Annotated in this window: 102 protein-coding genes and 5 pseudogenes (2 of these 107 cut by a window edge); 59 read left to right on the top strand and 48 right to left on the bottom strand. The window is 70.6% G+C overall.

From position 1 onward, the window contains the following. Positions 1-461, bottom strand: the 5' portion of a protein-coding gene (locus OG210_RS08995; RefSeq protein ID WP_328330714.1) for an IclR family transcriptional regulator. 334 nt of this gene lie to the left of the window's left edge; the window shows 461 of its 795 coding nt (coding positions 1-461); the start codon lies at positions 459-461; the stop codon falls past the left edge of the window. Beyond that, complete coding sequence (locus OG210_RS09000; protein WP_328330712.1) at positions 458-1,522, bottom strand: sugar kinase; 1,065 nt, start codon at positions 1,520-1,522, stop codon at positions 458-460. Before OG210_RS09000 ends, OG210_RS08995 begins: the two co-directional genes overlap by 4 nt. A 134-nt stretch (positions 1,523-1,656) precedes the next feature. On the opposite strand from OG210_RS09000, the gene OG210_RS09005 reads away from it, so the two are divergent. The 4 genes from OG210_RS09005 (at position 1,657) to OG210_RS09020 (ending at position 6,558) form a co-directional block, all read left to right on the top strand. After that, positions 1,657-2,961, top strand: coding sequence for an amino acid deaminase (locus OG210_RS09005; protein ID WP_328330710.1), 1,305 nt, complete (start codon positions 1,657-1,659; stop codon positions 2,959-2,961). Positions 2,962-3,008: 47 nt separating this feature from the next. Then, positions 3,009-4,613: a D-aminoacylase gene (locus tag OG210_RS09010; RefSeq protein WP_328330708.1), complete on the top strand. Its 1,605-nt coding sequence runs from the start codon at positions 3,009-3,011 to the stop codon at positions 4,611-4,613. Between the two features lie 174 nt (positions 4,614-4,787). Further along, positions 4,788-5,999, top strand: a complete 1,212-nt coding sequence (locus OG210_RS09015) for a pyridoxal phosphate-dependent aminotransferase (RefSeq protein WP_328330706.1) — start codon at positions 4,788-4,790, stop codon at positions 5,997-5,999. A 172-nt stretch (positions 6,000-6,171) separates the two neighbouring features. Next, complete coding sequence (locus OG210_RS09020; RefSeq protein ID WP_328330704.1) at positions 6,172-6,558, top strand: hypothetical protein; 387 nt, start codon at positions 6,172-6,174, stop codon at positions 6,556-6,558. 242 nt (positions 6,559-6,800) lie between these two features. Here the strand turns inward: OG210_RS09020 and OG210_RS09025 are convergent, their stop codons facing one another. Continuing rightward, positions 6,801-8,633: a phosphoenolpyruvate carboxykinase (GTP) gene (locus OG210_RS09025; protein ID WP_328330702.1), complete on the bottom strand. Its 1,833-nt coding sequence runs from the start codon at positions 8,631-8,633 to the stop codon at positions 6,801-6,803. A gap of 279 nt (positions 8,634-8,912) precedes the next feature. Between OG210_RS09025 and OG210_RS09030 the strand changes: the two genes are divergently transcribed. After that, positions 8,913-9,587 carry a hemolysin III family protein gene (locus tag OG210_RS09030; protein ID WP_328330700.1) on the top strand — a complete coding sequence of 225 codons (675 nt, stop codon included), beginning with the start codon at positions 8,913-8,915 and terminating at the stop codon, positions 9,585-9,587. Positions 9,588-9,665: 78 nt separating this feature from the next. Here the strand turns inward: OG210_RS09030 and OG210_RS09035 are convergent, their stop codons facing one another. Further along, positions 9,666-11,690, bottom strand: coding sequence for a thioredoxin domain-containing protein (locus tag OG210_RS09035; RefSeq protein ID WP_371535698.1), 2,025 nt, complete (start codon positions 11,688-11,690; stop codon positions 9,666-9,668). A 183-nt stretch (positions 11,691-11,873) separates the two neighbouring features. Here OG210_RS09035 and OG210_RS09040 point away from each other — a divergent pair, with 183 nt between their 5' ends. The 5 genes and pseudogenes from OG210_RS09040 to OG210_RS09060 all read left to right on the top strand — a co-directional run. Continuing rightward, positions 11,874-12,617: an NUDIX domain-containing protein gene (locus OG210_RS09040; RefSeq protein WP_371535701.1), complete on the top strand. Its 744-nt coding sequence runs from the start codon at positions 11,874-11,876 to the stop codon at positions 12,615-12,617. Continuing rightward, positions 12,618-13,781: a 5'-methylthioadenosine/S-adenosylhomocysteine nucleosidase gene (locus OG210_RS09045; protein WP_328330694.1), complete on the top strand. Its 1,164-nt coding sequence runs from the start codon at positions 12,618-12,620 to the stop codon at positions 13,779-13,781. It abuts the gene before it with no gap. Continuing rightward, entirely contained in the window at positions 13,778-15,766 is a 1,989-nt protein-coding gene (locus OG210_RS09050; RefSeq protein WP_371535705.1) for a hypothetical protein, read from the top strand. Before OG210_RS09045 ends, OG210_RS09050 begins: the two co-directional genes overlap by 4 nt. A 20-nt stretch (positions 15,767-15,786) precedes the next feature. After that, positions 15,787-16,326 carry a hypothetical protein gene (locus tag OG210_RS09055; protein ID WP_328330690.1) on the top strand — a complete coding sequence of 180 codons (540 nt, stop codon included), beginning with the start codon at positions 15,787-15,789 and terminating at the stop codon, positions 16,324-16,326. Positions 16,327-16,542: 216 nt separating this feature from the next. Then, a pseudogene (locus OG210_RS09060) lies at positions 16,543-16,797 on the top strand (DNA-binding protein); the annotation flags it as partial. Positions 16,798-16,839: 42 nt separating this feature from the next. On the opposite strand, the gene OG210_RS09065 reads toward OG210_RS09060, so the two are convergent. The 3 genes from OG210_RS09065 to OG210_RS09075 all read right to left on the bottom strand — a co-directional run bounded on the left by OG210_RS09065 (position 16,840) and on the right by OG210_RS09075 (position 18,701). Continuing rightward, positions 16,840-17,199 (bottom strand): VOC family protein, encoded by a 360-nt coding sequence (locus OG210_RS09065; protein ID WP_371540582.1) that lies wholly within the window; start codon positions 17,197-17,199, stop codon positions 16,840-16,842. A 263-nt stretch (positions 17,200-17,462) separates the two neighbouring features. Then, complete coding sequence (locus tag OG210_RS09070; protein ID WP_328330688.1) at positions 17,463-18,164, bottom strand: TMEM175 family protein; 702 nt, start codon at positions 18,162-18,164, stop codon at positions 17,463-17,465. Between the two features lie 132 nt (positions 18,165-18,296). Beyond that, the gene (locus OG210_RS09075; RefSeq protein WP_328330686.1) at positions 18,297-18,701 is read right to left on the bottom strand and encodes a hypothetical protein; all 405 of its coding nucleotides are present in this window, start codon (positions 18,699-18,701) and stop codon (positions 18,297-18,299) included. Between the two features lie 100 nt (positions 18,702-18,801). Between OG210_RS09075 and OG210_RS09080 the strand changes: the two genes are divergently transcribed. After that, positions 18,802-19,836, top strand: coding sequence for a LuxR C-terminal-related transcriptional regulator (locus OG210_RS09080; protein WP_328330684.1), 1,035 nt, complete (start codon positions 18,802-18,804; stop codon positions 19,834-19,836). Positions 19,837-19,840: 4 nt separating this feature from the next. Here the strand turns inward: OG210_RS09080 and OG210_RS09085 are convergent. Next, positions 19,841-19,990: pseudogene (locus tag OG210_RS09085) on the bottom strand (Uma2 family endonuclease); the annotation flags it as partial. A 2-nt stretch (positions 19,991-19,992) separates the two neighbouring features. On the opposite strand from OG210_RS09085, the pseudogene OG210_RS09090 reads away from it, so the two are divergent. Then, positions 19,993-20,217, top strand: a pseudogene (locus OG210_RS09090) (Uma2 family endonuclease); the annotation flags it as partial. Between the two features lie 185 nt (positions 20,218-20,402). After that, on the top strand, positions 20,403-22,241 hold the full coding sequence (locus OG210_RS09095) for a protein kinase (protein WP_371535709.1): 1,839 nt from the start codon (positions 20,403-20,405) through the stop codon (positions 22,239-22,241). Between the two features lie 62 nt (positions 22,242-22,303). On the opposite strand, the gene OG210_RS09100 is transcribed toward OG210_RS09095, so the two are convergent. Beyond that, a complete protein-coding gene (locus tag OG210_RS09100; protein WP_328330680.1) occupies positions 22,304-24,112 on the bottom strand; it encodes an ATP-binding SpoIIE family protein phosphatase in 1,809 nt (602 codons plus the stop codon). A 134-nt stretch (positions 24,113-24,246) separates the two neighbouring features. On the opposite strand from OG210_RS09100, the gene OG210_RS09105 reads away from it, so the two are divergent. Beyond that, entirely contained in the window at positions 24,247-28,563 is a 4,317-nt protein-coding gene (locus tag OG210_RS09105; RefSeq protein ID WP_328330678.1) for a HAMP domain-containing protein, read from the top strand. After that, entirely contained in the window at positions 28,560-29,222 is a 663-nt protein-coding gene (locus OG210_RS09110; RefSeq protein WP_328330676.1) for a response regulator, read from the top strand. Before OG210_RS09105 ends, OG210_RS09110 begins: the two co-directional genes overlap by 4 nt. 16 nt (positions 29,223-29,238) lie before the next feature. Here the strand turns inward: OG210_RS09110 and OG210_RS09115 are convergent, their stop codons facing one another. After that, complete coding sequence (locus OG210_RS09115) at positions 29,239-29,697, bottom strand: nuclear transport factor 2 family protein (protein ID WP_371535713.1); 459 nt, start codon at positions 29,695-29,697, stop codon at positions 29,239-29,241. Positions 29,698-29,803: 106 nt separating this feature from the next. Here OG210_RS09115 and OG210_RS09120 point away from each other — a divergent pair, with 106 nt between their 5' ends. Together OG210_RS09120 and OG210_RS09125 are read left to right on the top strand one after the other, a co-directional pair. After that, positions 29,804-30,601, top strand: coding sequence for a TetR/AcrR family transcriptional regulator (locus tag OG210_RS09120; RefSeq protein ID WP_328330672.1), 798 nt, complete (start codon positions 29,804-29,806; stop codon positions 30,599-30,601). Between the two features lie 330 nt (positions 30,602-30,931). Beyond that, entirely contained in the window at positions 30,932-34,147 is a 3,216-nt protein-coding gene (locus tag OG210_RS09125; protein ID WP_371535716.1) for a tetratricopeptide repeat protein, read from the top strand. A gap of 134 nt (positions 34,148-34,281) precedes the next feature. Here the strand turns inward: OG210_RS09125 and OG210_RS09130 are convergent, their stop codons facing one another. Then, positions 34,282-34,515, bottom strand: coding sequence for a hypothetical protein (locus OG210_RS09130; protein ID WP_328330668.1), 234 nt, complete (start codon positions 34,513-34,515; stop codon positions 34,282-34,284). Positions 34,516-34,517: 2 nt separating this feature from the next. Next, positions 34,518-35,399, bottom strand: coding sequence for a mycothiol conjugate amidase Mca (mca, locus tag OG210_RS09135; RefSeq protein ID WP_328330666.1), 882 nt, complete (start codon positions 35,397-35,399; stop codon positions 34,518-34,520). A 97-nt stretch (positions 35,400-35,496) separates the two neighbouring features. On the opposite strand from mca, the gene OG210_RS09140 reads away from it, so the two are divergent. Both OG210_RS09140 and greA read left to right on the top strand, forming a co-directional pair. Then, on the top strand, positions 35,497-35,901 hold the full coding sequence (locus OG210_RS09140) for a DUF4307 domain-containing protein (protein WP_328330664.1): 405 nt from the start codon (positions 35,497-35,499) through the stop codon (positions 35,899-35,901). Between the two features lie 161 nt (positions 35,902-36,062). Then, entirely contained in the window at positions 36,063-36,560 is a 498-nt protein-coding gene (gene greA / locus OG210_RS09145) for a transcription elongation factor GreA (protein WP_328330662.1), read from the top strand. Positions 36,561-36,787: 227 nt separating this feature from the next. Here the strand turns inward: greA and OG210_RS09150 are convergent, their stop codons facing one another. The 4 genes from OG210_RS09150 to ilvA all read right to left on the bottom strand — a co-directional run bounded on the left by OG210_RS09150 (position 36,788) and on the right by ilvA (position 41,225). Continuing rightward, positions 36,788-37,642: an ABC transporter permease gene (locus OG210_RS09150; protein ID WP_328330660.1), complete on the bottom strand. Its 855-nt coding sequence runs from the start codon at positions 37,640-37,642 to the stop codon at positions 36,788-36,790. Then, positions 37,639-38,682 carry an ATP-binding cassette domain-containing protein gene (locus OG210_RS09155; RefSeq protein WP_328330658.1) on the bottom strand — a complete coding sequence of 348 codons (1,044 nt, stop codon included), beginning with the start codon at positions 38,680-38,682 and terminating at the stop codon, positions 37,639-37,641. Before OG210_RS09155 ends, OG210_RS09150 begins: the two co-directional genes overlap by 4 nt. A 245-nt stretch (positions 38,683-38,927) precedes the next feature. Next, positions 38,928-39,797, bottom strand: a complete 870-nt coding sequence (locus tag OG210_RS09160) for an alkaline phosphatase family protein (protein ID WP_328330656.1) — start codon at positions 39,795-39,797, stop codon at positions 38,928-38,930. A gap of 198 nt (positions 39,798-39,995) precedes the next feature. Next, entirely contained in the window at positions 39,996-41,225 is a 1,230-nt protein-coding gene (gene ilvA / locus OG210_RS09165) for a threonine ammonia-lyase (RefSeq protein ID WP_328330654.1), read from the bottom strand. Positions 41,226-41,394: 169 nt separating this feature from the next. Between ilvA and OG210_RS09170 the strand changes: the two genes are divergently transcribed. From OG210_RS09170 to OG210_RS09180, 3 genes are read left to right on the top strand one after another with little or no spacing between them, the layout of a single operon-like run. Further along, positions 41,395-41,898 carry a MarR family transcriptional regulator gene (locus OG210_RS09170; protein WP_328330652.1) on the top strand — a complete coding sequence of 168 codons (504 nt, stop codon included), beginning with the start codon at positions 41,395-41,397 and terminating at the stop codon, positions 41,896-41,898. A 43-nt stretch (positions 41,899-41,941) separates the two neighbouring features. Beyond that, positions 41,942-42,475 (top strand): sigma factor-like helix-turn-helix DNA-binding protein, encoded by a 534-nt coding sequence (locus OG210_RS09175; protein WP_328330650.1) that lies wholly within the window; start codon positions 41,942-41,944, stop codon positions 42,473-42,475. Further along, positions 42,472-42,723 (top strand): hypothetical protein, encoded by a 252-nt coding sequence (locus OG210_RS09180; RefSeq protein WP_328330648.1) that lies wholly within the window; start codon positions 42,472-42,474, stop codon positions 42,721-42,723. Before OG210_RS09175 ends, OG210_RS09180 begins: the two co-directional genes overlap by 4 nt. A gap of 83 nt (positions 42,724-42,806) precedes the next feature. On the opposite strand, the gene OG210_RS09185 is transcribed toward OG210_RS09180, so the two are convergent. Beyond that, entirely contained in the window at positions 42,807-43,964 is a 1,158-nt protein-coding gene (locus OG210_RS09185) for a cystathionine gamma-synthase (protein WP_328330646.1), read from the bottom strand. Positions 43,965-44,015: 51 nt separating this feature from the next. On the opposite strand from OG210_RS09185, the gene OG210_RS09190 reads away from it, so the two are divergent. The 3 genes from OG210_RS09190 (at position 44,016) to msrA (ending at position 46,073) form a co-directional block, all read left to right on the top strand. After that, a complete protein-coding gene (locus OG210_RS09190) occupies positions 44,016-45,128 on the top strand; it encodes a hypothetical protein (RefSeq protein ID WP_328330644.1) in 1,113 nt (370 codons plus the stop codon). A gap of 104 nt (positions 45,129-45,232) precedes the next feature. Further along, positions 45,233-45,355, top strand: a complete 123-nt coding sequence (locus OG210_RS09195) for a hypothetical protein (RefSeq protein ID WP_327295633.1) — start codon at positions 45,233-45,235, stop codon at positions 45,353-45,355. 55 nt (positions 45,356-45,410) lie between these two features. Beyond that, on the top strand, positions 45,411-46,073 hold the full coding sequence (gene msrA / locus OG210_RS09200; protein ID WP_328330642.1) for a peptide-methionine (S)-S-oxide reductase MsrA: 663 nt from the start codon (positions 45,411-45,413) through the stop codon (positions 46,071-46,073). A 372-nt stretch (positions 46,074-46,445) separates the two neighbouring features. On the opposite strand, the gene dnaN is transcribed toward msrA, so the two are convergent. After that, complete coding sequence (dnaN, locus tag OG210_RS09205; RefSeq protein WP_328330640.1) at positions 46,446-47,561, bottom strand: DNA polymerase III subunit beta; 1,116 nt, start codon at positions 47,559-47,561, stop codon at positions 46,446-46,448. A 337-nt stretch (positions 47,562-47,898) separates the two neighbouring features. Here dnaN and OG210_RS09210 point away from each other — a divergent pair, with 337 nt between their 5' ends. Beyond that, the gene (locus OG210_RS09210; protein ID WP_328330638.1) at positions 47,899-49,128 is read left to right on the top strand and encodes an Ig-like domain-containing protein; all 1,230 of its coding nucleotides are present in this window, start codon (positions 47,899-47,901) and stop codon (positions 49,126-49,128) included. A gap of 205 nt (positions 49,129-49,333) precedes the next feature. Then, positions 49,334-50,845: a hypothetical protein gene (locus OG210_RS09215; RefSeq protein ID WP_328330636.1), complete on the top strand. Its 1,512-nt coding sequence runs from the start codon at positions 49,334-49,336 to the stop codon at positions 50,843-50,845. 76 nt (positions 50,846-50,921) lie between these two features. Here OG210_RS09215 and OG210_RS09220 read toward each other — a convergent pair whose 3' ends face one another. Continuing rightward, on the bottom strand, positions 50,922-51,968 hold the full coding sequence (locus tag OG210_RS09220) for an NAD(P)-dependent alcohol dehydrogenase (protein ID WP_328330634.1): 1,047 nt from the start codon (positions 51,966-51,968) through the stop codon (positions 50,922-50,924). Positions 51,969-52,127: 159 nt separating this feature from the next. Between OG210_RS09220 and OG210_RS09225 the strand changes: the two genes are divergently transcribed. Further along, entirely contained in the window at positions 52,128-52,988 is an 861-nt protein-coding gene (locus OG210_RS09225) for a helix-turn-helix transcriptional regulator (RefSeq protein WP_328330632.1), read from the top strand. An 87-nt stretch (positions 52,989-53,075) separates the two neighbouring features. Here the strand turns inward: OG210_RS09225 and OG210_RS09230 are convergent, their stop codons facing one another. The 4 genes from OG210_RS09230 to OG210_RS09245 form a co-directional block, all read right to left on the bottom strand. Then, positions 53,076-53,837 carry an antibiotic biosynthesis monooxygenase gene (locus OG210_RS09230; protein WP_328330630.1) on the bottom strand — a complete coding sequence of 254 codons (762 nt, stop codon included), beginning with the start codon at positions 53,835-53,837 and terminating at the stop codon, positions 53,076-53,078. 201 nt (positions 53,838-54,038) lie between these two features. Continuing rightward, on the bottom strand, positions 54,039-54,374 hold the full coding sequence (locus OG210_RS09235) for a hypothetical protein (RefSeq protein ID WP_328330628.1): 336 nt from the start codon (positions 54,372-54,374) through the stop codon (positions 54,039-54,041). Between the two features lie 294 nt (positions 54,375-54,668). Beyond that, positions 54,669-55,937, bottom strand: coding sequence for an Ig-like domain-containing protein (locus OG210_RS09240; RefSeq protein ID WP_328330626.1), 1,269 nt, complete (start codon positions 55,935-55,937; stop codon positions 54,669-54,671). A gap of 305 nt (positions 55,938-56,242) precedes the next feature. Further along, positions 56,243-56,599 (bottom strand): hypothetical protein, encoded by a 357-nt coding sequence (locus tag OG210_RS09245; protein WP_328330625.1) that lies wholly within the window; start codon positions 56,597-56,599, stop codon positions 56,243-56,245. Between the two features lie 112 nt (positions 56,600-56,711). Here OG210_RS09245 and OG210_RS09250 point away from each other — a divergent pair, with 112 nt between their 5' ends. After that, positions 56,712-56,969, top strand: a complete 258-nt coding sequence (locus OG210_RS09250) for a hypothetical protein (protein WP_328330623.1) — start codon at positions 56,712-56,714, stop codon at positions 56,967-56,969. Between the two features lie 142 nt (positions 56,970-57,111). On the opposite strand, the gene OG210_RS09255 is transcribed toward OG210_RS09250, so the two are convergent. From OG210_RS09255 to OG210_RS09270, 4 genes are all read right to left on the bottom strand, one after another. Then, entirely contained in the window at positions 57,112-58,263 is a 1,152-nt protein-coding gene (locus OG210_RS09255; RefSeq protein WP_328330621.1) for a GGDEF domain-containing protein, read from the bottom strand. Between the two features lie 90 nt (positions 58,264-58,353). Then, entirely contained in the window at positions 58,354-59,178 is an 825-nt protein-coding gene (locus OG210_RS09260; protein ID WP_328330619.1) for an enoyl-CoA hydratase-related protein, read from the bottom strand. A 61-nt stretch (positions 59,179-59,239) separates the two neighbouring features. Then, the gene (locus tag OG210_RS09265; RefSeq protein ID WP_371540221.1) at positions 59,240-60,403 is read right to left on the bottom strand and encodes an adenylate/guanylate cyclase domain-containing protein; all 1,164 of its coding nucleotides are present in this window, start codon (positions 60,401-60,403) and stop codon (positions 59,240-59,242) included. Between the two features lie 163 nt (positions 60,404-60,566). Then, the gene (locus tag OG210_RS09270) at positions 60,567-61,457 is read right to left on the bottom strand and encodes a biotin--[acetyl-CoA-carboxylase] ligase (protein ID WP_328330615.1); all 891 of its coding nucleotides are present in this window, start codon (positions 61,455-61,457) and stop codon (positions 60,567-60,569) included. 121 nt (positions 61,458-61,578) lie between these two features. Between OG210_RS09270 and OG210_RS09275 the strand changes: the two genes are divergently transcribed. Next, positions 61,579-63,171, top strand: coding sequence for an acyl-CoA carboxylase subunit beta (locus tag OG210_RS09275; RefSeq protein ID WP_328330613.1), 1,593 nt, complete (start codon positions 61,579-61,581; stop codon positions 63,169-63,171). Positions 63,172-63,206: 35 nt separating this feature from the next. Continuing rightward, positions 63,207-63,413 carry an acyl-CoA carboxylase subunit epsilon gene (locus OG210_RS09280; RefSeq protein WP_328330611.1) on the top strand — a complete coding sequence of 69 codons (207 nt, stop codon included), beginning with the start codon at positions 63,207-63,209 and terminating at the stop codon, positions 63,411-63,413. 67 nt (positions 63,414-63,480) lie between these two features. Here the strand turns inward: OG210_RS09280 and OG210_RS09285 are convergent, their stop codons facing one another. Further along, positions 63,481-64,878, bottom strand: a complete 1,398-nt coding sequence (locus tag OG210_RS09285; RefSeq protein WP_328330609.1) for an amidohydrolase family protein — start codon at positions 64,876-64,878, stop codon at positions 63,481-63,483. Between the two features lie 169 nt (positions 64,879-65,047). On the opposite strand from OG210_RS09285, the gene mmpB reads away from it, so the two are divergent. Further along, a complete protein-coding gene (mmpB, locus tag OG210_RS09290) occupies positions 65,048-65,176 on the top strand; it encodes a morphogenic membrane protein MmpB (protein WP_328330606.1) in 129 nt (42 codons plus the stop codon). Positions 65,177-65,251: 75 nt separating this feature from the next. Next, positions 65,252-65,854 (top strand): nucleoside triphosphate pyrophosphatase, encoded by a 603-nt coding sequence (locus tag OG210_RS09295; protein WP_328330604.1) that lies wholly within the window; start codon positions 65,252-65,254, stop codon positions 65,852-65,854. Positions 65,855-65,879: 25 nt separating this feature from the next. On the opposite strand, the gene OG210_RS09300 is transcribed toward OG210_RS09295, so the two are convergent. Beyond that, positions 65,880-67,166: a carboxylesterase family protein gene (locus tag OG210_RS09300; RefSeq protein WP_328330602.1), complete on the bottom strand. Its 1,287-nt coding sequence runs from the start codon at positions 67,164-67,166 to the stop codon at positions 65,880-65,882. Between the two features lie 29 nt (positions 67,167-67,195). Beyond that, complete coding sequence (locus OG210_RS09305) at positions 67,196-68,563, bottom strand: MFS transporter (protein WP_371540223.1); 1,368 nt, start codon at positions 68,561-68,563, stop codon at positions 67,196-67,198. A 327-nt stretch (positions 68,564-68,890) separates the two neighbouring features. Here OG210_RS09305 and OG210_RS09310 point away from each other — a divergent pair, with 327 nt between their 5' ends. From OG210_RS09310 to OG210_RS09345, 8 genes are all read left to right on the top strand, one after another. Beyond that, a complete protein-coding gene (locus OG210_RS09310; RefSeq protein WP_371535734.1) occupies positions 68,891-70,378 on the top strand; it encodes a 2-hydroxymuconic semialdehyde dehydrogenase in 1,488 nt (495 codons plus the stop codon). Between the two features lie 35 nt (positions 70,379-70,413). Then, the gene (locus OG210_RS09315; protein WP_371540225.1) at positions 70,414-71,256 is read left to right on the top strand and encodes a 2-keto-4-pentenoate hydratase; all 843 of its coding nucleotides are present in this window, start codon (positions 70,414-70,416) and stop codon (positions 71,254-71,256) included. A 101-nt stretch (positions 71,257-71,357) separates the two neighbouring features. Further along, positions 71,358-72,245, top strand: coding sequence for an acetaldehyde dehydrogenase (acetylating) (locus OG210_RS09320; protein WP_371540228.1), 888 nt, complete (start codon positions 71,358-71,360; stop codon positions 72,243-72,245). Continuing rightward, positions 72,242-73,273, top strand: coding sequence for a 4-hydroxy-2-oxovalerate aldolase (gene dmpG, locus OG210_RS09325; RefSeq protein ID WP_328330596.1), 1,032 nt, complete (start codon positions 72,242-72,244; stop codon positions 73,271-73,273). Before OG210_RS09320 ends, dmpG begins: the two co-directional genes overlap by 4 nt. A 74-nt stretch (positions 73,274-73,347) precedes the next feature. Continuing rightward, a complete protein-coding gene (locus tag OG210_RS09330) occupies positions 73,348-74,145 on the top strand; it encodes a 2-keto-4-pentenoate hydratase (RefSeq protein WP_371540229.1) in 798 nt (265 codons plus the stop codon). After that, positions 74,142-74,603 carry a RidA family protein gene (locus tag OG210_RS09335; RefSeq protein WP_328330594.1) on the top strand — a complete coding sequence of 154 codons (462 nt, stop codon included), beginning with the start codon at positions 74,142-74,144 and terminating at the stop codon, positions 74,601-74,603. Before OG210_RS09330 ends, OG210_RS09335 begins: the two co-directional genes overlap by 4 nt. Continuing rightward, positions 74,600-75,121, top strand: coding sequence for a 3-hydroxyanthranilate 3,4-dioxygenase (locus OG210_RS09340; RefSeq protein ID WP_371535737.1), 522 nt, complete (start codon positions 74,600-74,602; stop codon positions 75,119-75,121). The genes OG210_RS09335 and OG210_RS09340 overlap by 4 nt, the downstream gene beginning before the upstream one ends. A 2-nt stretch (positions 75,122-75,123) precedes the next feature. Continuing rightward, positions 75,124-76,122, top strand: coding sequence for an amidohydrolase family protein (locus OG210_RS09345; RefSeq protein ID WP_328330590.1), 999 nt, complete (start codon positions 75,124-75,126; stop codon positions 76,120-76,122). A gap of 14 nt (positions 76,123-76,136) precedes the next feature. Here OG210_RS09345 and OG210_RS09350 read toward each other — a convergent pair whose 3' ends face one another. Both OG210_RS09350 and OG210_RS09355 read right to left on the bottom strand, forming a co-directional pair. After that, positions 76,137-77,087, bottom strand: a complete 951-nt coding sequence (locus OG210_RS09350; RefSeq protein WP_328330588.1) for a LysR substrate-binding domain-containing protein — start codon at positions 77,085-77,087, stop codon at positions 76,137-76,139. 28 nt (positions 77,088-77,115) lie between these two features. Further along, positions 77,116-77,571: a hypothetical protein gene (locus OG210_RS09355; RefSeq protein ID WP_328330587.1), complete on the bottom strand. Its 456-nt coding sequence runs from the start codon at positions 77,569-77,571 to the stop codon at positions 77,116-77,118. A gap of 533 nt (positions 77,572-78,104) precedes the next feature. On the opposite strand from OG210_RS09355, the gene OG210_RS09360 reads away from it, so the two are divergent. Next, positions 78,105-79,856, top strand: a complete 1,752-nt coding sequence (locus OG210_RS09360) for a biotin carboxylase N-terminal domain-containing protein (RefSeq protein WP_328330586.1) — start codon at positions 78,105-78,107, stop codon at positions 79,854-79,856. A 235-nt stretch (positions 79,857-80,091) separates the two neighbouring features. Here OG210_RS09360 and OG210_RS09365 read toward each other — a convergent pair whose 3' ends face one another. Both OG210_RS09365 and OG210_RS09370 read right to left on the bottom strand, forming a co-directional pair. Next, entirely contained in the window at positions 80,092-81,069 is a 978-nt protein-coding gene (locus OG210_RS09365) for a DeoR/GlpR family DNA-binding transcription regulator (protein WP_328330585.1), read from the bottom strand. Between the two features lie 171 nt (positions 81,070-81,240). Then, positions 81,241-82,680, bottom strand: coding sequence for an NAD(P)H-quinone dehydrogenase (locus OG210_RS09370; protein WP_328330583.1), 1,440 nt, complete (start codon positions 82,678-82,680; stop codon positions 81,241-81,243). Between the two features lie 237 nt (positions 82,681-82,917). Here OG210_RS09370 and OG210_RS09375 point away from each other — a divergent pair, with 237 nt between their 5' ends. The 3 genes from OG210_RS09375 to OG210_RS09385 all read left to right on the top strand — a co-directional run bounded on the left by OG210_RS09375 (position 82,918) and on the right by OG210_RS09385 (position 86,137). After that, positions 82,918-83,355 carry a gamma-glutamylcyclotransferase gene (locus tag OG210_RS09375; protein ID WP_328330581.1) on the top strand — a complete coding sequence of 146 codons (438 nt, stop codon included), beginning with the start codon at positions 82,918-82,920 and terminating at the stop codon, positions 83,353-83,355. A 123-nt stretch (positions 83,356-83,478) separates the two neighbouring features. After that, positions 83,479-84,309: a purine-nucleoside phosphorylase gene (locus OG210_RS09380; RefSeq protein WP_328330579.1), complete on the top strand. Its 831-nt coding sequence runs from the start codon at positions 83,479-83,481 to the stop codon at positions 84,307-84,309. Between the two features lie 166 nt (positions 84,310-84,475). Then, positions 84,476-86,137 carry a phospho-sugar mutase gene (locus OG210_RS09385; RefSeq protein ID WP_328330577.1) on the top strand — a complete coding sequence of 554 codons (1,662 nt, stop codon included), beginning with the start codon at positions 84,476-84,478 and terminating at the stop codon, positions 86,135-86,137. A gap of 127 nt (positions 86,138-86,264) precedes the next feature. Here the strand turns inward: OG210_RS09385 and OG210_RS09390 are convergent, their stop codons facing one another. Beyond that, positions 86,265-86,975: an SDR family oxidoreductase gene (locus OG210_RS09390; RefSeq protein ID WP_328330575.1), complete on the bottom strand. Its 711-nt coding sequence runs from the start codon at positions 86,973-86,975 to the stop codon at positions 86,265-86,267. A 101-nt stretch (positions 86,976-87,076) separates the two neighbouring features. Between OG210_RS09390 and OG210_RS09395 the strand changes: the two genes are divergently transcribed. Further along, positions 87,077-87,910: a helix-turn-helix transcriptional regulator gene (locus OG210_RS09395; RefSeq protein WP_328330573.1), complete on the top strand. Its 834-nt coding sequence runs from the start codon at positions 87,077-87,079 to the stop codon at positions 87,908-87,910. 33 nt (positions 87,911-87,943) lie between these two features. On the opposite strand, the gene OG210_RS09400 is transcribed toward OG210_RS09395, so the two are convergent. From OG210_RS09400 to OG210_RS09410, 3 genes are all read right to left on the bottom strand, one after another. Beyond that, complete coding sequence (locus OG210_RS09400; RefSeq protein WP_328330571.1) at positions 87,944-88,894, bottom strand: SDR family NAD(P)-dependent oxidoreductase; 951 nt, start codon at positions 88,892-88,894, stop codon at positions 87,944-87,946. Positions 88,895-89,172: 278 nt separating this feature from the next. After that, positions 89,173-91,260 carry an alkaline phosphatase family protein gene (locus tag OG210_RS09405; protein ID WP_328330570.1) on the bottom strand — a complete coding sequence of 696 codons (2,088 nt, stop codon included), beginning with the start codon at positions 91,258-91,260 and terminating at the stop codon, positions 89,173-89,175. 525 nt (positions 91,261-91,785) lie between these two features. Further along, positions 91,786-92,001 (bottom strand): hypothetical protein, encoded by a 216-nt coding sequence (locus OG210_RS09410; protein WP_371535745.1) that lies wholly within the window; start codon positions 91,999-92,001, stop codon positions 91,786-91,788. A 278-nt stretch (positions 92,002-92,279) separates the two neighbouring features. Here OG210_RS09410 and OG210_RS09415 point away from each other — a divergent pair. Both OG210_RS09415 and OG210_RS09420 read left to right on the top strand, forming a co-directional pair. Next, positions 92,280-92,687 (top strand): annotated as a pseudogene (locus OG210_RS09415) (TetR/AcrR family transcriptional regulator); the annotation flags it as partial. A 390-nt stretch (positions 92,688-93,077) separates the two neighbouring features. Beyond that, positions 93,078-94,256: a PP2C family protein-serine/threonine phosphatase gene (locus OG210_RS09420; RefSeq protein WP_371540231.1), complete on the top strand. Its 1,179-nt coding sequence runs from the start codon at positions 93,078-93,080 to the stop codon at positions 94,254-94,256. 15 nt (positions 94,257-94,271) lie between these two features. Here OG210_RS09420 and OG210_RS09425 read toward each other — a convergent pair. Beyond that, positions 94,272-95,111: pseudogene (locus tag OG210_RS09425) on the bottom strand (alpha/beta fold hydrolase). Positions 95,112-95,278: 167 nt separating this feature from the next. Here OG210_RS09425 and OG210_RS09430 point away from each other — a divergent pair. Continuing rightward, positions 95,279-96,235 carry a helix-turn-helix domain-containing protein gene (locus tag OG210_RS09430; RefSeq protein ID WP_371535748.1) on the top strand — a complete coding sequence of 319 codons (957 nt, stop codon included), beginning with the start codon at positions 95,279-95,281 and terminating at the stop codon, positions 96,233-96,235. A 194-nt stretch (positions 96,236-96,429) separates the two neighbouring features. Beyond that, on the top strand, positions 96,430-98,019 hold the full coding sequence (locus OG210_RS09435; RefSeq protein WP_371535751.1) for a hypothetical protein: 1,590 nt from the start codon (positions 96,430-96,432) through the stop codon (positions 98,017-98,019). Between the two features lie 73 nt (positions 98,020-98,092). Here the strand turns inward: OG210_RS09435 and OG210_RS09440 are convergent, their stop codons facing one another. Next, positions 98,093-98,845, bottom strand: a complete 753-nt coding sequence (locus OG210_RS09440) for an SDR family NAD(P)-dependent oxidoreductase (RefSeq protein ID WP_371535754.1) — start codon at positions 98,843-98,845, stop codon at positions 98,093-98,095. A gap of 52 nt (positions 98,846-98,897) precedes the next feature. Further along, positions 98,898-99,509, bottom strand: coding sequence for an NAD(P)H-binding protein (locus OG210_RS09445; protein WP_328330556.1), 612 nt, complete (start codon positions 99,507-99,509; stop codon positions 98,898-98,900). Positions 99,510-99,720: 211 nt separating this feature from the next. On the opposite strand from OG210_RS09445, the gene OG210_RS09450 reads away from it, so the two are divergent. Continuing rightward, positions 99,721-100,326 carry a TetR/AcrR family transcriptional regulator gene (locus tag OG210_RS09450; RefSeq protein WP_371535757.1) on the top strand — a complete coding sequence of 202 codons (606 nt, stop codon included), beginning with the start codon at positions 99,721-99,723 and terminating at the stop codon, positions 100,324-100,326. Between the two features lie 198 nt (positions 100,327-100,524). Here the strand turns inward: OG210_RS09450 and OG210_RS09455 are convergent, their stop codons facing one another. Together OG210_RS09455 and OG210_RS09460 are read right to left on the bottom strand one after the other, a co-directional pair. Then, positions 100,525-101,280, bottom strand: a complete 756-nt coding sequence (locus OG210_RS09455) for a VC0807 family protein (protein WP_371535760.1) — start codon at positions 101,278-101,280, stop codon at positions 100,525-100,527. A 21-nt stretch (positions 101,281-101,301) separates the two neighbouring features. Next, on the bottom strand, positions 101,302-102,255 hold the full coding sequence (locus tag OG210_RS09460) for a transcriptional regulator (protein WP_371535763.1): 954 nt from the start codon (positions 102,253-102,255) through the stop codon (positions 101,302-101,304). Positions 102,256-102,321: 66 nt separating this feature from the next. Here OG210_RS09460 and OG210_RS09465 point away from each other — a divergent pair, with 66 nt between their 5' ends. Then, positions 102,322-103,926, top strand: a complete 1,605-nt coding sequence (locus OG210_RS09465; protein WP_371535766.1) for a gamma-glutamyltransferase — start codon at positions 102,322-102,324, stop codon at positions 103,924-103,926. A 113-nt stretch (positions 103,927-104,039) separates the two neighbouring features. Here OG210_RS09465 and OG210_RS09470 read toward each other — a convergent pair whose 3' ends face one another. Beyond that, on the bottom strand, positions 104,040-104,249 hold the full coding sequence (locus OG210_RS09470; RefSeq protein ID WP_328330546.1) for a DUF397 domain-containing protein: 210 nt from the start codon (positions 104,247-104,249) through the stop codon (positions 104,040-104,042). Continuing rightward, positions 104,246-105,085: a Scr1 family TA system antitoxin-like transcriptional regulator gene (locus tag OG210_RS09475; RefSeq protein WP_371535770.1), complete on the bottom strand. Its 840-nt coding sequence runs from the start codon at positions 105,083-105,085 to the stop codon at positions 104,246-104,248. The genes OG210_RS09470 and OG210_RS09475 overlap by 4 nt, the downstream gene beginning before the upstream one ends. 92 nt (positions 105,086-105,177) lie before the next feature. Here OG210_RS09475 and OG210_RS09480 point away from each other — a divergent pair, with 92 nt between their 5' ends. Genes OG210_RS09480 through OG210_RS09490 form a run of 3 tightly spaced genes read left to right on the top strand, consistent with a single transcriptional unit; the run spans position 105,178 to position 105,919 of the window. After that, on the top strand, positions 105,178-105,447 hold the full coding sequence (locus OG210_RS09480) for a hypothetical protein (RefSeq protein ID WP_371540233.1): 270 nt from the start codon (positions 105,178-105,180) through the stop codon (positions 105,445-105,447). Then, positions 105,444-105,602: a hypothetical protein gene (locus OG210_RS09485; RefSeq protein ID WP_371535773.1), complete on the top strand. Its 159-nt coding sequence runs from the start codon at positions 105,444-105,446 to the stop codon at positions 105,600-105,602. The genes OG210_RS09480 and OG210_RS09485 overlap by 4 nt, the downstream gene beginning before the upstream one ends. Next, entirely contained in the window at positions 105,599-105,919 is a 321-nt protein-coding gene (locus OG210_RS09490; protein WP_371535776.1) for a hypothetical protein, read from the top strand. Before OG210_RS09485 ends, OG210_RS09490 begins: the two co-directional genes overlap by 4 nt. Before the next feature lie 53 nt (positions 105,920-105,972). Here OG210_RS09490 and OG210_RS09495 read toward each other — a convergent pair whose 3' ends face one another. After that, the gene (locus tag OG210_RS09495) at positions 105,973-106,344 is read right to left on the bottom strand and encodes a helix-turn-helix domain-containing protein (RefSeq protein WP_328330539.1); all 372 of its coding nucleotides are present in this window, start codon (positions 106,342-106,344) and stop codon (positions 105,973-105,975) included. A 92-nt stretch (positions 106,345-106,436) separates the two neighbouring features. Between OG210_RS09495 and OG210_RS09500 the strand changes: the two genes are divergently transcribed. The 4 genes from OG210_RS09500 to OG210_RS09515 all read left to right on the top strand — a co-directional run bounded on the left by OG210_RS09500 (position 106,437) and on the right by OG210_RS09515 (position 110,887). Next, positions 106,437-107,276, top strand: a complete 840-nt coding sequence (locus tag OG210_RS09500) for an NAD(P)H-binding protein (protein WP_328330538.1) — start codon at positions 106,437-106,439, stop codon at positions 107,274-107,276. Between the two features lie 176 nt (positions 107,277-107,452). After that, positions 107,453-108,790 (top strand): erythromycin esterase family protein, encoded by a 1,338-nt coding sequence (locus OG210_RS09505; protein WP_328330537.1) that lies wholly within the window; start codon positions 107,453-107,455, stop codon positions 108,788-108,790. 199 nt (positions 108,791-108,989) lie between these two features. After that, positions 108,990-109,898 (top strand): zinc-binding dehydrogenase, encoded by a 909-nt coding sequence (locus OG210_RS09510; RefSeq protein ID WP_328330536.1) that lies wholly within the window; start codon positions 108,990-108,992, stop codon positions 109,896-109,898. Positions 109,899-109,969: 71 nt separating this feature from the next. Further along, positions 109,970-110,887 (top strand): AraC family transcriptional regulator, encoded by a 918-nt coding sequence (locus OG210_RS09515; RefSeq protein WP_328330534.1) that lies wholly within the window; start codon positions 109,970-109,972, stop codon positions 110,885-110,887. Positions 110,888-110,912: 25 nt separating this feature from the next. Here the strand turns inward: OG210_RS09515 and OG210_RS09520 are convergent, their stop codons facing one another. Then, entirely contained in the window at positions 110,913-112,835 is a 1,923-nt protein-coding gene (locus OG210_RS09520) for a serine/threonine protein kinase (RefSeq protein WP_328330532.1), read from the bottom strand. Between the two features lie 158 nt (positions 112,836-112,993). Continuing rightward, positions 112,994-113,707: the 3' portion of an amidohydrolase gene (locus OG210_RS09525; RefSeq protein WP_328330530.1), read on the bottom strand. 576 nt of this gene lie beyond the right edge of the window; 714 of the gene's 1,290 nt are visible here — the last part of the coding sequence; the start codon falls outside the window, past its right edge — the gene reads right to left on this strand; the stop codon is at positions 112,994-112,996.

The raw sequence follows: 113,707 nt of genomic DNA on the forward strand, positions 1-113,707 counted from the left end.
AGCCGTTCGGCGACGCTGCGCCGCTCCGGCTCGGGGAGGTCGGCGAGCAGCAGCTTGGCGACGGCCGCCACGGTGATCGCCACGGGCCTGCCGATCCGCGAGTACATCCGGACCGGGTAGCGGCTCTCGACCTTGTCGATGTAGAGGACCTCGTTCTCCTCGTACACCGCGAGGTGCACGGTGTGCCCGCACTCCTCGTTGAGCCTGGCCAGATGGGGGTGGGCGATCTCCCGTACGTCGAGGTTCTCGACGGCTTCCTGGGCGAGCGCGAAGAGGCGGGTGCCCAGGCGGTAGCGCTGGTCCTGCTGGCGGTAGACGAGTCCGTGCTCGTGGAGGGTACGCAGCAGCCGCAGCGCGGTCGACTTATGGACGCCGAGGCTCTCCGAGACCTGGCCGAGGTCGGCGGGTCCCCGGGCGAGCAGCGGCAGGATGGAGAGCGCCCGGTCGACGGTCTGGCTCATGGCGTACGTACCTCCTCTTCGGCTCCGGTCACGTCGGACACGGTCTCGGTCCAGCCGGGGCCGATCCGAAGTGTGCCCCAGGCGGTGTCGTCGAGAGCCGTGAGGCGGTCGGCCAGTTCACGGGACGGCGGGTCGGCCAGGTCGCCGTGGACGGTGAGGGCGGCGGCGGCCATCAGGTGGCCGTGCCGGACCCGGTCCCGGACCGGGAGGCCGCGGAGGGTGCCGGAGAGGAACCCGGCGGCGAAGGCGTCGCCCGCGCCCACGGGGGCCACGACGTCGACGCGCAGCGCGGGGACGGTGGTGACGGTGTCCCCCTGCGGACCCCCGGCGAAGACCGTGGCCCCCGCGGCGCCCCGCTTCACGACCAGCACCGCGGGCTCCGGCAGCGCGGCCCGGACCGCGGCCGCGCCCCGTACGTCCCAGGCGGCCTCCGCCTCGTCCTCGCCGACGAACACCACGTCCGCCCCGCGCGCCAGTTCCAGCAGCACCCGGGGACCGGTCCCGGCCGCGTCGCGCCAGAGCCCCGGCCGGAAGTTCACGTCGAAGGAGACCAGCGGGCGGCCCGGCGCGGGCGCGGTCAGGCCGCGCATCAGGGCCAGGCAGCCGGGCGAGAGCGCGGCCGTGATCCCGGAGAGGTGGAGCACCTGCCCGGACCACAGCTCGGCGCGGGCCGGCACACCGGGCGCCATCGCGCTGGCGGCGGACCCGGCCCGGTAGTAGACGACCTCGTGGTGGTCGGCGTCACGGTCGTCGGCGGTACGGAAGTAAACACCGGTGGGCCGGTCCGGGTCGCGCTGGACGGCCGAGGTGTCGACCCCGTACGCACCGACGGTCTCGGTCAGGTGGTCGCCGAAGCCGTCGGCGCCGACCCGGCTGATCCACCGCGTGGAGTGCCCGGCGGCGGCCAGCGCGCACGCCACGTTGGACTCGGCGCCGCCGATGCCCCGGTCGAAGGAGGGGACGTCGGCGAGTCGGCCGGGCCGGGAGGGCAGGAAGGTGACCATGGACTCGCCGAGACAGACGACGTCCACTGGGGGCACTGGGGTGTGCTGGGCGGTCACGATCGCTCTCGCTCCTCGGTGGTGGGTGGCCGGGGGCTCCGTTGACCCGGCGATGGCTCGGATGTTAGACAGCGGTGAGCGATATGCGCAATGAGCGTTGCACATGATGCAACGCACACTCTCTGGGAGGTTCCATGGCGGGCGCGGCAGGTACGGCGGGCAGGGCGAGCGCGGCGGACGCACGCGAGACCATCGGCGCGGAAGTGGTCGACCACCGCTTCAAGGGGCTGCCGCCCGGCGCCGACGGGATGACGGTCGCAGCCCTGGCAGCCGAGCGCCGCAACCTCTTCACCGGCGGCTTCACCACCCCCGTGCTCGCGCTCTCGGCCGAGTCGGTCGAGCACAACCTCGCCCTCATGGAGACGTACTCCACACGGCACGGCCTCGCCTTCGCCCCGCACGGCAAGACGTCGATGGCCCCGCAGCTCTTCGACCGGCAGGCCGAGCACGGCGCGTGGGGCATCACCCTCGCCGTCCCGCACCAGGTACGGGTCGCCCGCGCCTTCGGGGTGTCGCGGATCTTCGTGGCCAACGAGATCGTGGACGCCCCCGCGCTGCGGTGGATCGCCGCCGAACTGGCCGCCGACCCCTCCTTCCGCTTCGTCTGCTACGTCGACTCCGTACGCGGTGTCGAGCTGATGGACGAGGCGCTGCGCGGCTCCGTCCGCCCGCTCGACGTGGTCGTGGAGCTGGGCGCCGGCGACGGCGCCAGGACCGGCGTACGGACCCCGGCCGAGTGCGCGGCCGTCGCCGACGCGGTGGCCGCGACGGACACACTGCGCCTGGTGGGCGTCGCCGGATACGAGGGCGAGGTGCCCGAGGCCGACAGTGAGCGAGTGCACGCCTGGCTGCGCGAACTGGTGGCGCTGGCCGCCGGCTTCGACCGGGCGGGCCGCTTCGCGGGCCTGGACGAGATCGTGCTGAGCGCGGGCGGCAGCGCCTGGTTCGACGCGGTGGCCGACGTCTTCGCCGAGGTCCCCGCGCTCTCCGCCCCCGTACTGAAGCTGCTGCGCTCCGGCGCCTACGTCTCGCACGACGACGGCCACTACAAGCATCTGACGCCCTTCAACCGGGTGCCGTCCGAGGGCGCGCTCCAGCCGGCCTTCCGGCTCTGGGCGCAGGTCGTCTCGCGGCCCACCGGTGAGCAGGCGTTCGTCAACGCGGGCAAGCGGGACGCGGCGTACGACCTCGACCTGCCGCAGGCACAGGCCGTCCGCGACGCGCGCACCGGCGAGGTACGCCCCGCCACCGGCATCACCCTCACCGGCCTCTCCGACCAGCACGGCTGGCTGCGCACCACTGATGAGGCGCGGCTGGAGGTCGGCGACTGGGTGGGGCTCGGGCTCTCGCACCCCTGCACCTCCTTCGACAAGTGGCAGCTGATCCCGCTCGTCGCGGCGGACGGCACGGTCACGGACTACATCCGTACGTATTTCTGAGCGGACCGCAGGGGGATCAGGCAGCACAGGGCAAGGGAGCAAGAGTCATGGATCTCGTCATCCGCGACGTCCGGGTCGTGGACGGAACCGGCGGCGCCTCGTACCGCGCCGACGTAGCCGTCGACGGCGGCCGCATCACATCCATCGTCCGCGAGGGATCCGGCCAACGGCCCAGCGCGCCAAGGGTGGTCGAGGCGCACGGGCTCGCCCTGTCGCCCGGCTTCATCGACATGCACGCCCACTCCGACCTGGCGCTGCTGCGCGACCCCGGCCACGAGGCGAAGGCCGCGCAGGGCGTGACGCTGGAAGTGCTCGGCCAGGACGGCCTGTCGTACGCGCCGGTCGACGACCGCACCCGCGCCGAGGTCCGCCGGGCCATCACCGGGTGGAACGGCGACGGTTCGGACATCGACTTCGACTGGCACACCGTCGGCGGCTATCTGGACCGGCTCGACCGGGGCATCGCGGTGAACGCGGCGTATCTGATCCCGCAGGGCACCCTGCGGATGTACGCGATGGGCTGGGACGACCGGCCCGCCACCCCGGCCGAGACCGAGCGGATGAAGCAGCTGGTGGCCGAGGGCATGGCGCAGGGCGCCGTCGGCATGTCGTCGGGGCTCACCTACACGCCGGGCATGTACGCGGACGACGCCGAACTCACCGAGCTGTGCCGGGTGGTGGCCTCCTACGGCGGCTACTACTGCCCGCACCACCGCAGTTACGGCGCCGGCGCGCTCCAGGCGTACCAGGAGATGGTCGGCCTCACCCGGGCCGCGGGCTGCGCGCTCCACCTCGCCCACGCCACCATGAACTTCGGCGTGAACAAGGGGAAGGCGCCCGAGTTGCTCGCCCTGCTCGACGAGGCGCTGGACGGCGGCGCGGACATCTCCCTCGACACCTACCCGTACACCCCGGGCTGCACGACGCTCGTCGCCATGCTCCCCAGCTGGGCGAGCGAGGGCGGTCCCGACGCGATCATGGGGCGGCTCAGGGACGAGGAGACGGCCCGGAAGATCCGCCAGGTCATGGAGGTCGAGGGCGCCGACGGCTGCCACGGGGTGCCCATCGAGTGGGACGCCATCGAGATCTCCGGGGTGTCCGACCCCGCGCTGAGCGCCTATGTCGGCCGGTCCGTCGCGGCCAGTGCGCGCGAGCGCGGCGAGGAGCCGTGGGTGACGGCCCGGCGGCTGCTGATCGAGGACCGGCTCGGTTCGACGATCCTGCAGCACGTCGGCCACGAGGAGAACGTCCGGCTGATCATGCGCCACCGGGTGCACACCGGCGGCAGCGACGGGATCCTCCAGGGCGACAAGCCGCACCCGCGCGCGTACGGCACCTTCCCGCAGTACCTGGGCCGGTACGTGCGGGAGCTGGGCGTGCTCTCCCTGGAGGAGTGCGTGGCGCACCTCACCTCCCGCCCGGCGGCCCGGCTGCGGCTGCCCGACCGCGGCCTGGTCCGCGAGGGCTACCGCGCCGACCTGGTGCTCTTCGACCCGGAGACGGTCGCGGCGGGCTCCACGTTCGAGGTCCCGCGCGCCCTGCCGACCGGTATCCCGCATGTCCTGATCGACGGCCGGTTCGTGATCGAGGACGGCCGGCGCACGGATGTGCTCGCGGGGCGCTCGGTCCGCCGTACACCCGGCCGGGCCTGAGAAGCCATCACCGCCCGCGCCTCGGAGGCCACCACCACCCGGGCCCGAGGGGCCCCACCGGACAAGCGGCCCGCCCTGCCTCCCCCCGGCAGGGCGGGCCGCTTCCGTCCGCCGGTCCCCCCTGTGGGGGAAAACACCAGGCCGTCGCCGTTATGTCACCGTAAGGTTGCGGACATGCAGGTGATCCAGTCAACGAAGCTCGCCAACGTCTGTTACGAGATCCGGGGTCCGGTGCTCGACGAGGCAATGCGGCTGGAGGCAGCAGGTCACCGCATCCTCAAACTCAACACCGGCAACCCGGCCGCCTTCGGTTTCGAGTGCCCGCCGGAAATCCTGGAGGACATGCTCCGCAACCTCGGCGACGCGCACGGCTACGGCGACGCCAAGGGGCTGCTGTCCGCCCGCCGCGCGGTGATGCAGCACTACCAGACCAAGGGCATCGAGCTGGGCGTCGAGGACATCTACCTCGGCAACGGCGTCTCCGAGCTGATCCAGATGTCGATGCAGGCGCTGCTCGACGACGGCGACGAGGTGCTCGTACCCGCCCCGGACTATCCGCTGTGGACCGCGTCGGTCTCGCTGGCGGGCGGCACGGCCGTGCACTACCGCTGCGACGAGCAGGCGGACTGGATGCCGGACCTCGCCGACATCGAGCGGAAGGTCACCGACCGCACCAAGGCGATCGTGATCATCAACCCGAACAACCCGACGGGCGCGGTGTACGACGACGAGCTGCTGCGCGGCATAGCGGACATCGCCCGCCGCCACTCCCTGACCATCTGCTCGGACGAGATCTACGACCGGATCCTCTACGACGGCGCCACACACACCCCGACGGCGGCCATCGCCCCCGATGTGATGGTCCTGACCTTCAACGGCCTCTCCAAGAACTACCGGGTGGCCGGGTTCCGCTCCGGCTGGATGGCGGTGTGCGGGCCGAAGGCGCACGCCTCCTCGTACATCGAGGGCCTGACGATCCTGGCGAACATGCGACTCTGCGCCAACATGCCGTCGCAGCACGCGGTGGCCACGGCGCTCGGCGGCCGGCAGTCGATCGAGGACCTGGTGCTGCCGGGCGGGCGCATCCTGGAGCAGCGCGACACGGCGTACGAGCTGCTGACGCAGATCCCCGGGGTGACCTGCGTCAAGCCCAAGGGGGCGCTGTACCTCTTCCCGCGCCTGGACCCGAAGGTCTACAAGGTGAAGGACGACCGTCAGATGGTCCTCGACCTGCTGCGCGCCGAGAAGATCATGGTGGTGCACGGCACGGGGTTCAACTGGCCGGAGCCGGACCACTTCCGCATCGTGACGCTGCCCACGGCCAAGGAGCTGGAGGACGCGGTGACGCGGATCGGGACCTTCCTGGACGGCTACTCCCAGCGGTAGCCGGCGCCCTTCGGAAGGCGGACCGAGGCCGGTTCCGTGTCGGACCGAGGCCGGATCGGCAGGGGTTCGGGTGAGTTCACGCCATGAGCACGTCGCGACCCGGCTCAACTTTAGACAGAATCTAATGTAGGACGCTAGGATGGAGCTCTGCCCGCGAGGAGGAGGCCATCCCATGTACGAACCGATCCGCACCAAGTCGGTCCACACGGTGGCCGAGGAGTCCGCAGCCACCGGCTACCCCCGCCGCAGCCGCGACGAGGAACTGGACATCCAGCTCGCGGGCCATCTGGCCGCGCTCCTCGCGGTGACGGACGAGCTGGGCCTGGCGGCCGAAGGCGACCGCATCGCGGAGCAGGTGGCCAGGTTGCGCGGCGCCCCGCCCACCCGGCACGCGGGCCTCAGCAACGCCTCCCCCGCCGACCTGCACGCTCGGGCCCACCACCTCGCGGGCCGCGCCCTTCTGGTGGCGGCCTCCCGCGCGGACACCGCGGTGGCGATCCTCTCGGCGGAGCGGATGGACGCCCACCTGGCAGCACGGCACCTCGCCGGCGCCCACTGACCGGCCCCGGTTCGCGGGCCGCGGAGGCGCGCGGACCGGGCGCCATCAACCCACCCCGCATCAACCCACCCCGCGCACCCCGCTCCCGGCGCGCAGCCAAAATGGCCCGGCCCCCGAAGCCAGATCTGGCTTCGGGGGCCGGGCCGTACGCGGCAGGCCTGGGATGACCCCACAGGTCAGGGCGGATGTCGGGTGGACCCGCCGCGCGGCTTGAGCCGGGCTCCGGACGGAGCCCGCCGGGATCAGCCCAGGCGCTTCACCAGCGACCGGTACTCGTCCCACAGTTCCTTCGGCGCGTGGTCGCCGAACGTGTTGAGGTGCTCGGGGATCAGCGCCGCCTCCTCACGCCAGACGTCCTTGTCCACCGTGAGCAGGAAGTCCATGTCGGCTTCCGAGAGGTCCAGGCCCTCGGTGTCGAGCGCGCCCTTGGCCGGCAGGACGCCGATGGGGGTCTCGACGCCCTCGCCCTTGCCCTCCAGGCGCTCGACGATCCACTTCAGGACCCGGCTGTTCTCGCCGAATCCGGGCCAGACGAACTTGCCCGCTTCGTTCTTGCGGAACCAGTTGACGTAGTAGATCTTCGGGAGCTTCGCCTGGTCCTTGTCAGCACCGACCTTGACCCAGTGACCCATGTAGTCGCCCATGTTGTAGCCGCAGAACGGCAGCATGGCGAACGGGTCGCGGCGCAGCTCGCCGACCTTGCCCTCGGCTGCGGCCGTCTTCTCGGACGCGACGTTCGCACCGAGGAAGACGCCGTGGTTCCAGTCGAAGGACTCGGTGACCAGCGGAACCGCCGACGCGCGGCGGCCACCGAAGAGGATCGCCGAGATCGGCACGCCCTTCGGGTCCTCCCACTCGGGCGCGATGATCGGGCACTGCCCGGCCGGGGTGGTGAAGCGGGCGTTGGGGTGGGCGGCGGGGGTGCCGGACTCGGGCGTCCAGTCGTTGCCCTTCCAGTCCGTGAGGTGCGCGGGCGTGTCCTCGGTCATGCCCTCCCACCAGACGTCGCCGTCGTCGGTCAGCGCGACGTTGGTGAAGACGGAGTTGCCCCACAGCGTCTTCATGGCGTTGGCGTTGGTCCGCTCACCCGTGCCGGGCGCGACTCCGAAGAAACCGGCCTCCGGGTTGATCGCGTACAGCTGGCCGTCCTCGCCGAAGCGCATCCAGGCGATGTCGTCGCCGATGGTCTCCACGGTCCAGCCGGAGATCGTCGGCTCCAGCATGGCCAGGTTCGTCTTGCCGCAGGCCGAAGGGAACGCAGCGGCAACGTACTTCGACTCACCGCGCGGCGGAGTCAGCTTCAGTACGAGCATGTGCTCGGCCAGCCAGCCCTCGTCCCGCGCCATCACGGACGCGATGCGCAGCGCGTAGCACTTCTTGCCGAGCAGGGCGTTGCCGCCGTACCCGGAGCCGTACGACCAGATCTCCCGGTCCTCGGGGAAGTGCGAGATGTACTTGGTGGAGTTGCACGGCCACGGGACGTCGGCCTCGCCCTCGGCGAGCGGGGCGCCCAGGGTGTGGACGGCCTTCACGAAGAAGCCGTCGGAGCCGAGCTCGTCCAGGACTTCCTGGCCCATGCGCGTCATCGTGCGCATCGAGACGGCGACGTACGCGGAGTCGGTGATCTCCACACCGATCGCGGAGAGCGGCGAGCCGACCGGGCCCATGCAGAACGGCACGACGTACATCGTGCGGCCGCGCATCGAGCCGCGGAACACACCGCCCTGGCCGCCGGAGCCGGAGAAGATCTCACGCATCTCCGCGGGAGCCTTCCAGCGGTTCGTCGGGCCGGCGTCCTCCTCCTTGGCGGAGCAGATGAACGTACGGTCCTCGACGCGCGCGACGTCCGACGGGTCGGATGCGGCGTAGTAGGAGTTCGGGCGCTTGATCGGGTCGAGTTTCTTGAACGTCCCCTTGGCCACGAGTTCGCCGGCCAGGCGCTCGTACTCGGCTTCGGATCCGTCACACCAGACCACACTGTCCGGTTGCGTCAGCTCGGCGATCTCGTTCACCCACGAGATCAGTTCCTGGTGCTGGGTCGGAAGGACAGAGGGAGCCGCGATGTCGCGCGCCACGATTGCTCCAATGCACGTATTTGATGGGCTGAGGGTTGTTTGCCCCTTGGGGGCTACGGCCCGGATGCTTCGTAGCCGCTCATCCGGTGCCGCTCGCACTCATCTGATGATCCGCGCATTCCGCCCATCTGTCCAGGGGGTCTCTCACGTGAGCGTCGCCACTCTCTCCACCGCGCTCGCCGCTCCTGCCGTCCCCTCGCCACCCCCGCCACCCTCGCCATCACGAGCCCGGCCCACCGCGCGCCCGGGAACCTACGGGTACGTAGGTAGCATCGACACATGACTCCCGCCGCCCCAGAAGCGACCGCACCCCCGGAGAACATCCAGCCGGTGAAACCGCTGCTGCGCGGCTGGCTGCATGCCGGGATGTTCCCTGCGGTGATCGTCGCGGGGCTCGTGCTCGTGGCCCTCGCCGACTCCACCCGCGCCCGCGTCGCCTGCGCGATCTACATCCTCACCGCCTGCATGCTCTTCGGGGTGAGCGCGGTCTACCACCGCGGCACCTGGGGCCGCACCGGCGAGGCCGTCCTGCGCAGGCTCGACCACGCGAACATCTTCCTGATCATCGCGGGCACCTACACACCGCTGACGCTGCTCCTGCTGCCCGGGTCGACGGCGACGCCGCTGCTCTGGGCGGTCTGGGGCGCGGCGCTCGCCGGAATAGCCTTCCGGGTCTTCTGGGTCGGCGCCCCGCGCTGGCTGTACACGCCCTGCTACATCGCGATGGGCTGGGCCGCGGTCTTCTTCCTGCCCGACTTCATGCGGGCGGGCGGGGTGGCCGTCCTCGTCTGCGTCATCGTCGGCGGGCTGCTCTACAGCGCGGGCGGCGTGATCTACGCACTCAAGCGCCCGGACCCGTCACCGCGCTGGTTCGGTTTCCACGAGGTGTTCCACTCGCTGACGCTGGCCGCGTTCATCACGCAGTACGTGGCGATCTCACTGGTCGCCTACTGACGGCCCGCACCGCACACACCAGTGGCCGGGACCTGCCCCCTTCGCTCCGAAGGGGACGGGTCCCGGCCACAGTTGTCGTTACGCGTCCCGCCGCACCCCGCCCAACTGCCCGGCCAGCACAGCCGGATCGGGCGTCGGCGCGCTGCAGGTGAAGTTCCGGCAGACGTACGCGGCGGCGCGCCCGTCGATCAGCGGCCGGTCCACGAGGAGCGGGAACTCGTCGCTGCCGCTCTCCCCCGCGGCGACCACCGCGCCCGGGGCGGTGGACAGCAGGGCGGTGCGGTGCAGGGCCGACGTACCGGCGTCACCGGCGGGTCCCACGACCGCCACCTCGCGCGGCCCGTCGAGGGCGGCTTCGGCCACCGCCAGCCCCCAGCCGATGAAGCGCGGCGCCCGCGGACCAAGCGCCTTCACCACACCGAGCGCCCGTTCGGCGGCGGTGCGATGGGCCTCGGAGCCGGTGTGCGCGGCGTACGAGAGCAGCGCTCCGGCGGCGGCGGTCCAGCCCGAAGGGGTCGCGCTGTCCGTCGGGTCCTGGGGGCGGCGGATCAGCGGCTCGGCGTCGTGCGCGGTGTCGTAGAGCGTGCCGTCCGGACCGGTGAACTGGTCGAGTACGAGATCGAGCAGGAACCCCGCGAACTCCAGCCAGACGCCTTCCCCGGTGACCCCGGCGAGCGCGAGGAACCCCTCGGCGACATCGGCGTAGTCCTCCAGGACACCGGAGTTGGCGCCGGCGCGGCCGTCCCTGGACGTACGGGTGAGCCGGGCGCCGTCGTCCATGTGCAGCCGCACCAGCAGGTCGGCTGCCTCGGTGGCGCGCTCGACCAGGTCGGGGCGGTCGAAGTAGGCACCGGTCTCGGCGAGGGCCGCGACGGCCAGGCCGTTCCACGCCGCGACGACCTTGTCGTCCCGGCCCGGCCGGGGGCGCAGTCTCCGCGCGGCCAGCAGCCGCTCGCGCAGCTCGGCGGGAACGTCGTCGCCCGGCAGCTGGAGGACGGAAGCGCCCTCCTCGAACGTGCCCTCCTCGGTGACCCCGTACAGCCGCGCGGCCCGCTCACCGTCCTGCTCGCCCAGCGCCTCACGCAGCTGGGCCGGGGTCCAGACGTAGTAGGCACCCTCGACGTGCCGGCCGTCCGCGTCCGCGCTGTCGGCGTCCAGCGCGGAGGCGAACCCACCCTCGGGGGTGCGCAGTTCGGTGGCGATGAAGTCCGCGGTCTCCAGGGCCACCCGGCGCGCCAGATCCGATCCGGTGGCCCGCCAGAGGTGCGCGTACACCCGGCACAGCAGGGCGTTGTCATAGAGCATCTTCTCGAAGTGGGGCACTCTCCACTCCCGGTCCACGGAGTACCGCGCGAACCCGCCGCCCAGCTGGTCGTACATCCCGCCGCGTGCCATCGCCCCGCAGGTGTCGGCGGCCATCTGGAGCGCGCCGTCCGAGCCGGTACGGGCGTGATGGCGCAGCAGGAACTCGACGGCCATGGACGGCGGGAACTTGGGCGCCCCGCCGAACCCGGCGTTCTTGGCGTCGTATTCGCGGGTCAGCGCGAGCAGCGCCCGCGCGAGGTCGTCCGCACCGGGCGGACCTGCCGCTGCGTGGGTGAGGGAGCGGCCGGCCAGATCCTCCACCACCTTGGCGGCGACCTCGTCCACCTCGCCGCGCCGGTCGGTCCAGGCACCTGTGACGCCTTCGAGCACCTGCCGGAAGGAGGGCATACCGTGCCGGGGCTCGGGCGGGAAGTACGTACCGAAGTAGAAGGGCTTGGCCTCGGCGTCGAGGAACACGGTCATCGGCCAGCCGCCCTGTCCGGTGGCGGCCTGGACGGCCTCCATATAGACGGCGTCGATGTCCGGGCGCTCCTCCCGGTCGACCTTGACCGGGACGAAGTGCTCGTTGAGGTACGCGGCGGTCCCGTCGTCCTCGAAGGACTCGTGCGCCATGACGTGGCACCAGTGGCATGCGGCATAGCCGACGCTGAGCAGCACCGGAACGTTCCGCCTTCTGGCTTCCTCGAACGCCTCGGGCGACCAGGGCCACCAGTCGACGGGGTTGTCGGCGTGCTGCAACAGGTACGGGGACATGGCATCGGCCAGGCGGTTCACCATGCGGGCAGTATCGCAGCACCGCCGGTGGGAACCCCGAAACCGGAACGGACCGGCGGAGTCGGTTCCAACCGGTCGGTCCGCGCGGTCCCACCACCCGCGCCGGGACTGCGGAGTCGAGCGTGACAGCAAGCCTTGCCGCCCCCTTCTTGTGCAAGTGACAATAACTGAAGTACCTTGCAGCGCATGCAAGATGATGTGTGGTCACCAACTCCTGTACTGCTGACGGTCGATCTCGTGATCCTGACGCTGCGGGAGGGCCACCTGCACGCACTCCTGGTGGAGCGGGGCGAAGACCCCTTCCGAGGTATGCCCGCCTTGCCCGGAGGATTCCTGAACCACGATGGCGAGGAGATTCTGGATGCCGCCCACCGCGAACTGAGCGAGGAAACGGCCCTGGCATCCAGCTGGGTACACCTTGAACAGCTGGCCGTGTACGGAGACTCAGGCCGCGACCCCCGGGGCCGAGTCGTCTCCGTGGCACACCTGGCGATCGCACCGGGGCTGCCCGACCCGGTCGCGGGAACGGATGCCACTGATGCCGCGTGGGTTCCCGCGGAAGCCGTGCTGTCCGGCGAGATGGAACTCGCCTTCGACCACCGTCGAATCGCAACGGACGGGATCGAACACGCGCGTACCAAGCTTGAGTTCTCGTCGCTGGCCACGGCGTTCTGCGGGGAGGAATTCACCATCGCGGAGCTGCAACAAGTATACGAGGCCGTCTGGGGCACCGAACTCGACACTCGCAATTTCTACCGGAAGGTCCAAGCCGCGAAGGGATTCATCGTCCCCGTCGGCACGGACCGCAGGAGCACGGGCGGACGGCCAGCTCGGCTGTACCGGGCCGGTCCGAAAACCGTGCTGTTCCCACCGCTGATCCGACCCGCGCCGTCCGCTACGGAAGAGAACACGAAAGGGGAAGAGGAATAGATGTCGAAAGGCCCGGTGGTGATTCTCACCGCCCTCAATCTCGAGTACCAGGCCGTGCGCGAGAAGCTGGCGAGTCCGCAGGTGCACCGCCATGAGCGAGGTACACGGTTCGAAGTGGGAACCGTGCAGGGTACGTCGTGCCGCGTCGCACTCGGTCTGACAAGCAAGGGGAACCATGCCGCCGCAGTAATCGCCGAACGCGCGATTCAGGAGTTCTCGCCGGTGGCCGTGCTGTTCGTCGGGGTCGCCGGCGCCTTATGGGACGCCACCAGGCTGGGTGACGTGGTCATGGCGTCACACGTGTACGCCTACCACGGTGGGACCAGCGAGGACGACGGGCTCAAAGCCCGCCCACGGGTGTGGGAAGCACCGCACGGCATCAGCCAGCTCGCCTCGCACGTGGCCCGCTTGAACGACTGGGCGGATTCCGCGTCCGGTCACGAGGACGCGCCACAGGTGCGCTTCGGGGCGATCGCCGCCGGCGAGGTCGTCCAGAACTCAAGGATCTCGGCCGAGGCGAAGTGGATCCGGCACCACTACAACGACGCACTCGCCATCGAGATGGAGGCGGCCGGTGTGGCACAGGCCGGCCATCTCAACGGGGCGCCGGTGGCCATCATCCGGGGAATCAGCGACCGGGCTGACGGCACGAAGAACAGCACGGACGACCGCAGCTGGCAGCCGCAGGCCGCAGCGAACGCGGCGGCGTTCGCCATCCGGCTGGCGGTGGAACTGGCGAGGGAACAGGAGGAGACCGCCGTGCCCGGAGACGACAGGGTCCCTTCGGCCGGCCGGCTCGGCCGACACGTCAGCAACACCGCCCACAACAGCACCGTCGGCATCATGGCCGGCTCGGTCTCGGGCAGCAGCGTTCACATGAACACGGCTCCGCAGGAGTCCGGCCCGGTGAACCTGATCGCGGAACTCAATGGTTTCGGTGAAAATTTGAGGCGACACCACGCTGAAGGCGCCCTCGACGAGGACACGTACCGGGAGGCCCTGGCCGACCTGGACTCAGCTCTCCGGTCGGCCGGGAGAAACACCCCTGATTCGTCGAAGCAGGCGGCCATGACGCTCAGGAGACTGCGCGGCCTGGTCGCGGAGTGCCCTGCGCTGATGGCCGAGCTGGCCCCCTTAATTGCCGCAGCCGGTGACCGGGCATGAGCGACAGCAACGGTGCCGCGTACAGCTCGGCCGCGTACGACTCCACCATCGGGATCCAGGCCGAGACCGTACACAACTCCAACGTCTACGTCGTCCACCCGGGTGCTTCGCCGCAGGAGAAGTACCGGGTGGGCGTGCGGCTCCTGGAGGACGGAATTCCCAGCCGCGCCCGCGAAATGATCACTGATGCGATCGGTCACGGCTACGACAGCGCGGAGGTTCGTTTCCACTGGGTGCTCGCCATGCTCAGCGCACGCACTTACCACGATCTCAGCGCCGAAGAGGTCCAGCGGCTGCACTACGCCTCCGGGATCGTACGGACCTACGCCGAGAACGAGTGGAAGGAAGCCCTGCGCGTCACTTTCGACCTGCTGGCAGCGCTCGGCACCGCCAGCGGAGAGACCGGACCTGTACTGAAGCAGCTGCAGGACCTGCCGTCCCGCCAGCACAATGCGATCCTTCGCCACCTCGACCTCATGCTCACCGGAGGACTGAAGGACGACCTGTGGGCGGAGACCGTCGAACGGGCCTGGGCGGAGCGCTTCGACAACGACCGGGCCCAACGGGTCTGGGCCTACTTCGAGCCCGCCCCCATCGGGGCGCGGGCCGCACTGCCCCGCCCGAGCACTGCTGCCGCTGCCACTGCCCAGGCCGCCCTCCCGGTTCGGGTGGTGCTGTTCGTGGTCAGCAGTGTGGTCCTCGGGGTCCTGGCATGGATCGCGAATCCAACCCAGGCGATCGTCGAGTCGCTGATGGCACTCGGCGCGGGTCGCATCGCGGCCCGATGCGGCCTCCGGTGGTGGGGCCGGGAATCCCGGCAAGACCTCACGGTCGGGGCCGGCGTCCCACAGCCGCACAGTCCCGCGCCTGCCGAGGACGGGTTCACCAAACGCGTCCACAGGAACTTCGATCACTACTTCAGCGTCCGCACACCCTACGGGTTCACCCCGGACGCCTGGCTCGCACACACCACTGAGGTCCGCAGCGACCTCGCCGCCGAGATCGCGGACCTCTACCGGGAGAGTCGGATCAGTGTGGATCGGGTCACCTGGCTGATCCGCTACCTCGCCGAGGAGGCCCGGAACCGCCACAACAACGGCACCCTGTTCGATCAGCACCGCCAGGGCCGGACACCGGCACGGACGAAGGCCATGACTGTGGTAGCCCTCGCCGTTCTCGTCGCCGCGGCTCTGTCAGGATTCGGCACGGCGGTCTCGGGCGCCGCCCAACCGCGGCCGCTGTGGGCGATCCTGGCCTTGCTCGGTGCGGCCTGGTCCGGGCACGCAGCCGCTCACCTGTGGCTGGAGGTCCGGCGTGAAAGACACCGAGTGGCCCGGGATGCTCGGGAGTACCAGGAAGAGCTGGCCGCACGACAGAACGCTCACCAGCGCTGGAAGGCGCTCCTGGACGCGACCCGCCCCAGCGAGCTGGAAATGGAGACCTGGCTCACCTGCGACAAGACTTCGTTCGTCGATGAGGCGCTGCGGCACCACCGGCTCACCTGGCGGGATCTGATCACGCACACCATCCTGATAGCCCCGGCGCCCTCCTATAGGCGAGGCCGGGTCCGGGGCGGGCCATGGCGGTACTCGCACTACGTCATCCGCCTGTTCCTGTTCACCCGGGACGGCATCCGCGAGATCAGCTCCGAGCTCAAGTTCTCCGACGCAACGCGCGAGAACGAACAGCGGAGCAACTACCGGTTCGACGCATTGTCCTCGGTGCAAGTGACGGAGAACGTCGATGTCGGCTATGACCTGGAGCTCGTCCTCACCAACGGACCAGCCCGGAAGATCCGTGTCAAGGACGCCGATGCCCATCAACTGGCTTCGGACGAGAGCGCTCAGGAGATTTCCGAGATCAGTCTCAGCGCGGCCGGCTTCACCCATACCTTCCGCCTCCTGGAGGGGATCGCGGCAGACGGGAAGAGCTGGATCGAACGGCACAACCCCGACAACCTGACGCCCTTCCAGATCGCCGACTGATCCTGAAATCGAGCATAGGAATGGCTGTGACCGCCATGGACGATGTCACCGAGAGCAAAGTCCTGCTGGCCGAGTACGACCGCCTCAAGGAGGAGCAGAAGACCCGCATAGGGTTCCGCGACAACCTGCTCTACTTCACGCTCGCCGCAGTCACCGCGGTCGTGGCGCTCGCCGTCCAGAGCGGAAAGTCCCGACTGTTGCTCTCCGCCCCCGCGATCTGCCTGATCCTGGGCTGGACCTACCTGGTCAATGACGAGAAGATCTCGGCGATCGGCTGCTATGTCCGCGACCAACTAGGGCCGCGTCTTGGGGAACTCGTCTCCGCCCACGGCACGGTGTTCAGCTGGGAGTCCTACCACCGCAACGTTGCGGGCCGCACCCTGCGCAAGCGGCTTCAGACTGCGGTGGACCTGTTCACGTACCTGATCCTGCCCATGGTCTGCACGACCGCGTTCTGGTGCTCCCCCACCGTTCAGCCCCTGCTCGTGCTCACTTCACTTGTACAGACGCTCGCCCTGGCCGTGCTGGGCTGGCAGTTTCTGCGCCGTGCGGAGTGGTAGCGCTTGCCCTGCCGCTAGGCGTCATCCCCCCTGATCGCCAGATCGAGGGGCGGCGCTCTCGTTGGCCGGAAAGTCGATGTACACATTGGAAAGGTCGCCCCCGCTCGTCGAGTGGCACGGTCCCATCACCCTGCGAGTGGGAGTCGGACGACGGCAGTACCGGGGCGACATGCTTGACTCCGAGCGCTCTCCCTGCTCCTGCGTAACGACCGCAGGATGGCGGCTCGTATGGAGACATCCCGGCAGGCTGGGGTCCCCGTCCTCGTGTCTGTGCTGACCATCGTTGAAGCTGTGCAGGGGAAGACCGATCTGGCGCGTTTGAAGTGGGTGCTCTCCCGGCTACGGGTAGAACCGGTCAGCCAGGAGCACTCCTTGACCGCAGTGGCGCTGTCTCAGGACGCGGGCGGGCTGCACGGGCACAAGTACGCGATCGACGCCCTCGTCGCTGCGCTCGCGCTCCGCGCCCGAGCAGGTCGCGGAAGTCCGGGCCGGCCGGTGTTCCTAGTGCCATGGTCATGCCGGCGGTTCGGTGTCTCCTGTCTCGATGTATTCGAAGACGGATCCGTCGGGATGGCAGGCGATGAGGCGATCGCCGTTGGGAGCCGGCGAGAGGCCGTCAATGATGTGACCGCCGACGCGTTCGAGGGCGGTGAGCACGGGAGCGAGTCGCCGGATCAGGAGGGTCGCCACTCTGTCCTGACATGCCGTGGAGTTGCCGCTGAGCAGGAGGAACGGTCCGACCCGGGCCAGCTGCACGTCACGGAACGCGAAGCGGTCGACCGCCTTTACCTGCGCCAGCTCCTGGTACAGGGGGATCGCGGCTTCGAGATCTTCCACGTAGACGCGGGCAACGACTGCGGCGATGTCGGGCATGCCCAGCACAACATCAAGGCTCCGGCGTCCATGCCGTCTGCGGGCCGGTGATGCGGCCCGAAGCCTTGCATGTCCGTCGATCCAAGCACGCCGGCCTGGTCAAGGACCGGGGCGCGGGTAGCGGTGAGGCCGGGCAGGTGGTGTCCTGCCCGGCCTCACTGTGTGCCTCGGGGCCGGGCAGGACACCACCTGCCCGGCCCCGAGCTGCGGAGCGGCTGTCCCCAGGGCTCAGACGGGTGTCCGGGCGCCGGCCGTTCCCGTGGTCAGCGGGCGGTGCGTTGGCGTCGGGAACGCGCCAGCCTCGGCAGGACGGCGAGCAGCAGCAGGCTGTAGTACTGCAGGACGGGTACGGCGAGCGCGATGGCGAAGGCGAGGACCAGGGCGAGGACGTTGAGCCAGCTCTCGGTGTGCAAGTCCTGGGTCCTCCGGCGGGCCTCCGGGCCGTCTTCCTCGAAAAGTGCCGGGGTGGCCTTCAGGATCCTCAGCATGGCGGACCGGCAGACCATGCCGGCCAGGAGGGTCGAGTAGTAGAACGCCGCCACGAACCGGTCGCGGCCGAAGGTGCCGAGCATCTCCGTCGGCAGAGGAAGGACGACGACGGAGAGCAGCCATCCCATGTTCCATACCGTCAGGGAGCGGGTGAACTCCTTGACCGACGAGAAGGTCCGGTGGTGCTCCCGCCAGATGTTCGCGATGACCGCGAAGCTGAGCAGGAAGCTCCAGATCTGGTTGAGGTGACCGGTGATCACCTCCCTGGCGCCCTCGTGGGCGGAGGCGGCTTCCGGGACGAGGTCCACCAGCGGCAGGATCAGCAGGGTGATGGAGATCGCGGTCACCGCGTCGGTGAAGAGCACCACGCGCTCCCCCGAGACACCCCCCTCGAACTTTTCCGCCGCGGGAACCGACGGCTCCGCCTGGCCGGACCCTCCCGTCCCGGTTTCGCCGATGACACCACTGGCGCCCATACGTTCGCACCTCTCTCTTGCCGCCCCGGCGCGCCTGCCGCCGCTGCCGGGCTCTGCTGGTCGTGGGCGTTCCCGTGCACTCTCCACACCCAAGCCGTTGACCAGCATTGATGGATGAGTCTGGACCAAGTCCTAGACTAGTGGCTTGCGTTCGGGCCACCACCGCTGGACGGCCTCGACGGTTGTCGACGGGCTCACGTTGAAACAGAGCTTCGCACCGGGTGCCAGTTCGTGAGTGATGCCGACCAGGACCTCGAAGAGCGGGGTCAGCGCCGGGTCCAGCCGTATGCCTGCGCCGATCACCACGAGGTCGTAGTCCTTCCCGGGCAGCGCGGCGCGGTAGACCGCTTCGGCGGTGCGGCCGTAGTCGAGCAGGCAGGCGTCGACGGTGAAACCGAGTTCCTTGAGCCGGGCCCGCTCGGCGGCCACGCCGGCCCGGACCACTTCTGCGTCGATCTCGGGGAACGCCGCCCGCGACGAGGGCGCGTCATCCACCAGCGCGGGATCAAGTCCGACAATGAGCATGGACGGGGACATGCCGCGATACCTCCTGTGCCTTGCCTTACGTTTCCGGACTGAGGGTAGGCACCGGGGCAGCCACCAGGCCATCCCACACTTCTGGGGTACCGTTCGGCCGGTGAGTCCCCCGGTGGCCCGGCGCGAGGCCGTGCACGACATCGAGGCGATCTGCCGTCTCGACCTCGGCTCCCGGGAGCTGCGACGCCGGATCGCCGAGCGGCTGACGCGGCTCGTCCCGGCCGACTCCTACTGTTTCGGCACGATTGACCCCACCACGTTGCTGATCACCGACGATGTGAGTGCCGGGCTCACGCCGGCCGCGGCCGCAGCAGCCGCGCACAACGAGTACCTCGTGGACGACGTACTGAAGTTCGCAGCGCTCGCCCGCTCCGAGGTGTCCGCGGGCACGCTCGGTGCGGCCACCGGCGGTGACCCGGAGTCCAGCCACCGGTACCGGGCCGTGCTCCCCATGATCGACGCGCGGCACGAGCTGCGGGCGACCTTCGTGGTGGACCGGCGGTGCTGGGGCGCCATCGCCCTGTTCCGCGGCGGCGGGGGGCCAGATTTCACCCCGGCCGACGTCGACGTCCTGCGCCGGCTGTCCGCCCCGGTGGCCGCGGCCCTGCGCCGGGCCGTCCACCGGGCACCCACCGACGCCGCTCCCGGCCCGGCCGAGGCGGGTGTGCTGCTGCTCGATCAGGACTTGCGGCTGCTCTCGGAGAATCCGGCCGCGAAATTCTGGCGGGACGAACTGGCCTGGTCCGGGGCGGAACTGCCCATCGCGGTACTGGAAGTCGCCGCGCGGGGGCGAGGCGCGGTGCTGCCGGCCCACGGGCGGATACGTGGCCGGTCGGGCCGGTGGCTCTCGGTCCACGCCTCGCCGCTGAGCGGTGGCCCGTACCCGGCGCCCCTCGCCGTGACCATGCACCCGGCACCGGCCGCCGAAGTGGCCGAGGTGCTGCTCCTCGCGTACGGGCTCACGCCGCGCGAGCGGGACGTCCTGGAGAGGGTCGTCGCCGGTCTGCCCTCACGCACCATCGCCATGGAACTGCATATCACCGCAGCCACCGTGCAGGACCACCTGAAGAGCGTCTTCGCGAAGACCGGTGTCCGCAGCCGCCGCGAACTCGTAGCGACCATGCTGGGCCTGTGAGCCCGACGACGTCCGGACGGCGGTTGGTGAGCGGAACGTCCTGCAGACGGACGTCGAAGTCCGTATCGGCGTTCCAGTCCGGGCCTGCGGCGGCGTCCAGGGCATTGGCCAGGATCCGGGCCGGCCGGTTGTGCCGCTTGGAGGCGCTCGGACTCGTCGCCCGGCTCGGAGACCACCGACCGGATCGTGAAGGTGGACCAGTACGCCAAGGCCGGCATCCCCTTCTACTGGCGTATCGAACAGGCCGCCACCGGTGTTCCGATCGTCTACACCTATGTTCTCGACCCCGCCACCAAGGTCTACCGGGACGGCGAGATGTTCACCGGCGTGATCAAGGCTGCCGCGCCCTTCTCCGTCACCGTGGACCTGGGAAGCATCTGACAGCGCCGGAGAATCACCCAGGCGAAACGATCACCGGCCGGCGCGACTGCTGCCACCGGGGCCGGTGGGGCAGAACCGTCCCGGTCGTTTCGCACGTCCTCGACTTCACCGGATCATCAATGCCCCTATTCTCAACGGCGTTGCACGGATGACCAGTCGGGACGACTTCGGGGAGCCATACCAGCATGAGCGGTACGAACGGGGACGGGCGCAGCGAGCAGGAAGGCGATGTCGACGGGGGTCTCAAGCCGCTCACCGCCTTCGACCCGGCGCGCGTCGGGCCGTACCTGCTGCTCGGGCGGCTCGGAGCCGGCGGCATGGGGCGGGTGTTCCTCGCGCGGTCGGACAGCGGGCGCACCGTCGCCGTGAAGGTGGTGCACGAGGAGCATGTGTCCGACGAGCGGTTCAAGGAGCGGTTCCGGCGGGAGATCGAGGCGGCCGGGCGGGTCGCCGAGCGGTACACCGCGCCGGTGCTCGAAGCCGGGCCCGACGAGGAGCCTCCGTGGGTGGCGACCGGGTACGTGCCCGGACTCTCGCTGGAGCAAGTCGTACGGCGGCACGGCCCGTTGCCCACCGCGTCGTTGCACACCCTCGTCGACAGGCTGCTGCGCGCCCTGAAGGACATCCATGACGCGGGGATCGTGCACCGCGACCTGAAGCCCTCGAACGTCATGGTGACCGTGGCCGGGGCCAAGGTCATCGACTTCGGGATCGCGCGGGCCGTCGAGACCTCCGTCGAGTCGCTGCTGACCAGTACGGGGATGATTGTCGGCTCGCCCGGCTTCATGGCGCCGGAGCAGTTGCGCGGGCAGGGCGCCAAGCCCAAGAGCGATGTGTTCACCCTCGGGTGCGTGCTCACGTACGCGGCGACGGGGCGGCTGCCCTTCGGCCACGGGGCCAGCAACCAGCACGCCGTCATGTACCAGATCGTGCAGGAGGAGCCGGATCTGGACGCGGTCGAGGACCCCGCTCTCCGGCTGCTCATCGCACGGTGTCTGACCAAGGACGTCGAACAACGTCCGGGCGTGGACGAGTTGTTGGACGATCCCGCGCGGGTCGGGCCGGTGGCCGCCGGGCGGGCATGGCTGCCCGCCGACGTCCTCACGGACATCGCGCAGCAGACCGCCCAGCTGCTCGACGCCGAGGTGCAGCCGCTCCGGGAGGAGCCCGCGGACCGGGCGACCGTCGGCCTGCGCCCATCCGCCGAGCCGGACGTGGCCGTCCCGGCGGGCAGCGGCCGCCCCGAGACGAAGGAGGGGCGTGACCGGCGTCCCCGTCGGCGCCGGACGGTCATCGCGCTGCCCGTTGTCGTCGTTCTCGCCGCCGGGGGAGGCACGATGGCCGTGCTCCAGCCCTGGAGTCACGACATGAACCAGGCGAGCGCCAAGCCGCCGGGCAGCAGCGCGAGCCCTGCTCCTGGCGGGAGCAACTCACCGAGCGGTAGGGCCAGTTCACCTTCCAAGGCGAACAAGGGCAAGGACGGCAAGGACGGCGGGGACGACAAGGGCAAGCCCAAGCAGAAGGCGGACGGCGGGAGCTCGGACGCGCCCGGCGGGAGTGCGACCGCCTCCGGCCACTCGTCGTCCGGCTCCTCCGGTTCCTCGGGCTCCAAGGCAGGCGGCACCTCCGCTTCCAGCGGCTCGTCCTCGGGTTCCGGGGGCACGGGCGGGGGCGGTTCGTCCTCCTCCGGCGGTTCTTCCGGCGGCTCGTCCAACGGCTCCGCGCCACCCGCCATGAAGAGCTACAAGGTGGAGTACACCAACTCCTGCGTCGGCGCGTGCACCATGCCGCTCAAGGTGAGCTGGTCAGCGCTGCCCCGGGCGACCCGCTACGACATCCGCTACACCAACAAGGGCAGCCAGTACACGAAGAAGAACGTCAACACCGTCTACTCCACGGGCGGCACCAGCTACACGATCCAGAGCCCGTACTCCGGCGACGCGATCTGCGTAGCGGTGCGCGCGGCCAACAAGAACGGGGCGTCCGCCTGGGCGCAGACCTGGTGCGGGACCGTTCCCTACTGAGCACGTGGCGGCGGCCAGGTGCCGCGGGGTAGCGCCCGAGCACGTCAACGACAGCGTTCAGGTCAGCCGCCCACGAGCGCCTCATGGGCCACCGCCTGCAGCACCAGGACCGAGAGGTCGTCCTCGATCGGCCCCGTCCCGAATTCGTGCGCCGCCCGCCGTACGTGCTCCGCGAGTGCCTTCGCGCCCAGCCCCATGCCCTGACGGAGTACGTCGGTCAGACCGTCGTCGTCGTCCAACAGGACGTTCCCCCTGCGGCGTTCGGTGACACCATCGGTGACGCACAGCAGGGTCTCGCCGGGCGCGAGGTCAAAGGTGGATGCACGGAATTCGGCGCCCTCGTCGATACCGAGCAGCATCTGGGGCTCGGATGCCGGTTCCACCCTGCCGTCGGTGAACAGGTGCAGCGGCAGGGGGTGGCCGGCGCTTGCGACCGTGCAGCGGACTCCGGCTGCGGGCGGGCCGACGACCAGCTCTCCGTACAGCAGGCTCAGGAAGCGCGACGCGGCCTGCTCGCCTCCGAGCGCCGAAGCCTCGGCGCGGTCTTCCGCCATGGCGAGGTTCAGCCGGCCGAGCACCGACGGGACTCCATGGCCCTCGCGCGCCAGCAGACGTACCAGGTGCCTGGCCAGGCCGGTCACGGACATGGCCTCCGGGTCCTTTCCCTGTACGTCCCCGAGCAGGAAGCACCAGCGGCCCTCCCCCATCGGGAAGACGTCGTAGAAGTCGCCGCCGACGGTCTGCCCCTCGCCGTGCGGCTCGTAGACGATCGCCGTGTCGACACCAGTGATGCTGGCCAGCGTCACAGGCAGCTGTCTGCGCTGGAGGGCGGCGCTGATCGTGGTCTGCCGGGTGTACTCGCGGGCGGTGAACACGGCTTGCGCCAGGCGACGGGCCACGTCCTCCACCATCCGCACCACGGTGTCGGTCATCTGCAGGTGCCCGGCCCGCCCGAGCAGCAGTACGCCCTGGTCGGTGTTCCTGGCGACGAGCGGGAAGGCGAACGCCGAACCCCCCGCGGGGTCGACGCCGGCGGCCTCCGGCCACGGCCAGGGCGTGCCCCCCGTTCGGACCGTGGTGGACGGCGGCTCTCGTTCCAGTTGCTCACGCAGCGGGCTGATGCACTGCTCGTCGACATGCCAGACCCAGGACAGTCGCGGGGCCGCCTGCTGGGTGCTCAGCCAGATGCCGCACCAGTCCGCCAGCCGGGGTACGAGCAGCTGGGCCGCGAGTGCGGTGACCATGTCCTGGTCGAGCTGCCCGGCCAGGAGTTCGCTGGTCTCGGCGAGGAACGCCGGGCCGCCGCGGTCGGCCCACTCGGCGGCGCTCGCGGGGGAATGCGACAGATGCGCGGGCGGCGGGGCGTCACGCCGCTCCGCGACACCGCGGGGCGGCTCTTCTGCCGCCGTCGGCCCCGCTGCGGCCTCCAGGCGGAACCACACTCTCTTCTCCGCTCGCCGGTAGGTCACGCCCCAGGACTCCGAGCGGGCGCGGACCATCTGGAGGCCGTAGCCGTGCCGGGCGTCCGCTGTTCCCTGCACCCCCCTGGAGGGGTGGCGGTCGACGACCTCCACCACGACGGCCGCCGCGGTGGCGGGGTGGTGCTCCAGGCGGCAGACGATGCCGATATCGGTGCCCGCGTACATAACAGCGTTGGTGACCAGTTCGCTGACGAGCAGAACCGCGTCGTCGATGAGATCATCCGGGACCGCCTCGGCGACGGGCGGCGCCTTCCCCCCGTCCGCGGGCTCCGCCTTCCACCCCTGGAGCGACGCACGTACGAATTTCCGCGCCAGGGCGGGCGCCAGCTGGTTCGCCGCCAGGCTCTTCCGGGACACGGAGTCGGTCGCGTGCGGGGGAGATGGGCTCACTGCGCCCCCTGAAATGTTCCGGTATGGGGAAAATACGCATGAGAAGAAGTATTTTGGTGACCTTTATACTATGACATGCGTGACGAAATGAACGTCTGGTGTGCGCCGACGGATGGTGGGTTGGAGGGTGTCCCATGCGCGAGGATCCGGCCCGGCCCGGCGCAGCGCCAGATGGAGAGTGGATCCGCACCAGCGATCTGCGTCCCCTGCTCGCCGCGATGAAAGCCCTTTGCGACGGTGATTTCACGGCACGGGTGGAGGACTCCCGGGAGCGGGGCGAGGTGGCCCTTCCGGACGGTGTGCCGTCCGAGATGGCCGGGGTGTTCCAACAGATCGTTGCGCGGAACGCGCACCTCGCCTCGGAGCTCCAGCGTGTCCGCCATGAGATCACCCGGCAGGGACGGCTGGACGAGCGGATCTCGGCGAGTCCCGGCGCGGGGGCCTGGACGACGAACGTCGATGCCGCAAACACGGTCCTCGAAGCGTTGGTGGTGCCCGTCGCCAAGGCCACCCGGGTGCTCGACGCCGTCGCGGACGGCGACCTGACCCAGCACGTCGACCTGCACGACGGGAGCCGACAGCTCCGCGGCGACCTGCGGCGCCTGGGCATCGGCGTGAACCGTATGGTGGACCAGCTCTCCCTCTTCACCGGCGAGGTGACCCGGGTCGCCCGTGAGGTCGGCACCGAGGGGCGCCTCGGCGGCCGGGCGAAGGCCCAGGGCCTGTCGGGCGACTGGCTCCATGTGACCGAGGCCGTCAATACGATGGCCTCCCGGCTGACGGCGCAGGTACGGGACATCGCGGTCGTGACGACGGCGGTGGCGCGCGGGGACCTGACACAGCAGGTGACGGTCGAGGCCACGGGCGAGCTGCTGGAGCTGAAGCTCACGGTCAACACCATGGTGGATCAGCTCTCCGCCTTCGCCGATGAGGTGATCCGGGTCGCCCGCGAGGTCGGTACCGAGGGTCAGCTCGGCGGCCGCGCCCAGGTCAGAGGCGTCTCCGGGGTCTGGAAGGACCTCACGGACAACGTCAACTTCATGGCGTCCAACCTGACGTCCCAGGTCCGCAACATCGCCCAGGTGACCACCGCCGTCGCCCACGGCGACCTCAGTCAGAAGATCACCGTGGACGCACGGGGCGAGATCCTGCAGCTGAAGTCGACGATCAACACCATGGTGGATCAGCTCTCCGCCTTCGCCGATGAGGTGACCCGAGTCGCCCGCGAAGTCGGCACCGAGGGTCAGCTCGGCGGCCGCGCCCAGGTCAGAGGCGTCTCCGGGGTCTGGAAGGACCTCACGGAGAGCGTCAACTTCATGGCCGACAACCTGACGTCCCAGGTGCGCAACATCGCCCAGGTCGCCACCGCCGTCGCCGAGGGCGACCTCGGAAAGACGATCACCGTGGAGGCCAAGGGGGAGATCCTGGAGCTGAAGTCGACGATCAACACCATGGTGGATCAGCTCTCCGCCTTCGCCGATGAGGTGACCCGAGTCGCCCGCGAGGTCGGCACCGAGGGCAACCTGGGCGGTCAAGCGCAGGTCAGGGGTGCCTCCGGCGTCTGGAAGGACCTCACAGACAGCGTCAACTTCATGGCGCTCAACCTGACGTCCCAGGTCCGCAACATCGCCCAGGTGACCACCGCCGTCGCCAACGGCGACCTGTCGAAGAAGATCGACGTGGACGCACGCGGCGAGATCCTGGAACTCAAGGACACCGTCAACACGATGGTCCAGCAGCTGAGGGCGTTCGCCGACGAGGTGACCAGGGTCGCCCGCGAGGTCGGCACCGACGGACGCCTCGGCGGCCAGGCCCAGGTGCACGGTGTCTCTGGCGTCTGGAAGAACCTCACTGACAACGTCAACTTCATGGCCGACAACCTGACCTCCCAGGTCCGCAACATCGCCCAGGTCGCCACCGCCGTCGCCGAGGGCGACCTGTCGAAGAAGATCGACGTGGACGCACGCGGCGAGATCCTGGAACTCAAGTCCACGATCAACACGATGGTCGACACGCTCTCCTCGTTCGCCTCCGAGGTGACGAGAGTGGCCCGTGAGGTGGGGAGCGAGGGACAGCTGGGCGGCCAGGCCCGGGTGGAGGGCGTGTACGGCACCTGGAAGCAGCTGACGACCAGCGTCAACGAGCTGGCGCTGAACCTGACCACCCAGGTGCGCGCGATCGCCGAAGTCGCCAGCGCCGTGACGCAGGGTGACATGTCCCGTTCCATCCTGGTGGAGGCCGAGGGCGAGGTCGCCGCCCTGAAGAACAACATCAACCTCATGGTGGCGAACCTCCGTGAGACCACCCGGGCCAAGGACTGGCTGGAGTCCAACCTGACCCGTATCGCCGGTCTCATGCAGGGGCACCGCGACCTGGTCGAGGTCGCCGACCTGATCCTCCGCGAGCTGACCCCCTTGGTGAACGCGCAGTACGGCGCCTTCTTCCTGGCCCAGGCGGACGGAGGCCCCGGCGACGACCTCGAACTCCTGGCGGGCTACGCCACCGGGCAGGCCGAAGGCCGCCCGCGCCCCCACCTCGATCTCGGTGCTCCCGGCCACGGGCTCATCAACCAGGCCACCACGGAGAAGCGGCGGATCCTCGTCGACGCGGTCCCTTCGGACTACATCACCATCAGCTCGGGCCTCGGCGCCGCGCCCCCGGCGAGCATCGTCATCCTGCCGATCCTCTTCGAGGACCGGGCCCTCGGGGTCATCGAACTGGCCTCGTTCAGCAAGTTCAGCGACGTCCACCTCGCCTTCATCGACCAGTTCGTGAACACCATCGGCGTCTCCATCAACACCATCATCGCCAACTCCCGTACCGAGTCCCTCCTCTCGGAGTCCCAGCGCCTCACGGCCGAACTGCGCCAGCGCTCCGACGAGTTGCAGCTCACCAACGCCGAACTGGAGGAGAAGGCGGCGCTGCTGGCCACGTCCTCGCAGTACAAGTCGGAATTCCTGGCCAACATGTCGCACGAGTTGCGTACCCCTCTCAACTCGCTCCTCGTGCTCTCCCGGCTTCTCGCGGACAATCCCGACGGTCGGCTCTCCGCCGAGGAGGTGGAGTTCGCCGTCACCATCCACCGGGCGGGCTCCGACCTGCTGCAGCTGATCAACGACATCCTCGATCTGTCGAAGATCGAAGCAGGCCGGATGGATGTGCACCCCAAGACGCTGCCGCTGACCAAGCTGCTCGAATACGTGCGGGCGACGTTCCAGCCGCTCTGTCTGGACCGCGGCCTGTCCTTCGACGTAAAGGTCGGCGAGAACGTACCCGCCGAGCTCTTCTCCGACGAGCAGCGCCTCCAGCAGATCCTGCGCAACCTCCTCTCCAACGCCGTGAAATTCACCTCCACCGGCGGAGTGGAACTGCTCATCGACCGCGCGTCGCCCTCGGACTTCGAGGAGGAGACGCTGCGCGACGCCGACGCGGTCATCGCCCTGGCCGTCAAGGACACCGGAATCGGCATCCCGCCGGAGAAGCTCGAAGGGATCTTCGAGGCGTTCCAGCAGTCCGACGGCACCACCAGCCGTAAATACGGCGGCACCGGGCTCGGCCTCTCCATCAGCCGGGACATGGCGGGCCTGCTCGGCGGCCGGATCGTCGCCGAGAGCGAGACGGGAGCCGGCTCCACCTTCACCCTCTACGTCCCCGCGCGCTACACAAGCTCCTCCACCGCCGTTCTCGCGGTAGAACCACGCCCTGCGGCCGGCACCGCTCCCGCGGCCACCGGACCCACCTCCGCGACGGGCGGGCCCGCAACCGGCCCAGGGCTCGCGCAAGTCGATGTGTTCACCCACCCGGAGCCCGCGCCCCGCAGCGAAGTCGGTCCGCCCGACGTCGTCGACACCGACGACGGCCAGGTCAGCTGGCCGGAGACGACCCGGCTCAAGGACTGGCTGAGCGGACCCTTCTCCGAGGTGCTGGCCAACTGCCGCATCCTGATCGTCGACGACGACATCCGGAACGTCTTCGCACTGACCCATGTGCTGGGACGCGTCGGCATCAGCGTCAAGTACGCCGAGAACGGGCGCGAGGGACTTGAGGTCCTTGACCGGACACCGGACGTATCCCTGATCCTGATGGACATCATGATGCCTGAAATGGATGGATACGAGATGATCTCGGTGATCCGCCGCACACCGCATTTCGCGGACCTGCCGGTCATCGCCCTGACCGCGAAGGCCATGCCCGGCGACCGGGAGAAAGCCATCGAGAGCGGCGCGGACGACTACCTCCCCAAGCCGGTCGACGTCGACCGGCTGCTGTCGATGATCTGCCGGCTCCTCGACCCGCGGACCACCCCGTCACGGTCGCAACCGCGCCCCTCCGACGATGCCGGCGATACCCGCGCCGGGGACCCGGGCGACAGCGGTACGCCCCAGGGTGACAGCGACACCACCACGGACGGGGACGACGGCCGTGGTGGCACCACGGAGCGGCAGCCATGACAACGGCAAGGGGAGCGGCAGCGGACACCTCCAGCATCCTCATCGTCGACGACATGGAGGAGAACCTGGTCGCCCTCGAAGCCGTACTCGACTCGCTGGCCCGGGTGGTCCGCGCGCGCTCGGGCGAGGAAGCGCTGAAGGCGATGCTGCGGCAGGAGTTCGCGGTCGTCCTCATCGATGTTCTGATGCCGGGCATGGACGGCTTCGAGACCACCGCCAACATCAAGGGGCTCGACCAGACGAAGGACGTCCCGATCATCCTGCTGACCGGGGCCGCGGCCGATCCTGACTACGCCTACCGTGGCTACACGGTCGGCGCGGCCGATTTCCTGATCAAGCCGTTCGATCCATGGCTGCTGCGCACCAAGGTCAACGTCTTCCTCGAACTGCACCGGAAGAACCGCCAACTCGTCGATCAGGCAGAGCAGTTGAAACGCCTATTGGCAGCCGACAGCGGCAGTCCCGGACAGGGGGCCGCCACCCGCCCATCCGCCGCACTTCCGGACGAACCCGACCGGCTCGCCGAGGTCGCCGATCAACTCGCCCAGGTGCAGCACCTGCTACGCACCACGGACGGCCCGGACCGGGAGGACTTCGCCGACCGCCTCCGAGCACTGGAGGGGGCCGTGGCGCGGCTCATGGCGGCTCACGAGAGCTAGTGCTGGGCTTGATGTCCTATCCGGCGGTGGACTGCCGGGCAGCCTGGAGCAGCCGGTCGAGGTTGCCGAAAGCGGCAGCACCGCCAAGGGGGTTGGCGTAGTCGCGGGAATGCACGATGAGGCCGTCCCGTACGCGCATGACCATGATGTAGCGGTTGGTGAACGACCGTCCGGTGGGGACCGCTGTGGCCTGGTAGTCGTACTCGGCGATCACGACTTCCGGGTCGGCCGTCTCGTGCAGGGCGACAAGGCCGATCCGTTCGACCCGTATCGACGGCGCGAAGCTTCTGAACCGCGCGCGGTGTCCCTCACGGCCCTCGAATTGCAACGGAACGCCGGGCTGCGCTCCGAACGGCATCTCGATCACGGAGTTCTCGGCGTACAGATCGGCGAGTTCGTCGGGGGTGCCATCGGAGGCGACGCGCAGGAAGCGCTCGGCGACCTCGCGCGGACTGCGTGCGCTGACTTCAGTCATGGTGGACTCCAGAGGTTAGAATCGGAACGCACAGCCCGATTGAAGTTGCGGAACGACCGCCCCGGTTGTCAATCGAGGGGGCGGCGGAAGAGAGGCCGAACCTGCCATGACGGACACAGACGCCCAGGCCGGCCGGCAGTCGCGCGCCGACGCCCGTCGCAATCGGGCCCGGGTGCTGCGGGCCGCCGAGGCCGCGTTCGCCGCCGAGGGAGCCGACGTCCCGCTGGACGAGGTGGCCCGTCGGGCCGGGGTCGGCGCAGGCACCGTCTACCGTCATTTCCCCAGCAAGGAGGCCCTGTTCGAGGCCGTCATCGTTGACCGCATCGCACGAATGGCCGCGGACACCCGCACGATGACCGCGGCCGGCGATCCTGGCGCGGCGTTCTTCACGTTCTTCGCCGAGATGGTCGAGCGAGTCACGTTCAACAAGGCGCTGGTTGCAGCACTGGACGGCCGGGCGCAGATCCGCCCCTCGGTGGCCGCCGGTTTGAAGCGGGAGTTCCGGGAGGCAGTCGTCGCGCTGCTGCTGCGGGCCCAACAGGCGGGAGCCGTGCGTACGGACGTGGACGACGCCGACGTGGTCGCGCTGGCGACCGGCTGTATCGCCATGGAAGCCGGCCGGGGCTCCGCCGGGCGCATGGTGGCCCTGGCTTGCGACGCGTTGCGTCCGGCAGGCGCGACCGAACTGCCGGCCGCCATTGCGGAACCCGTGTCGGAAACTGAATCGACACCGAGTGCGCCCGACTGTAACGAAAATGACGCGTCAGATCGTAACGAAACAGGAGGGGGATTCTGTCCTGTCTGCGGCAGCCCGCTACCGGTCGCTCCAACTGGCCGTCCCCGCAGGTACTGCGGCGATGCCTGCCGCCAGAAGGCCCATCGGCTGCGCGCTCGCCAGAACTGAGTCCCTGCCGCACCGTCCCGAAGAGCCGGCTTCCGGATGGCCCCGCTCAACCGCCTCCATCGCACCCGGGGTGGAGAACCGCCGGCTGAACATGTTCACCGGCCCGGCGGGGGCGGCCCGCACCTCTGCCGTATGACACCGCGGACTGAAAGCCGGCGAGGCCCCGGCACCGTACGGCACCGGTACCGGCACCCACCGCACCTGCCGCACGGCGCCGGTGCCGTGCGGAACCGGTGCCGTTTCCCGGTACACGGCCCGGTTCCCTCGCGTTCGGGCCTCCCACGCAGGACACTTGCATTCCGAACGGAGTATCCCGGAGGGGGAATGCATATGCGGGACGGCCATCGGGCGGAAGCAGAGCGGCTGTTGGCGCGCGCTGTGGAGGAAGAGGTGCGGCGGGCGGGCGGCCGGGCGGATGCGGGGACGCTGCTGGCGCGCGGGCGCGGTGCGCTCGATTCGCTGGCCGGGAGCGCCGCCGACGAGTACGCCGCGTACACCCGCGCACTCGACGCGGCGGAGGCCGAACAGCATCCGCTGTCCGCGGACTTCAACCGCGCGTCCCTGGCAACACCCGCGCTGGTCACCGTGGTTGCCGCCATCGCGGCGTGCGGCGCGGACCTCGCCCTCGGCACCGGCGGCGGGACCGCGGTCGGCTCGGGCCTGGTCGTCGCCGTCGCGGGGGCCGCCGCCACCGTTGCCAGGGTGACCGCGGCGCACTGGCCCGCGGCCCACCGCAGAGCCGGTGCCCAGGGGCAGCCCGGCGGGACCGAGCAGCTGCGGCTCCAGTGGCTGACCGCACTGGAGGTACGGGGCATCCGCCCGTACCTGGACCAGCAGCGGATGCTCGCCGTGCCGCAGAACCAGAAGAAGCCCAAGAGCACGGTGCCGCCGCAGCTGCGCGGCACCGACAAGAGCGCAGCGGCGCGCAGGCGGTCCACGCTCGACCAGTCGTTCAGTCATCTGCCCGAGGCGGACGGGCCGTTCGCGGGGCGCAGGCCGGAGCTGGCACAGATCGCCCAGTGGGTGCACGCCGCCCGGGCCTCCACCGAGACCCGGCCGACGGTCGTGGTGCTGCACGGCGCCCCGGGCTCGGGCCGCACCACCCTCGCCGTCCGCGCGGCGCACCAGCTCAAGGACCAGTTCCGCGGGGCCTGCGTGGTCGATCTGCGCGGCGCGACTCGGGACGAGGCGCCCCTGTCGACCAGGGACGCGCTGCTCCATCTGCTGAACCGGCTCGGCGCGCCGCGCGAGCAGCTGCTCTTCCGGGAACGCTCGTCGCCGGAACAGCAGTTGAAGCGGCTGAGCGAGCTGTACCACCAGCATCTGACCGAGCTGGCCGTCACCGTCGTACTGGACGACGCGTCGGACCCGGCGCAGGTGCGCGCCCTGGTGCCGGAGCGCTCGGACAGCCTGGTCCTGGTGACGTCGGGCGCCCCGCTCGAACTGCCCGGTGACATCCGGGCCTGGGTGCACCAGCTGCCGGTGGAGGCGCTGGACGCGGCGGGTGCGGAGGAGCTGCTGCGGGAGACCGCGGAGGAGCCGGAGAGCCCGTACGACGCCGAATCGACCGGCCTGGTCGCGGAGTTGTGCGGCGGGCTGCCGCTGGCCCTGCGGGTGGCGGGCTCCTCGCTCGGTCTGCGGTCGACGCGCGAACTCGCCGCGCACCTCGGCACGTACCAGCAGCTCGACCCGGTCGGGCGGGCGCTGGCGCTGCGCTACAGCGACCAGCCCGAGCAGGGGCGGCGGCTGCTGCGCCGGCTCGCGCTGGCCGGGCGCGCCAGTCTGGGGGCTGCTGCCGCCGCCGCGCTGCTGGGCGCCGACGACCAGGAGGCGCGGCGGCTGCTGACCCTGCTGTCCCGGGCCGGCCTGATCGACCATGTGCGCGGCAGCCGCTACCGGCTGCACGACACGGTGCGCGCCTTCGCGCAGGCCCGGCTCGACGACGAGGAGCAGCCGCAGGAGCGCACGGCCGCGCAGGAGCGGCTGATCCAGAGCTACGCCGAGCTCGCGGACGCGGTGATCCGGCTGGTGGACGGCAAACTCTCCACCCGCGCGGGCCAGTTCGGGCCGCACGGCTTCACCTCGCTGGACGCGGCGCTGCGCTGGCTGGACGAGGAGTCGAGCTTCATCACCTCCGCGCTGCGCCAGGCGGAGGGCGTCGACCAGGACGTGGTGCTGCATCTGCTGGGCGCCCTCTGCGACTACTGCCTGCTGCGCGGCGACCTCTACCGGCTGGGCGAGATCAGCGAGCTGACGCAGGCCGTCGGGCAGGGGCTGCTCGCCAGGTCGGTGCAGTGGCGTACGGGGATCGCGGCCCGCCAGCTCGGCGAGCTGGACAAGGCCCGTACGACCCTGACCTCGGTGGTCGACCTCTACCACGAGGCGCAGCACGGTGCTGGCGAGGCGCTGGCGCTCTGCTCGCTCGGCATCACCCTGCACCACCAGGGCAATCTGACGGAGGCGGCGGCGCGGCTCCGGGAGGCGATCGCGCTCCAGGCGGCGCCGGAGCTGGCCGCCGACCGCGCCTGGTCGCTGCACGCGCTGGCGGCGGTGGAGCGCGACCTCGGGAATCTGCCGGAGGCGCTGACGCTGCTCTCGACGGCGCTCACCCTGCACCAGGAGAGCGACTCGCTGCACGGCGAGGCGTGGACGCACTTCCAGCTGGGCCAGCTCTGCCTGCGGCTCGGCGACGTGGTGCGGGCGGACGAGGAGCTGCGGACGGCGCTCGACGCGTACGGGCAGACCAGGGACGGGCGGGGCGAGGCCTGGGCGATGACCCAGCTGGCCCGGGCCAGGCTGGTCGAGGGTGACGCGCAGGTCGCGGTGGACCAGCTGCGCCAGGCGCTCTCCCGCCACCGGGACAACGAGGACGCCCGGGGCGAGGCCTGGACGCTCTACTACCTGGGGCAGGCCCTGGAGGAGCGCGGCGACCGCGACCAGGCGGTACGGGAGCTGGAGCGGGCCCGGACGATGTTCTCGCGGATGCGCGACGTGTACGGGCTGGCCTGCGCCCGCCACCATTCGGGGCGGGTCACCCGCGACCAGCGCGCGGCGCAGACGGGCAACCTCCGCAACAGCGGTTTCGCCCGCCAGCTGCTGGCCGACGCGCGGACCGACTTCCACCGGATCGGAGTGGCGCACGGCGAGGCGTGGACCTGTCTGGAGCTGGCCCTGATCGACGCGGGCAACGACCGCGCGGCCCAGGCGCTCCAGCTCTGCGACGAGGCGGCGGCGCTCTTCGCGACGTACGACGACGGGAGGGGCGGCGACTGGGCCCGTTTCCTGCGCTGCACGCTGCTGCCGTACGCGTCGCCGGGCGGCTCGGAGGTGGGCACCGCGGTGGCGGCGGAGGAGCTCTCCCGGCTGATCCGGGCGGAGCACCCGAACCGCGACCCCGGCCTCGCCGAGTGCGCGGAGGCGTACGCCCTGGTCCTGGAGCGCGAGGTGTCGCTGGACGACGGCTGGCAGGCCTGGCTGCTCGGCATGGTGCCGGGCCGGAACGCCCGCGAGATCATGGGCGTACCGGTGACGGCGGCGCGAGGGTAGCCGGCAGGCATCGCGACGGGCCTGAGTGCGTACGGCCGAAGCCGTACGCACGCAGGCCGTACGCACGCAGCCCGTACACCTCAGGCGTACGCGGGGCCGGGCCCCGAAAGCCTCAGCCCTCAGCCGCTCAGTCCTCAGCCCTGCTTCTGCTTGCTCTCGCTCCCGGCCGGTGCCGCCGGCTCGGACTGCTGCTCCGGGGCCTCCTTGAAGGCCACCCGGCCCATGTGCCGGCTCATCGACTTCATCAGCAGCCACACCCCCACGGCCAGGGCCGCGAAGACGAGGAAGCCGAGAAGCCCGGGAGTCACCTTGTTGTCGTCGACCTCGGCCAGAGGGACGAGGTGCGTCAATGCCTGGCTAGCGCTCATAACTAGGCATTGTCCCGGATGCCCGCAAAGAGGTCGTCCTCGGGGAGGGATGTCGGCACGAGAGCCTTCGCGAGCTCGTACTCCTCGGTCGGCCAGACCTCCTGCTGGATCTCCATCGGGACGCGGAACCAGCCGCCGTCGGGGTCGATCTGCGTGGCGTGCGCGATGAGCGCCTTGTCCCGGATCTCGAAGAAGTCCGCGCACGGAATGTGCGTGGTCAGAGTGCGCTCGGCGCGCTCGAACTGCTTCCAGCGCTCCAGCCACTCCGCGTACGGCGACTCGAGGCCGCGCGCCAGCAGCGCCTCGTGCAGCGCCACGGTGCGCGGCTTGTTGAAGCCCTGGTTGTAGTAGAGCTTCTGCGGCTGGAAGGCAGGACCGAACTCGGCCTCGGGGTACTTCTCGGTGTCCGCTGCCGCCTCGAACGCCACCATCGAGACCTGGTGGGTCATGATGTGGTCGGGGTGCGGGTACCCCCCGTTCTCGTCGTACGTGGTGATGACCTGCGGCCGGAATTCCCGGATCAGCCTCACCAGCCGGCCCGCGGCCACGTCGACGTCAGCCAGCGCGAAGCAGCCCTCGGGCAGCGGAGGCAGCGGGTCGCCCTCGGGCAGACCCGAGTCGACGAAGCCCAGCCAGGCCTGGTCGACGCCCAGGATCTCGCGGGCCTCGTCCATCTCCTTCTTGCGGACCTCGTGGATGTTCTCCTCGATGTAGGAGTCACCCTGGAGTTTGGGGTTGAGGATGGAGCCGCGCTCGCCTCCGGTGCAGGTCACGACCAGCACGTCCACCCCCTCGGACACGTACTTGGCCATGGTCGCCGCACCCTTGCTCGACTCGTCGTCGGGGTGGGCGTGGACGGCCATCAGGCGAAGCTGCTCAGTCAAGACAGGATCCTCAGTGATTCGTCGCAATCGGCGGCTTCTATAGTGACCGACTGAGGGGTCGGAAAATTCCGGGATCCCCTGCTCTGGAGGAACGATCATGACGGCGGTTGGCGAACAGCTCCCCGAGGGCCGCTACGGCCGCTCCGCGGACCAGCGCGCGGACCGCAAGCTGAAGATCACCGGAGCGGTGCTCGGCGCCGTGGCGATCGCAGTCATCGGCTGGTTCGGTTACCAGTCCGTCGGCGGCAAGACCGTCAGCGGCGAGGTCATCGCCTGGAACATCGCGTCGGACCACGCGGTCGATGTCCATCTGGAGGTCCGCAAGGACGCCGGACTCCACGGGACCTGCACCCTGCGCCTGCGGGCCACCGACGGTGACGAGGTCGGCCGCAAGGACGCCAGGTTCGACCAGGAGAAGACCCGGATCGACCAGGTCGTCACCGTACGGACCACGTCCAGGGCCACCAGCGTCGAGCTCGTCGGCTGCCAGACCACCTCCTGACCCGGCCGGGCCCGGCGGGCACCCGCCGGATCGGCTCCTGACGCTTCGGTCCTCCCCCTTCGGCTCTTGAATTGTTAGGCTCGTGGTTTCGCCCGCCCCTGGAGGCACATCCTTCTGGGTAGGGCGATGCTTTGTATTTCCGGTACCTACGAGGAGCACCAGTGACCCAGACCAGCGAAAACGTCACCTGGCTGACCCAGGAGGCGTACAACCAGCTGAAGGCTGAGCTGGAGTATCTGTCGGGTCCCGCACGCTCGGAGATCGTCACCAAGATCGCGGCCGCCCGCGAGGAGGGTGACCTGCGCGAGAACGGCGGGTACCACGCGGCCAAGGAGGAGCAGGGCAAGCAGGAGCTGCGCGTACGCCAGCTGACCCAGCTGCTCGAACACGCGAAGGTCGGTGAGGCCCCCGCGGCCTCCGGCGAAGCGGCTCCCGGCATGGTCGTGACCATCGCCTTCGACGGCGACGAGGACGACACGATGACGTTCCTGCTCGCCTCCCGCGAGTACGCGAGCTCGGACTTCGAGACGTACTCCCCCCAGTCCCCACTGGGCACTGGTGTGATCGGCAAGAAGGTCGGCGAGAACGCCGAGTACGAGCTGCCGAACGGCAAGACGGCCACGGTGAAGATCCTCAAGGCCGAGCCGTTCCAGGGCTGACCCGGACGCAGGGCACCGACTGAGCCCCCGGCCGCGCACCGCGGCCGGGGGCTCAGTCGTGCGGGCGGTACGCGACCGTGCAAGCGGTACGTGCCCGCAGTGCCGGGGCCGGGCCGTCCCGGGGTCAGGCCGTCCCGGGGTCAGGCCCCGGGGGCTCAGTCGTGCGGGCGGTACGCGACCGTGCAAGCGGTACGTGCCCGCAGTGCCGGGGCCGGGCCGTCCCGGGGTCAGGCCGCTGCCGAGCGGTACTTGCGGACGGCCAGCGTGCGGAAGACCGCGAAGATGACCAGCGACCAGATCAGCGAGGCCCAGACCGGGTGCTGCATGGGCCAGGCGTCCGACGTCGACACGCCCGGGTTGCCGAAGAGGACCCGGCAGGCCTGGACGGTCGCACTGAAGGGGTTCCACTCGGCGATCGGCTGCAGCCAGCCGGGCATCATGGCCGTCGACACGAACGCGTTCGAGACGAAAGTCACCGGGAAGAGCCAGACGAGCCCGCCCGATGTGGCCGCTTCCGGCGTGCGGACCGTGAGGCCGATCAGCGCGCCGATCCAGGAGAAGGCGTACCCGAGCAGAAGCAGCAGTGCGAAGCCGCCCAGTACCTTCCCGATGTTCTCGTGGGTGCGCCAGCCGACGAGCAGGGCCACGATCGCCAGCACCACCAGAGTGAGCGCCGTCTGGACCAGGTCGGCGATGGTACGTCCGGTGAGCACCGCGCCCCGGGCCATCGGCAGCGACCGGAACCGGTCGATCAGGCCCTTGTGCATGTCGTCGGCGATGCCAGCTCCGGCACCGGCCGTGGCGAAGGTGACGGTCTGGGCGAAGATGCCGGCCATCAGGAAGTTGCGGTAACCCACGGCGCTGGTCGAGCCGTTGACGACCAGGGACCCGCCGAAGACGTAACTGAAGAGCACCACGAACATGATCGGCTGGACCAGGCCGAAGACCACGATCTCGGGGATACGGGTCATCCTGATCAGATTGCGTTTGGCGATCACCAGGGAGTCGCCGGCCGACTGGACGAGCCCGCCGCGCGGCCGCGGGGCGAGCGGCTTGGGTGCGGCATCCGTGACGGCGCTCATTTGCCGGCCTCCTCGACGCTGGTGGTTGCGTTGCCCGCGGGGGTGCGGTCCGCGGGGGTGCCGCCTCCGCCACCGGGGTCGGACCGGGTCCCGTTCTCCGCCTCGGCCACATGGCCGGTGAGCGAGAGGAACACGTCGTCGAGCGTGGGGCGGCGCAGCCCGATGTCGTCGATCTCGACGCCGCGCGCGTCCAGCTCCCTGATGACCTCGGCGAGCAGCTTGGCGCCGCCCGCCACCGGGACGGTCAGTTTCCGGGTGTGTTCCGCGATGGCGACGTCTCCCTTGCCCAGGGTGGCCAGCACCTCGCGGGCGGGGCCGATCTGGCCGGCCCGGTGGACGACGACCTCGACGCGCTCGCCGCCCGTGCGGGCCTTGAGCTGGTCCGACGTACCGCGGGCGATGACCTTGCCGTGGTCGATGACACAGATGTCGTGGGCCAGGTGGTCGGCCTCTTCGAGGTACTGGGTGGTGAGCAGCAGCGTCGTACCCCCTGCCACCAGGTCCTGGATGACCTCCCAGAGCTGCTGGCGGTTCCGGGGGTCGAGCCCGGTGGTCGGCTCGTCCATGAACATCACGGGCGGCGACACGACGAGGGCGGCGGCGAGGTCGAGCCGTCTGCGCATCCCGCCGGAGTACGTCTTGGCGGGGCGGTCGGCCGCGTCGGCGAGGTGGAAGCGGTCGAGCAGCTCGACCGCACGCCGCTTCGCGTCGCGTCCGGACATCTGGTAGAGCTGCCCGACCATCTGGAGGTTCTCCCGGCCGGTGAGGTACTCGTCGACCGCGGCGAACTGCCCGGACAGACCGATCGACCTGCGTACCTCCGTGGGGTGCTTGAGCACGTCTATCCCCGCCACGACCGCCCGCCCGCTGTCGGGCTGCAGCAGGGTCGTCAGGACCCGGACGGCCGTCGTCTTGCCGGCGCCGTTGGGCCCGAGCAGGCCGAGGACCGTGCCCTCCGGCACATCGAGATCCACTCCGTCCAGTGCTCGTACGTCACCGAAGGTCTTCACCAGACCCTCGGCATAGATGGCGCCAGGCATAGGGGCTCCCCCATTTTGCATTTTTGGGCACTTTTACGGACACATCGTAAATTTGACGCAGCCATACCGCCCTCCGGCGGGCGGCGCGGGCCACACACTAACGCGATGTATCGCGTCTTCCCAGAGGTTTTACGAATCGGCATCCGGTTCTGTACGGCCGCACTGCCCCGTACGGCCACGGGCCGGCGGAGTCGCTCCGCCGGCCCGTGGTCATGCGTCGTGCACAGTCGCGATCAGGTGATGTGTCAGGAGGTCCAGACGCCGCTGATGTCGGACGCCGAGGCCGACTTGCCGGCGTGCGGCAGACCGTACATGTCCTCGACGCTGTGCAGCAGGTCGTAATGGCTGTACCGGGTCGACGAGCTGCTGCCCGCGGTGACCGGCTGGCCGTAGAGGACCGTCGGGATGTTGTTGCTGGTGGTGCCCTCGTCCTCGTCGGTCGTGATGGCCAGCACGCTGTTGTGGGTCCTGGCCCAGGTCGCGTACGCGCCGAGGTTGTCCCGCAACCAGGTGTCGCCCTGCTTCACGGTGCCGTCGTGCATGTCGTTCTGCAGGTTCGGGATGACGAACGACACCTGCGGCAGCTTCGTGAAGTCGGACGGGAACTGGCCGAACGTGTCCGCGGTCGAGGCCGGCACATTGCTGAAGCCGAACCACGGGTTGTGCTTCTGCGCGTACGAACCGCTCTTGCAGGTGGTGCTGCCCTGCGCCGGCAGCGACTCGTTGTAGCTGCCCCAGGTCTTGCCCGCGGCGATCAGTTCGGAACCGAGGTTGTGCGCCGCGCTGAAGCCGGGGGTGACACAGGTGTCGTCGGTGATGCCCTGGGTGTCGCCCGAGAACAGCGCGTAGTAGTTCGGCTGGCTCGGGTGGGTCTCGGCGTGCATGTTCGTCAGGTTCGCCCCGCCGGCCACCAGGGAGTTGATGTACGGGGCGTCGGGGCTGCCGATGATCTGGTCGTACCCGTGGTTCTCCAGCACCACCACGATGACGTGGTCGGGGGTGGGAACGGTGGCGGCCTGCGCCGGGGCGGCTCCGGCCCAGGCGGCAGCGATGCCCACGGCGGTTGCCAGGGCGACGAGGGTGCGGCGGGGCGTGCGGAGCGTGGTTCCAGGCACTGCGGTCCTCCGATGAGTGGGGAAGTACGCGTGGTGCGGAGCCTCGTAAGAGTAGGAACCCGGCTGTCCCGTGAGCTGTCGCCGGACAGTGAACGTTCAGGGAACATTGTGGACCCCTGGCGAGCACCCGGCCATGCGTCGCCACCCACCTTCATGTGCCGGCACGCCTCACGCCGCACTAGCCGCACGCAGCACGCCTCACCCGATGACGGTGTACCCCGATTCCCGCAGCGCGGCGCCGACCTCGGTGCAGTGCTCGGGGCCCTTCGTCTCCAGATGCAGCTCCACCTCGACCTCGCTCAGACCGAGCCGCGGATCGGTCCGCACATGGCTCACATCGAGCACGTTGGCGTCGGCCACCGAGAGCACGCGCAGCAGCGTCGCGAGCGCACCGGGGCGGTCGGTCAACCGGAGCCGCAGCGACAGGAAACGGCCTGCGGCCGCCATCCCGTGCGTGAGGATGCGCTGTATCAGCAGCGGGTCCACATTGCCGCCCGACAGCACCGCGACCACCGGCCCCTCGAACCCCCCGGGGTCGCTCAGCAGCGCGGCGACCGGGCTGGCACCGGCCGGCTCCACGACCATCTTGGCCCGCTCCAGGCAGAGCAGCAGCGCGCTGGACAGCTCGTCCTCGGAGACCGTACGGACCTCGTCCACCAGCTCCCGGATGATCCCGAACGGGACGTCCCCCGGGCGGCCCACCTTGATGCCGTCGGCCATCGTCGCCTGCGCCTCGACCGTCACCGGGCGCCCCTCGGCGAGCGAGGGCGGATACGCGGCGGCGTTCGCCGCCTGCACGCCGACCACCTTCACATCGGGCCGCAGCGCCTTCACCGCGACCGCGATGCCCGCGGCCAGCCCCCCGCCGCCGATCCCCACGACGATCGTCCGCACCTCGGGGCACTGCTCCAGGATCTCCAGGCCCACCGTGCCCTGCCCGGCGATGATGTCGGCGTGGTCGAAGGGGTGGATGAAGACGGCGCCCGTCTCCTGCGCGTACTCCTCGGCGGCGGCGAGGGTCTCGTCGACCACCTGCCCCTGCAGCCGGACCTCGGCGCCGTACTCACGGGTCGCGGCGACCTTCGGCAGCGGAGCGCCCACCGGCATGAAGACCGTGGAGCGCACCCCCAGCAGCGACGAGGCCAGAGCGACGCCCTGCGCGTGGTTGCCCGCGCTGGCCGCGACGACCCCGGCCGCGCGCTCCTCGGGGGTCAGCCCGGCGATCCGGACATAGGCGCCGCGCAGCTTGAACGAACCGGTCCGCTGGAGGTTCTCGCACTTGAAGCGGACCGGTGACCCGACGAGGCGCGAGAGATGTCTGCTGCCCTCGACCGGCGTCGTCCGTGACACTCCGGAGAGCATCTTCTGCGCTCCGAGGACGTCGTCAAGGATCAGCGGCGGCAGGGGGTGTGACGTACCGAAGCTCATGACGCCAAGTCTCGCAGCTCGGCGCCGTCCGGGCCGCCGGAGCCCGGCGGCCCGGCAACGGCTCGACCGTCATGTTCACAACGGTTGAAGCAGCGCAGGTACGGGCCCGCTCCGGGCCGCGTACTCTGTCCCCCACTGTCCGTCCACCGCACGAAGAGAGCCCCCGGCCATGCCCCTTTCTCAGGACATGACTTCTGATATCGACCCCGGCTTCCTCGATGCCCTCCAGCACCAGGTGGCCCTCTTCGCCCGTCGCGCCGAGCAGACCCGGATGGGAGGCGTCGGCCAGATGCGCAACTCGATGGACCGTGCGGCCTATCTGCTGCTCAACCGGCTGGACCGGGAAGGTCCGATGGGGGTGAAGGCGCTGGCCGCGAGCATGGGCATCGACTCCTCGACAGTGACCAGGCAGGTCGCCCCGCTCGTCGACACCGGTCTGGTCAAGCGCACCTCGCACCCCGAGGACGGGCGTGCGGTCGTCCTGCAGCTCTCCCCGCGCGGCGAGACCCGCCTGGAAGAGGTGCGCTCCTCGCGGCGCGAGCTGATGGCCCAGGTCACCGAGGGCTGGACGCAGGAGGACCGCGAATCCTTCTGCACCCTGCTGACCCGCTTCAACTCGTCGCTCTCCACCCGTACGGCAGGCCCCCAGGAGCCGGGCACGCCGACCTCTTGACCGGGTGCCGCGGCCTGCTCTCAGATGAGAGCAGGGAGGCACTGTGCGGGAGCGGACAGCAGCACGGGAACGCCGCCGCGACGAGGAGTTCGAGTCTTTCGTCGTGGGTGCGGCCGGACGGCTCCTCCATGCGGCCGTACTGCTGACGGCCGAGCCCGCCGGCGACACCCCGAAGGCGCGGCGGCTGCTGCTGGCGGCGCTCTCCCGTACGTACGCGCACTGGGACCGGCTGCACGGCGACGACCCGTACGAGCACACCCGTCAGGAGCTGGCGGCCCGCTTCGCCCACAGCGCCTGGCGCCACCGCCGCCCGCAGCTGCCGGTCCGTCTGCCGGGCCGGGCGGCCGGAGCCGGTCCCCTGAACCCGGCGGGCGGCGGCGTACTGGAGCGGCTGACTCCGCAGGAGCGCCTCATCGTGGTGCTGCGGCTGTACGAGGGGATCGCCGAGGAGCAGGTCGCGGCGGCGGTCGGCCTTCCGGCGGAGCGGGTCCGCGCGATCTGCGGCCATGCGACGGCGACCCTGCGCAGCACCCCGCCGGAGGCCGCGCCCCGGCTGCCCGAGGTGGCGACGCCATGAGCCTGCCGGACCGCAAGGAGGAGATGGTCCGGCGGATGCTGAACGGGCCGCATCCGCCGGTCCCCGCCGACCTGGCGGTCCGGGCGGCGGAGCGCGGCACCCGGATACGGCGCCGCCGCACGGTGGCCCGGAGGGTGGCGTGGCTGCTGCTGGCGACGGCGCTCGTGGTGTTCGTGGTGTGGGCGACGCTGACACAGCCGTGGGCGCCGCCCCCGGCCCTGACGACCCCGCCGGTGGAGGGCTACTGAGCGGGGCGGGCCGGGATGCGGTCGGCAGCAGGCCCTTCCCGCTGCCGACCGCATACGGGGCGGTACGGGTCCCGGCCCAGCTCTCAGCCCAGGGCCTGCTGGAGATCCGCGAGCAGGTCGTCGGCCGACTCGATGCCCACCGAAATCCGCACCAGGTCCGCCGGCACCTCCAGCGCCGAACCGGCCACCGACGCGTGCGTCATCCGCCCCGGGTGCTCGATCAGCGACTCCACCCCGCCGAGCGACTCACCCAGCGTGAACAGCTTCGCCCGGTCGCAGACCGCGACCGCCGCCTCCTCGCCGCCCCGGACCCGGAAGGAGACCATCCCGCCGAACGACCGCATCTGCTTGGCCGCGATCTCGTGGCCGGGGTGGTCGGGAAGCCCCGGGTAGAGCACGCCGCTGACCTTCGGGTGCCGGGTCAGCATCTCCGCGATCCGGGTGGCGTTCTCGCTGTGCCGGTCCATCCGTACGGCGAGCGTCTTGATCCCGCGCAGCACCAGCCAGGAGTCGAACGGCCCGCAGATCGCGCCCATCGCGTTCTGGTGGTACGCCAACTCCTCACCGATCTCGTCGGAGTTGACGACCAGCGCACCGCCGACCACGTCCGAGTGGCCGCCCATGTACTTGGTCATCGAGTGCACGACGACGTCCGCGCCGAGCGCGAGCGGCTGCTGGAGGTAGGGGCTGGCGAAGGTGTTGTCGACGACGAGCTTCACGCCCGCCGTGCGCGCCACGTCGGCGACCGCCGCGATGTCCGTGATCCCGAGGAGCGGATTGGAGGGGGTCTCCACCCAGATCACCTTGGTACGGGGGGTCATGGCGGCCCGCACCGCGGCCGGGTCCGTGGTGTCGGCGACCGACCACTCGACGCCCCACCGGGACACGACCTTCGCGAAAAGCCGGAAGGTGCCGCCGTACGCGTCGTTCGGGATGACCACGTGGTCCCCCGGCGTCAGCAGCGTACGGAGCAGGCAGTCCTCGGCGGCGAGGCCGGAGGCGAAGGCGAGCCCCCGCCGGCCGCCCTCCAGCGCCGCCAGGTTCTCTTCGAGGGCGGTACGGGTCGGGTTGCCGCTGCGGCTGTACTCGTAGCCGCCGCGCAGCCCGCCCACGCCGTCCTGCTTGTACGTGGAGACCTGATAAATAGGGGGCACGACCGCGCCCGTGAGGGGGTCGGCGGTGTTGCCCGCGTGAATGGCGAGGGTCTCGAAACTCTGGTGCACGCTGTGCTCGTCGCTCATGAGCACCGAGGGTAGTGGTCAGATGTCGGTCGTGTCTGGTTCGCTTGACTCATGGAGATTCTCTGGTTCCTGCTCGCGGTGTGCCTGTTCGCGGCAGTGCTCGGCCCGTTCCTGCTGCGCCGACGTGGCGGTATCCACCAGGTGCTGCCCGGTTCCCCGGACGCAGCGGACCCCGACGCCTACGGGTTCCTGCGCCAGGAGGAGCTGGACATACGGCTGCCGGGCCCCGACCAGGATCTGCTCGATGTGCTGGAGGTGGTGCAGCACACCCAGAACTGGCGGCCCGCCGCCAAGCTGCTCGCGGACACGGCCGCGCAGGGCGAACTGCGCTGGCAGCGGGTGCAGGCCTTCGCGGGGGCGGCCTCGCTCGAACTGTCGCAGCGGCCGGGCGCCGGCGGGGCCTGGCTGCGCAACTGGCGCTCCGAGTCCCCCAAGGACGCGGGCGCGGCCCAGGTGCACGCCGCGTTCCTGGTACAGCAGGCGTGGCGCTCCGAGTCGCCCGACGACACCCGGACTGACGACTTCCGGATCCTCCTGGAGGAGGCGCGCACGGTCTGCGGCGAAGCTGCGCTGCTCGCCCCGGGCGACCCCGTCCCGTACATCGTGGAGCTGGCCGTCGGACGTGGACTCGCCTACCCCGAGCCGCAGTTCGAGGAGTTGTGGGCCAAGGTGATCGACCGCGCCCCCGAGCACCTGGGGGCGCATCTGGCCGCGCTGCACTACTGGTGCGAGAAGTGGCACGGCTCCCGCGACCGGGCCGACGAGTTCGCGCACGCGGCGGCGGCCCGCGCGCCCCGCGGCTCGCTGCTCGCCGCGCTCCCGCTCTTCGCCGTGTACGAGCACCTGCCCGAGGTGATGCTGGTGCGCGGCTTCTACCAGACCGCGGTCGTCACCAGGGCGGTGGAGGGAGCGATGCACGCGGTGCACACGGCCCGCGCCGACGACCCGATGCTCGCGCACGTACGGCACCTGCTGGTGCTCTTCCTGGTCCGGTCCGAACGCTGGTCGGAGGCGATGAACCAGCTGGTCCGCATCGACGGCCATGTGGGGGCGCTGCCGTGGACGCTCGACCAGGATCCGGCCGCCGTGTACGCGGTGTACCGGGCGCTGGCGGTCGCCGGGTACGAGGCGAACGGCGGCAGCCCGGCCACCCTCCCCCGCTGAGTAGGCTGACGGCACACCGCACGGCACAGGCACGCCGCACGCCCGCACCGCACCCCCGCACGCGGGAACCCGAAGAAGAACCCGAAGAGGAACGAGCGAGCCCGATGACACGCCTCATACCGCTGGTCCTGATCGGCTTCGGCGTCTACTTCTGGCTCCGGTCCAGGAGGAAGACGGCGGCGTGGCTGGAGCGCAGGACGTCATCCGACGACCGGCAGGAATCCTGACCGGGGCCCGTGCGTTGCACGGGGTGCACCCACACTCCCCGAGGAGCCGCAGCCGATGTTCCTGAACCGCACCCCCCAGCTCCCCACCCCTGACCAGGCCCTGAAGGGCCGGGACACTCCGGAGTTCGAGCTGCCCGCCCGCCACACGGTCCTGGGCAATCCGCTGGCAGGCCCCTACCCCGCGCACCTGGAGACCGCCGACTTCGCCCTCGGCTGTTTCTGGGGCGCCGAGCGCATCTTCTGGCAGACGGAGGGCGTCTGGACGACGCTCGTCGGCTACCAGGGCGGCTCCACGGTGAATCCGGCGTACGAGGAGGTCTGCTCGGGCCTCACCGGCCACACGGAGGCGGTCAGGGTGGTCTTCGACCCGGAGGTCGTCCCGTACACGGCCCTGCTCAAGATCTTCTGGGAGTCGCACAACCCGACCCAGGGCTTCCGCCAGGGCAACGACGTGGGCACCCAGTACCGCTCGGCGGTCTACACCCACTCCCCGGCCCAGGCAGCCGCGGCGGCCGCGTCCCGTGAGGCGTACCAGCAGGTCCTGACGGGCTCCGGGTACGGCACGATCTCGACGGAGATCCAGCCGGCCGACGGCCGCGAGTTCTACGCCGCCGAGCCTTATCACCAGCAGTACCTGGACAAGAATCCGGCGGGCTACTGCGGTATCGGCGGCACGGGCGTGAGCTGCCCGATCGGTGTGGCCAAGGCCGGCGGCTGATCCGGGCTACTTGCCCTGATCGAGGGAGGAGTCGCGATGCCGTGGCGCCTCCCTCACCCTCGCGTCACACCTGATCGGCCGGAGACACCCAAAATTGGTACCCTCATTTCTGGGCATCCCACATTTGGGCCTCTTCTTGGCTCACAGCTTCCGGGCGCCGACGACACCACGCCGCTGATCGCCGTGGCCCGCGGCGGCGTCACCGCGTCCGGAGTGCGCGGCGTGGAGCCCGGGGAGTTGATCAGCGCCTGGCGATGAGGCACGAGCCCGGGTCGGCGGGGCAGTCACGTGAGCAGTACCGCGATCCGTGCCGTGGCCTCGATGAGCCGGGCGGGGTCGCCGTGCCGGCGGCCTCGACGCACTGTCAGTACCTCACATCAGCGGCTTCACCGACATCAGCAAGTGCCGGTGGGACGCGTCCGGTTCGGTGTCCGGGGCGGACAGGCCGGTCAGCAGGGCGCGCTGGCCGGGGCCGAGCAGGTCGAGCCGTACCGAGTGGCTGTCCATGGCGCTCAACGCGTCCGTCAGATAAGCCGGGTTGAAGGCGACCGTGAAGTCGTCGGCACCGTCCAGGCGGGCCGGCAGGCGCTGCGATGCCACGTCGTCCTCGTACCCCGCGTGCAGGTGGACCGCTTCGGCTGAGAAGTCCAGGCGTACGGGGCTGTCGCCCTCGGCGACCACCGCGACGCGCCGGACCGCGTCCAGCAGCGGGGCGCGGTCCATCACCGCGACGACCGGGCTCTCCATCGTGAACAGCTTGTCGTGGCACGGCAGTCGGCCGTCGAGCAGGCGCACCGTCGTCCGCGTCCCGGCGTTGCCGAAACCGATCGAGCCGTCGCCCAGGGCCACCCGGACCATCCCTGTACGGCTGAGGGACCGGGCGATCTCGGCCAGGCGGCGGGCCGGGACGACGACGTCGGCCGGGACAGCGCCGGAGTCCGGTTCCCAGCCGAGCGTGCGCACCGCGAAGCGGTAGCGGTCGGTGGCGGCCAGCGTCATGGTCCCGCCCTCCAGGCTCACCCTGATCCCGGTCAGCACCGGCAGGGCGTCGTCGCGGCCGGCGGCCACCGCGACATGCGCGACCGCCGCCGCGAACTCGCCCGCGTCCACCGCCCCGCGCAGCTCGGGGAGGTCCGGGAGCGCCGGGTAGTCGTCGAGCGGCAGCAGGGAGAGCCCGAAGCTGGTTCCGGCGCCGGTCACCGTGAAGCGGGATGCCTCGACGGCGCACTCGACCGGCCCCTCGGGCAGCACCCGGCAGATGTCGAGCAGCCTGCGTCCCATGACGAGGGCCTTCCCCGGCCGCACGGTGTCCACCGGCACGTCGATGCACGCCGACGCCTCGTAGTCGAGGCCGGAGACGCGCAGCGTGGAGCCTTCCGCCGCCAGGAGCAGCCCGCCGAGCACGGGCATCGGCGACCTGGTCGGGAGCACCCGGGCCGCCCAGGCCACGGTCTCTGCGAAGGTGCTGCGGTCGGTGCGGAACTCCATGGTGGGGTGCCTTCCCTGTCGGTGATGCCGGGGCTGGTCGGGGCCGGGCCGAGGCCGCCGGGGCCGGTCCGGGCTGGTCCGAGCCCGAGGCCGCCGGGCTGGTCCGGGCCGGTCCGGGCCGGTGTCCGCCCGGGATCCGTGACCGTACCGGCTGCCACTGACAGTCCCGCCGGGGCAGCGCACCCCCCGGTAGGCGCAACCAGAAGTGTCACTCCGCGTCAGCTGCCGCAGACTGCAGAGAGAAAGCCAGCCGAAAGGCAACCAAACACCGACAGGACGCGCCAAGTCCGGGCAATCCGCCTGGCCGCCCTTCCTCGTCGCAGTGGAGGCGAGAGCTTTGATACCGATCAGCCGCATACGGATCCGATGGGCTGTCCTCCTGGCCCTCCTCAGCATCGGGGCGCTGGCGCTCGCCGCCTGCTCCACAGGGTCCGGCGGCAGCAGCGGTAAGAAGACCCCGACGCCCACCAGTACGAGTACGCCCCGGGCCCGCCTCAGCACCACACCCGGCGACGGGGCCAAGAACGTCGGCATCAACACCGCGGACATCCAGGCCGCCGTCGAGAACGGCACCCTGACCTCGGTCACCCTGACGGACCAGAACACCGGCCGGGCCGTTCCGGGTGAGATGGCCGCGTCCAAGGGCTCCTGGCGGCCGGGGAAGGGCCTGGACCGCGGCACGCCGTACGTGCTCACCGCGAAGGCCAAGGACCCGGGCGGCAAGACCCTGGCGAAGATCGCCCACTTCACCACCGTCTCCGAGGCCAATTCGGTGATCGCGTTCTTCACCCCCGAGCCCAGCACCAAGGTCGGTGTCGGCATGGAGGTCTCCTTCAGCCTCGACAAGCCGGTGAAGAACGAGAAGGCCGTCGAATCGGCCGTCAGCATCACATCGAGCGGCGGCGAGGAGGCCGTGGGCCACTGGTTCAACCCGCAGCGGCTGGACTTCCGGCCGAAGGAGTACTGGACGCCCGGGTCGGTCGTGGAGGTACGGCTGAAGCTGGCCGGCGTCGAGGTCTCCCCCGGTGTGTACGGGGTGCAGGACAAATCGTTCTCGTTCACCGTCGGGCGGTCGCAGATCTCCACCGTGGACGCGGCGAAGCAGTCGATGACCGTGGTGCGCGACGGCAGCGAGCTCAAGACCATCCCGGTCTCCAGCGGCTCCCCCGCCCACGGCACCTACAACGGCACGATGGTGATCTCGGAGCAGGCCCAGCAGACCAAGATGGACAGCACGACGGTCGGGCTCGGCAGCGAGTACAACATCCCGGACGTGCCGCACGCACAGCGGCTGACGCGTTCGGGGACCTTCATCCACGGGAACTACTGGGCGGCGCCGAGCACGTTCGGCGCGCAGGCCACCAGCCATGGCTGCGTCGGTATGCGGGACGCGCAGGGCGGTACGGACACCTCGACCCCGGCCGGCTGGTTCTACACCAACTCGCTGATCGGTGACGTGGTCATCGTGAAGAACTCCGCGGGCGGCGGCAACGTCTCCCCGGACAACGGCATCAACGGCTGGAACCTCTCCTGGGACAAGTGGACGGCCGGCAGCGCACTGAAGTGACCCGCGATCCGAAGTGACCTGGAAACACAGGCGGCACTTTGACGACAGGCCCTACGGTTTCCCTGTGGGGATAACTGAGAGCGTTGTCCGGCTGCGCGCCGGGGGGAACACACGGTCCGGAGATCCGGACGGGCTCCGTTCCGGAGGGACTTCAGGAACGGAGCCCGGACGGCTTTCCGGACGGCTTTCCGGACGGTGGTGGTTCGTGCCGCTGGTGGCCACCGGCTGCGTCCTTCCGCTGTACGCGGTGTGGGCGGCGGTGCTGGCCACCGGGGGCGGGGATCTGGCCGCCCAGTTCGCCTGGGCCGGTTTCGCGTCCCGGCATCCGGCCTCGGCGTACAACCTGTTCTGGTACGGCGGGACCCACACCGCCAACTACAGCCTGCTGACGCCGTATCTGATGGCCTGGTGCGGCGCCAGGACCGTCTCCGTACTGGCCGGGCTGGGCGGGACCTGGGTGCTCTCCCGTCTCGTCGTGCGCACCGGCGTGCGGTGGCCGCTCGCGCCGGCGGTGCTCGGTGCGCTCGCGCTCTGGTGCAACGTCGCGTCCGGACGGACCACCTTCGCGGTGGGGGTGGCCATCGGGCTGCTTGCCGTGCTGTGGCTGGAGCGCCGGGTCGCGGCGCCCGTGTGCGCGGCGCTGGCGACCATGGCGAGTCCGGTCGCCGGGCTGTTCCTGGTGGTCCTGGCGGGCGCCCTGCTGCTCGACCGGCAGTGGCGCAGGGCGCTGGCGCTCGCGCTGCCGCCGTTCCTGGTGGTCGCCGCGACGACGCTGGCCTTCCCGTTCCGGGGCGAGCAGCCGATGGCCGCCGGGAAGCTCTGGATGCCGCTGGTCGCGTGCGCCGCGCTGGGGGTCGCCGCGCGGCACCGGCTCGTCCGGTACAGCGCGCTGGTGTACGGCGTCGGCGTCGTCCTGACGTATCTGATCCCCTCTCCCATCGGGACGAACGTGGAGCGGCTCGTCGGTCTGGTGGGGCCGGTCGTGCTGCTGGTCGCGGTACTCGCCGAGCGCGCCCGGGCGCGGTGCGCCGTACTGGTCGCCGCGCTCTGCCTCAACTGCTACTGGCTCGCCGACAAGACCGCCGACGATCTGCGGGTCTCCACCACCGTGCCCGCCTGGGCCGCCGACACGAAGGGGGTCGTCGCCGCGCTGGACGGGCTGCGCGCCGACCGCACCCGGGTCGAGGTGGTGCCCGCCCGCGACCACCGCGAGGCCACCCTGCTCGCCCCGCACGTGAACATGGCCCGCGGCTGGAACCGCCAGCTCGACGTGGAGCGCGGGCGGCTCTTCTACGACGGGTCGCTGACCGCCACCACGTACCGGGCCTGGCTGGACCGGTTCGCGGTCGGTTACGTCGTGCTGCACGACGGCCGCCCCGACGGCCCGGCTGAGGCGGAGGCCGCTCTCGTACGGTCACGGCCGCACTGGCTCCAGCCGGTCTGGCACGACGCGCACTGGCGGATCTACCGGGTGCGCGGTGCGACGCCGCTGGTGGAGGCACCCGCGAGCGTCGTGAGCGGCGGCGACGCACGGCTGGTGGTGCATGTGCCGCGGCCGGGGACGGTGACGGTACGGATCGCGTACTCGCCCTGGCTGCGGGCGAGCGGCGGCGGTTCGGTGCACCGGCGCGGGAAGTGGACCGGTCTTACGGTGCGGCACCCTGGCGACTACCGGCTCGGCTCCGGCTACCGCGCGCTGGTGGACCGGGCGGACTGAACGGGCTCTGCTGTTCCGCATCCGCCACTGCCTCCCGGGCCGCGGCCCGGGAGGCAGCGGGGAGGCCGGCGACGGCTCAGATCGTCGCGGTGTCGATCACGAAGCGGTAGCGCACATCGCTGCTGATCACACGCTCGTACGCCTCGTTGATCCGGTCGGCGCCGATCACCTCGATCTCCGCGCCGAAGCCGTGCTCGGCGCAGAAGTCCAGCATCTCCTGGGTCTCACGGATGCCGCCGATGCCGGAGCCCGCGAGGGTCTTGCGGCCGCCGATCACCGAGAACAGGTTGAGCGAGACGGGCTCCTCGGGGGCGCCGACGTTGACCATCGCGCCGTCCGTCTTGAGCAGGCTCAGATACGAGTCGAGCGGGAGCGGCGCGGAGACCGTGGAGATGATCAGGTCCAGGGTGCCCCGCAGCTCGTCGAAGGTCTTCGGGTCGCTGGTGGCGTAGTAGTGGTCGGCACCCAGCTTCAGCCCGTCCTCCTGCTTGCGCAGCGACTGGCTCAGTACGGTCACGTCGGCGCCCATCGCGTGCGCGATCTTGACACCCATGTGACCGAGACCGCCCAGGCCGACGATGGCGACTTTCTTGCCGGGGCCGGCGTTCCAGTGGGCGAGCGGCGAGTACGTGGTGATCCCGGCGCAGAGCAGCGGCGCGGCCACGTCGAGCCCGATGCCCTCGGGGATGCGCAGGGTGTAGTTCTCGTCGACGACGATGTGCGTGGAGTAGCCGCCGTAGGTGGGCTCGCCCTGCTTGTCGAGGGCGTTGTACGTGCCGATGTTGCCGTTGGCGCAGTACTGCTCAAGACCGGCCTTGCAGTTGTCGCACTCCCGGCAGGAGTCGACCATGCAGCCGACACCGACCCGGTCGCCGACGGCGAACCTGGTGACCCCGGGGCCGACCTCCGCGACGATTCCGGCGATCTCGTGACCGGGAACCATCGGGAAGATGCCCTCGCCCCAGCCGTCCCGGGCCTGGTGGATGTCGGAGTGGCAGATACCGGCGAACTTGATGTCGATCAGTACATCGTGCTCGCCGACCGGCCGCCGCGGCACGGTGGTGCGCTCCAGCGGGGCCTTCGGGGCGGGGGCGGCGTACGCGGCGACGGTGGTGACAGTCATCCGGAAACGTTCTCCTCAGGAAAATAGGGTGGTCGCTCCAGCCTGCCTGATGGTTCAGCGTTCATACACAGCCTGCCGTCTCCCTGCTGTGCCTACGTCCACTGTGCGTACCACTGGCAGGGTCAGGATGCTCCGCGTACGACCACGGATACTGGACGCATGGACCAGCGTGCCGAACTCAGTGAATTCCTCCGTTCCCGCCGGGCCCGCCTCCAGCCGCAGGACGTGGGCCTGCCCGCGCTGGGCAGGCACCGCAGGGTCCCCGGGCTGCGGCGCGAGGAGCTGGCGCAGCTCGCCGGGGTGTCCGTGGCGTACTACACGCGGCTCGAACAGGGCCACGGCAGCAATGTCTCCAGCGATGTCCTGGACTCCGTGGCGCAGGCGCTGCGGCTCTCGGACGCGGAGAGCGCGCATCTGACGCACCTGGCGGGGCCGAAGCCCCGGAAGAAGCGGGCCGCTGCGGCCAGGCCCCAGCGGATGCGGCCCGAGCTCCAGCATCTGATGGACGCGATGGACGGTGTGCCGGCGTACGTCCTGGGGCGGCGGATGGACATCCTCGGCTCGAACCGGCTGGCGCGGGCGCTGTTCGGCGACTTCACGGCGCTGCCGCCCGAGGAGCGCAATATGGCGCGGATCGTGTTCCTCGACCCCAACTCCCGTGATCTGTTCACCGAGTGGGAGTGTGTGGCCGCCGAGATAGTGGGCACCCTCCGGTTGTTCGCGGGCTGCTTCCCCGACGATCCGCAGCTGTCGGCGCTGGTGGGTGAGCTGTCGGTCAAGAGCGACGAGTTCCGGGTGCTGTGGGCGGCGCACACCGTGCGGGACAAGGGCCACTGTGCGAAGCGGCTGCACCATCCGCTGGTGGGCGCGCTGACGCTGACGTACGAGACGCTGAATCTGCCGGGCGACCAGGACCAGAGCCTGATCGCCTACCACGCGGAGCCGGGCTCGGACTCGGTGGAGGCGCTGCGGCTGCTGGCGTCCTGGGGCGTGGACGAGACACCGCACCTCAGCCGGTAGGCGCCGCACCGCGCCCCGGTGCGGACCGTACGGGTGTGGGCCGTACGGGTGTGGACCGTACGCCACGGCCCGGTGCGGGCGCCCGGCTCACGGCCGGTACGGCTGCGCGCCCCCCCAGCCCCAGTGCGGTACGGGCGCGCGGCGCGGCGGTTCGGCGCCCGGCGCGGAGTTGGCGACGGCCAGCCGGGTGCCCCACTCGATATAGGCGGCGAACGCCGACCTGAACTCGGGGTCGTCCGGCAGCCCCACCTCGTCGGCCGCGTCCATCAGCAGCGAGATCCAGCGGCGGCGCTGCGGCTCGCTGATGTTCCGGCCCAGGTGGTGGCCGAGCATCGCGGGGTAGCCGCCGTGGTGTTCGGTGTACTCGGCGGGGCCGCCGAAGACCTCACCGAGCCAGAGGGCCACATGGGCGGGGTGGTCGGCGGACATCCCGGCGAAGAGGGGGCCGATGAGCCCGTCCTCGAGCACATGCACGTAGAACGCCTCGGTCAGCCGCAGCAGCGCCTCGCCACCGCCGGCCCACGCGTAGAGGGTGGGCACCGCGGCGCCCGTGCCGTGCACCGCCGTCGGCTCGTAGTGGCGCATCTCCTCGATCTGCTCGACGTAGGGCCGGATCTCGGCGAAGAAGGCCCTGAACTCCTCGCTGCCCCGGAAGCGGTCGGTATGGTCCTCGGCCGAGGTCCAGGTGATGCGCAGGATGTAGGCGGCCGGCTCCTCGGTGCAGCGCGACAGTTCGTAGTCGGCGCAGTACTCGGACCGGGCGAGCGGGACGGCGGCCCGCGCGTAGGCCGCCTCGAACTCGGCGGTCCGGTCCTCGGGAACCAGGTAACGGATGTACTCGACGGTCATGCGGCTCTCCCGGGCGGAACGGCTGTTTCTGGGCGCGCCGACAGATTAGGTCCGGCCTCCTCCCGCGAGCCGGACCTGGCGCGCCGCCACGCGGCCCCGGCCCGGACCGGGGCCCCGTGCGGGCCCGCCCGGCGGACACGGCCTACGAGGGCAACTGATGCGGTATCCGGCCTCGAACGCCGACAGATCGAGCGTGCCGGATCACTCCGGAAGGTCCAGCGCTTCCTTCTGCAGCTGCACCGCCACCCACAGGCTCAGTTTCGGCTCCGCCTGGCGCAGCGCCTTGACTGCCGCGACCGAGGCGATGTCTCCGGTGAAACCGACGGCGGCCAGCCGGGAGCGGACCCAGCGGGCACGCAGCCGGCCCTCGGTGGCTGCGGCGGTGGACTCCACGAGCGCGGCGGCCCGTTCCAGACCTGGGCGCTCCTCGGGCGATGCCTCGGCCAGCGCCTCACGCAGGGCCATTGCGACCACGTCCGCGTCCCTGATGACCGGCACGACGTCGTGCTTCCTGCTCAGTCCTGCAAAGGCTGCCATGTGGATCACCGTGCCGGTCGTGCCCTTCGTGTGGCAAGGGACTTGAGGGTTTCCAGAGGATCAGCCCGAACCCAGCCGTACTGCTGCCGGGGACAGCCCGGAACCTGGCCGGGAGCACCCGGGCCGGGCGGCCCGCCAGTTTTTCGGGCCGCCAGCCGCGGGAGCTCAGAGCACCTGATGGCTGGACAAGGCCGGCGTGAGAGCCCGATGAGAAGCCGGAACGCCGACGGCGGCCCGTCCGCAAGGGAGGGGCCGCCGTCGTACGGGGACGGGGTGGGCTCGCGCCCGGTACGGTCAGGCCTGCGAACCGGCCTTCCACGCCGACCAGTTCATGTTCCAGCCGTTGAGGCCGTTGTCCGGCTGGATCGTCTTGTCGTGGGAGTTCTTCACGACGACCACGTCACCGATGAGCGAGTGGCTGTAGAACCACGCGGCCGAGGTGTTCGGGTCGTTGGCGCCCTTGGTGTCGGAGAGCCCGACACAGCCGTGGCTGGTGTTCGAGGAGCCGAAGAGGGACTTGGCACCCCAGTAGTTGCCGTGGATGAAGGTGCCGGAGCTGGACAGCCGCATGGCGTGCGGGACGTCCTTGATGTCGTACTCGCCCTTGCCGTCGGCGTTGGTGAAGCCGACCGTGGAGCCGTCCATCCGGGTCTGCTTGTACTTCTCCGAGATCACCATCTGGCCGTTGTACGTGGTGTGCTCGGGGGAGCCGGCCGAGATCGGGATGGTCTTGATCGTCTTGCCGTCCTGGGTGACCTTCATCGTGTGCGCCGCGGCGTCCACGATGGAGACCTGGTTGCGGCCGATCTTGAAGCTGACGGTCTTGTCCTGGACGCCGGTGACGCCGCTGGCGCCCTCGACCCCGTCCAGGGCCAGCTTCATCGTGACGGTCGACCCTTCCTTCCAGTACTGGTCGGGGCGGAGGTCCAGGCGCGTGGAGCTGAACCAGTGGCCGACGACCTCCTGACCGCTGCTCGACGTCACCTTGACGGCGTCCTGGACGGCCTTCTTGTTGGTGATCGCCTTGTCGAAGTTGATCGAGACCGGCATACCGACGCCGACGGTCGAACCGTCCTCGGGCGTGAAGTTGCCGATGAAGCTGTGCGCCGGCGAGACCGTCGTGAACGACGAGTTCTCGTGCGCCTGACGGCCCTTGGCGTCCTTGGCCGTGACAGCGATCTTGTACGTGGTCGAGCGCTCCAGCGGGGCGTCCGGCTTCCAGCTGGCGCCGTCGGCCGAGATGGTGCCCTTGACCGTCGTGCCCGTGGTGCTGGTCATCGCGACCTGGGTCAGCTTGCCCGAGGTGACAGCGACCTTGGCGTCCTTGTTGATGCCCGCGTTGTCGGCACCGCTCTTGGGCGTGATCGCTATTCGGGCGTCGGACGTGTCCTGCGCCGCCGCCGCGTCGACCGCGCTCTGCGAGGACTTCTTCGCGCTGTCCGAGCCGCCGGCCTTGCTGTCCCCACCACTGCAGGCCGACAGCACCAGTACGCCGCCGAGCAGAGCGGACGCAGCCATCAGGCCCTTGCGCCGCCTACTTTCCGTCATCACACGCTTCTCCATCGTTGCCGAATACCCCGAAAATCCCCGAGCAGGTCACCTTGAGCGCCGTGACTGTGTGCCCGCACTGCCTTGTGCCCGCACTGCCCTTCAAGAACGTCTGTCCTTCAAGAACATCTGCACCGATGTGTCGGTTCCCCATCCGGTGAAGATGTGTGAAACAACACGTGCAGATCCGGAAGCCCCTCGGCTCCGGTGCACGGCCCCCGGAGTGCGGTGTCCGCACTCCGGGATCCCGTTCTGCTACCCCCGTGGACGCCTTGTCACACAGGCGGCCTGCCACATGGACGCCCTGTCACACAACGGAGTTACGGAGTCGCTTCCACCCCGTCGTCCGCCTCATCTTCCTCGTCCAGGTCCCATTCCAGCGAATCGGGGTCGTAGTCGATCTGCTCGCTCGACCACCCGGCCTGGACGAGCTCGACCCCCGGCACCTCGCCGAGCAGGTCGAGCGGGTCCACCAGGTGGGCGACCGCTTCTGCAGCGTCTTCCCTGACGGCGGCGTCGGCATGCGTACGGTCCTCACCGAACATGCCGGGCTGCGCCCCTTCCGCGTCGTCCGCGATCCGTTCGAGAGCGGCCTCACAGAGCGCGGGGGCGTCGTGCACCTGCAGCACCAATTCGACCTTGAGACGTACATAGCGGGATGTTTCTTCGATGGTCATGCGACGGAGCGTAAGGCTCTTCACGTCCGCGACTTTCCTGCGACCCGCTGCTTTCACTAGCATCAGCGCGCAGGAGCGCCAATTCAGCTTTGCAGTAAGGGAGATCGATCCTGTGTCAGCCCGCCGGCCGCTGTTGACCGCCGCATCGGCGGGGGCCCTGCTCTGCGCCCTGTGGTTCGTGCCGTCGGCACACACCACGGACGATCAGCGGTCCGGCGACGCCCCCGCACATCAGGCGCAGCGGCACACCGCCGCGCTCCCGGCGGTGGCCGGGAGGACGGACACCACCGGGTACGTGGTCGGCGGATCGCTGTTCCTGGGAATCGGGGCGGCCTCAGTCGTCTACGCGCGCCGGACCCACACCGGCTGACCGGCGGACCCGCGCGTCGGGCCGGCGCCCCGGTCACGTCTCGGCGGCCCCTCTCAGCGGCCCCGACCGGGCCACTGAAATCCAAACCGTCGCCGTCAATGCCGGGGTGCGCCCCTTCACGTACCGGAGTTACGTACCGGAGTTACGCGCCGGAGTCCGGCCGCTTGCCCCGCAGGCGGCGCCGGTCGCCGGCCGGCGGAGGTGTGTCGGCCAGCCGCATCACCGCACCGTCGCGCCCCGCCACCACCGGGTTCGGTGACCGGGCGGCCTTCGCCCGGTACTGCGCGGCGTCCGCCAGCCGGAACAGCCGGCGGGCGGACTTCAGCGGCCCGATCGGATCGCCCGTGGACGCGACCCCGCAGGCCACCCCGTCCCCGAGCTCCAGCTGACCCGCCCGCACACAGAGCTCGTCCGCGACCGCGATCACCGCGTCCGCCGACGGGCCCACCGAGAGCAGGCAGAACTCGTCACCGCCGAGCCGCGCCGCCAGCGCACCGGGCAGCATCGCGCCGCAGACCGAGAGGACCGAGCCGAAGCGTTCGAGGAGGCGGTCGCCGACGGCGTGGCCATGGGTGTCGTTGACCTGCTTCAGGCCGTTGAGGTCGCAGACCATCAGGCTGACGACCGTCCCGTCGGCCAGGAACCGCTCCACCGCGGCGTCCAGTCCGATGTCGACCGCGCGCCGGTTGGCGAGCCCGGTCAGCGGGTCGGTGAAGGCCAGCTTCCTGACCTCCTCCAGGCGCTCGGTCTGCGCGAGACCGGCCGCCACCACCGCGGCCAGCACCGTGGCGAAGTCCGCGTCGGCCCGGCCGAAGCCCGGCGTTCCCACCGGCCTGGCCACGTACAGCTCGCCCCAGGCCCGGCCGCGCAGCACTATCGGCGCGACCACACAGCTGCCGCGCCCCCGTCTGCGCAGCGCGGCCACCCGCTGGTGGCAGTAGCCGGCCGATGACGCCGACGACTCCGCCGGCCCGTCGGCCGTCTCGACCCAGGCGTTGGGCTCGCCGCCGCTCGCCCACCGCTCGTGCAGGAATTCGGCGATCTCCGGGAAGTGGTTCACCGGGTAGGTCTCGGCGTCGGGGAACTCGGCCTCGTCCTCGGCGCGCTCCCCCACATTGGCGAGCACCTTGAGCCGGCCCAGCTCCCGCTCCCACACCGAGAGCGCGGCGAAACTGCCGCCCAGCGCCTCACAGGCGCCGAGCGTCGCCGCCCGCCAGGACGCACGCGGGGTGTGCGCCGCCGCCATGGCCTGCGCCAGCATCACCACGGCCCGCAGCCGCACATCGTCACCCATTGCATCAGCTTAAGGACGATCTGCGGCTTTTGAGTAGTTATACGTCACGGGCTGTGAGGGGCGTACGTACGGGACCGCCCCCGGAGGCCCTCACTCCCCGGGCCACTGCGGCTTCCGCTTCTCGTTGAAGGCCGCCACGCCCTCCGCCCGGTCCCCGGAGAAGGCCACCGACCGCCAGGCCGCGTCCTCGACCTCAAGACCGGCGCGCAGATCAAGGCCGTGCCCCAGCCGCAACGCCCGCTTGGCCGCCCGCAGCCCGACCGGCGAGTTCGCCGCGATCCGGCCCGCGAGCTCCAGCGCCCCGGTCCTGGCGTCGTCGGCCAGGATGTCGATCAGGCCCAGCTCCCGCGCCTCGGCCGACTCCACCCGCCGGGCGCTGAACACCAGCTCGGCCGCGCGGGCGGCGCCGACCCGGCGCGGCAGCAGCTGCGTACCGCCGCCGCCGGGGATCACACCGACCGACACCTCGGGCAGCCCCACCACGGCGGTCGCGTCAGCGACGATCAGATCGCAGGCCAGGGCCAGCTCGAACCCGCCGCCCAGCGCGAAGCCGTGCACGGCGGCCACAGTGGGCATCGGCAGCTCCAGTACGCCGGTGTACGCGGCGCGCGCCGTGGGGCGCTGGCGCACCAGCTCGGCGTCCGTGAGGGAGTTGCGCTCCTTCAGGTCGGCGCCCACGCAGAAGGCCCGGTCGTGGGTGGAGGTCACCACCACGGTCCGCGCCGAAGGGTCCGCCGCCAGCGCGTCGCAGGCCGCCGCGATCGACCGTGCCATCGCGGTCGACACGGCGTTCATCGCCTTGGGCCGGTCCAGGACCAGTTCGGCGACATGGCCGTGCCGACGCACGACGACGTACTCGCCGAACCGCTGCTCGGCCGCCGCGTCCGTACCAGTATCTGAGATTTCTGAGGTCATCCGCGCACGATAGCCAGCGGACCCGGCGGGCGTCAGCCCCTGGCGGCGGCCGGGTCCGTGCTCATGTCGTACGGCGGGTGAGCAGCCACGGTTCGACCACGCCCAGCCCGCGCACCGGCCGCTGCCACATCGGCTGCAGGGCGAAGCGGTAGACGGGCGGCTCCTCGCCGCTCTTCTCGGCGCGCTCGGTCTCGGCCGCCGCCTCCGACTCGGAGACCGGGGCATCACCGTGGCGCCCCAGCTCCTCGGCGAGCGCGCCGTCCACCAGGACCGTGTCCTTGGGAGCTATCGAGGTGAGCCGCGATGCCAGGTTCACCGTCGTGCCGAACACATCGCCCATCCGGGTCGTGACGGTGCCGAAGGCGATACCGACCCGCAGTTCCGGCATGGTCTCGTCGTTGCCCATGGTCTCGATGAGCCGCAGCGCGATCTCGGCCGCGGTACCCGCGTCGTCCGCCGCGTACAGCACCTCGTCGCCGAGGGTCTTGATGAGCCGGCCGCCGTGCGCGGCGACCAGGTCGGCGCAGGTCGTCTCGAAGGCCTCGACCAGCTCACCGAGCTCCTCCTCCTCCAGGCGCCGGGTCAGCCGGGTGAAACCGACGAGGTCGGCGAAGCCCACCGCGAGCCTGCGGTCGACCATCTCCTCGTCGTCCGCGACCTGCACGACCCGGCCGGTTGCGGCCGCCAGCTGGCGCCGCCACACATAGCGCAGGAACTCCTCCAGCTCCGGCAGCAACAGCTCCACCAGCGGATACGTGACCTCGGTGCGGCTCATCCCCGGCTCGGGCGGCTCGGTGAGACCGGCCAGGAAGGAGTCGATCTGCCACTCGGCGAGCCGGGCGGTGGTCTGGCCGGTGGACCGCGCGACCTGCACGGCCATCGGCTCGCTCAGCAGCCCCGCCTCGACGAGTCCGGCCAGCCGGCGCAGCGCCAGGACGTCCGCCTCGGTGAGCGCCTTGGCCTGGCCGATGTCCGGGAAGCCCATCGCCCGCCAGAAACGGGAGGCGAGCTCCATCGATACACCGGCCGTACGCGCGGCCTGGAAGGGGGTGTAGCGGCGGTCGGCGCCGAGGATCAGCTGCTCAAGACGGATCGCGAGCGGATCGCTGGTCGGCTCCGCGGTGTGATCGACCTCATGGTGGGGGGTGCGGTACGGAGAGAAAGGGGGCTCCTCGTCCGCGCCCGACGAGATGTTGTCGACGGTCACCTGCCGCCTCCTGCCCATTCCCTGCGCACTGCCCTGCCGATCTGGCTGACGCTCCGTGCTGATCTGCCCGCGGATCGCCTCAACCATACGGCAGGTGTGCCGTAGCTCACGTGCCTGGCGCAGTTCGGACCGGTCGGGTGAATGACTCCGTCCGCTATTCGGGCCCCAGGGCATTCGGGCCTCAGGCCGGCCGCAGGTGCACGATGTCACCCGCGCCGACCGGCTGCACCCCGTCCTCCGTGGCCAGCACCAGCCGGCCGTCACCGTCGACGGCGACCGCCTCCCCGGTCAGCGAGGTGTCACCGGGCAGCTCGGCCCGTACGGTGCGGCCCAGGGTCGAGCAGCCCGCCGCGTACGCCTCCTGGAGCCGCGAGGCGGCCGGGTCGCCGTCCGCCTCACGCCACTCCCCGTACCACTGTTCGAGCGAGCGCAGCACGGAACGCAGCAGGGGGTCCCGGTCGGTGGAGACCGCGCCGGCGAGGGCCAGTGAGCCAGCGGTGGGGACGGGCAGTTCCTCCTCCCGGAGCGAGACGTTGAGGCCGACACCGACCACGACCGCGCCGTCCGCGGTGCGTTCGGCGAGGATGCCGCCCGCCTTGCGCTCCGCGCCGGACGGGGCCTCCCCCGGACGGAGCGTCCCGGAGTCCTGGGGGACCGTGACGAGCAGGTCGTTCGGCCACTTCAGCGCGGTGTCGACCCCCGCCGCCCGGGAGAGGCCGGTGGCCACGGCGACACCGGTGAGCAGCGGCAGCCATCCCCAGCGCTCGGCCGGGACCCGGGGGGCGGGCCGCAGGAGTACGGAGAAGAAGAGCCCGGAACGCGCGGGCGCCGACCAGCTGCGGTCCAGCCGCCCGCGCGCCGCGCTCTGTTCCTCGGCGACCAGCACCGCTCCCTCGTCCAGTCCGGCGGCCCGCGCCACGAGGTCGGAGTTGGTGGACCCGGTGGTCGCGACCACGTCGAGTGAGGTCCACAGGGACCCCGGCCGCACCAGCGCGCGGCGCAGGGCCGGCGCGTTCAGCGGCGGGCGTTCCAGATCCGACCAGCGGTTGTCAGGTACATCGGATGACGTCATGCAACCCAGAGTAGGTGTGGCAAACGACGCACTGCCGAGGCGCACCAGCGCCGATACGCTTACGTGCCAGAAGCCGAAAACGCCCTGTCAGACGCCTGAACACCCAGGGAGCCGCATCCCGATGTCCGAGCCGGAAGAGATCAACGTCCACACCACCGCGGGGAAGCTGGCGGATCTCCAGCACCGCATCGAAGAGGCGACACACGCCGGTTCGGCGCGCGCGGTGGAGAAGCAGCATGCCAAGGGCAAGCTGACAGCCCGTGAGCGGGTGGAACTACTTCTCGACGAGGGGTCGTTCACGGAGCTGGACGAGTTCGCCCGGCATCGCTCCACCAACTTCGGCATCGAGAAGAACCGCCCGTACGGTGACGGCGTGGTGACCGGCTACGGCACGGTCGACGGCCGCCCGGTCTGCGTGTACTCGCAGGACTTCACCATCTTCGGCGGCTCGCTCGGCGAGGTGTACGGCGAGAAGATCATCAAGGTCATGGACTTCGCCATGAAGACCGGCTGCCCGGTCATCGGGATCAACGACGGCGGTGGCGCGCGCATCCAGGAGGGTGTGGCCGCGCTCGGCCTGTTCGGCGAGATCTTCCGCCGCAACGTGCACGCGTCGGGCGTGATTCCGCAGATCAGCCTGATCGTCGGCCCGTGCGCGGGCGGCGCCGTGTACTCCCCCGCGATCACCGACTTCACGGTGATGGTCGACCAGACCTCGCACATGTTCATCACCGGGCCCGACGTCATCAAGACCGTCACCGGTGAGGACGTCGGCTTCGAGGAGCTGGGCGGCGCCCGGACGCACAACTCCACGTCCGGTGTGGCCCACCACATGGCGGGCGACGAGAAGGACGCGATCGAGTACGTCAAGTCGCTGCTCTCCTACCTCCCTTCGAACAATCTCTCCGAGGCACCCGTCTTCCCGGAGGAAGCGGACCTGGAGACCTCGGACGTGGACCGGGAGCTGGACACGCTCGTCCCGGACTCCGCGAACCAGCCGTACGACATGCACACGGCCATCGAGCATGTGCTGGACGACGGTGAGTTCCTGGAGACCCAGAGCCTGTTCGCGCCGAACATCATCACCGGCTTCGGCCGGGTCGAGGGCCACCCGGTCGGCATCGTCGCCAACCAGCCGATGCAGTTCGCGGGCTGTCTGGACATCAACGCGTCGGAGAAGGCAGCCCGGTTCGTCCGCACCTGCGACGCGTTCAACGTCCCGGTCATCACCTTCGTCGACGTGCCCGGCTTCCTCCCGGGTGTCGACCAGGAGTACGGCGGCATCATCCGGCGCGGCGCCAAGCTGATCTTCGCGTACGCGGAGGCCACGGTCCCGCTGATCACGGTGATCACCCGCAAGGCGTTCGGCGGCGCGTACGACGTGATGGGCTCCAAGCACCTGGGCGCCGACCTGAACGTCGCCTGGCCCACCGCGCAGATCGCGGTGATGGGCGCGCAGGGCGCGGTGAGCATCCTGCACCGCCGCACCATCGCGGCAGTCGAAGACCCCGACGAGGCAGCGGCGACCCGCGCCGGTCTGATGTCCGAGTACGAGGACACGCTGCTCAACCCGTACGTGGCGGCCGAGCGCGGCTACGTCGACGCGGTGATCATGCCGTCGGACACCCGTCGGCACATCGTGCGGGGGCTGCGTCAGCTGCGTACGAAGCGGGAGTCCCTGCCGCCCAAGAAGCACGGCAACATCCCGCTCTAGGACGGCTGCCACTTACCCCTACGAAGGGCTCGACGATGATCAAGGTCGTACGGGGAAACCCGACCCCGGAGGAACTGGCCGTCGCGGTGGCGGTGGTCCAGGCGCGGGCCGCCGCTGCGGTCGCCGAGCCGTCAGGACCGCCGCTGCCGCCCGAGGAATGGTCCGATCCGGCCCGTATCGCCCGGCACCGGATACAGCAGCCGGGGCCGCGGGCGTGGGCGCGCACCTACTGGCCGGCGTAGGGCCCGACCATGCACGGAGACTCACCGGCGGGCCGCCGGTGAGCCTCCGCGGTAAGAGCCCCGCGGGTCAGGCGGCGCGTACGTGCGCCGCCGCCCGCTCCGCGGCGCGGACCACCCGCTCGGTGTCCACGTTCACCAGCCGGCCGCCCGACTTGCGCAGATAGCCGTCCACGAAGACCTCGCTGACGTTCGGCGGCTGGCCGTTGAGCACGATCTGGCTGGTCCAGTCGAAGCGCGGGGCGAAGTTGAGGGTGCCGGGGTCCAGGACGAGGACATCGGCGCGTTTGCCCGGCGTCAGCGACCCGACCTGGTCCGCCATCCCGATGCACTCCGCGCCGCCCATCGTCGCCAGCCGCAGCACGGCCGGGATGGTCGGATGGATCCCGGGGTCCTGGTGCAGCGCCCGCTGGAGCCCGACGGCCGCTTTCATCACGTTGAACATGTCGGACGTGTCGTTGGTGCCGCCGTCGTGGCCGAGCCCGGCCTGTACGCCGCGCCGGTGCATCGCGGGCAGCGGCATGATGCCGGAGGCCAGCCGCATATTGCTGAGCGGGCAGTGCGCCACCCGTACGTCGTGGTCACCGGTCAGCGCGATCTCGTCGTCGGTGAGGTGGATCGCGTGGTTCATCAGCAGCTCGGGGCCGAAGGCGCCGACCTCGCGCAGGGCACGGATCTGCTCGTCCTCGCGGTCGGTCGCGGCCTCCAGCACATGGGAGTTGATCATCAGTCCGAGATCGCGTGAGACCTCGTGCAGCAGCCGCAGGTCCTTGATCCCGGACATGCTCGCATGCACCGCCACCTGGGCGGAGGCCAGCGGCAGCGGGTCCAGGAAGTCCTTCTTGACCTCCGGGATCAGATGGCGGTCGGCGCCGCTCTGCGTCATCGCGTAGACGAACCGCAGCCCCGAGTCGTGCAGCGCCCGGACATAACGCTCACTGGTGTCGTACGGAATGGGGTGCACCCAGTCCACGACGGTGGTGACGCCGGCCTGCAGGGCGTCGAGGGCGGCGAGGTGGACGAAGCCGTACATGTCCTGGGCGTCGATCTTCGGCAGGACGGCCCGGTTGCACGCGCCCAGCCAGCCGGTCACGTTCTGGTCGGAGCAGCCGCCGCGGATGCTCGACTGCCAGAGGTGGTTGTGGATGTCGACGAAGCCCGGCAGGACCAGCCTGCCGGTGGCGTCCACCACCCGCGCGCCGTGCGGCACATCGAGCTTCTTGCCGACAGCGGCGATCCTCCCGTCCCGCAGCAGGACGTCGGTGCCGCCCTCCATCGTGCCGAGCACGCCCTCGCCGACGGCGGGGTCCATGGTGAGGACGAGGTCGGCGCCGCGCAGCACGGTGGTCCGCCGCTCCCCCGGGTTCTCACTGTGGCCGCCCGGCCGTTCGCGGGCGGCGGCCGGTAACCCGGCGGCTGCCGCCAGCGGAACACTGCCCAGACCTGCGAGAACGCTACGCCGGCTCATTTTCGGAAAGTTCATTCCATTTTTATACCGTGGCAACAACACGGCGCAGCAACAAGGCTTTCAGCCAACTGACGGATCGTCACATACCGTCGGAGACCCGGATACGCCCGGCCGGGTTGAGTACCCGTACTCAGGCGCCGGACCCCTTCCCGGCCGCACCATCGAGTGCATGCTGTGGTCCGACCCGGAGAACAAACCGCCCAAGGAGCTGCGAGACGCACAGGCGATGCTGCGCCGTGCCGGTCTCGTGCTCGCCGCGGCGATGATTCTCGTGATGGCGGTCCTGAGCCTGCGCTGAACCGCCACCCGTACCGGGCCGTCCGGCTGCTCCGGGCGCGGCCGTACGGGTCATACGGGGCCATACGATGGGCCCATGACTGCTCAGCGCCGGCTCGTTCTCGGTTCCGCATCGCCCGCCCGTCTCGGACTGCTCCGCAACGCCGGTCTCGACCCCGAGGTGATCGTCAGCGGCGTGGACGAGGACGCGATCAGCGCACCCACCCCGGCCGAGCTCGCTCTGGTACTGGCCGAGGCCAAGGCCCGGTCCGTCGCCGCCCGCGACGCCGCGGCCGGAGCCCTCGTCATCGGCTGCGACTCCGTGCTGGAGCTGGACGGCGAGGCGCTCGGCAAGCCCGCCCACGCCGAAGAGGCCACCGCGCGCTGGATGTCGATGCGCGGCCGGGCGGGCGTCCTGCAGACCGGCCACTGCGTGATCGACACCGCGACCGGCCGCAGCGCGTCGGCCACCGCCTCCACCACGGTCCGCTTCGGCGAGCCGACGGACGCCGAGGTCGCCGCGTACGTGGCTAGCGGCGAACCGCTCCATGTCGCGGGGGCCTTCACCCTCGACGGCCGCTCGGCGCCGTTCATCGACTCCATCGAGGGCGACCACGGCAATGTCATCGGCCTCTCACTGCCGCTGCTGCGCAAGCTGCTGGCCGGCCTTGACGTATCCCTGACGGACCTCTGGGTCTGAGCGGCGGGGGTCTGAGCGGCGGCTGCTAACGGCCCGGTACCGGCCCCTCGGAGCAGTGCAGCGGTCCGGGCGCCGCGCCGGGAACTCCGGTCCGTACGAAGCCGAGCCAGGTGGCGCGCATCGCGGCGCCGAGCGCGTCGGCCTCCTCCCAGGGCGTGCTGCCCAGCATCGGGGCGCCCTGCCAGGCCTCCTCGCCGCCCAGCAGCAGCGGCAGTTCGACGCAGTGCGTCGCGCCGAAGGCCGAGTCCGCCGGGCGCCAGTCGAGGCGGTAGGAGTACACACGGGCGCCGGCCCGTACGAGCCGGCCGCCCAGCTCCGCGAGCGGAGCGGCGTACATCTGCTCGGTGAGCTCTGCCGGATCGCCCTCCACGCCGGGGAAGGCGGTCATGTCGTCGGCGTTCCAGCCGTACAGGACGTCCAGACCGCTTACGTGCTCCGCGAAGGCCGCACCGTCCGGGGCCAGCACACCGTCGACCGGGCTGAAGGGAGGCTCCATCGCGCTGCCCGACCTGAGCAGATGGGCCACCGCGGTCTCCCGCTGCGCTTCCAGGAGCGCCGGATGGCCCGCTGTCGCAGGGGACTCGCCCCGCGCCGCGAGGTGATCCGCGAAGACCCGGCCGAGCTCGGCCGCGTCGTCGCGGGACCGCTCGGTGAGCGCCAGCGGGGCGCTCTGCAGGATCGCCCGGCGGAAGAGCCCGCGGGCCTCGTCCATCTCCATGAGCAGCCGGATCGAGATCCCGCCCGCCGACTGGCCGAAGACGGTGACGCTGCCGGGGTCGCCCCCGTACTCCGCGATGTGCTCCCGCACCCAGCGGAGCGCTTCGAGCTGGTCGTACAGGCCGAGGTTCCCCTCGCTGACGCCGTCGAGACAGAGGTAACCGAGCGCGCCGACACGGTAGTTGACGCCGACGACCACCACATCGCCCTGGGTGGCGAGCGCGCCGCCGTCGTACCAGTCCATGAGCCCGGCGCCGCTGCTGAACCCGCCGCCGTGGAACCAGACCATCACCGGGCGCGCCCCGCCGTCCCTGGCCGGGGTGGTGACCGTCAGATTCAGGCAGTCCTCGCCCTGGGGGCGGCTGTCGTGGGGCGGGCCCATCACCGCGTCCAGCCGGGACGGCGGCTGCGGGCAGATCTCACCACTGGACGGGCGGGTGTCATCCGCCGCCACGGCACGCGGCCGCCCGAAGCGCTCCGCCGTCGCATAGCGGATGGGACCGGTCCGGATCAGCCCGGAGCCGGCCGCCCCGGAGCCGGCCGGCCCGGCCCCGGTCGGTACAGCCCCGGTCAGCCCTGCGCCCGAGCCCGTCATCTCGTACCTCCTGTGTCGGTCACCGGCGGTCAGCCGGTGAGGGAGTCCGCGGCAACAGTGTCCGCCGGGTGCACCGTGTCCGCGTCGGCGCCCTCCGGCACCAGCCGGAACAGCGCGACCGCCCCGCCCAGGCTGACCGCGCAGATCACCGCGAGATACCAGGTCACACCGGTGGACGTCCCGCCGGCGTTCAGCAGCGCGGTGGCGATCACGGGGGCCAGACCGCCGCCCAGGATGGCACCGCTCTGCAGGATCACCGAGGACCCCGAGTATCTGACCCGGGCCGGGAAGGTGTCCGCGATGATGGCGCCCTGCACGCAGTGGGTCACCGGGATGATGAGCCCCATCCCCACCAGCGCGACCACGGCGAGCACGGAGTTGCCGGTGTTCAGCAGCGGGAAGAAGACCACGCACCAGACCAGGATGGCGGCGGAGCCCGCGATGAACATCGTGCGCCGGCCGTGCCGGTCCGCGTACGTCGTCCACACCGGTATCGCCGCGAACCAGAGCACGGCCGCCGCGGTCACGCTCAGGATCAGGAACTGCTTGTCGTAGTGCAGGTGTTCGCTGCCGTACGAGAGCGTGAACACCATGAACACGTACGCGACGGCCGAGTTGGCGACCACGGCGAGCAGCGTCAGCACCAGCCGGGGGAAACCGGCCTTCAGGGACTCCGCCAGCGGGAACCTGACCACCTCGCCCTCGGCGAGCACCCGGTGGAAGGACGGGGATTCGGTGACCCGGAGCCTGATCACCAGGCCCACCGCGACCAGGACGAAGCTCAGCAGGAACGGCACCCGCCAGCCCCACGAGGTGAACGCGTGGTCGCCGAGCAGCGAGTTGGCGGCCAGGAAGACGACGTTCGCCAGGACCAGGCCGGCCGGGGTCCCCATCTGCGGGAAGCCCGCGTAGAGGTTCCGCCTGGCCCCCGGCGCGTGCTCCATCGACATCAGGGTGGCGCCCGCGCCCTCACCGCCCAGCCCGATGCCCTGGATGATGCGCAGGGTGACGAGCAGCACCGGCGACCAGAAGCCGATCGAGGCATAGCTCGGGATGAGACCGATGAGGGTGGAGCCGGTCCCCATCAGGACCAGGGAGACCACGAGGGTCGCCTTGCGCCCGATCCGGTCGCCGAAGTGGCCGAAGACCAGGCCGCCGAGCGGTCGCGCGACGAAGCCGACGGCGAGGGTGCTGAAGGCGGCGAGGGTGCCGGCCGCGGGGCTGAGGGACGGGAAGAACTGCTTGTTGAAGATCAGCGCGGCGGCCGTGCCGTAGAGGAAGAAGTCGTACCACTCCAGGGTCGTGCCGGCGAGCGTCGCGACAGCGGTCCTGGCGGGGGTGGCGGGGGTGGCCTGTGTGGTGGGGGTGGACGCGGGGGCGCCGTCCGGGCTCTCCACGGAGTGTGGCCGGTCCACGGAGGACTGCTTCACAGGTGGCTGGTCCGCAGGTGACTGGTTCACAGGTGACTGGTTCACAGGTGACTGGTTCACGGGGGATTGGTTCACGGGGTGACCTCTCGCTTGTTCCGTGGATCGTGGCGCCGTGTGCCATGACACACAAATACCGATTCCGGACCCCTCCATAGCTGTTTCGGTATAGCGGAGAGCTCCCCTCCTGGCCCCTCCAGGCCCCTTCCGGCCAGGAATCAGATATGCCCATTCAGTTATGGCAAGCCACAGGAAGTGCATTTGTCCGGCATGGCTCGGCGGATCACAGTGGGACGCATGACGGCAGATGCAGGGCGGTGGATCCGCAACTTCATAGACGGACGGTTCGTGGACCCGACGGACGCCGAGAGCGCAGTCCGGGGCTTCGACGCGGTGGACCCGGCCACCGGCCTGGTGTTCGCCCGGGTGCACGAGGCGGACAGATCGCTGGTCGACCGGGCCGTACGGGGGGCCAGGCGGGCCCTGCACGACGGCTGGGCGAGCACGCCCGTCGCGGAGCGGACCGCTCTGCTGCGGCGGGCCGCCGACCGGATCGAGGCGCGCTTCGACGAGTTCGTGGCGGCCGAGGTCGCCGACACCGGCAAACCGGTGGCCCAGGCGCGGACGCTCGACGTCCCGCGGGCCATCGCCAACTTCCGCGCCTTCGCGGACGTGGTCGCGGCGGCCGGACAGGAGTCGTTCCTCACCGACCTCCCCGGTGGCCGTCAGGCTCTCAACTACGCCGTACGCAAGCCACTTGGGGTCGTCGCGGTCATCGTGCCGTGGAACCTGCCGCTCCTGCTGCTGACCTGGAAGGTCGCCCCGGCGCTCGCCTGCGGCAACGCGGTGGTCGTCAAGCCCAGCGAGGAGACACCCGCCACCGCTGCCCTGCTGGCCGGGGTACTGGCCGAAGCCGGCCTGCCCGCCGGGGTGTACAGCGTGGTCCACGGCTTCGGCGGCGACTCCGCGGGCGCGTATCTGACCTCGCATCCGGGGATCGACGGGGTGACCTTCACCGGCTCGTCCGCCACCGGCTCGCACGTCATGAAAACCGTCGCGCCGCGCGTCCGCCCGGTCTCCTTCGAGCTGGGCGGCAAGAACGCCGCCATCGTCTTCGACGACGTCGATATCGACGAGGCGCTCGACGGACTGACCAGATCCGTCTTCACCAACACCGGTCAGGTCTGCCTCTGCACCGAGCGGGTGTACGTGCAGCGCTCCGTGTTCGCGGACATCGCGGACGGACTGGCCGAACGGGCGCGCGCCCTGCGCCTCGGCTCACCGGCCGACGAGCGGACCACCACAGGACCGCTGATCTCGCAGGCCCACCGCGCCAAGGTGCTGGGCTACTTCGACCTGGCCGAGCAGGCCGGGGCGAAGGTGCTCACCGGTGGCGGCGTGCCGGAGCTGGGCCAGGAGCTGGCGGGCGGTTCGTGGATCGAGCCGACCCTCTGGACCGGGCTGACCAACGCGGACCGCCCCGTACGCGAGGAGATCTTCGGCCCGGTGGCCGCGCTGATCCCCTTCGACACCGAGGAGGAGGCCGTCGCGCTCGCCAACGACACCGAGTACGGCCTCGCGGCCTCCGTCTGGACCAATGACCTGCGCCGCGGGCACCGGGTGGCCCAGGCGATGGACACTGGCATGGCCTGGGTCAACACCTGGTTCCTGCGCGACCTGCGCTCCCCCTTCGGGGGTACGGGGCTCTCCGGCATCGGCCGGGAGGGCGGCGCGTCCTCGATGCACTTCTACACCGAGCCGACGAATGTGTGCGTGCAACTGTGAACGATCACCCCGCCCCCTCGGGAACCCCCGCAGGAATCCCCTCGGAAGCCTCCGCCGCGGCGCCCTCCGCGCGGATCGGCTCCGCGGTCGCGCGGCTCACCGGAGCCGCGGCCACCCGTACCCCGTGCGCACCCGTCAGGGAATTCATCGGCAGCACGGATCTGGACGCCGCCTACGAGGTGCAGCGGCAGCTCGCCGAGGCCAGGAGCGCCGCCGGCGCACGGGTCACCGGCGCCAAGATCGGGCTCACCGCCCCCGTCGTACAGCAGCAGTTCGGCGTCTTCCAGCCGGACTTCGGGGTGCTCTTCGACGACATGGTGTACGCCCACACCGAGCCGCTGCCGCTCGGCCGGTTCCTCCAGCCGCGCGCCGAGGGCGAGATCGCCTTCGTGCTCGGCCGGGACATCGACCGGCCGGGCGCGGGCGTCGCGGACGTCCTGCGGGCGACCGAGTTCGTGCTCCCCGCCATCGAGATCGTGGACTCCCGTATCGCCGGCTGGGACCTGTCCATCACCGACACCGTGGCGGACAACGCGTCCAGCGGCGCGGTCGTCCTCGGCACCACCCCGTACTCACTGACCGGCCTCGACCTCGCCCGGGTCGGGATGACGCTCCAGCGGGACGGCGAGCCGGTCGCGTTCGGGGCCGGTCACGCCTGCCTCGGCTCACCGGTCGTGGCGGTGGCCTGGCTGGCGCGCGAACTCATCGAGCGGGGGCGGCCGTTGCGCGAGGGCGACGTGATCATGTCCGGCGCGCTCGGGCCGATGGTGCCGGTCACCGGGCCCGGCCGGTTCCGGCTCGCACTGGACGGCCTCGGCGAGGTCGAGGCCGTCATCGAGGGGGCGGCGGAGACCGCCGGCGAGGAGAAGACCCAGTGAAGGAACCAGTGAAGGACCCTGTGAACCCGTCAGCATCCGGCGGGGCAGCCGGCTCCGTCCCGGTCGCCGTCATCGGCTCCGGCAACATCGGGACCGATCTCATGATCAAGGTCCTGCGGCTGTCGAAGACGCTGCGCATGGGCGCGATGGCGGGCATCGACCCGGCGTCGGACGGCCTCGCGCGCGCCGCACGGCTCAAGGTCGCCACCACCCACCGGGGCGTCGAGGGTCTGGTGGAGATGGCGGAGTTCGCCGACATCAAGGTCATCTTCGACGCCACATCGGCGGGCGCCCACGTCCGTAACGCCGAACTCGCCCGTGCCCACGGGAAGTTGATGGTCGATCTGACCCCGGCTGCGCTCGGCCCCTTCGTCGTGCCATCGGTCAATCTCGACGAGCACCTGGAAGCGCCTGACGTCAACATGGTGACCTGCGGCGGCCAGGCGACCATCCCGGTCGTCGCCGCGGTCTCCCGGATCGCCCCGGTCGCGTACGGCGAGATCGTCGCCTCCATCGCGTCCCGCTCGGCGGGACCCGGCACCCGCGCCAACATCGACGAGTTCACCGAGACCACCAGCGAGGCCATCCGGGTGGTCGGCGGCGCCGCGGTGGGCAAGGCGATCATCGTGCTCAACCCCGCCGAGCCGCCGCTCGCCATGCGCGACACGGTGCACTGCCTGGTCGAGGGGACCGTGCCGGCCGGCGTACGGGAGCGGATCGCCGCCTCCGTACGGGAGATGGCCGACGCGGTACGCGCGTACGTACCCGGCTACCGGCTCAAGCAGGACGTGCAGTTCGAGGACATCACCGACGTCCTGGTCCCGGCGCTCGGCCGGCGGGTCACCGGGGTGCGGGTCTCGGTTTTCCTGGAGGTCGTCGGCGCGGGCCACTACCTGCCCGACTACGCAGGCAACCTCGACATCATGACCTCCGCCGCGGTCCGCACGGCCGAGAAGATCGCCGCACTCCGAGGATGGGTGACCGCATGAAGCTCTACGTACAGGATGTGACCCTCCGCGACGGCATGCACTCGATGGGGCACATGTACACCGTCGACCAGGTGCGCCGGATCGTCGGCGCGCTGGACCGGGCCGGGGTCGCCGCCATCGAGGTCGCGCACGGCGACGGGCTCGGCGGGTCGAGCGCCACCTACGGCTTCGGCGCGCACACCGACGAGGAGTGGATCGAGGCCGCCGCCGATGTACTGGTCCACGCGAAGCTCACCACCCTGCTGCTGCCCGGCATCGGCACCATCGAGCATCTGCGCCGGGCGCACGCGCTGGGCGTACGGAGCGTGCGCGTCGCCACCCACTGCACGGAGGCCGATGTCGCCGCCCAGCACATCGCCTGGGCGCGCGAGCACGGGATGGACGTCTCGGGCTTCCTGATGATGAGCCACCTCAACTCCCCCGGCGGCCTGGCCGAACAGGCCGCGCTGATGGAGTCGTACGGCGCGCACTGCGTGTACGTGACGGACTCCGGCGGCCGGCTGACGATGCGGGACGTCGCCGACCGGGTCGACGCGTACCGCGAGGTGCTCGACGCGTCCACCGAGATCGGCATCCACGCCCACGAGAACCTCTCGCTCTCCGTCGCCAACAGCGTCACAGCGGTGGAGCACGGCGCACGCCGGGTCGATGTGGCGCTGGCGGGCCAGGGCGCGGGGGCGGGCAACTGCCCGGCGGAGTCGCTCGTCGCGGTCGCGGACCTGATGGGCTGGGAGCACGGCTGCGACCTGTTCGCGCTGCAGGACGCGGCCGACGACATCGTCCGGCCGATGCGCAGCCGCCCGGTGCAGGTCGACCGGGAGACCCTGACCCTCGGGTACGCGGGCGTCTACTCCAGCTTCCTGCTGCACGCCGAGCGCGCCGCCGGGCGGTACGGGCTCGACACCCGGCAGATCCTCCTGGAGGCCGGCCGCCGGCAGCTGGTCGGCGGCCAGGAGGACCTGATCGTGGACATCGCACTGGACCTGGCCGCGCGGCGCGGGTCCCTGACGGACGGGAGCGGCCAGTGACCGCGGAAGAGACCACCACGGCCACCACGCCCGCCACGCCCGCCACCGGCCCCGGGCCCCTCGCCACGGCCACCGTGGACGAGCTGGCGGCGCGGCTCGACGCGGCGCAGACGTCCCGGACCGACACCCCGAGCCTCGCCGACACCCACACCTTCGGCATCGACGACGCGTACGCGGTCCAGGCGGCGCTGCTGGCCCGCAGGCAGGCGCGCGGCGAGCACATCACCGGGGTGAAGCTGGGCTTCACCAGCAAGGCCAAGATGGCCCAGATGGGCGTGTCGGACGTGATCGTCGGCCGGCTGACCGACGCGATGCGGATCGCTGACGGCGACGACGTGGCGCTGGACCGCTTCATCCACCCGAAGGCCGAGCCCGAGGTCGCGTACCGGCTCTGCCGCGATGTCGACCTGGCCGACCCGCTGACGGACATCGAGTCGTGTGTGGACGCGATGGCCCCGGCGATCGAGATCATCGACTCCCGGTACCGGGACTTCCGCTTCACCTACGGCGATGTCGTCGCGGACAACACGTCGGCGGCCGGCTATGTGATCGGCCCCTGGCGCCCGGTCGGCGAAGCGGCCAACCGCGCGGTCCGGCTGCGTACCGGCACGGCCGAGGTGACCGGTTCGACGGCCGCCATCCTCGGCGATCCGGTGCACGCGCTGCACGCGCTGCTCGACATGTGCCGCCGCCGGAGCATCCCGCTGCGGGCCGGGCATGTCGTGCTCGCGGGCGCGGCGACGGCGGCGGTCCCGCTGGCGGCGGGCGTGACCACGTGCGACGTGGCCGGGCTGGGCTCGGTCTCGCTGAAGTCCGTGTCGCGGAATCCCGGGTCGCCGAAGTCCGGGTCGCCGAAGGGGGCCGCCCGATGAGCGGCGCACAGGTGATCAGCGGCCGGGCCACCCCGCGCGGCAGGTTCCCGCACGTGAAGGTCGTCGGCGATGCCGTCTACGTCTCGGGCACCAGCTCGCGCAGGCCGGACAACACCTTCGTGGGCGCCGAGGCCGACGAACTGGGCACCACCCGGCTGGACATCAGGGCGCAGACCCGCGCCGTGATCGAGAACATCCGGGCAATCCTCGCCGAGGTGGGCGCGGAGCTCGCGGACGTCGCCCAGCTCACCACGTATCTGGTCTCCATGAACGACTTCGGCGGCTACAACGAGGTCTACGGCGAGTACTTCGACGAGCAGGGCCCGACCAGGACCACAGTGGCGGTGCACCAGCTGCCGCACCCGCATCTGCTGATAGAGATCCAGGCCGTCGCCCATCTGCCCGGCACCACAGATTCACACAGTACGGATTCACACAGCACGGAGGTGCCCTCATGACCGCCATCCCCCCGGTCATCGATTTCCAGGGCTGGATCACCGAGCACGAGCACCTGCTCAAGCCCCCGGTGAACAACAGGACCATGTCGCTCGGCGAGGACTTCATCGTCCAGATCGTCGGTGGCCCCAACGAGCGGACCGACTACCACCTCGACCCGTACGAGGAGTGGTTCTACCAGGTCAAGGGGGATATGCACGTCAACGTCATGACCGAGGAGGGCCCGCGGACCGTGCACATCAAGGAGGGCGAGGCCTGGCTGCTGCCCGGCAGCCTCCCGCACTCCCCGCAGCGGCCCGACGCGGGCTCGATCGGTCTGGTCATCGAGCGGGTACGAGAGGAGGGGACCGTGGAGCGGTTCCAGTGGTACTGCCTTGACTGCGCGGCCCTCGTCCACGAGACCGAACTCCAGGTCCGGGACATCGTCGCCGATCTGCCGCCGGTGTTCGCCGAGTTCTACGACAACGAGGAGGCCCGGAACTGCCCGCAGTGCGGCGCCCTCCACCCCGGGAAGGGCTGACCGTGGACCGTACGATCGACATCCACACCCACTACGTGCCGCGCGGCTGGCCTGACCTGACAGCCGACGCCGGTCCTGACGCGCCGTGGCTGCGGATCGAGTCCGAGGCCGAGGCCATGATCATGATGGGCACCCGGGAGTTCCGCCGGATCCAGCGGGACTGCTGGGACGCGGAGACCCGGCTGCGCGACATGGACGCGGACGGCGTACGGACCCAAGTGGTCTCCCCCACCCCGGCGTTCTTCCAGTACGGCCGCAGCGGCGCCGAGGCCGCCAGGATCGCGCGGATCTTCAACGATCTGGCCCTGGAGATCGTCGCCCCGGCACCGGACCGGCTGATCCCGTTCTGCCAGGTGCCGCTGCAGGACACCGACGCGGCCTGCCGCGAGGTGGAGCGCAGCGTCGCCAACGGCCACCGGGGGGTGGAGATCGGCAACCATGTCGGGGATCTCGACCTGGACAGCGAAGGGGTCGTGACCTTCCTCCAGCACTGCGCATCGCTGGATGTGCCGGTCTTCGTGCACCCCTGGGACATGGCCAGCTCGCCCCGGCTCGACCGCTGGATGGCGCAGTGGCTCACCGCGATGCCCGCGGAGACCCATCTGTCGATCCTCGCGCTGATCCTGGGCGGGGTCTTCGACCGGATCGACGACCGGCTGAAGATCTGCTTCGCGCACGGCGGCGGGTCGTTCGCGTTCTGGCTGGGCCGGATGGAGAACGCGTGGCACGGCCGCCACGACGTCATCGGCACCTCGCAGTTCCCGCCGTCGCACTACCTCGGCCGGTTCTACGTGGACTCGGTGGTCTTCGACGACCGCGCGCTGCGGCTGCTGGTCGACACGGTCGGCGCCGACCGGGTGATGGTGGGCAGCGACTACCCGTACCCGCTGGGCGAACGCCCCGTCGGCGACGTCGTCCGCAAGAGCGGCTTCCTCACCGGGGCGGACCGCGCGCTGATCAGCCACGGCAACGCGGAGCGCTTCCTGGGAGCGGCCCGCTGAGCGCCGGACCCGGCTCAGCCGGAGCTGTCGTCACCGGCGCCCTGCGGGACCATACCGGCGGCGACCTCCTCCAGGCCCGTGATCAGCGCCCGTGCGGAGGGGCTCGGCGTACTGGCGGCGGGCAGGGTCAGTCCGACGCTGTGCCCGATGGGCTCCAGCGGGATGCCGAGGCGGACGATCCTGGGGTCGTCGCGGGTGATCAGGCTCGGCAGCGCCGCCACCACATCGGTCTCCAGCAGGAGTTGGCGCACCGTCAGGAACGAGGTGGTCTCCACCCGGTTCATCGGCAGGGCGATTCCGTGCCGGGCGAAGAACTCCTCCATCTCCCGGCGGAGCGCGGTCTCGGCGCCCGGCAGGATCCACGGGTAGTGCGCCAGCTCCGCGAGATCCACCGCGGGCTGCCCGGCGAGCGCGTGCGAGGCCCTGACGACCAGCTCGACCGACTCGTCGTACAGCTTGCGGCGGACGGTGCGCTCGTCGGACGGTACGGTCAGCCGCCCCACGATGAAGTCGACGCGCCCTGCCTCCAGTTCGAGGAGCAGGGCCTCGGGTGACGCCTCCCTGACGACCACGGTGAGGTAGGGGCGCTCCTTCTTGACCGCGGCGATGGCGCGCGGCAGCAGCACGTTCGACCCGGCGAGGTGGGTGCCGACGATCACCGTGCCGCGGTCGGCGTCGGCCAGCTCCACCACATGGCGGCCCGCCTGCGTCAGCTCGGCCAGCACGGTGCGGGCATGGGCGGTGAAAGCCTCGCCGAAGACGGTCGCGGTGACACCGCGGGGGCCGCGCTCGAAGAGCGGCACGCCGAGGATGTCCTCCAGCTCGTGCAGACTGCGGGTCGCCGCGGGCTGTGTCACATGCAGTTCGGCGGCGGCGCCGACCACACTGCCCCGGCGGGAGAGCGCGTCGACGAGGACCAGATGACGGAACTTCAGCCGGCCGTCGAGCAGGCGGGGGATCTTCACCCCGCCGACCCTAGGGCCCTGGACCGTGTCAGACAGCCGCCGGGGCGCCGCCGGCCGCTTCGGGCTCGCCCCCGGCCGCTTCCGGCTCCGGGCGGTCCCCGTCGTACGCCACCAGGGTCAGGACGATCAGCCCGAGCACCACGACCATCACGACGAAGGCCGGCCAGCCGACCAGGCCCCAGGTGAGCGCGCCCAGGACGCCGTGCACCACGGCGCAGGTGATCAGCAGGATCCGGCCGAAGCGGCCGGGCGCGCGGTCCGTGATCCCGGCGCGCAGCGGGAAGAACGCGCAGAGCAGCAGATAGGCGCCGAAGACGCCCCCGGCCACCCAGGAGCCGGTGCTTATCGCGCTCGGCTTCAGGCCCGCCATGGACATGTTCTGGTTGTCGGCGACCTTGCCGAGTATCAGGTTCACGAAGGCGATCCCGAACGCCTCGACGAAGAGGACGATCGCGGCCACCAAGGCCACCGGCCTGCGTGCCATGAGCCACCCCCAGTCGGATCCCAGTCGGATCCCGCTCGGATCCCAGTCGGATCACCGGTCGGATCGCGGTCGGATGCGAGTCGAACCCGAGTCGAACCCGAGTCGAATCCCCGTCAGATACCGCTTGTTACCGCAAGTATGTGCGACACCGCGCAGGCTACTAACGGGTAGTCGCCTGGACAAGGGGTCTGGACGGTCAGAACGGGCGGCAAAGAATCGCCCGCCCCTTCGTAGGGACTCCACAAAGAAACGCGAGCCGCAGCGGTCCCGACCGACAGAGACCTAAGCCACATGGCGGGGCTACTGTGGGTTCCGGGAACCCTCCGTACCGTGGTGTGACAAGGGAATTCGCGACACCGCCGACGCCCGTGTCACACCGTGTGTGGGGAAGCTCACCTATGGGGACAGGTCGAAACGCGGTGTCGGCAGTCCCTAAACTCAGCTTGTTTCAGCGAACTCTTCGGCACGATGACCTGCCGAGTAAAACCCGCCTCGGGTGCGAGCGGGGATGACACAGCAAGGAGGGAGCCATCGTGCACAAGGTGCTCATCGCCAACCGTGGCGAGATCGCTGTCCGTGTCGCACGGGCCTGCCGGGACGCCGGGATCGCGAGCGTAGCCGTCTACGCCGAACCGGACCGGGACGCACTGCACGTACGCGCGGCCGACGAGGCGTTCGCCCTGGGCGGTGACACCCCGTCCGCCAGCTACCTGGACATGGGCAAGGTCCTCCAGGCGGCGAAGGACTCGGGCGCCGACGCCATCCACCCCGGATACGGCTTCCTCTCCGAGAACGCCGAATTCGCCCAGGCCGTCCTCGACGCCGGGCTCACCTGGATCGGCCCCCCGCCGCAGGCCATCCGCGACCTCGGTGACAAGGTCGCCGCCCGGCACATCGCGCAGCGCGCCGGCGCGCCGCTGGTCGCCGGTACCCCGGACCCGGTCGAGGGCTCCGACGAGGTCGTGGCGTTCGCCGAGCAGAACGGCCTGCCGATCGCGATCAAGGCGGCCTTCGGCGGCGGCGGGCGCGGCCTGAAGGTCGCCCGCACCCTCGAAGAGATCCCCGAGCTCTACGACTCGGCGGTCCGCGAGGCCGTCGCCGCCTTCGGCCGCGGCGAGTGCTTCGTCGAGCGCTACCTCGACAAGCCCCGGCACGTCGAGACCCAGTGCCTGGCCGACAAGCACGGCAACGTGGTCGTCGTCTCCACCCGTGACTGCTCCCTCCAGCGCCGCCACCAGAAGCTGGTGGAGGAGGCGCCCGCGCCCTTCCTGAGCGAGGAGCAGAACGCCGAGCTGTACGCCGCGTCCAAGGCCATCCTCAAGGAGGCCGGTTACGAGGGCGCGGGGACCGTCGAGTTCCTGGTGGGCGTCGACGGCACGATCTCCTTCCTCGAGGTCAACACCCGCCTCCAGGTGGAGCACCCGGTGACCGAAGAGGTCTCGGGCATCGACCTGGTCCGCGAGATGTTCCGCATCGCCGACGGCGAGGAGCTCGGCTACGGCGACCCCGAACTGCGCGGTCACTCCTTCGAGTTCCGTATCAACGGCGAGGACCCGGGCCGCGGCTTCCTGCCCGCCCCCGGCACCGTCACCACCTTCGCGCCGCCGACCGGCCCCGGTGTCCGCCTCGACGCGGGCGTCGAGTCGGGCTCGGTCATCGGCCCCGCCTGGGACTCGCTGCTCGCCAAGCTGATCGTCACCGGCGCCACCCGTGAGCAGGCTCTCCAGCGCGCCGCCCGCGCACTGGACGAGTTCACCGTGGAGGGCATGGCCACCGCCATCCCGTTCCACCGCGCGGTCGTCGCCGACCCGGCCTTCACGGCCGACCCCTTCCGCATCCACACCCGGTGGATCGAGACCGAGTTCGTCAACGAGATCCCGCCCTTCGCCGCCCCGTCCGACGCGGACGAGGACGAGGCCGGGCGCGAGACGATCGTCGTCGAGGTCGGCGGCAAGCGCCTTGAGGTCTCGCTGCCGTCCTCGCTGGGGATGACCCTGGCCCGTACCGGCCTGGCCGCGGGCGCCAAGCCCAAGCGCCGGGCGGCCAAGAAGGCCGGCTCCGCCGCTTCGGGCGACTCGCTCGCGTCCCCGATGCAGGGCACGATCGTCAAGGTCGCGGTCGAGGAGGGCCAGGAGGTCAAGGAGGGCGACCTCGTCGTCGTCCTGGAGGCGATGAAGATGGAGCAGCCGCTCAACGCGCACCGCTCCGGCACCGTCAAGAGCCTCACCGCCGAGGTCGGCGCCTCCGTCACGTCCGGCGCCTTGATCTGCGAGATCAAGGACTGACGCAGACAGGACCTGCACAGCGGGGACCTTGCACAGCGAGGACCTGCACAGCGAGGGCCGGCCACGGGAGTGGCCGGCCAACAGCTACGGGGCGAGCCCCCGGCCGGGCACACACCGGCCGGGGGCTCGCCCCGTGAATGAACCGTCAGTGAACGGGGCCGGAAGAGCCCCGGCGCCGAGGCGCTTTGACGAACCGGGGCACTTTGACGACAGGCCCCTGGGGCCTTTCGTCGCCCTAGCGGCGGCGCATATCCGCCACCCGCGCCTGCTGTTGGTGCTGTTGCTGCTCGGCGAGCGAGGCCGCGCTGCGCAGCGGCTGCGGCCCCGGCCCGCCGGGGTGCGTACGCCGCTGCCCGGGGAGCGGCATGTCCCTGCGGGGCGGCCGCCCGCCAGGTGCGCTCTCACCACCCGCGCCGGAGCCCGCGCCGCCGCCCTGCCCGGCCACCGCGATCTGTACGCCCTGGTCGGCGAGCGCCTGCAACTCCGTTGCCGCGCGGTCGTCCTGGGCGGACGGTTCATCGGTGACCAGCCGGGTGATCACATCCGTCGGCACGGTCTGGAACATGGTGTCGGTGCCCAGCTTGGTGTGGTCGGCGAGGACCACCACCTCCGCGGCGGCCTGCACCAGTGCCCGGTCGACGCTGGCCGAGAGCATGTTGGAGGTGGAGAGACCGCGCTCGGCGGTCAGCCCGCTGCCGGAGAGGAAGGCGCGGGAGACCCGGAGCCCCTGGAGGGACTGCTCGGCACCGCTGCCCACCAGCGCGTAGTTGGACCCGCGCAGCGTGCCGCCGGTCATCACCACCTCGACCCGGTTGGCATGGGCCAACGCCTGGGCCACCAGGAGGGAGTTGGTGACCACCGTCAGCCCTGGGACGCGTGCGAGCCGGCGGGCCAGCTCCTGCGTGGTCGTCCCCGCGCCCACCACGATGGCTTCGCCTTCTTCGACGAGCCCGGCGGCGAGATCGGCGATGGCCGTCTTCTCGGCGGTCGCGAGATGGGATTTCTGCGGAAAGCCGGACTCTCGCGTAAAACCACCCGGCAGTACCGCACCGCCATGGCGGCGGTCGAGGAGTCCTTCCGCCTCCAGCGCCCGCACGTCCCGCCGTACGGTCACTTCGGAGGTCTGGACGACACGGGCGAGCTCACGGAGCGACACGGCCCCATTGGCACGCACCATTTCAAGGATCAATTGGCGACGTTCAGCAGCGAACACGAAACAGACAGTAACCTGACCGGCCGATAGTTCTCAGCACTTTGCGCCGAAAAACAGAAGTTGCGCACAGATGGGGTCAGCAGGTGGTATACGGGGCGCGGTCACCGTTCGAACGGCACACCGACCCCGCCCGACTCCACCGGCCGGCCCGGCCCGCAGGCGCCCCTCGCGTCAGGCCTCGCCGGCCATCTTCCGGGTGTGCAACTGCCGTGCCACTTCGGCGATCGAGCCGGAGAGCGACGGGTACACGGTGAAGGCGTTCGCGATCTGCTCCACCGTCAGGTTGTTGTCGACCGCGATCGAGATCGGGTGGATCAGCTCGCTGGCCCGCGGGGACACGACCACCCCGCCGACCACGATGCCGGTACCGGGACGGCAGAAGATCTTGACGAAGCCGTCCCTGATGCCCTGCATCTTGGCGCGCGGGTTACGCAGCAGCGGCAGCTTGACGGCGCGCGCCACGATCTTGCCCGAGTCCACGTCGGCCTGGGTGTAACCGACGGTGGCGATCTCCGGGTCGGTGAAGACGTTGGAGGAGACCGTCTTGAGGTTCAGCGGCTGCACCGCGTCACCGAGGAAGTGGTACATCGCGATGCGGCCCTGCATGGCCGCGACCGAGGCGAGAGCGAAGATCCCGGTGACGTCACCGGCCGCGTAGACGCCGGGGGCGCTGGTACGGGAGACCTTGTCGGTCCAGATGTGGCCGGACTCCTTGAGCCGGACCCCGGCCTCGTCCAGACCCATGCCCGCGCTGTTCGGGATGGCGCCGACCGCCATCAGGCAGTGCGTGCCGGAGATGACCCGGCCGTCGGCGAGCGTGACCTCGACGCGGTCACCCACGCGCTTGGCGGCGGCGGCACGCGAGCGGGCCATCACGTTCATGCCCCGGCGGCGGAACACGTCCTCCAGGACGGCGGCGGCGTCCGGGTCCTCGCCGGGGAGCACCCGGTCACGGCTGGAGACGAGCGTGACGCGCGAGCCGAGCGCCTGGTAGGCGCCCGCGAACTCGGCGCCGGTGACACCGGAGCCGACCACGATGAGCTCCTCGGGGAGCTCGTCCAGGTCGTACACCTGCGTCCAGTTGAGGATGCGCTCGCCGTCCGGCTGGGCGTCCGGGATCTCCCGGGGGTGGCCGCCGGTCGCGAGCAGGACCGCGTCGGCCGTCAGCGTCTCCTCGGTGCCGTCGGCGGCGGTGACGACCACCTGGCGGGAGCCGTCCATCGCCTGCTGCCCGACGAGCCGGCCTCGGCCGCGCATCACCCGGGCGCCGGCCCTGGTGACCGACGCGGTGATGTCGTGGGACTGGGCGAGCGCGAGCCGCTTGACCCGCCGGTTCACCTTGCCGAGGTCCACGCCGACCACCCGGGCCGCCTGTTCCAGCGGTGGGGTGTCGTCGGCGACGATGATGCCCAACTCCTCGTACGAAGAGTCGAAGGTCGTCATCACCTCGGCCGTGGCGATCAGAGTCTTGGAGGGCACGCAGTCGGTGAGCACGGATGCGCCGCCGAGACCGTCGCAGTCGACGACGGTCACCTCCGCGCCGAGCTGGGCGCCCACCAGGGCAGCCTCATATCCGCCAGGTCCGCCGCCGATGATCACGATCCGGGTCACGAAAAATCCGCCTCGCGTTGTCACCCCGGCCGCACTGCCGCCCCGGCCGGGGGTCCGGGGGGTGCCCCCGGGGAATGCAGTACGTGCTTCATTGTCCCGCACTCTTCAAGATGCTTCACCCCCGGGGCACCCCCGGAGCGCCCCCACCCCGCCGGACGTGCCCGGGGACCCCCTTCCGGACGGCTGTCACGGCGAAGTGACCCGGCCCCGAAATCCCACTGTCGTACCCTCGACAGCATGTCGCTCTACGCCGCGTACGCCGGCAACCTCGACGCGCGGCTGATGAGTCGCCGCGCTCCGCACTCCCCCCTGCGCGGCACCGGCTGGCTCAACGGCTGGCGGCTGACCTTCGGCGGGGAGCAGATGGGCTGGGAGGGCGCGCTCGCCACCCTGGTGGAGGCCCCGCGCTCGCAGGTCTTCGTCGCCGTGTACGACATCGCCCCGATGGACCAGGACTCGATGGACCGCTGGGAGGGCGTCGGCCTCGACATATACCGGCGGATGCGGGTCCGGGTGGACACCATGGAGGGCGAGGAGCCCGCCTGGGTCTACGTACTGAACGGGTACGAGGGCGGGCTGCCGTCGGCGCGGTACCTGGGCGAGCTGGCCGACGCGGCCGAGTCCGCGGGCGCGCCGCACGACTATGTGATGGAGCTCCGCAAGCGCCCCTGCTGAGGGCCGCGGGGCCGCACCGCGGGGCCCCCACCGGGCGTTCGTCGGAAACGACAAGACAACGATCCCAACTCCGTCCACCAAGACATCTACGCGCGTAGGCCCAGAACGGTTACCCTCTTCGGCGTGAACGCTTCAGTTAACCCGGACATCCAGGGCGCCGCCGACAACCCCACTGTCGCCGCCGACGCCGCCGCCACCCGCCTGCGTGAGCTCACCGGTGCAGAGACCCACGATGTGGCCCTCGTGATGGGCTCCGGCTGGGCGCCGGCCGTCGACGCCCTGGGCACGCCAGTGGCCGACTTCGCCGTGACCGAACTGCCCGGGTTCCCGCCGCCCGCCGTGGAGGGCCACGGCGGACGCATCCGCTCGTACGCCGTCGGAGGCAAGCGCGCGCTGGTCTTCCTGGGCCGTACCCACTACTACGAGGGCCGCGGTGTCGCCGCCGTCTCGCACGGCGTGCGCACCGCCGTCGCGGCAGGCTGCAAGACCGTCGTCCTGACCAACGGCTGCGGCGGTCTGCGCGCGGGGATGCGCCCCGGCCAGCCGGTCCTCATCAGTGACCACATCAACCTGACGGCCACCTCGCCGATCATGGGCGCCAACTTCGTGGACCTCACCGACCTGTACTCGCCGCGGCTGCGCGCGCTGTGCAAGGAGGTCGACAACACGCTGGAAGAGGGCGTGTACGTCCAGTTCCCCGGCCCGCACTACGAGACGCCCGCCGAGATCAACATGGTCCGGGTGCTCGGTGGCGACCTGGTCGGCATGTCCACGGTGCTGGAGGCCATCGCCGCACGCGAGGCCGGCGCCGAGGTGCTCGGCATCTCGCTGGTCACGAACCTGGCGGCCGGACTGACCGGCGAGCCGCTCAACCACGAAGAGGTACTGCAGGCCGGCCGCGACTCGGCCGCACGGATGGGCTCGCTGCTCTCGAAGGTCCTGGAGCGGATCTGAGCCACGCCCCTGTGTTCTCCGTCCCGTGTCCTCAACCGCCGGGCAGGCTGAGAATCAGCCCCTCCGGCGTTTGAGGAACGGGGTCCGGGGCGTAACCCCGATGACGGGCACCAGCCCCACCCCGCGACCACATCGCGCCCCCGCCGCCCGAGAGAGGCAGACCACCGTGCAGCAGGACCTGATCACCCGCGCCAAGACCTGGCAGGCGGAGGACCCCGACACCGACACCCGCGAAGAGCTGGCACGGCTCATCGAGGCGGCCACGGGCGAATCGGACGACCCGGACGGCGCCGCCACCGCCGAGCTGGCCGCCCGCTTCAGCGGCACCCTCCAGTTCGGCACGGCCGGTCTGCGCGGAGAGCTGGGCGCGGGCCCGATGCGGATGAACCGCGCCGTCGTCATACGCGCAGCGGCCGGTCTCGCCGCGTACCTCAAGGCGCAGGGCCAGGCCGGCGGCCTGGTCGTCGTCGGCTACGACGCCCGCTACAAGTCCGCGGACTTCGCCAGGGACACCGCGGCTGTGCTGACCGGTGCGGGTCTGCGCGCCGCCGTACTGCCCCGCCCACTGCCCACCCCGGTGCTCGCCTTCGCCATCCGCCACCTCGGCGCGGTCGCGGGCGTCGAGGTCACCGCGAGCCACAACCCGCCGCGCGACAACGGCTACAAGGTCTACCTGGGTGACGGGTCGCAGATCGTTCCCCCGGCGGACACCGGGATCGCCGCGCGGATCGACGCGGTGCGGAGCCTGCACGACGTACCGCGCCCCGAGAGCGGCTGGGAGATCCTCGGCGAGGACGTCCTGGACGCCTATCTGTCCCGTACGGACGCCGTACTGACCTCCGGCTCCCCCCGCACCGCCCGCACCGTCTACACGGCGATGCACGGCGTCGGCACGGAGACCCTGCTCGCCGCGTTCGCCAGGGCCGGCTTCCCTGAGCCGGTGCTCGTCACCGAACAGGCCGAGCCGGACCCGGCGTTCCCGACGGTCGCCTTCCCCAACCCGGAGGAGCCGGGCGCGATGGACCTCTCCTTCGCGACGGCCCGCCGCGCCGCCCCCGACATCGTCATCGCCAACGACCCGGACGCGGACCGCTGCGCGGTGGCCGTCCCGTACGAGGGCGACTGGCGGATGCTGCGCGGCGACGAGCTGGGCGCGCTGCTCGCGGCGCACCTGGTACGGCGCGGGGTGACCGGCACGTTCGCCGAGTCGATCGTGTCGTCGTCGCTGCTCGGCCGGATCGCGGAGGCGGCCGCGCTGCCGTACGAGGAGACGCTGACCGGCTTCAAGTGGATCGCCCGCGTCGAGGGCCTGCGGTACGGGTACGAGGAGGCGCTCGGCTACTGCGTCGACCCCGACGGCGTACGCGACAAGGACGGCATCACGGCGGCGCTGCTCGTCGCCGAACTGGCCTCGGTGCTGAAGGCCGAGGGCCGCACGCTGCTCGACCTGCTCGACGAACTGGCCGTCCGGCACGGGCTGCACGCGACGGACCAGCTCTCGGTGCGCGTCGAGGACCTGTCGGTGATCGCGGACGCGATGCGCCGGCTGCGCGAACAGCCGCCGGCCGAGCTGGCGGGCCTCAAGGTCACGAGCGCCGAGGACCTGTCGAACGGCACGGAGCACCTCCCGCCGACGGACGGCCTGCGCTACCGCCTGGAGGGCGCCCGGGTGATCGTCCGCCCGAGCGGCACCGAGCCGAAGCTCAAGTGCTATCTGGAGGTGGTCCTCCCGGTGGACTCCATCGACGGCGTCCCGGCCGCCAGGACCCGGGCGGACCGGCTCCTGACGGCGATCAAGGCGGACCTGTCGCAGGCGGCGGGGCTGTAGGAACGGCGGCTCGGCAGGCACAGGGGATCGACCGCTCCGAGGCCCTGACGGCCCTCTGTCCGGATACCCGGGCAGGGGGCCGTTGTCTCACCAGGGCGGGTATCCGGAGCGGGTCACCAGGGCAGAGTCACCAGGGCAGGGTGCTCTCGGCGTCGAAGAAGCCCCCGGTCGGGCCGTCCGGGCCCACCTGGGCCATGCGCACGATGATCTCGGCGCCCTGCTCGACGGTCTGGATGCCCGTCTTCCCGTTCAGGTCGGTCCTGGTGAAGCCGGGCTCCACCGAGTTGATCCGCATCTCCGGGAACGCCTTCGCGTACTGCGTGGTGAGCATGTTGACCGCCGTCTTCGACGCCGGGTAGGCGACGCCCGGGTAGGCGTACGTGTGGGTGTCCGGGTCGGCGACCAGGGTCAGTGAGGCAAGAGCACTGCTGACGTTGACCACCACCGGGGCGGCGGAGCGCCGCAGCAGCGGCAGGAAGGCGTGGGTGACCCGCACGGTGCCGAAGACGTTCGTCTCGAACGTCGTCCGCATCATGTCGGCGGTGGTGTCCGCTGCGCCGCTCACGGTGCCGTCGTCGCTCATCTCGGCCTGGATACCGGCGTTGTTGATCAGTACGTCGAGCGCTCCCCCGGCCTCGATGACCTTGACCGCCGCCGCCACGGACGCGTCATCGGTGACATCGAGCTGAACCGCCCGCGCACCCAGCTCTGCGGCGGCCAGGCGCCCGCGTTCGGCATCGCGGCTGCCCAGGTAGACGGTGTGGCCCGCGGCGGTGAGGCGGCGGGCGGTCTCGTACCCGAGACCCTTGTTCGCTCCGGTGATCAGTGTTGTCGTCATGCCTCCACAGTGCAGCGGGGACGGGAGGTCAGCCAGGCGTCCCGTCTTCCTGTGACTGCCAGTACCAGGACGATCCGCACGGGCCGGGGCACAGTGGTGGCATGGCGACCACGGAGTTCGGACAGGCGGTGCGGCGCTGGCGCGACCGGGTATCCCCGGAGGCGGCCGGGCTGCCCGTCGGCGGCCACCGGCGCGCGGCCGGGCTGCGCCGCGAGGAGCTGGCGCTGCTGGCCGGAATCTCGGTCGACTACGTCACCCGCCTCGAACAGGGCCGGGCCGCCCACCCGTCGGTCCAGGTCGTCGAGGCCCTGGGCCGGGCACTGCGCCTCTCCGGAGCCGAGCGCGAGCATCTCTTCGGCGTCGCCGGGCTGGTACCGCCGGGGCGGGGCACGGTGCCCGCGTACATCACGCCCAGCGTCCAGCGGATGCTGGACAGGCTGACGGGCACACCTGTCGCGGTCTCCGACGCGGCGTGGACGCTGCTGCTGGCCAACCCCCTGTACACGGCGCTGATGGGCGAGTGGCAGGGCAAGGACCGCAACGCGGTGTGGCGCAACTTCCTCGGCTCGGGCACCCGCGCCCGCCACACACCGGAATCCCGGCGCGCACTGGAGATCACGCAGGTCGCCGGGTTGCGTGCGACGGCGGGCCGTTATCCGGCGGACCAGCGGCTGCGGCGCCTGATCGCGGAACTGCGCGCCGGCAGTCCCCGGTTCGCGGAACTGTGGGATTCCGGGGCCGTGGACCAGTACGAGGCCCCGCACAAGACCATCGACCACCCGCAGGTGGGCGCGCTGACGCTGGACTGCGACCTGCTCAGCGTCGCGGGCAGCGACCTGCGCATCATGGTCTACACGGCCGAGCCGGGCACCCGGGACGCCGAGAAGCTCGCGCTCCTCACGGTCCTCGGTACGCAGGTGCTGACCGGCCCGTGACCGGAAGCGGTCACCGGGCCGGCGGTCACCGGGCTACCGGAAGCCGAGCTGCGGATCGGTGCCGGTCAGCTCGGCGCAGGCGGCCCACAGGCGAGCGGCCACAGCCCGGTCGGCCATGTGCGAGGGGACTGGTTCGCTCCGCGGGGTGCCACGCAGGCCGAAGACCCTCGGTCCCCACAGCTGCCCTCCCCGCACCGCCGGATCGAGGACGGCACGTACGACAGGCCACGCTCCGGCGTCCTTCCCCTGCACCAGAAGCCCGGCGGGCAGGCCGCGCACCCGCTCACCGGGGGTCCGCACATGTACCGGCGGGCGGGACGGGGTGAGGGAGTCCAGTGCGCCGCCGGGGTGGGCCACCACACTGAGCACGGTGCTGTCGGCCGCACGCAGCCGGCGGTCGAGTTCGAAGGCGAAGGACATCTGCGCCAGCTTCGACCGGCCGTAGGTGCGCTTGGGCCGGTAGTCCCGGACCGACTGCAGATCGTCCAGGTCCAGTCGCTCGGACCGCGCCGCGAAGCTTCCCACCGTCACGACGCGGCCCGCCGGCGCCGCCGACAACAGGGGGGCCAGCCACTGGGTGAGCGCGAAGTGGCCGAGGTGGTTGGTTCCGAACATCAGCTCGTGGCCGTCCCCGGTCTCGCGGCGCGGCGGGTCGTCGAGCGCGACTCCCGCGTTGTGGACCACCGCGTCGAGATGACCGAGGTCCAGCCGGTCCACGGCGGATTTCAGGGACGCCAGGTCGGCGAGGTCCAGTTGCAGGTGCCGTACGTGCGCGCCGGGGACGCGCGAGTGGATCGAGGCCATGGCGGCGTCGGCCTTGGCGGCGTCCCGGCTGCCGAGTACCACGACGGCGCCGGTGGCGGCGAGCTGCTCGGCGACGAAGTAACCGATCCCGGCGTTGCCCCCGGTGACCAGGAAGGTCCTGCCCTCGGCAGTCGGCAGCCGGTGAACGTCCCACGGTCGGCTCTGGGAAGCGGAAGACACGGTGAAGGCTCCTTGCTCTCGGTCGGCGCTCTCGGTCGGCGCTCTCGGTCGGCGTGCTCACGGGGAGCACCGACCCGCCCAAGGTCGCACCCGCCACCGACATACCGCCGACAGATCACGGCCACCGCCGACAGCCTTCCGACATCACTCCGCCTTCCGGCACCGCTCCGCCTTCCGGCATCCCTCCGTCTTCCGGCATCCCTCCGCGGAACCGCCGGGAGGGAGCATCCGTTGCGCGCGGCCGGGCCGGCCGCGCGCGACGGATGGTCTCCGGCTGATCAGCTCTCTCTGGTCACGGCGATCCGTCCGGCGTACCGCTGCGTCCAGGTGGTGTCGGTGTCGACGGTGAGGACCACGTCGTAGTAGCCCTGCTGGGTCGGCCACATGACGTCCGTCGTCCTGCCACCGTGCACCGTGACGCTCCGGGTGCCGCCGAGGTAGTCGTTGGCGGTGAGCGTGTAGCGCACCGGCTCGGTACCGTCGTTGTGCAGCCTGAGCTTCGCCCGGGCCTCGTGCTTGGTGCCCTCGCCCCTGAGCAGGGTGGCCTGCACGCGCGGGAGGCCGCCGCCCTTCTCGGCGGCCGGTGCGACCTGGCCGGCGAAGGAGCGCACGAAGCCGTCGTTGCAGTAGATCGAGAAGGCGTACGCGCCGTCGGTGGCCGTGGTGTCCCAGGTGTACTCGCGCGGCTTGTCCGCGGTGACGGTGAACGGCGTGTTCGAGAACGCCTGGTGCTTGTCGGGGAAGACCTGGAAACTCACGGCCTTGCCCTTCGGGCCGCCGGTCAGGGTCATCGTGGCGGTGACCTTCCCCGACGCGTGATCGACCGCGACGGTCGCGTGCGGATGGAAGGTCAGCGGGCGCGGCTTCATATGGCCGGCGGTGATCGACACCGGCTGCTCGGCGAGCGGGTCCGCGAAGGTGGCCGGACCGGGCTGCGGGTGGGCGAAGTCGAGCGCGCTGGTCAGGTCGCCCGCGATCGAGCGCCGCCAGTCGCTGATGTTGGGGCAGGTGAACGGCTTGCCGAGGTGGGCAGCCCAGGTCTCCAGGAACCTGATCGTCGAGGTGTGGTCGAAGACCTCCGATGCGACGTGCCCGCCGCGGGTCCACGGCGAGACCAGCAGCATCGGCACCCGTGCGCCGAAACCGAGGGGGTAGTCGCCGGAGTACTCCCGCGCTGTGCCCGCCTCCGGCCACGGCGGCAGCACATGGTCGAACTTCCCGTCGTTCTCGTCATAGTTGAGGATGAAGAGGGTGTGGTCCCAGATGTCGGAGTTGCTCTGCAGGATGTCGAGCACCTTCTTGGTGTAGCGCTCGCCGTGCAGGGTGTCCGCGTCCGGGTGCTCGGACCAGCCGTACGGCGCCACGATCCAGGAGACCGCCGGCAGCGGGTGCTCCGCGCCCGGCTGACAGGCGTCATGGAGGTTCTTGAGCACCGCGTCGAGGTTCTCGTCGGAGTCGTCGCCCGGCGATGTCATGCCGGAGTAGTACGTGGCGTTGCCGCGCCAGATCAGCCCGGTGCCGGGCCGCAGCTTCGGGTCGTCGGCGCTCAGCCCCTCCGGGTCGAACCCCTTGAAGTACTTCAGCTCGTTGTCGCCGTAGTCGCCGACCCAGCCGCTGAAGTAACCCTGCCGCCCGTTGCCGCTGTTGTCGGAGTAGAGCCGCCAGTCGATGCCGGCCTGCTGGAGCTGCTCGGCGACCGTGATCCAGGGACGGGAGTAGTTGGACTCGTCGGTGTTGCCCGTCTCGCTGTTGGCGGTACCGCTCCACAGGTACTTCCGGTTGGGGTCGGTCGGCCCGAACTCGGAGCAGAAGTACTGGTCGGCGATGGTGTATTGCGCGGCGACCGAGTGGTAGAAGCCCATATAGGCGTCGCTGTGGTAGTTCATGCAACTGGCGCCGGAGTGCTGCACCCACATGTCCCACTTGCGATGGGTGACGTCGCCCCAGGCCCCGTGGTCGTTGCCCCAAGCGCCGTCGTCGGCCTTGGGGGTGGTGATGGTGCCGTTGTTGTCCTTCTGCTGGAAGACGCTGGTGCCGTCCTGGAACCGCAGGGCCTGCTTGTCGTTGAAGCCGCGTATGCCGGGGAACGTACCGAAGTAGTGGTCGAGGGACCGGTTCTCCTGCATCAGGATCACGACATGCTTCAGGTCGGACATCTGGCCCTTGAAGCCCCTCGGCAGGACGTATCCCGGTCCCGGCTTCGGAGCGGCGTACCCGGGGGCCGCCCCGGCGATCCCGCCGAGCGCCACCGCCCCGGCGGTGACTCCCGCGCTCTGCAGGAAACGACGGCGTGTGGTGGCGCTCGTCGTCGTGGTGCTGCCGCCGAGGTCCGACTCGGGCCTCGGGGTGACCGGATCGATGGTCATGAAGTTTCCTCACGTGGGCGCGGATGCTGGGGTGCAGGAGCTGCAGCTGCTCATCCAAGGCAGCCAACACCAACATTGCGTGAATCCCGGCTGAGCGATGGCTATCAGCGATTTGCCACGTGATCTGCCCTGAGTTCCATAGCGGCCGGTTTGGGGGTGCTCGGAGGGCGCCACGCAGAGCGTCGCGGCGGTCATCGCCGCGAGCCCGCGGGACAACACACCGCGGGCACCATGCCGCGCCGGGCCGGCCCCTCACGTTCACGAAAGCGGCCCCGCCGCCCCGGTGAAGGGGCGGCGGGGCCGCTGTTCGGAGTTCCGCTGGGAATGTCAGGTACGGGCGCGTAACGGCCCTCTGATGTGCGCGCGCCAGCACAGGTGCCGGTGTGAAGCGGCGGTCTCGGCGCCTGACGCCGGAGGCCATCCGTATGACGCCCCGGGCCTCGAAGGCCGGCGCCACGGGAGCACCGGCTTGACGACATTGCCGGTCGGAGGGCGGAGCCCCGGCACGTGCAGGCGGTTACGGCATCAGTACAGCGCCCAGAGGGAGATGCGCCCCTTGTTATCGACGCAGGTGGCGTCCTGGTAGTGCTGCTTCGCCGTGGGGATGTCCGCCTGGCACGCGGCCATGTCGGGGTACATCTCGGGACCGCCGGCGATGTCGTGCCAGCTCGCGGCCGAGGCGGAACCGGCCGCCAGCGGAATCACGACCGCGGCGGCAACGACGGTAAGGCCGTAGGTCATTCGCTTACGCCACGACTTCATACATCTCTCCTCGCGTAAAGGGCCGGGCCCGTGCCGGGCATGGCCTGTCAGGTCAACTCGTGCCCGAGAATCCCTCGGACATTCGTCAGTTCAACACACAGGCACCATGCGTCCCAAAGCCACCAGGACCCTTGTTACAAGCTCAACAAACAGGACAGGCAGACGACGCGAAAGCGGACTTGGCGCCCCTTCGCGACTTCAATGCAAAAATTCGAAAGGGTCGGTACATAAACGCCTTGACCTTGCGAGGGCGCTCAATCGAGGCGGCGTACCGCAACGAAGTGGCCCGGCTGTGCGACGCCGTCCCCGGCCTCCTTGCGGCGATGTCGCCGCCTGAGGCCCTGCGAGCCTGGACTCGCCGCTTCATCGACTACGCCACTGCCAAACTCGGCATGGCCGATGCTCTGCGAGCCGTCGTCAACTCGGGAACCAATCCCCACGCCGACAGCCACGAGATGATTCAGGCCGCCCTCTCCTCCCTCATGGACGCCAATACCGCTGCCGGAACGATCCGGTCCGACATCAGCCCGACCGACATGTTCGCCGCCCTCGCGGGTATCGCCCTCACCTCGGCCAAGCCCGAGCAGCGGGAGCAGGCCGAACGCCTCCTCGACCTCACCCTGGACGGACTGAAACGTGCGCCGTCGCGGCTCCCCGAAGACTGACGGCAGAAGCCCTGCCATCATCGAAGCTGCTGTTCAGCGCCCTGTTCCAGTAGTGCTCGCGCTGAGTCCGCGTAGCGCATCGCGGTCTTGTCGCCGAGCCCGAACACCTCGGCGAGGTGGAACGGGTCGGCGAGCCCGTGGGCCAGGGCCTCCCCTCGAACAGCGGCACCTGTCTCCAGCCGGGACCCGGCCCCCGCTGGCGCGGGCGGCGGCTTGCGAGAGGCGCCCCGCCGTCCTCCGTGTCGTCGCGGGGTTGTGCTGATGCTCGGATTGACGCTCGCCGTGGCACTACCCACTCTGGTAGGAGGGGTGCGCCAGAGAGAACGGTGTGTAGTGGATGGGCACAGTGAGGTTCCCCGGCTGCTGAAAGCCGCGGAGGCGGCGGCTCCGGTGGGGGCCGTCGATGCGGTCGCCGAGGAGCTTCTGCGGCGTTTCGGTGCCACACGGGTCTCCTTCCTCATCGTGGACCTGACCGGGAAAGCGGTGGTGCCGCTGTCCACCGCCTCCCAGGCGGAGGCCGGGGCTGGGCAGCATGCGCACAGAATCGATCTGACTGGCAGCGTCTACGAGCAGGTGGTGCGCACCCAGGAGCCGTACCGGGAGAAGACAGACCAGGGCGAGCGGGTGATCTTCCCGGTCACCAACCGCGGCGACGCCATCGGTCTGCTGGAACTCCTCCTGCCCGCCGGCCCGGCCGGACCCGGCGAGGGAGTCCTCGACGCGGTGGGCGAGGCTGCTCACGCCCTGGCCTACATCGTGATCGCCAACCAGCGCTTCACCGACCTCTACACCTGGGGCAGACGCAGCCGCCCCCTCACCCTGGCCGCAGAGATCCAGCACCAGCTGCTGCCCTCCTCGCTGACCTGCGAGGCGGCGCAGTTCGCGCTGTGCGGTGTCCTGGCGCCCTCCGAAGACATCAGCGGCGACACCTTCGACTACACCCTCGACCGCGACACCCTCCACCTGTCGGTGACCGACACGATGGGCCACCACCTTGAGGCCGCGCTCTCGGCAACGATCCTGGTGGGCGCCCTGCGCAGCGCCCGCCGCCAGGGCGCCGACCTCCTCGAACAGGCCCGGCAAGCCGACCAGGCCCTGGCCGAGCACCGTCCCCCCGGCCACGCCACCGGGCAACTGGTGCGCATCGACCTCCACACCGGGCACGCCCAGCTGGTCAACGCAGGCCACCCCTGGCCACTGCGTATGCGCGACGGCCAGGTGGAGGAGGTCACCTTGGAGGTGGACCCGCCCTTTGGACTGTCTCTGCCTGTGCCCCACTCCCACCGGGTCCAGGAGCTCGATCTGTGGCCCGGCGACCGGCTGATCATGCTCACCGACGGCATGCTGGAGCGCGGCGCGGAGAAGGTGGACCTGCCCGCCCTCGTGAAGGGCACCCGGAACCTGCACCCGAGGGAGACCGCGCTGACGCTGACCACCGCGGTCATGGATGCGGCCGGCGACCAGCTGGAAGACGACGCCACCCTGATGTGCCTGGACTGGTACGGCGCCCAGGAGACCCGGCCGCACGTCGGCTCCGGCGCGGACACCGGGCAGACCTCGCTCCAATGAGGGGCCGGGCCGCCCTCACATGTCGAGGCCGGCGACGAATCCCTCCAGCCGCGCCGCGACCTCGGCGGGGGCCTCCAGCGGCAGCAGGTGCCCGCAGCCGGGCAGGACGTCCAGGCCCGCGTGGGACGGGGCCGAGTGGGACAGGGCCGCGTGGGGCAGGTGGGGCAACAGGTGGCCGCGCAGCACGTCGGCCGGTTCGACCTTGTCGTGCTCGCCGGCCAGCACCAGGACGGGGACCTCGATCCGCCGCGCGGAGGCGGTGATGTCCGCGGCGATGCCGCGCAACGGCCACTCCCGTCGCACCGGATCCTCGGCGGCAAGACTGTCGCGCACGGTCGTGGCCCGGGCCGATCCGGCGAGGGGCAGGGCGGTCAGCACCTGGTCGAGGGCCTGCTCGACGGCGTGGGGCGAGTCGTAGGCGTGTGACAGGAACTCCCGGTACTCCGCGGTGACATGCGCCGGGGGCTGCGGCGGGCCCGGGGCCAGCAGCGCCAGGCCCACCAGCCCTTCCGGCCGCCGGGCGGCGGCGAGTTGGGCGACCTTGCCGCCCATGGAGTGGCCGACCAGGACGTAGCGCTCCAGGCCGGCGCCGCGCACCACGTCGATGAGGTCGTCGGCGAGCCGGTCGAGGTCGTACGGGCCGGGCAGCGAGCGGGAGGCGCCCCACCCGCGCTGGTCGAAGCGGACGGTCTCACGGCCGGCCGGCAGCCGGTCCACGACCGCCTCCTAGGTCGCCGCCGATCCGCCCCAGTAGTGCACCAGGACAAGGGCCGGTCCGCGCTTCCCCTGTCGGTGCAGCCGGATCCGCCCTCCCGCGACGGGGACGGTATCCGGGTAGGTTGTGGTTTCGGTCATCTCGGTACTCTCCGTAGGTCGAAGCAAGTCGCACGTCAGGTGTGTCGCCGCACGGCCTCGCACATGCCGGAAGCCGCGCCAGAGGCCGTACGGCAAGGGAATCTGCTCTGCCTTGAACGCTACGGGCGGCGATCAGCCGGGGCACGGTGGAAAGGAGCGCGGTTCTTGTGGATAACGGACAGCCGCACGCCGCGGTCCGGCAGCTGCGTTACGCCCCGGCCCCCGGCGCGGGCCTCGGCGTGGAGGTGCTGGGCTTCGAGCAGCTGCGGCGGATGGACCCCGAGCGCCGCCGGACCCGGCCGCAGCGCCCCGACTTCCATGTCCTCGCTCTGGTCCGGTCCGGGGAGGGCCGGCATACGGCGGACTTCTCCGACCACCTCCTGCGGCCGGGCAGCGTGGTGTGGATCCGCCCCGGCACGGTGCACCGGTGGACCGACATCGACCGGGTCGACGGGCCACTGATCCTCTTCGAACCGGACTTCCTGGCCACACCGGACACCCTGACCGCACCGGCCGTCCTGTCCCCACCGGCCGTCCCGTCACCACCGGACGTCCTGACGGCACCAGGCCCCGCCCCCCACACCGCTGCGGACCCGTTCGGGTCCATGACGTGGCAGCTGGACGGCCGGCCTCGTGAGCTGGCTGTCCTGGCCGCGGACCACCTCGCCGCCGAGTACACCGCGGCCCTCGCCCACCCGGCCGCCGCCTCACCGCAGTTGCTGGCCCACCTGCTCGCTGCCCTGGTGCTGCGGGCCCTCCCCGCCGAACCGGCCCCTGCGCCCGCCGGCCGGAGCCGCGATCACGAGGTGTTCCGTCACTACCGCGCGGCGGTGGAGCGGGACTTCGCCGTCCACCACGACGTCGAGCACTACGCCCGGGCCCTCGGCTACGACCGGCGCACCCTCACCCGCGCCACCCGCGCCGCCACCGGCCTGGGCGCCAAGCAGTTCCTCGACCGGCGCATCCTGCTGGAGACCCAGCGGCTGCTCGCCCACACCGGCCTGCCCGCCGCCCGCTGCGCCGAGCGCGTCGGCTTCACCGACGCCGCGAACTTCACCGCCTTCTTCCAGCGCCAGACCGGCCTGCCGCCGAACCGCTGGCGCAGCACCCGCAGCGGCCGCTGATCCCGGCCCGGACGGGCTCGGATACTCCGGTGCCTCCACGCCGGTCCGTGCCCAGTCCCTCCCCCGCCCTCCCCATGGAATCAACCACAACGTCTTCCGTGCCATCCGCGAAGAGTTTCCCGGCTGTGCCCCTTCCGTTAGTCGTGCCTGGCTACTTTTCACTCGCCCCGGTCCGGCACAGGAGAGGTACGTCCATGAGCACCCCGGTCCACCACCCCTCAACTCGTCAGTCCGTGGCTGCCCTGACGTCGAACCGGCAGCGCCAGGACCGGAGTCGGGCCGGGAGTCCGTCCAGGAATTCGGCGGAACGCGCCCTCATGGAGATCCAGTCCAGCGCCGGAAACCGAGCGGCGACCGCGGCGGTGCAGCGCGCCAGGGGCACAGCGAAGGAAAAGGCCACGGCGAAGGAAAAGGCGCCGGCGAACGGCAAGGCGCCCGCCGCACGGAAGAGATATCGCGACCGGATCGCCGCGGCCCTCGACAAGCTCAAAAAGAATCTCGAATTCATCGACACCTTCGTCAAGGGCGTCCAGGTCCCCGCCAACGCGGGGTTCTCCCAGCAGGCCTCCGCCACAGTCAACGACGGTCTCAAACACTCCGCCGCCTCATCCGGGACCGCCGCCGCGTCGGAGAACTTCGTCACGGAGAGCGCCGGTGCCGTCCTCAGCGGTATGGAGGCGGCCAAGGCCAGGAAGGACGCCCGGAAGTACAAGAGCGGGGCCGCCTTCCACGCAGCGGACAAGAAGTCCAACTCCAAAACGGGCGACGCGATCGTCAGCGCCGCCAGCGCGGGAAACTACGCCCTCGGTTTCGCCAAGGAGCTGACCAAAGCCGAGAAGGCGGCGCACGCCATGACAGCGGGCGAGGTGAGCGGTATCGGCTCCAGTGCCATCGGCGCGGTGAAGGGCGCCCGTGCGGCGGGCCGCTTCGGCCTGACGGCCCGCAAATACCGTGCTCTGAAAGAGCTCGGAAAGCCCGACCGCACCGACGAGGGGGCGCTGACCCGGCTGAACCAGGCCCGGCAGGAGGCCGAATGGGCCGCGGACGAGGCATACGTCGCTCTGGACGCCCAATGGGACCACGAGGGCGAGGACCGGCTGGAGCGCGTTTCCGAGGCCATCGACGCGGCCTGGGCAGCGATGGGCGCGGCCCGTGACGCGGCCGGAGACGTCCGGCGCGCCGAAGACATGAACACGATGAACACGGTGCACACGTACGCGCTCGGCAAGCAGCGCAACAAGATGGGCAAGCAGGCTTTCACCGCCGTGGGCGAGTCCACCAAGGCCGCGGGCGGCATCGTGACGGCGGTCGCCGCCACCGCGGGAGGAGCCGGACTGGCGAGCAACCCGGTCGGCTGGGGCCTCGCGGCGGGTGCGGCCGGCCTCATCCTCGGCGTCACCGCCTACAAGGCAGGGCGCGCGGGCATGAAGCGCTACGAGGGGGCCCGCCACCCCGAACGCTGGTCAGCGGATGAGACCCCGGCGGAGCCGGCCTCCCGCGAGGACGCGTTGAAGGAAGCCCTGAAGTTCTGGAAGAAGGTGCAGAACGGTGAACGCCAGGCCATGGCGCGAAAACTGTACGGACTGGCGGCGGGCGCGGACATCAACGGGAGCGGCGGGACAACGGCCGACATGCGGGACTCGGCCCGAGCCCTGCTCATCGCTCTCAAAGCAGGGCCCACCAACCACCGGCTGACCCCGGACGAGTGGGCGGACTCCCTCAACGACCCGGCGAAGAGCGCCGCTTGGGTCAAGGAGATAGCAGAACAGCTGTCCTCGGCCTGAGCCCGTCGTGGAAGACCGGCGCGGGGTGACGGCACTCATCGGTCACCTTCCCTGCCCGCGTCCGTGACCTCCTTCACGCCCGTCGTCCGCCGTCCACCGACATCGCGATCCCGGTGACGTACGAGGCGGCGTCCGAGCACAGCCAGACCGTGGCCGCGGCCGCTTCCTCCGGCGTGGCCATGCGGCCCAGCGGGGTGATCGCCTCCTGTATCGCGATCAGGTCGGTGCCGGCCGCCACCCGCTCGAACCCGGGCGTGCGGGTCGGGCCGGGGCAGACCGCGTTGACGCGAACACCACGCGGCGCGTAGTCCACCGCGGCGGCCTTGGTCAGGCCGACCACACCGTGCTTGGCGGCGACGTAGGCAGGGGCGGTGGGTATCGCGTACAGACCGCCGTTGGACGCGACGTTGACGATCGCGCCGCCGCCGCGGCTTTCCAGTGCGGGCAGTTCGTGCTTCATGCACAGGAAGGTCCCGCCCATGTTGACGTGGGTCACCCGCTCGAACTCCGCCAGGCTCATCCGGTCCAGCTGCCGGTGGTGGGAGTCCAAACCGGCGTTGTTCACGGCGAAGTCGAGACCGCCGTACGTCTCGGCTGTGCGCTCCACGGCCGTGCGTACCGCGTCCTCGTCGACGATGTCGACGCGCAGCACCAACGCCTCCCCGCCGTCCTTCCTGATCATCTCGGCGGTCACGGCCGCAGTGGCCTCGTCGATGTCGGTAACGGCGACGGCGGCGCCTTGGCGGGCCAGCTCGATCGCCGCCGCACGGCCGATTCCGCTGCCGGCACCCGTCACGAGTCCGGCCTTACCGGTGAAGTTGCTCACGATGATCCTCCGAGTTGTGTGTGGTGGGGTGGAGGGGCTGCCGGGGCGGTGGTCAGGTGAGGGGCACGACGATGCCGTTTCCGTGCCCGCCCTTCTCCGCCTCGTCCAGCAGCAGCGATGCCAGCGTCGTCCGGGAGATCCGGGGCGGCAGCAGCGGACGCCGCAGGCCGGCCAGCGGTACGACGCTGCGGGTCGGGCTGAGAGGCCCGTCGGTGACGTCCGGGGCGTGGAAGACCGTGGCACCGGCCTCCAGTGCGATCTGGTCGGCCTCGGCCTTCTCCGCCAGTTCCGATCCGACGAACATCCGCATCACACCTGCGTAGATGAGTCCGCCCGACCGGCTGGAGACACCCGAGCCCAGCGCCCCCAGCCACACCGTGCGGACGTTCGCCGCGGCCAGCCGCCTGGCCCCGGCGACCAGTGCGCCCGGGCCGTCACCCTTGCTGATGCCGATGGCCGAGACGACCACGTCCACGTCGCTCAGGGCGGGAAAGCTGCTCCGGGTGGTGACGTCCGCCTGCCGGACCTCCACGTGCCGGGGCGCGGGCACGGTCATCTTCGCCGGCGTGCGGACCAGGGCCACGACCTCATGACCGCGCTCCAGCGCCTGGCCGACGAGTGTGCCGCCGGTGCGGCCCGACGCTCCGAGTACGGCGATACGCATGACTTTCCGCCCCTCTCACTGAACAAGTGTTGGTGAGTTGAGTAAACAACCGTTGGTTAGCGGTGTCAAGGCGGGGATCCCTGTAAGGTGAACACGTGTTTTTTCGCTGTTCACCCTGGTAGGAAGGGGGGCGAAGGTGTCGCCTCAGGAGGGGTCCGCTCCTCGCCGCCGTAATCCGCGGGGGCAGGGGCAGGTACTCAAAGCCCAGCTCGTGGACGCCGCAGCCAAGCTGCTGGCCACCCTCGACCAGCCCGAGACGCTCACCCTCCGGCAGGTCGCCCGCGAGGTCGGAGTGGCACCGGCCAGCATCTACAGCCACTTCACCGACCTGAGCGCACTGATCCAGCACGTCCTGCGGCTGCGCTACCAGGAACTGGCCCGGCTGATGGACGAAGCCGCACAAGCCGCCGACCCCACCCCCCTGGCCGACCTCACCGCCCGCTGCGCCGCCTATGTCCACTGGGGTGTCGATCAGCCGGGCCACTACCGCACCCTCTTCGGCGGCCGTATGCCCGCCGACCTCGTCTCCGGATCGGCCCACGGCGCGGGCGCCGAACCGCTCGCAGCCGTCGCAGCCTCCCTTGCAGCCGCCGCGGCCCCGGAGCACAACCAGCCCACGGCGGAACGGCAAGCGCAGGCCGGCCTCATGCTCTGGACCGCCCTGCACGGCCTCGTCAGCCTCTACAACGACCACGGCACGATGCCCTGGCCACCCCTGAACGACCTGATCACCGACGTGGTCAGCCTGCACACGGGCCGGCCGGAAGCCGAGATCGCGAGCCTCCTCCCACACGGTTCATCCCGGCCCGGGGCATGACCCCGATACGCACGCTTCTGGAGCTCTTCGCCGCCTGGCACATCGACGGAAAGTTCAGGGGGACCGCTCCCGGGCACGACCGGGTCCACGCCGCCGGCAGCCGACAGCACCGCCGAGGGCGGGCCCGATCGTCCATGTCAGCACGTCGGCCGGGCAGCGCGCCTCAAGGAGCGGAGTCCCCAGTACCGGGGAGTTCTCTCACCTCGTGTTCCGAGTTTTCGGCCCGTTCGAGGCTCCGGCAGGGGCCTGCGACGGGATCGGGGCAGACGGCGTGAGGTTGGCTGACGCCACCACGCGGCGCATGTAGCGAGCGGTCCCACCGGCGAGGATCATCGCGATGACCGGTTCGACCAGCGACGTGACAGTGGCCGCCAGCGTGACCGGGAGGGTGTAGGCGCAGACGACGCACGCCACGGCCGCGATCAGGAACCCGAGCGCCCAGACAGCTGTGACCAACCGCATGGCCCGCAGGGCCGACGGGCGACGGAAGACCTCGTCGAAGCGTGTCGCCGTCTCGGGCCGGGCATGGGCGGTGACATAGCGAGAGAGCACCAGGATGGCCGGGCTGCGGGTAGGCACGGAGGCGGCCACCACCAACGCGAGCGCGAGGTAGATGAAGCCACCACGTGCGATTACCGCACGGGCGTCATCGGTGACCAGGGCAAGGACTACCGAGACCACGAGGAAGATCAGGATCAGGCCGGAGATCGCGTTGAAGGAACGCCCGCGCAGCCGGTCCACGATGAGCCGCACCAGGGGGACGACCGACCCGGCGCTGTAGGCGATGACGTCGCCGGCCCCGAGCGCGCGAAGCACGAAGAAGATCAGCAGGGGTGGGCCCGCGTCGAAGACGACGGTGAGGAGCATGGAGCGCAGGGCGCGACGGGCCCCGCCGGAGTCGCTTGCACCGGCATCCGGGGTAGCGGCATCCGACGCTGAGGGGGAGGTGTGCATGGTCTCGTCCTTGATGGGGGATCAGGAAGGGAGTGCGGACAGCGGGCCGTGTGCCTCGGCCACGAGGTCTTGGAGCACAGGGACCGCGATGTCGTCGGCGGCGACGACCACGACCGACGCGAGGTGGCGTCCGACCGAGAACCAGGCGACGGCCGTGGAGGGCGCCCCGTCTTCGGCGGCGGGGAGCAGGTAACCGCGGGCGCCCGGCACACCGGGCAGATCTACGGTGGGTGCGCTCATCACCGCGAGGATCGCCTCGCAGTCCGACGCGCCCGCGAGCTCGACCACCACGACGTGAGCCATGACGTCACCGTCCCGTTCACGTCTGTTGACGTGCCAGGTGGTGATCCATCCGCCCCGCAGGCCGTGGCTCATCATCATCAGCCGCTGTTCGCGTTGCTCGAAGCCGAAATCTGCGTAGCCGTCAGGGAATTGGTACCGGGCGCTGATGGGCCCGGACGCGACCGGATCCGTGCGCTGTCCGGCGATGACCGGGGCGGTGGGCATCAGGGCCGAGTGGTCGGCGCTGTCCGCTGACGCGTCGGCGCCGGATCCGTCGGCCACCGTTTCATTCCCCGTGTCGTCGCCGGCGAGCAGGGCGGCGAAGACGATGGCCATGGCGGCGGTGGGGTCCTCTCCGCCGGAGCCGGTCCCGGTTGCCCGGGTCTCGTGCGATGCCGAGGCGAGCAGCTTGGCCAGCAGTTCCTGTTCCTCCCGGAACGCGTCGGCGCCGGCCTCGGTCATCCGGACCCAGGTCCGGGGCCGACGGTTCTCGAAGACCTTCTCGGTCTCGATGTAGTCGTGTTGCTCCAGGACGCCGAGGTGGCGGCTCAGCCCGCCGTCGCTCTGCCCCAGAGCGTCACGCAGCTGCGAGAAGGTGCATGGTCCTCGCCGGTCGAGGACCGCCAGGACTCCCAGGCGTACCCGCTGGTGAACCACTTCGCGCAACCCTGCCCCAGGTTCCTGCTCGACCATCGACTGCTCCCTGCATGGGTGTACTTTCGATTTGAGAGTACATGAAATTCGAGAGCAGGAGGCGTTGTGGGACATCGTCACAGCCGGCGGCTGAGCGTTACCTCGGAGCGGGATCCGCTTGACCCCGCTGGGTGGGACCGTGCCGAGGTCGAGGAGGCGCTGGATTGGCGGCAGGTCGGCCTCGATCCGCGCCCCGCCGCCGCGAGCGGGTCGTCATCGGTACTGGTCGGGTCCACCGGACCGTTCGCCACCCTCGCGGGGCGCTACGCCCTCGACGCCGGAGGCAGTGCCACCGACGCCGTGCTGACCACGGCATTCACGCAGATCGCGCTTGCCCTCGGTTCGTGGGTCAGCTACGCCGGGTTCTTCGGGATGGTGCACCACGACTCGGCCACCGGGACCACGGCCACCGTGTCCGCCGGGTACGGGACGTTCGCCCGGGAGACCCGCCCGCTGGAGATTCCGGCCGCTCCGCAGCCGAGTGGGCGGACCGCTCTCGTCCCGGGATTCATAGCCGGCGCCCATGCGGCCCACGCGCGCTGGGGCCGGCTGTCCTGGGACCGCCTCTGGTCCCCCACGCGCCACCTCCTCGAACGCGGGGTCCCGGTGAACACGCATCTCGCGCGGCTGCTCTCCATCCGGACCGCCGTCCTGACCCGGACCGACGAGGGCCGCGCATCCTTCGCCCCGGAAGGACGGACGCCCCGCGCCGGCGAACTCGCCTTCCAGCCACGCCTCGCGGCGACCGTCGACGCGCTCGCCGAGCACGGACCGGACTGGATGTACCGGGGGCCGTGGGCGGAACACTTCGTGTCCCTGGTCGGCCGTGAGGGCGGACACGCCACGCTGGAGGACCTCGCGGACTACCGCGCACGCTGTTCCGCTCCCGCGCGCGGATCCTTCGCCGGCCACGAGATCGCGACCCTGCCCGCCCCGGACACCGGCGGCACCGACCTCCTGGCAGCCCTCGCCCGCCTGGACGCGGCAGGGATCGGCGAGCCGTCGCAGGACCCCGACGCCCTGGCCGGGTTGCTCACGGCCCTCGACGGAACTCCGTCCCCGGGAAGCCACTCGGACTACGTGCTGGCCGTCGACAATGAGGGCAACACCGCCTCCCTGTGCCACAGCATCAACACCGCGATGTGGGGCACCACCGGCATCGTCGTCGACGGCATCCCCCTCCCCGATCCCGCAGCGTTCCAGCAAGCCGCGCTCGCCCGGATCGCCCCCGGCGACCACCTCCCGATGCCCTCCGAACCGGCCATCGCCTTCCGCCACGGGCGCCCCGTACTCGCCTGCAGCAGCATCGGCGTCGGGCTGCACCCGGCCACCGTGCTCGGCCTGCACCGCGTCCTCGCACTCGGGCAACCCGTCGAGACGGCCGTCGACGCGCCGCTCGTGCACGGTCACAACTTCGCCTTCGGCGACTCGGTGACCTCGATACTCACCCACGGCGAGCCGGACGACGTCAGCCGTGTCCTCGACGACCGCTTCCCACCGGCGTACGTGGCCGCCGCGCGGAGCGCCGGGCACGCCGTGTCCCCTCGACCCGCCGAAGACCCGTTGCTGCCACGCGGCTTCTGGGCTGCCATCACCACCGACCCGCACACCGGTCGGCACACGGGGGCACGGACCCCCTACGGCCAGGGCCCTGTGCGCACGGCCGGGTAGTGCGCCCAGGGCGGCTTCCATGATCTGAGGCGTGCCGCGGACAGCGAGAAGCCCCACCGTGCGCCGTCGCACGATGGGGCAACTCCGAGCCGGTACGCGTGGGGCCTGGGCGGTCAGACGGCGTCGAACTCTCCGGCCTTGACGCCCGTAACGAAGGAAACGAACGCACCGGCCGTGAGGCCCAGGACGGGGCCGCCCGGGTTCTTGGAGTCACGGACGGGGACCACGCCGCGCGAGGCGACCAGGTTGGTGGCGACCTCGATGCAGTCGCCGCCGTTGTTGCTGTACGAGGACGTGAACCAACGGGGGGATTCGGTCGTCATGGGGTGCCCTTTCGCAACTGGTTGATCATGCCCACGTACGCCTCCTGAGACAGCGATACGGCCTGGAGTTGATGGTAGGCCGTCAACATGGGCATCACGGATGGCCCCTCTCGGTCCACATACCCCTGGGCTTGGGACTCGGCGTAACTGATCACCGACCGGTCCGGCAGCGTCAGGAGGGTCATGGGCAGATCGAAGGTGCGCCGCTCACCTATCGCGTACGGTGCCACCTGCAACAGCGAGTTGGGCTGCTCTGCGAACTCGACCAGCCGCGCCAGCTGGGCATCCATGACGGCAGGCCCACCGATGGGCCGACGAATGCAGCTCTCGTCCAGGGTCACGAACAGCATGGGCAGCCGGGGCCGCACCAGTGCGGCCTGCCGTTCCGCCAGGAACGAGATCCGCTCGTTCGCCTGGTCGGGCGTGATGGCGCCCCGCCGCACAGCGCTGTCCGCCAACACCCGTGCGTACTCCGGCGTCTGGAGCAGGCCGGGAATGATCCCGAGGTTGAAGATACGGATTTCTGCTGCCCGGCCCTCGTGACCCACGTACTGCGGGAAGCCCTCCAGCAGCGAGCCGTGTCGGATCTCGCGCCATTCACGCTCGAACGAGTCAGCGGTATCGACGGTCCCGAACGCAACATCAGTGCTGCGTGTAAAACGTAGAGTTGGCGGTTTACGGCCAGTTTCAACTGCCGAAATATGCCTGCCCGAGTAGCCGACCAGCTCGGCGAATTCGTCCTGAGTCCAGCCACGCGCCTCGCGTAATCTGCGTAGCCGCGCCCCGAAAGCCTCTGCCGGACTCGCTTCGGGATTCAACTCCTTGCGATTTACCAACGTGCCCTCCGCATACAGAACGTTGAAGACATCTCAACCGTAGGTCACGCTGAGCCCGCCTGGTAGTGGAATGACTACGGAGAGGAGCGATGGTGGCTGCACAGAACAGCACCCCGAACGGGCAGGAACCCTCGTACGTCCCGGATCTCGGCACGCTCATGGTCGATACGGGGCACGGCAACCGGACCGGCGAGTTTCGTGGGCTGGCCGGCCCGTACTGGTCACTGCGACCAGTCAGCGGCGGCGCCGAATGGGAAGCCGTCCCGGAGCAGGTGCGGACCCCGACTCGCATAGAGCTCCTGACCGCCGAGATCGCACGGATCAACGCCCGGAGCCGGAGCCACAGGAGGCTGGGATCGTGACACCCACGACCGATGACGAACCATGCACGCGGTGCGAGGAGTTCGACCTCGCGGAGGCGGTCGCCAAGGCCGAGGGTGACGCGAGCCGGGAAACCGACTGCCGGGTTCTGCGCAGGCGGCACCGGCAGGCCGAGCACGGAGGGCAGCAGCCGTGACGCTCCCACTGATCCGGCTGGTCTTCGCCGCAGGATCCGTACAGGCCCGCCTACGCCGGTACCTGCCCCGCATCATGCGCGTACTCGCCCCACAACGCCCCGGCCTGCCCGCCCTGTTCGCCGAACTGCAACGCATCGAGTCCGACCTCGCCTACCGCACCCGGTTCTTCGCCGGGCTCAACGCCGCAGTCGCCGAGCGGAACGCGGAACGCATCGCTGAACTGGAAGCACTCCGAACCGCCGTCGACCAACTCCGGAACCTGGTCCATCCGGCGAAGACAACGACACCGGCACCGGCACACATGCCGCACAACTGACGGACAGCCGACCGCGATCGGGCTTGCGCGGTTCCACGCCGGCCGGCGCCGCGCTATCCCGCGACGCGCGGCGACAGCCGCCGGGTGATCAGGTCGAACAGATCCGTCAGCGGCTCGCCGACCTCCCGGCCGAACTCGGTCAGCCCGTAGGTTACTTGGGGCGGCGTCGTCGGCTCGACCTCCCGCCGGAGCAGGCCGTCCTGGACCAGCGACCGCAGGGTCTGGGCGAGCATCTTCTCGCTGACGCCGTGGATGCTCTCGCGGAGCTCGTAGAACCGAAGGTCACCGCTCCGCAAGGAGATCAGCACCCAGATCCCCCACCTGCTGGTCACATGGTCGACCATGTCGCGGGCGGGGCAGTCGGTGTGAAACACGTCATACCGCTGCCCCGGCTCGACCTGTCTGCGCTGCACGCTCTCCCCCATGCCATGAGCTTACTTCAAGGTATGTCCTTACGAAGAGTTAGCCCGCACTCCTAGCGTGAAGCCCACAGAGGACATCCGAAAAGGAGCTCATCATGATCGTGGTTACCGGGGCTACCGGAAACATCGGCCGGCCGTTGACGCAGGCGCTGGCCGAGGCGGGCCGGCAAGTGACGGCGGTGTCACGGCACTCGGCGGCGGTACCGGACGGCGTCCGTCACATGGTGGCCGACCTGGCCGAGCCGGCCGGCCTCAAGCCGGCGCTGGCCGGGGCGGATGCGCTGTTCCTGTTGCTGTCCGGCGACCTGCACGCCACGGGAGCCGGCCATGCCGACCTCATCGGCCAGGCCGCGGACAGCGGGGTCCGCCGGGTCGTCCTGCTCTCCACGCTGGGCGTGGTGACCAGGCCCTTCGGCCCGACGCGGATCGCGATGCGCGCGCTGGAGGACACGCTGCGGGCGTCCGGCCTGGAGTGGTCCATCCTGCGGCCGGGCGGCTTCGCCTCCAACGCCCTGTGGTGGGCCGAGTCCGTCCGCGCGCAACAGGTCGTCGCCGCGCCCTTCGGCGACGTCGGTGTGCCCGTCATCGACCCGGCGGACATCGCCGCTGTCGCGGCGTCCTGTCTGCTGGACGACCAGCAGACCGGCGGCGTGTACGAGCTGACCGGCCCGGAGGTGATCACTCCGCGCCGGCAGACGGAGGCCATCGCCGCTGCGCTGGGCTCGCCGGTGAAGTTCCACGAACTCACCCGCGACGAGGCCAAGGCGGCCATGACCCAGAGCATGCCGGCGGAGCTCGCCGACGACACTCTGGACATCATCGGTTCCCCGAGCCCGGCCGAGCAGCGCGTCAGCCCGGACGTCGAGCGGGTCCTCGGCCGCGCCCCGCGCCCCTTCGCCGACTGGGCTGCCCGCAATGTGGCCGCGTTCCGCTGAGCCAGGGATGTGATGTCCCGCCGATGTGATGTCCCGCGCTGGCACCGGATCCCGGCCCTGGTCATGGGGCTATCCCCCGGGAAAAGTGTCGGGCCGGTCCCAGTGTGCCCAGGGTGCCGTGGGCGTGACGATCTTCTCAGCAACACCCGACGTCACCTGGGTTGAGGAGTAATCACATGATCGGCACTGGGAAGCGGCTGGCGGCTGCGGCTCTCGTCCTGGCCGCGACGATGGCCCCCGCGACGGCGGCGTACGCGTCACCGGCGAAGTCCGCACCCGCCACCGTGCCGGACCCCGTTCGCGCGCTGGACCGGATCGGCCATCCGCTGCAGTCGGCGGAGCCGGGCACCGGCACGGCTGACCTGCGCGCCCTCGGGGCAATGGTCGGCGATGCGAAGGTGGTGGGCCTGGGCGAGGCCACGCACGGCTCGCACGAGTTCTTCGCGCTGAAGGACCGGGTCTTCCGTTACCTCGTGGAGCAGAAGGGGTTCACCACCTTCGGACTGGAGATGAGCTGGTCAGCGGGGCTGCGGATCGACGACTACCTCCAGCACGGCAAGGGCGACGCACGGCAGGTCGTACACGAGACGATGGCAGGGTCGCCCTGGGACCGTGAGGAGTTCGTGACCCTCGTCCAGTGGATGCGCGACCACAACCGCCGGCACCCCGACCGCCCTGTCCACTTCCTGGGCGACGACATCGGCGCGCCCAGCCTGGACAAGCCCGTCTTCGACGCGGTCACCGAGTACATACGGCAGAACCGTCCGGAGTCCCTGCCGCGCCTGAACGACCTCCTCACCGTCGTGCGCCCGCTCGACGATGCCATCGGCTACCTGAACCGACCGCTCGCGGAGCGGCAGCAGAACGCGGCCAGCGCACAGCAGCTGCTCAAGCTGATGGAAGGTCAGGGTACGCCGGGCAACGACGACTTCGAGTTCGCCCTGCAGAACGCCCGCAACATCGCCGAGACCTACACCTTCCTCAGCGTCGACGTCGGCGACCAGGAATCCTTGACCGCCATGGAGCGCTACCGCGACCAGGTGATGGCCGAGACCACGGCGTGGTGGCAGCGGCGTTCCGGCGGCAGGATCCTGCTGTCGGCCGCCGACGACCATGTCGGCTACACCGCCACCGACCCCACGACGTACCCGAAGACCCAGGGCTCGTTCCTGCGCGACGCCCTCGGCACGGACTACCTCGCTATCGGCACCACCTTCGACCAGGGGTCCTTCCTCTCCAAGGGCCAGGCCCTCGGCGGCGACTGGAAGTCGTTCACCGTTCCCCCTGCCGGCCCCAACACGAACGAATACACGCTCGACCAGGTCCGGTACCGCGACTACTACGCCGACCTGCGCAGGGCCCCGGCCGCGGCCCGCAACTGGCTGGACGTCTCGCGCCCGACGTACGACGTCGGCACCCAGTTCCCGGTCGACGGGACACCCGAGATCGCCATCGGCCGGGCCTACGACGTCCTGGTCCACCTCCACACCGTCCGAGCGGCGAAGAAGCTGTAACACCCGGAGGCCGGCCGGCGCGGCCACCGGGACCGCGGCAGCCTGACACAGATCGTCAACTGATTGATTCTCACTGGTCTGGTCGCTGTCCCGGTCCTGCGTAAGGGTTCCAAGCAGGCGGCAGTGCGGCATTCGCGCACTCGATCTGCTGCCGCGCCGCGTGTTCAGGCGCATCCACGAGCGAAGGAAACACACCCCTATGCGCGCCCTTGTGGTCGATCACAGTGACGCCGGACCCATCCGGTTCGCCGATGTCGATGAGCCCGTACCGTCCACCGGCGATGCGTTGGTGGAGATACGGCACATCGGTCTCAACTTCGGAGAGCTGAATTACGTAAACCAGTGGCCGGCCGGCGCTGTGCACGGTCACGACGCGGCCGGCATCGTGGTGCGCGCCGCATCCGACGGCTCGGGGCCGCCCGAAGGCACGCGCGTCGCAGTGGGAATGGCTCCCCACGCGTGGGCGGAGCGGGTGGCAGTCAGTCCCGCCTCGCTCGGCACCGTCCCCGAGGGCGTGGACCTGGCCGACGCCGCCGCGCTGGGGGTCGCCGGAGTCACCGCATTCCGGGTGCTGCGCAAGCGTTCCCTGCTGGCGCGCAACGTTCTTGTCACCGGCGCCAGCGGGGGCGTGGGGCACTTCGCCGTCCAGCTGGCGGCGCTGGCGGGCGCCCGGGTGACGGCGCTCGTCGGTTCGCCGGAGCGGGCCGCCGGACTCCGTGAACTCGGTGCCGACAAGGTCCTGACCGACCTGGCCGGGACCGGGGACCGGTTCGACCTCGTCCTGGACACGGTCGGCGGGCCGCTGGTGGCCCAGGCGTGGAGTTCCCTCGCCGAGGGCGGCACCATCCACCTGGTCGGTTACTCCTCGGGGCAGGAAACCACGTTCCCGTCAGGGGCCTTGTTCGGCTTCGGCGAACCCCGCAGCATCGCCACCTACGGCGACATGACACCGACCGGCGGGGAGCTGACCGACCTGCTGGGCCTCATGGCCGCCGGGAGGCTCTCGGCACCCGTCGGACTGCGAGGCGGCTGGCAGAACGTGGACGACGCCGTCCAGGCGCTGTTCGCGCGGAAGGTGCACGGAAAGGTCGTTCTTGACGTGGCCTGAAGCTGTGGACGAGGACACATGCGCCCTCGGCCGTCGGTGGGCGGTGCGCGGCGGTGGACGAGAATGGACCCATGGATGTGCTGGCGGAGGTCTTGCGTGTTTCGGGTGCGCGTGGGGCGCTCGGGGTCATGCTGAAGGCCGGAGGAACCTGGGGCCTGTGGCTGGACTCCGCTCCAGGAGCGGCACTGCACGTGGTGTCCCGCGGCACCATGTGGCTCCACGTCCCAGGCGAGAAACCCCTTCAGGTGCAGGCCGGAGACGCCGTCCTGGTGTCGCCGGGCACCGCACACGGGATAGCCGGCGGCGCCGGCGTGACGATGGGTTCCTGCGACCGTGCGGCGGCGGCCCGGTCTTTTGGCGACGGCCGGGCCCTCCGGCTGGGCTCGGCGCCGGTGCAGACGGAAGTGATCGTCCTGCACTACGAGCAGGACCCGGAGGTGCGCACACCGGTGCTTACCTCCCTCGCCCGGCCGCTGCACGTCACAGCCCGCCAGAACGCACAGCTCAGAAGGACCGCCGAACTTCTCGCTGCGGAACTCGCACAGCCGCAGATCGGTACCACCGCCGCCATCAACAGCATCGTCGACCTTCTGCTCGTCCAGTTCGTACGCGCCTGGTTGGACCGGCACCCCCTGGAGCAGACCGGCTCATGGCTGGGAGCGATGCGTGATCCGGTCGTGCGCGACGCTCTGGCATGTGTCCACGCCCAACCGGGACACCCCTGGACCACGGAGACCCTGGCCGCCGCGACGAGCGTCTCCCGGGCGACGCTGTCCAGGCGTTTCCGGTCCGCCCTCGGACAGACGCCGGGCGCGTACATAACGCAGTGGCGCATCGACCTGGCATCCGTCCGGCTCCGCGATACCGATGAGCCGGTCGAGTCGATCTCCGGCGCGGTCGGCTACGCCTCTCCGCACGCTTTCAGCCGTGCCTTCAGACGTGCCCGAGGCACGGCCCCGGGCGAGTACCGTTCCCGACTTCGCAAATGATCCGGCCTGATCCGAACGGAAGGCCCTAGTGGTTGGACCACTGCTGGGCGCCGTTGGAAGAGCTACAGGCGGCGAGGACCAGGCCGTACAACTTGTCGGCGGTGATGCACTGACCGTAGGTCGGGTTGCGGAACTCGTGTCCGGACGGGCCGATCGTCCAGCGCTGCGCGTCCCCCACCCCGCAGGGGCCGGCTCCGATCATGGAGCCCGCGGTGCCGTCCGCGGTGAGACAGCCTGTCATCGTGCCGTTGTTGTACACCTCGAAGCCGCCGCCGGAGAGGGACTTGAAGCCCCACACCTGATCTGCGGCGGAACTGCAGGCGACGGTTTCGGCGCGGCCGTTGCCGTCGTTGCGGAGGCACTCGCCGTTGGAGGCGATGCGCAGGCGGTGGCTGCCCTTCGGGGTCAGCGAGCCGCCGCTGGAGCCACCGGAGCCGGTGGAACCTCCGCCGGACGAACCCGACGCGCCCGACGACCCTGACGATCCCGACGACCCCGATGACCCTGCGGCGCCCGATGTCCCCTTGGAGCCGGACCCACCGCTGGTGCCGCTCCCGCCACCGGTTGAGCTGCCGCCACCGCTCGATTTCTTCGGGCCCCCGTCGCTTCCCTGCGGCTTCGGCCCGCCCTTGTCGTCGCCCCCGCCCTTCTTCTTCGCCCCCTTGGAAGGAGAACTGCTGGGATTGCTCGGTGAGTTACTGCCGGATGGAGTGACACTCGCACTGACGGCCGGTGGCCGGCCGTGCGTTGCGTGCCCGCCGCCGTCCTGGACATGGGGGAGCAGGGCGAACGTGCCGCCGCCGGCCGCGAGTACGACGACGACCGGCAGCCCGATGAGCTTGACCCGTCGGCGGGGCCGCCGTTCCGGTTCCCGCGCCGGGGCGTCGGTGCCCGCAGGCGCGGGGACGGCACCCGGGGCCCCGGACTGCGGCCGCAGTCCGACCGTCGCCCGGTCCACGGCCTCCTCCCGGGGCTCGGGCTCCTCACGCAGCGGCACCGCCTCGGCGTCGAGCAGCCGTGCGGACTGCTGCGCGAGGTGCGCGATGACGTCGGCGGGCAGCCAGGACCCCTTGGCGGCCGTCGGCCGGACCCGCTCGGGGTCGTCCAACAGGGCGGCCACATCGGGCCGTTGCCCGGGGTCCTTGTCCAGGCACCGGGTGATGAGCGCCCGCAGCGCCGGATCCTCCACACCTTCCAGGTCCGGCTCGCCCTGGGTGATCTGGAACATGACGGAGTGCTGGTTGCTCGCGCCGTGCCCGAACGGCAACCGCCCCGTCGCCGCGTACATGAGCACGCACCCGAGGGTGAAGACATCGCTCCTGGGCTGGGCCCGCTGCCCCCGGATCTGCTCCGGCGCCATGAAGCCGGGCGACCCGATGACCATCCCCGTGCTGGTGAGCAGCGACTCGACGGAGGTCGTCAGGGCGCGCGCGATGCCGAAGTCGATGATGCGGGTGCCGTCCACGGTCAGCATGACGTTCGACGGTTTCAGGTCGCGGTGCACGATCCCGGCGTCGTGGATGTCCTTCAGGGCGCGCAGCAGCCCGTCCGCCAGGGCGTGCACGGCCTCAGTGGGCAACGGCCCGTACCGCCGCACGACCTGCTCCAGGGAGAGTCCGGGGACATACCCCGTGGCGACCCAGGGAGGCCTGGCGTCCGGATCGGCGTCGAGTACGGGCGCGGTGTAGCGCTCCCCCACCCGACGGGCCGCATCGATCTCCCGCCGGAACCGCGCCCGGAACTGCGCGTCGGAGACATGCTCCTCGTGCACCACCTTCACCGCGACGGTGCGCCCGCCCTCCGAGCGTGCGAGGAACACCCGCCCCATGCCGCCGGCTCCGAGCCGCCCGAGCAGCAGGTACGGCCCGATGCGGGCCGGGTCGAAGGCGGTGAGGGGCTTGATACCGCCCTCGTCCTGCCCGTCCCCGTCCTCGTTCGTGCCGCTCATGGTGATCTGGCCCCCGGTCTTCCAGCTGCCGCCTGGCCAGCGGCGTAAGTCGGCGTAACTCGGTGGAGAATACGCCCTGTTGAGGCGCACCGTGAAGGTGGGCAGACCTGGTGGGGGCGGGTCGACAACTGCCTCACCCGTCCCGCGCCAAGACCGACTCAGTCCCGGCCGCCCGGCGATTCCGCACCCGTCCCCAGCCACTCCAGCGCGGCGACCGTCAGCGCCGCCACCCCCGTGTCCAGGGTCGGCTGCATCACCGGGGCGAAGTGCGGGCTGTGGTTGACCGGGATGTCCTGGGCCACCGTGCCGTTCCTGACCGCGTCCGCGAACTTCGCCGGGTCCGCGCCGCCGAACCCCCAGTAGGCGAACGGCGCGTCGAAGGCGCGCGGGATCTGGCTGAAGTCCTCGCTGGCCGTCTGGAGTTCGATCGTGCCCGCGTCGTCGCCGAAGTGCGCCGCGAACGCCTTCGCCAGCCGGTCCGCGACCTCCGCGTCGTTCACCGTGGCCGGGAACGAGGTGATGTGCTCGATGCTCGGCTCCTTCGGCGCGTTCGAAGCGGTCGCCTCCGCCCGTACACAGCGTTCTACCGCGTCCCGCACCTGGCGACGGGTCGTCTCGTCGTACGTGCGGACGTTCAGCAGGATGACGGCGCTGTCGGGGATGACATTCGGGCTCGCGCCGGCCTGGATGCTGCCGACCGTCAGTACGGCGGGCGTGGTGGGGGCGAGTTCGCGGGATACGACCGTCTGGAGCCGCACCACGCACAGCGCCGCCAGCACCACCGGGTCGACGGCGAACTGCGGCATGGAACCGTGGCCGCCGCGCCCGTACAGCGTGATGCGCAGACTGTCCGCGGCCGACAGGAACGAGCC

Source organism: Streptomyces sp. NBC_00466, assembly GCF_041433995.1.
Lineage (GTDB): Bacteria > Actinomycetota > Actinomycetes > Streptomycetales > Streptomycetaceae > Streptomyces.

Excerpts from the sequence above, each read along its gene's own strand:
- OG210_RS09005 (WP_328330710.1), top strand. The coding sequence starts at position 1,657 with ATGGCGGGCGCGGCAGGTACGGCGGGCAGGGCGAGCGCGGCGGACGCA.
- OG210_RS09010 (WP_328330708.1), top strand. The coding sequence starts at position 3,009 with ATGGATCTCGTCATCCGCGACGTCCGGGTCGTGGACGGAACCGGCGGC.
- OG210_RS09015 (WP_328330706.1), top strand. The coding sequence starts at position 4,788 with ATGCAGGTGATCCAGTCAACGAAGCTCGCCAACGTCTGTTACGAGATC.
- OG210_RS09020 (WP_328330704.1), top strand. The coding sequence starts at position 6,172 with ATGTACGAACCGATCCGCACCAAGTCGGTCCACACGGTGGCCGAGGAG.
- OG210_RS09030 (WP_328330700.1), top strand. The coding sequence starts at position 8,913 with ATGACTCCCGCCGCCCCAGAAGCGACCGCACCCCCGGAGAACATCCAG.
- OG210_RS09035 (WP_371535698.1), bottom strand. The coding sequence starts at position 11,690 with ATGGTGAACCGCCTGGCCGATGCCATGTCCCCGTACCTGTTGCAGCAC.
- OG210_RS09040 (WP_371535701.1), top strand. The coding sequence starts at position 11,874 with ATGCAAGATGATGTGTGGTCACCAACTCCTGTACTGCTGACGGTCGAT.
- OG210_RS09045 (WP_328330694.1), top strand. The coding sequence starts at position 12,618 with ATGTCGAAAGGCCCGGTGGTGATTCTCACCGCCCTCAATCTCGAGTAC.
- OG210_RS09050 (WP_371535705.1), top strand. The coding sequence starts at position 13,778 with ATGAGCGACAGCAACGGTGCCGCGTACAGCTCGGCCGCGTACGACTCC.
- OG210_RS09055 (WP_328330690.1), top strand. The coding sequence starts at position 15,787 with ATGGCTGTGACCGCCATGGACGATGTCACCGAGAGCAAAGTCCTGCTG.
- OG210_RS09065 (WP_371540582.1), bottom strand. The coding sequence starts at position 17,199 with ATGCCCGACATCGCCGCAGTCGTTGCCCGCGTCTACGTGGAAGATCTC.
- OG210_RS09070 (WP_328330688.1), bottom strand. The coding sequence starts at position 18,164 with ATGGGCGCCAGTGGTGTCATCGGCGAAACCGGGACGGGAGGGTCCGGC.
- OG210_RS09075 (WP_328330686.1), bottom strand. The coding sequence starts at position 18,701 with ATGTCCCCGTCCATGCTCATTGTCGGACTTGATCCCGCGCTGGTGGAT.
- OG210_RS09095 (WP_371535709.1), top strand. The coding sequence starts at position 20,403 with ATGAGCGGTACGAACGGGGACGGGCGCAGCGAGCAGGAAGGCGATGTC.
- OG210_RS09105 (WP_328330678.1), top strand. The coding sequence starts at position 24,247 with ATGCGCGAGGATCCGGCCCGGCCCGGCGCAGCGCCAGATGGAGAGTGG.
- OG210_RS09110 (WP_328330676.1), top strand. The coding sequence starts at position 28,560 with ATGACAACGGCAAGGGGAGCGGCAGCGGACACCTCCAGCATCCTCATC.
- OG210_RS09115 (WP_371535713.1), bottom strand. The coding sequence starts at position 29,697 with ATGACTGAAGTCAGCGCACGCAGTCCGCGCGAGGTCGCCGAGCGCTTC.
- OG210_RS09120 (WP_328330672.1), top strand. The coding sequence starts at position 29,804 with ATGACGGACACAGACGCCCAGGCCGGCCGGCAGTCGCGCGCCGACGCC.
- OG210_RS09125 (WP_371535716.1), top strand. The coding sequence starts at position 30,932 with ATGCGGGACGGCCATCGGGCGGAAGCAGAGCGGCTGTTGGCGCGCGCT.
- OG210_RS09130 (WP_328330668.1), bottom strand. The coding sequence starts at position 34,515 with ATGAGCGCTAGCCAGGCATTGACGCACCTCGTCCCTCTGGCCGAGGTC.
- OG210_RS09140 (WP_328330664.1), top strand. The coding sequence starts at position 35,497 with ATGACGGCGGTTGGCGAACAGCTCCCCGAGGGCCGCTACGGCCGCTCC.
- OG210_RS09150 (WP_328330660.1), bottom strand. The coding sequence starts at position 37,642 with ATGAGCGCCGTCACGGATGCCGCACCCAAGCCGCTCGCCCCGCGGCCG.
- OG210_RS09155 (WP_328330658.1), bottom strand. The coding sequence starts at position 38,682 with ATGCCTGGCGCCATCTATGCCGAGGGTCTGGTGAAGACCTTCGGTGAC.
- ilvA (WP_328330654.1), bottom strand. The coding sequence starts at position 41,225 with ATGAGCTTCGGTACGTCACACCCCCTGCCGCCGCTGATCCTTGACGAC.
- OG210_RS09170 (WP_328330652.1), top strand. The coding sequence starts at position 41,395 with ATGCCCCTTTCTCAGGACATGACTTCTGATATCGACCCCGGCTTCCTC.
- OG210_RS09180 (WP_328330648.1), top strand. The coding sequence starts at position 42,472 with ATGAGCCTGCCGGACCGCAAGGAGGAGATGGTCCGGCGGATGCTGAAC.
- OG210_RS09185 (WP_328330646.1), bottom strand. The coding sequence starts at position 43,964 with ATGAGCGACGAGCACAGCGTGCACCAGAGTTTCGAGACCCTCGCCATT.
- OG210_RS09190 (WP_328330644.1), top strand. The coding sequence starts at position 44,016 with ATGGAGATTCTCTGGTTCCTGCTCGCGGTGTGCCTGTTCGCGGCAGTG.
- OG210_RS09195 (WP_327295633.1), top strand. The coding sequence starts at position 45,233 with ATGACACGCCTCATACCGCTGGTCCTGATCGGCTTCGGCGTCTACTTC.
- msrA (WP_328330642.1), top strand. The coding sequence starts at position 45,411 with ATGTTCCTGAACCGCACCCCCCAGCTCCCCACCCCTGACCAGGCCCTG.
- dnaN (WP_328330640.1), bottom strand. The coding sequence starts at position 47,561 with ATGGAGTTCCGCACCGACCGCAGCACCTTCGCAGAGACCGTGGCCTGG.
- OG210_RS09220 (WP_328330634.1), bottom strand. The coding sequence starts at position 51,968 with ATGACTGTCACCACCGTCGCCGCGTACGCCGCCCCCGCCCCGAAGGCC.
- OG210_RS09225 (WP_328330632.1), top strand. The coding sequence starts at position 52,128 with ATGGACCAGCGTGCCGAACTCAGTGAATTCCTCCGTTCCCGCCGGGCC.
- OG210_RS09230 (WP_328330630.1), bottom strand. The coding sequence starts at position 53,837 with ATGACCGTCGAGTACATCCGTTACCTGGTTCCCGAGGACCGGACCGCC.
- OG210_RS09235 (WP_328330628.1), bottom strand. The coding sequence starts at position 54,374 with ATGGCAGCCTTTGCAGGACTGAGCAGGAAGCACGACGTCGTGCCGGTC.
- OG210_RS09240 (WP_328330626.1), bottom strand. The coding sequence starts at position 55,937 with ATGGAGAAGCGTGTGATGACGGAAAGTAGGCGGCGCAAGGGCCTGATG.
- OG210_RS09245 (WP_328330625.1), bottom strand. The coding sequence starts at position 56,599 with ATGACCATCGAAGAAACATCCCGCTATGTACGTCTCAAGGTCGAATTG.
- OG210_RS09255 (WP_328330621.1), bottom strand. The coding sequence starts at position 58,263 with ATGGGTGACGATGTGCGGCTGCGGGCCGTGGTGATGCTGGCGCAGGCC.
- OG210_RS09260 (WP_328330619.1), bottom strand. The coding sequence starts at position 59,178 with ATGACCTCAGAAATCTCAGATACTGGTACGGACGCGGCGGCCGAGCAG.
- OG210_RS09265 (WP_371540221.1), bottom strand. The coding sequence starts at position 60,403 with ATGGGCAGGAGGCGGCAGGTGACCGTCGACAACATCTCGTCGGGCGCG.
- OG210_RS09270 (WP_328330615.1), bottom strand. The coding sequence starts at position 61,457 with ATGACGTCATCCGATGTACCTGACAACCGCTGGTCGGATCTGGAACGC.
- OG210_RS09275 (WP_328330613.1), top strand. The coding sequence starts at position 61,579 with ATGTCCGAGCCGGAAGAGATCAACGTCCACACCACCGCGGGGAAGCTG.
- OG210_RS09280 (WP_328330611.1), top strand. The coding sequence starts at position 63,207 with ATGATCAAGGTCGTACGGGGAAACCCGACCCCGGAGGAACTGGCCGTC.
- OG210_RS09285 (WP_328330609.1), bottom strand. The coding sequence starts at position 64,878 with ATGAGCCGGCGTAGCGTTCTCGCAGGTCTGGGCAGTGTTCCGCTGGCG.
- mmpB (WP_328330606.1), top strand. The coding sequence starts at position 65,048 with ATGCTGTGGTCCGACCCGGAGAACAAACCGCCCAAGGAGCTGCGAGAC.
- OG210_RS09295 (WP_328330604.1), top strand. The coding sequence starts at position 65,252 with ATGACTGCTCAGCGCCGGCTCGTTCTCGGTTCCGCATCGCCCGCCCGT.
- OG210_RS09300 (WP_328330602.1), bottom strand. The coding sequence starts at position 67,166 with ATGACGGGCTCGGGCGCAGGGCTGACCGGGGCTGTACCGACCGGGGCC.
- OG210_RS09310 (WP_371535734.1), top strand. The coding sequence starts at position 68,891 with ATGACGGCAGATGCAGGGCGGTGGATCCGCAACTTCATAGACGGACGG.
- OG210_RS09320 (WP_371540228.1), top strand. The coding sequence starts at position 71,358 with ATGATCAAGGTCCTGCGGCTGTCGAAGACGCTGCGCATGGGCGCGATG.
- dmpG (WP_328330596.1), top strand. The coding sequence starts at position 72,242 with ATGAAGCTCTACGTACAGGATGTGACCCTCCGCGACGGCATGCACTCG.
- OG210_RS09335 (WP_328330594.1), top strand. The coding sequence starts at position 74,142 with ATGAGCGGCGCACAGGTGATCAGCGGCCGGGCCACCCCGCGCGGCAGG.
- OG210_RS09340 (WP_371535737.1), top strand. The coding sequence starts at position 74,600 with ATGACCGCCATCCCCCCGGTCATCGATTTCCAGGGCTGGATCACCGAG.
- OG210_RS09355 (WP_328330587.1), bottom strand. The coding sequence starts at position 77,571 with ATGGCACGCAGGCCGGTGGCCTTGGTGGCCGCGATCGTCCTCTTCGTC.
- OG210_RS09375 (WP_328330581.1), top strand. The coding sequence starts at position 82,918 with ATGTCGCTCTACGCCGCGTACGCCGGCAACCTCGACGCGCGGCTGATG.
- OG210_RS09390 (WP_328330575.1), bottom strand. The coding sequence starts at position 86,975 with ATGACGACAACACTGATCACCGGAGCGAACAAGGGTCTCGGGTACGAG.
- OG210_RS09395 (WP_328330573.1), top strand. The coding sequence starts at position 87,077 with ATGGCGACCACGGAGTTCGGACAGGCGGTGCGGCGCTGGCGCGACCGG.
- OG210_RS09405 (WP_328330570.1), bottom strand. The coding sequence starts at position 91,260 with ATGACCATCGATCCGGTCACCCCGAGGCCCGAGTCGGACCTCGGCGGC.
- OG210_RS09410 (WP_371535745.1), bottom strand. The coding sequence starts at position 92,001 with ATGACCTACGGCCTTACCGTCGTTGCCGCCGCGGTCGTGATTCCGCTG.
- OG210_RS09435 (WP_371535751.1), top strand. The coding sequence starts at position 96,430 with ATGAGCACCCCGGTCCACCACCCCTCAACTCGTCAGTCCGTGGCTGCC.
- OG210_RS09445 (WP_328330556.1), bottom strand. The coding sequence starts at position 99,509 with ATGCGTATCGCCGTACTCGGAGCGTCGGGCCGCACCGGCGGCACACTC.
- OG210_RS09455 (WP_371535760.1), bottom strand. The coding sequence starts at position 101,280 with ATGCACACCTCCCCCTCAGCGTCGGATGCCGCTACCCCGGATGCCGGT.
- OG210_RS09460 (WP_371535763.1), bottom strand. The coding sequence starts at position 102,255 with ATGGTCGAGCAGGAACCTGGGGCAGGGTTGCGCGAAGTGGTTCACCAG.
- OG210_RS09470 (WP_328330546.1), bottom strand. The coding sequence starts at position 104,249 with ATGACGACCGAATCCCCCCGTTGGTTCACGTCCTCGTACAGCAACAAC.
- OG210_RS09495 (WP_328330539.1), bottom strand. The coding sequence starts at position 106,344 with ATGGGGGAGAGCGTGCAGCGCAGACAGGTCGAGCCGGGGCAGCGGTAT.
- OG210_RS09500 (WP_328330538.1), top strand. The coding sequence starts at position 106,437 with ATGATCGTGGTTACCGGGGCTACCGGAAACATCGGCCGGCCGTTGACG.
- OG210_RS09505 (WP_328330537.1), top strand. The coding sequence starts at position 107,453 with ATGATCGGCACTGGGAAGCGGCTGGCGGCTGCGGCTCTCGTCCTGGCC.
- OG210_RS09510 (WP_328330536.1), top strand. The coding sequence starts at position 108,990 with ATGCGCGCCCTTGTGGTCGATCACAGTGACGCCGGACCCATCCGGTTC.
- OG210_RS09515 (WP_328330534.1), top strand. The coding sequence starts at position 109,970 with ATGGATGTGCTGGCGGAGGTCTTGCGTGTTTCGGGTGCGCGTGGGGCG.
- OG210_RS09520 (WP_328330532.1), bottom strand. The coding sequence starts at position 112,835 with ATGAGCGGCACGAACGAGGACGGGGACGGGCAGGACGAGGGCGGTATC.